The 111549-nt window shown below is 62.0% G+C and carries 115 protein-coding genes and 1 tRNA gene (1 of these 116 cut by a window edge); 60 read left to right on the plus strand and 56 right to left on the minus strand.

What is annotated here, in order from left to right:
- The 4 genes from hisD to ASD50_RS23525 form a co-directional block, all read right to left on the minus strand.
- Nucleotides 1-703: the 5' portion of a histidinol dehydrogenase gene (gene hisD / locus ASD50_RS16130; RefSeq protein ID WP_056243210.1), read on the minus strand. Its footprint begins 590 nt before the window's first position; only the first 703 of its 1293 coding nucleotides appear in the window; it begins with the start codon at nucleotides 701-703; its stop codon lies beyond the left edge, outside the window.
- A gap of 7 nt (nucleotides 704-710) precedes the next feature.
- Nucleotides 711-1145: a DUF2948 family protein gene (locus tag ASD50_RS16135; RefSeq protein ID WP_056243213.1), complete on the minus strand. Its 435-nt coding sequence runs from the start codon at nucleotides 1143-1145 to the stop codon at nucleotides 711-713.
- Between the two features lie 91 nt (nucleotides 1146-1236).
- Entirely contained in the window at nucleotides 1237-2526 is a 1290-nt protein-coding gene (murA, locus tag ASD50_RS16140) for a UDP-N-acetylglucosamine 1-carboxyvinyltransferase (protein WP_056243215.1), read from the minus strand.
- A 122-nt stretch (nucleotides 2527-2648) separates the two neighbouring features.
- Nucleotides 2649-2822 (minus strand): hypothetical protein, encoded by a 174-nt coding sequence (locus tag ASD50_RS23525; protein WP_164480446.1) that lies wholly within the window; start codon nucleotides 2820-2822, stop codon nucleotides 2649-2651.
- A gap of 137 nt (nucleotides 2823-2959) precedes the next feature.
- Between ASD50_RS23525 and ASD50_RS16150 the strand changes: the two genes are divergently transcribed.
- Both ASD50_RS16150 and ASD50_RS16155 read left to right on the plus strand, forming a co-directional pair.
- Nucleotides 2960-3034: transfer RNA gene (locus ASD50_RS16150), tRNA-Thr, on the plus strand.
- Nucleotides 3035-3079: 45 nt separating this feature from the next.
- Nucleotides 3080-4531, plus strand: coding sequence for a hypothetical protein (locus ASD50_RS16155; RefSeq protein WP_156465134.1), 1452 nt, complete (start codon nucleotides 3080-3082; stop codon nucleotides 4529-4531).
- A gap of 39 nt (nucleotides 4532-4570) precedes the next feature.
- Here ASD50_RS16155 and proC read toward each other — a convergent pair whose 3' ends face one another.
- The 3 genes from proC to ASD50_RS16170 are packed head-to-tail and all read right to left on the minus strand — an operon-like array spanning nucleotide 4571 to nucleotide 7729.
- A complete protein-coding gene (gene proC / locus ASD50_RS16160) occupies nucleotides 4571-5386 on the minus strand; it encodes a pyrroline-5-carboxylate reductase (protein WP_056243221.1) in 816 nt (271 codons plus the stop codon).
- Nucleotides 5387-5442: 56 nt separating this feature from the next.
- Complete coding sequence (locus ASD50_RS16165; RefSeq protein ID WP_056243223.1) at nucleotides 5443-6762, minus strand: O-antigen ligase family protein; 1320 nt, start codon at nucleotides 6760-6762, stop codon at nucleotides 5443-5445.
- Nucleotides 6731-7729: a glycosyltransferase family 2 protein gene (locus ASD50_RS16170; RefSeq protein WP_056243225.1), complete on the minus strand. Its 999-nt coding sequence runs from the start codon at nucleotides 7727-7729 to the stop codon at nucleotides 6731-6733. Before ASD50_RS16170 ends, ASD50_RS16165 begins: the two co-directional genes overlap by 32 nt.
- A 168-nt stretch (nucleotides 7730-7897) precedes the next feature.
- On the opposite strand from ASD50_RS16170, the gene ASD50_RS16175 reads away from it, so the two are divergent.
- The 3 genes from ASD50_RS16175 to ASD50_RS16185 are packed head-to-tail and all read left to right on the plus strand — an operon-like array spanning nucleotide 7898 to nucleotide 10784.
- The gene (locus ASD50_RS16175) at nucleotides 7898-9070 is read left to right on the plus strand and encodes a glycosyltransferase (protein ID WP_056243786.1); all 1173 of its coding nucleotides are present in this window, start codon (nucleotides 7898-7900) and stop codon (nucleotides 9068-9070) included.
- Complete coding sequence (locus tag ASD50_RS16180) at nucleotides 9067-9861, plus strand: WecB/TagA/CpsF family glycosyltransferase (protein WP_056243226.1); 795 nt, start codon at nucleotides 9067-9069, stop codon at nucleotides 9859-9861. The genes ASD50_RS16175 and ASD50_RS16180 overlap by 4 nt, the downstream gene beginning before the upstream one ends.
- A complete protein-coding gene (locus ASD50_RS16185; protein WP_056243228.1) occupies nucleotides 9858-10784 on the plus strand; it encodes a DUF6492 family protein in 927 nt (308 codons plus the stop codon). The genes ASD50_RS16180 and ASD50_RS16185 overlap by 4 nt, the downstream gene beginning before the upstream one ends.
- Nucleotide 10785: 1 nt before the next feature.
- Here the strand turns inward: ASD50_RS16185 and ASD50_RS16190 are convergent, their stop codons facing one another.
- Nucleotides 10786-12081: a lipopolysaccharide biosynthesis protein gene (locus tag ASD50_RS16190; protein ID WP_056243231.1), complete on the minus strand. Its 1296-nt coding sequence runs from the start codon at nucleotides 12079-12081 to the stop codon at nucleotides 10786-10788.
- Nucleotides 12082-12268: 187 nt separating this feature from the next.
- Here ASD50_RS16190 and ASD50_RS16195 point away from each other — a divergent pair, with 187 nt between their 5' ends.
- The 4 genes from ASD50_RS16195 to ASD50_RS16210 all read left to right on the plus strand — a co-directional run bounded on the left by ASD50_RS16195 (nucleotide 12269) and on the right by ASD50_RS16210 (nucleotide 18313).
- On the plus strand, nucleotides 12269-14419 hold the full coding sequence (locus ASD50_RS16195; RefSeq protein ID WP_056243233.1) for a GumC family protein: 2151 nt from the start codon (nucleotides 12269-12271) through the stop codon (nucleotides 14417-14419).
- A 117-nt stretch (nucleotides 14420-14536) separates the two neighbouring features.
- Nucleotides 14537-15436, plus strand: a complete 900-nt coding sequence (gene folD, locus ASD50_RS16200; RefSeq protein ID WP_056243235.1) for a bifunctional methylenetetrahydrofolate dehydrogenase/methenyltetrahydrofolate cyclohydrolase FolD — start codon at nucleotides 14537-14539, stop codon at nucleotides 15434-15436.
- A gap of 18 nt (nucleotides 15437-15454) precedes the next feature.
- On the plus strand, nucleotides 15455-16453 hold the full coding sequence (locus tag ASD50_RS16205) for a GlxA family transcriptional regulator (protein ID WP_056243238.1): 999 nt from the start codon (nucleotides 15455-15457) through the stop codon (nucleotides 16451-16453).
- 219 nt (nucleotides 16454-16672) lie between these two features.
- Complete coding sequence (locus ASD50_RS16210) at nucleotides 16673-18313, plus strand: vWA domain-containing protein (RefSeq protein ID WP_056243240.1); 1641 nt, start codon at nucleotides 16673-16675, stop codon at nucleotides 18311-18313.
- A 62-nt stretch (nucleotides 18314-18375) separates the two neighbouring features.
- Here the strand turns inward: ASD50_RS16210 and edd are convergent, their stop codons facing one another.
- Genes edd through zwf form a run of 3 tightly spaced genes read right to left on the minus strand, consistent with a single transcriptional unit; the run spans nucleotide 18376 to nucleotide 22412 of the window.
- Nucleotides 18376-20202 carry a phosphogluconate dehydratase gene (gene edd, locus ASD50_RS16215; protein ID WP_056243242.1) on the minus strand — a complete coding sequence of 609 codons (1827 nt, stop codon included), beginning with the start codon at nucleotides 20200-20202 and terminating at the stop codon, nucleotides 18376-18378.
- A gap of 39 nt (nucleotides 20203-20241) precedes the next feature.
- Nucleotides 20242-20961 carry a 6-phosphogluconolactonase gene (pgl, locus tag ASD50_RS16220; RefSeq protein WP_056243245.1) on the minus strand — a complete coding sequence of 240 codons (720 nt, stop codon included), beginning with the start codon at nucleotides 20959-20961 and terminating at the stop codon, nucleotides 20242-20244.
- Nucleotides 20943-22412, minus strand: a complete 1470-nt coding sequence (gene zwf, locus ASD50_RS16225) for a glucose-6-phosphate dehydrogenase (RefSeq protein WP_056243246.1) — start codon at nucleotides 22410-22412, stop codon at nucleotides 20943-20945. Before zwf ends, pgl begins: the two co-directional genes overlap by 19 nt.
- Before the next feature lie 197 nt (nucleotides 22413-22609).
- On the opposite strand from zwf, the gene ASD50_RS16230 reads away from it, so the two are divergent.
- Both ASD50_RS16230 and ASD50_RS16235 read left to right on the plus strand, forming a co-directional pair.
- The gene (locus tag ASD50_RS16230; protein WP_056243249.1) at nucleotides 22610-24085 is read left to right on the plus strand and encodes an aldehyde dehydrogenase family protein; all 1476 of its coding nucleotides are present in this window, start codon (nucleotides 22610-22612) and stop codon (nucleotides 24083-24085) included.
- Between the two features lie 45 nt (nucleotides 24086-24130).
- Nucleotides 24131-24877, plus strand: a complete 747-nt coding sequence (locus ASD50_RS16235) for an SDR family oxidoreductase (RefSeq protein WP_056243252.1) — start codon at nucleotides 24131-24133, stop codon at nucleotides 24875-24877.
- 27 nt (nucleotides 24878-24904) lie between these two features.
- Here the strand turns inward: ASD50_RS16235 and ASD50_RS16240 are convergent, their stop codons facing one another.
- Entirely contained in the window at nucleotides 24905-25645 is a 741-nt protein-coding gene (locus ASD50_RS16240) for an SH3 domain-containing protein (protein WP_082549701.1), read from the minus strand.
- A gap of 286 nt (nucleotides 25646-25931) precedes the next feature.
- Between ASD50_RS16240 and ASD50_RS16245 the strand changes: the two genes are divergently transcribed.
- The 3 genes from ASD50_RS16245 to ASD50_RS16255 all read left to right on the plus strand — a co-directional run bounded on the left by ASD50_RS16245 (nucleotide 25932) and on the right by ASD50_RS16255 (nucleotide 27582).
- Nucleotides 25932-26762, plus strand: coding sequence for a transporter substrate-binding domain-containing protein (locus ASD50_RS16245; RefSeq protein WP_413813901.1), 831 nt, complete (start codon nucleotides 25932-25934; stop codon nucleotides 26760-26762).
- A 56-nt stretch (nucleotides 26763-26818) separates the two neighbouring features.
- Nucleotides 26819-27040 carry a DUF6074 family protein gene (locus ASD50_RS16250; protein ID WP_056243257.1) on the plus strand — a complete coding sequence of 74 codons (222 nt, stop codon included), beginning with the start codon at nucleotides 26819-26821 and terminating at the stop codon, nucleotides 27038-27040.
- A gap of 86 nt (nucleotides 27041-27126) precedes the next feature.
- Nucleotides 27127-27582, plus strand: coding sequence for an SRPBCC family protein (locus ASD50_RS16255; protein WP_056243259.1), 456 nt, complete (start codon nucleotides 27127-27129; stop codon nucleotides 27580-27582).
- Here the strand turns inward: ASD50_RS16255 and ASD50_RS16260 are convergent, their stop codons facing one another.
- From ASD50_RS16260 to ASD50_RS16270, 3 genes are all read right to left on the minus strand, one after another.
- A complete protein-coding gene (locus ASD50_RS16260; RefSeq protein ID WP_056243261.1) occupies nucleotides 27583-28761 on the minus strand; it encodes an Mrp/NBP35 family ATP-binding protein in 1179 nt (392 codons plus the stop codon).
- Between the two features lie 175 nt (nucleotides 28762-28936).
- Complete coding sequence (locus tag ASD50_RS16265) at nucleotides 28937-29941, minus strand: inorganic phosphate transporter (protein ID WP_056243264.1); 1005 nt, start codon at nucleotides 29939-29941, stop codon at nucleotides 28937-28939.
- A gap of 153 nt (nucleotides 29942-30094) precedes the next feature.
- Entirely contained in the window at nucleotides 30095-30736 is a 642-nt protein-coding gene (locus tag ASD50_RS16270) for a DUF47 domain-containing protein (protein ID WP_056243793.1), read from the minus strand.
- Between the two features lie 308 nt (nucleotides 30737-31044).
- On the opposite strand from ASD50_RS16270, the gene ASD50_RS16275 reads away from it, so the two are divergent.
- Nucleotides 31045-31407, plus strand: a complete 363-nt coding sequence (locus ASD50_RS16275) for a nuclear transport factor 2 family protein (RefSeq protein ID WP_056243266.1) — start codon at nucleotides 31045-31047, stop codon at nucleotides 31405-31407.
- Between the two features lie 12 nt (nucleotides 31408-31419).
- On the plus strand, nucleotides 31420-31734 hold the full coding sequence (locus tag ASD50_RS16280; RefSeq protein ID WP_056243267.1) for a hypothetical protein: 315 nt from the start codon (nucleotides 31420-31422) through the stop codon (nucleotides 31732-31734).
- A gap of 61 nt (nucleotides 31735-31795) precedes the next feature.
- Here ASD50_RS16280 and ASD50_RS16285 read toward each other — a convergent pair whose 3' ends face one another.
- From ASD50_RS16285 to ASD50_RS16320, 8 genes are all read right to left on the minus strand, one after another.
- Entirely contained in the window at nucleotides 31796-32281 is a 486-nt protein-coding gene (locus ASD50_RS16285; protein ID WP_056243270.1) for an ester cyclase, read from the minus strand.
- Between the two features lie 64 nt (nucleotides 32282-32345).
- Nucleotides 32346-33773: a gamma-aminobutyraldehyde dehydrogenase gene (locus ASD50_RS16290; RefSeq protein WP_056243798.1), complete on the minus strand. Its 1428-nt coding sequence runs from the start codon at nucleotides 33771-33773 to the stop codon at nucleotides 32346-32348.
- A gap of 17 nt (nucleotides 33774-33790) precedes the next feature.
- Entirely contained in the window at nucleotides 33791-34606 is an 816-nt protein-coding gene (locus ASD50_RS16295) for an ABC transporter permease (protein WP_056243272.1), read from the minus strand.
- A gap of 182 nt (nucleotides 34607-34788) precedes the next feature.
- Nucleotides 34789-35754, minus strand: a complete 966-nt coding sequence (locus tag ASD50_RS16300) for an ABC transporter permease (protein ID WP_056243274.1) — start codon at nucleotides 35752-35754, stop codon at nucleotides 34789-34791.
- Nucleotides 35751-36749 (minus strand): ABC transporter ATP-binding protein, encoded by a 999-nt coding sequence (locus ASD50_RS16305; protein ID WP_056243277.1) that lies wholly within the window; start codon nucleotides 36747-36749, stop codon nucleotides 35751-35753. Before ASD50_RS16305 ends, ASD50_RS16300 begins: the two co-directional genes overlap by 4 nt.
- 145 nt (nucleotides 36750-36894) lie before the next feature.
- Nucleotides 36895-38055 carry an ABC transporter substrate-binding protein gene (locus ASD50_RS16310; protein ID WP_056243279.1) on the minus strand — a complete coding sequence of 387 codons (1161 nt, stop codon included), beginning with the start codon at nucleotides 38053-38055 and terminating at the stop codon, nucleotides 36895-36897.
- A gap of 129 nt (nucleotides 38056-38184) precedes the next feature.
- Nucleotides 38185-39096, minus strand: coding sequence for a LysR family transcriptional regulator (locus ASD50_RS16315; protein WP_056243282.1), 912 nt, complete (start codon nucleotides 39094-39096; stop codon nucleotides 38185-38187).
- Between the two features lie 44 nt (nucleotides 39097-39140).
- Nucleotides 39141-39677, minus strand: a complete 537-nt coding sequence (locus ASD50_RS16320) for a TetR/AcrR family transcriptional regulator (RefSeq protein ID WP_056243283.1) — start codon at nucleotides 39675-39677, stop codon at nucleotides 39141-39143.
- Between the two features lie 124 nt (nucleotides 39678-39801).
- On the opposite strand from ASD50_RS16320, the gene ASD50_RS16325 reads away from it, so the two are divergent.
- From ASD50_RS16325 to ASD50_RS16355, 7 genes are all read left to right on the plus strand, one after another.
- Nucleotides 39802-41016, plus strand: a complete 1215-nt coding sequence (locus ASD50_RS16325) for an efflux RND transporter periplasmic adaptor subunit (RefSeq protein ID WP_056243286.1) — start codon at nucleotides 39802-39804, stop codon at nucleotides 41014-41016.
- Nucleotides 41013-44096 (plus strand): efflux RND transporter permease subunit, encoded by a 3084-nt coding sequence (locus ASD50_RS16330; protein ID WP_056243289.1) that lies wholly within the window; start codon nucleotides 41013-41015, stop codon nucleotides 44094-44096. The genes ASD50_RS16325 and ASD50_RS16330 overlap by 4 nt, the downstream gene beginning before the upstream one ends.
- A gap of 248 nt (nucleotides 44097-44344) precedes the next feature.
- The gene (gene ilvD / locus ASD50_RS16335) at nucleotides 44345-46180 is read left to right on the plus strand and encodes a dihydroxy-acid dehydratase (protein WP_056243291.1); all 1836 of its coding nucleotides are present in this window, start codon (nucleotides 44345-44347) and stop codon (nucleotides 46178-46180) included.
- A gap of 104 nt (nucleotides 46181-46284) precedes the next feature.
- Complete coding sequence (locus ASD50_RS16340) at nucleotides 46285-46545, plus strand: hypothetical protein (RefSeq protein ID WP_056243293.1); 261 nt, start codon at nucleotides 46285-46287, stop codon at nucleotides 46543-46545.
- Nucleotides 46546-46677: 132 nt separating this feature from the next.
- Nucleotides 46678-47583, plus strand: coding sequence for a DMT family transporter (locus tag ASD50_RS16345; RefSeq protein WP_056243296.1), 906 nt, complete (start codon nucleotides 46678-46680; stop codon nucleotides 47581-47583).
- A gap of 79 nt (nucleotides 47584-47662) precedes the next feature.
- Nucleotides 47663-48157: a GAF domain-containing protein gene (locus ASD50_RS16350; protein WP_056243298.1), complete on the plus strand. Its 495-nt coding sequence runs from the start codon at nucleotides 47663-47665 to the stop codon at nucleotides 48155-48157.
- A gap of 38 nt (nucleotides 48158-48195) precedes the next feature.
- Nucleotides 48196-48828 (plus strand): ABC transporter C-terminal domain-containing protein, encoded by a 633-nt coding sequence (locus ASD50_RS16355; RefSeq protein WP_056243300.1) that lies wholly within the window; start codon nucleotides 48196-48198, stop codon nucleotides 48826-48828.
- 26 nt (nucleotides 48829-48854) lie between these two features.
- Here ASD50_RS16355 and ASD50_RS16360 read toward each other — a convergent pair whose 3' ends face one another.
- The 5 genes from ASD50_RS16360 to ASD50_RS16380 all read right to left on the minus strand — a co-directional run bounded on the left by ASD50_RS16360 (nucleotide 48855) and on the right by ASD50_RS16380 (nucleotide 54110).
- A complete protein-coding gene (locus ASD50_RS16360; protein ID WP_056243302.1) occupies nucleotides 48855-49679 on the minus strand; it encodes a dipeptide ABC transporter ATP-binding protein in 825 nt (274 codons plus the stop codon).
- A 2-nt stretch (nucleotides 49680-49681) separates the two neighbouring features.
- Complete coding sequence (locus tag ASD50_RS16365) at nucleotides 49682-50524, minus strand: ABC transporter ATP-binding protein (RefSeq protein ID WP_056243304.1); 843 nt, start codon at nucleotides 50522-50524, stop codon at nucleotides 49682-49684.
- 3 nt (nucleotides 50525-50527) lie between these two features.
- A complete protein-coding gene (locus ASD50_RS16370) occupies nucleotides 50528-51445 on the minus strand; it encodes an ABC transporter permease subunit (protein WP_056243306.1) in 918 nt (305 codons plus the stop codon).
- Nucleotides 51445-52452 (minus strand): ABC transporter permease subunit, encoded by a 1008-nt coding sequence (locus tag ASD50_RS16375; RefSeq protein WP_056243308.1) that lies wholly within the window; start codon nucleotides 52450-52452, stop codon nucleotides 51445-51447. The genes ASD50_RS16370 and ASD50_RS16375 overlap by 1 nt, the downstream gene beginning before the upstream one ends.
- Before the next feature lie 65 nt (nucleotides 52453-52517).
- Nucleotides 52518-54110 (minus strand): ABC transporter substrate-binding protein, encoded by a 1593-nt coding sequence (locus ASD50_RS16380; protein ID WP_056243310.1) that lies wholly within the window; start codon nucleotides 54108-54110, stop codon nucleotides 52518-52520.
- 360 nt (nucleotides 54111-54470) lie between these two features.
- On the opposite strand from ASD50_RS16380, the gene ASD50_RS16385 reads away from it, so the two are divergent.
- The 3 genes from ASD50_RS16385 (at nucleotide 54471) to ASD50_RS16395 (ending at nucleotide 58105) form a co-directional block, all read left to right on the plus strand.
- The gene (locus tag ASD50_RS16385) at nucleotides 54471-56657 is read left to right on the plus strand and encodes a long-chain-fatty-acid--CoA ligase (protein WP_274533330.1); all 2187 of its coding nucleotides are present in this window, start codon (nucleotides 54471-54473) and stop codon (nucleotides 56655-56657) included.
- 91 nt (nucleotides 56658-56748) lie between these two features.
- Complete coding sequence (locus ASD50_RS16390; protein WP_056243312.1) at nucleotides 56749-57240, plus strand: universal stress protein; 492 nt, start codon at nucleotides 56749-56751, stop codon at nucleotides 57238-57240.
- 295 nt (nucleotides 57241-57535) lie between these two features.
- The gene (locus ASD50_RS16395) at nucleotides 57536-58105 is read left to right on the plus strand and encodes a NifU family protein (RefSeq protein ID WP_056243804.1); all 570 of its coding nucleotides are present in this window, start codon (nucleotides 57536-57538) and stop codon (nucleotides 58103-58105) included.
- Nucleotides 58106-58212: 107 nt separating this feature from the next.
- Here the strand turns inward: ASD50_RS16395 and ASD50_RS16400 are convergent, their stop codons facing one another.
- Nucleotides 58213-58827: a L,D-transpeptidase gene (locus ASD50_RS16400; RefSeq protein ID WP_056243315.1), complete on the minus strand. Its 615-nt coding sequence runs from the start codon at nucleotides 58825-58827 to the stop codon at nucleotides 58213-58215.
- Nucleotides 58828-59059: 232 nt separating this feature from the next.
- Between ASD50_RS16400 and cueR the strand changes: the two genes are divergently transcribed.
- Together cueR and ASD50_RS16410 are read left to right on the plus strand one after the other, a co-directional pair.
- The gene (gene cueR / locus ASD50_RS16405; protein WP_056243318.1) at nucleotides 59060-59470 is read left to right on the plus strand and encodes a Cu(I)-responsive transcriptional regulator; all 411 of its coding nucleotides are present in this window, start codon (nucleotides 59060-59062) and stop codon (nucleotides 59468-59470) included.
- Nucleotides 59471-59522: 52 nt separating this feature from the next.
- Complete coding sequence (locus tag ASD50_RS16410) at nucleotides 59523-60023, plus strand: MmcB family DNA repair protein (RefSeq protein WP_162252030.1); 501 nt, start codon at nucleotides 59523-59525, stop codon at nucleotides 60021-60023.
- Between the two features lie 22 nt (nucleotides 60024-60045).
- Here ASD50_RS16410 and nhaA read toward each other — a convergent pair whose 3' ends face one another.
- The 7 genes from nhaA to ASD50_RS16445 form a co-directional block, all read right to left on the minus strand.
- Nucleotides 60046-61236, minus strand: coding sequence for a Na+/H+ antiporter NhaA (gene nhaA / locus ASD50_RS16415; protein ID WP_056243322.1), 1191 nt, complete (start codon nucleotides 61234-61236; stop codon nucleotides 60046-60048).
- Nucleotides 61237-61493: 257 nt separating this feature from the next.
- On the minus strand, nucleotides 61494-62057 hold the full coding sequence (locus tag ASD50_RS16420) for an ActR/PrrA/RegA family redox response regulator transcription factor (protein ID WP_056243324.1): 564 nt from the start codon (nucleotides 62055-62057) through the stop codon (nucleotides 61494-61496).
- 115 nt (nucleotides 62058-62172) lie between these two features.
- A complete protein-coding gene (locus ASD50_RS16425) occupies nucleotides 62173-63498 on the minus strand; it encodes an ActS/PrrB/RegB family redox-sensitive histidine kinase (RefSeq protein ID WP_056243326.1) in 1326 nt (441 codons plus the stop codon).
- A 40-nt stretch (nucleotides 63499-63538) separates the two neighbouring features.
- A complete protein-coding gene (gene hisG / locus ASD50_RS16430; RefSeq protein ID WP_056243329.1) occupies nucleotides 63539-64243 on the minus strand; it encodes an ATP phosphoribosyltransferase in 705 nt (234 codons plus the stop codon).
- A complete protein-coding gene (locus ASD50_RS16435; protein WP_056243331.1) occupies nucleotides 64240-65361 on the minus strand; it encodes an ATP phosphoribosyltransferase regulatory subunit in 1122 nt (373 codons plus the stop codon). Before ASD50_RS16435 ends, hisG begins: the two co-directional genes overlap by 4 nt.
- A complete protein-coding gene (gene hisS / locus ASD50_RS16440) occupies nucleotides 65358-66911 on the minus strand; it encodes a histidine--tRNA ligase (RefSeq protein WP_056243333.1) in 1554 nt (517 codons plus the stop codon). The genes ASD50_RS16435 and hisS overlap by 4 nt, the downstream gene beginning before the upstream one ends.
- 159 nt (nucleotides 66912-67070) lie before the next feature.
- Nucleotides 67071-67706, minus strand: a complete 636-nt coding sequence (locus ASD50_RS16445) for a DNA-3-methyladenine glycosylase I (protein WP_056243335.1) — start codon at nucleotides 67704-67706, stop codon at nucleotides 67071-67073.
- Between the two features lie 243 nt (nucleotides 67707-67949).
- On the opposite strand from ASD50_RS16445, the gene ASD50_RS16450 reads away from it, so the two are divergent.
- Together ASD50_RS16450 and ASD50_RS16455 are read left to right on the plus strand one after the other, a co-directional pair.
- Complete coding sequence (locus ASD50_RS16450) at nucleotides 67950-68717, plus strand: L,D-transpeptidase (protein WP_056243337.1); 768 nt, start codon at nucleotides 67950-67952, stop codon at nucleotides 68715-68717.
- Nucleotides 68718-68929: 212 nt separating this feature from the next.
- Complete coding sequence (locus ASD50_RS16455) at nucleotides 68930-69850, plus strand: bifunctional 5,10-methylenetetrahydrofolate dehydrogenase/5,10-methenyltetrahydrofolate cyclohydrolase (protein ID WP_056243339.1); 921 nt, start codon at nucleotides 68930-68932, stop codon at nucleotides 69848-69850.
- 1215 nt (nucleotides 69851-71065) lie between these two features.
- Here ASD50_RS16455 and glcF read toward each other — a convergent pair.
- The 5 genes from glcF to ASD50_RS16480 all read right to left on the minus strand — a co-directional run bounded on the left by glcF (nucleotide 71066) and on the right by ASD50_RS16480 (nucleotide 77061).
- Nucleotides 71066-72376, minus strand: a complete 1311-nt coding sequence (glcF, locus tag ASD50_RS16460; protein WP_056243807.1) for a glycolate oxidase subunit GlcF — start codon at nucleotides 72374-72376, stop codon at nucleotides 71066-71068.
- Nucleotides 72377-72455: 79 nt separating this feature from the next.
- Nucleotides 72456-72836 (minus strand): DUF4870 family protein, encoded by a 381-nt coding sequence (locus ASD50_RS16465; protein WP_056243341.1) that lies wholly within the window; start codon nucleotides 72834-72836, stop codon nucleotides 72456-72458.
- On the minus strand, nucleotides 72833-74089 hold the full coding sequence (locus ASD50_RS16470) for an FAD-binding protein (RefSeq protein ID WP_056243343.1): 1257 nt from the start codon (nucleotides 74087-74089) through the stop codon (nucleotides 72833-72835). Before ASD50_RS16470 ends, ASD50_RS16465 begins: the two co-directional genes overlap by 4 nt.
- 3 nt (nucleotides 74090-74092) lie before the next feature.
- On the minus strand, nucleotides 74093-75589 hold the full coding sequence (locus ASD50_RS16475) for an FAD-linked oxidase C-terminal domain-containing protein (protein WP_056243344.1): 1497 nt from the start codon (nucleotides 75587-75589) through the stop codon (nucleotides 74093-74095).
- A gap of 149 nt (nucleotides 75590-75738) precedes the next feature.
- Entirely contained in the window at nucleotides 75739-77061 is a 1323-nt protein-coding gene (locus ASD50_RS16480; RefSeq protein WP_056243347.1) for a DUF3422 family protein, read from the minus strand.
- 216 nt (nucleotides 77062-77277) lie between these two features.
- On the opposite strand from ASD50_RS16480, the gene ASD50_RS16485 reads away from it, so the two are divergent.
- The 3 genes from ASD50_RS16485 to ASD50_RS16495 are packed head-to-tail and all read left to right on the plus strand — an operon-like array spanning nucleotide 77278 to nucleotide 80059.
- Complete coding sequence (locus tag ASD50_RS16485) at nucleotides 77278-78060, plus strand: FCD domain-containing protein (RefSeq protein ID WP_056243809.1); 783 nt, start codon at nucleotides 77278-77280, stop codon at nucleotides 78058-78060.
- 54 nt (nucleotides 78061-78114) lie between these two features.
- Nucleotides 78115-79251, plus strand: coding sequence for an alpha-hydroxy acid oxidase (locus ASD50_RS16490; protein WP_056243349.1), 1137 nt, complete (start codon nucleotides 78115-78117; stop codon nucleotides 79249-79251).
- A 13-nt stretch (nucleotides 79252-79264) separates the two neighbouring features.
- Entirely contained in the window at nucleotides 79265-80059 is a 795-nt protein-coding gene (locus tag ASD50_RS16495; RefSeq protein WP_056243351.1) for a metallophosphoesterase family protein, read from the plus strand.
- Here ASD50_RS16495 and ASD50_RS23220 read toward each other — a convergent pair.
- Complete coding sequence (locus ASD50_RS23220) at nucleotides 80032-80172, minus strand: hypothetical protein (RefSeq protein WP_162252029.1); 141 nt, start codon at nucleotides 80170-80172, stop codon at nucleotides 80032-80034. The two genes, ASD50_RS16495 and ASD50_RS23220, sit on opposite strands and share 28 nt — an antisense overlap.
- 312 nt (nucleotides 80173-80484) lie before the next feature.
- Nucleotides 80485-81183, minus strand: a complete 699-nt coding sequence (locus ASD50_RS16500; RefSeq protein WP_056243354.1) for a type 1 glutamine amidotransferase — start codon at nucleotides 81181-81183, stop codon at nucleotides 80485-80487.
- Nucleotides 81184-81290: 107 nt separating this feature from the next.
- On the opposite strand from ASD50_RS16500, the gene ASD50_RS16505 reads away from it, so the two are divergent.
- A complete protein-coding gene (locus ASD50_RS16505; RefSeq protein ID WP_056243355.1) occupies nucleotides 81291-81953 on the plus strand; it encodes a hypothetical protein in 663 nt (220 codons plus the stop codon).
- 31 nt (nucleotides 81954-81984) lie between these two features.
- Nucleotides 81985-82719, plus strand: coding sequence for a 16S rRNA (uracil(1498)-N(3))-methyltransferase (locus tag ASD50_RS16510; protein WP_056243811.1), 735 nt, complete (start codon nucleotides 81985-81987; stop codon nucleotides 82717-82719).
- 6 nt (nucleotides 82720-82725) lie between these two features.
- Here ASD50_RS16510 and ASD50_RS16515 read toward each other — a convergent pair whose 3' ends face one another.
- Nucleotides 82726-84699, minus strand: coding sequence for an AI-2E family transporter (locus tag ASD50_RS16515; protein ID WP_056243358.1), 1974 nt, complete (start codon nucleotides 84697-84699; stop codon nucleotides 82726-82728).
- A gap of 328 nt (nucleotides 84700-85027) precedes the next feature.
- Here ASD50_RS16515 and ASD50_RS16520 point away from each other — a divergent pair, with 328 nt between their 5' ends.
- Nucleotides 85028-86401, plus strand: coding sequence for a glutamate--cysteine ligase (locus ASD50_RS16520; protein ID WP_056243360.1), 1374 nt, complete (start codon nucleotides 85028-85030; stop codon nucleotides 86399-86401).
- Nucleotides 86402-86535: 134 nt separating this feature from the next.
- Entirely contained in the window at nucleotides 86536-87444 is a 909-nt protein-coding gene (locus ASD50_RS16525; RefSeq protein WP_056243363.1) for a DUF937 domain-containing protein, read from the plus strand.
- Nucleotides 87445-87539: 95 nt separating this feature from the next.
- On the opposite strand, the gene ASD50_RS16530 is transcribed toward ASD50_RS16525, so the two are convergent.
- Complete coding sequence (locus ASD50_RS16530) at nucleotides 87540-87806, minus strand: DUF1127 domain-containing protein (protein ID WP_056243365.1); 267 nt, start codon at nucleotides 87804-87806, stop codon at nucleotides 87540-87542.
- Between the two features lie 173 nt (nucleotides 87807-87979).
- Between ASD50_RS16530 and ASD50_RS16535 the strand changes: the two genes are divergently transcribed.
- The gene (locus tag ASD50_RS16535) at nucleotides 87980-88936 is read left to right on the plus strand and encodes a LysR substrate-binding domain-containing protein (protein WP_056243814.1); all 957 of its coding nucleotides are present in this window, start codon (nucleotides 87980-87982) and stop codon (nucleotides 88934-88936) included.
- 20 nt (nucleotides 88937-88956) lie between these two features.
- Here ASD50_RS16535 and ASD50_RS16540 read toward each other — a convergent pair whose 3' ends face one another.
- Nucleotides 88957-89910, minus strand: a complete 954-nt coding sequence (locus ASD50_RS16540) for a DMT family transporter (RefSeq protein ID WP_082549702.1) — start codon at nucleotides 89908-89910, stop codon at nucleotides 88957-88959.
- Nucleotides 89911-90051: 141 nt separating this feature from the next.
- Between ASD50_RS16540 and xseA the strand changes: the two genes are divergently transcribed.
- Nucleotides 90052-91626 (plus strand): exodeoxyribonuclease VII large subunit, encoded by a 1575-nt coding sequence (xseA, locus tag ASD50_RS16545; protein ID WP_056243367.1) that lies wholly within the window; start codon nucleotides 90052-90054, stop codon nucleotides 91624-91626.
- Nucleotides 91627-91642: 16 nt separating this feature from the next.
- Here the strand turns inward: xseA and gnd are convergent, their stop codons facing one another.
- The 4 genes from gnd to ASD50_RS16565 all read right to left on the minus strand — a co-directional run bounded on the left by gnd (nucleotide 91643) and on the right by ASD50_RS16565 (nucleotide 96982).
- A complete protein-coding gene (gnd, locus tag ASD50_RS16550) occupies nucleotides 91643-92641 on the minus strand; it encodes a phosphogluconate dehydrogenase (NAD(+)-dependent, decarboxylating) (protein WP_056243369.1) in 999 nt (332 codons plus the stop codon).
- Between the two features lie 127 nt (nucleotides 92642-92768).
- Nucleotides 92769-95078, minus strand: coding sequence for a Tex family protein (locus ASD50_RS16555; protein ID WP_056243372.1), 2310 nt, complete (start codon nucleotides 95076-95078; stop codon nucleotides 92769-92771).
- A 92-nt stretch (nucleotides 95079-95170) separates the two neighbouring features.
- Nucleotides 95171-95623 (minus strand): TspO/MBR family protein, encoded by a 453-nt coding sequence (locus ASD50_RS16560; RefSeq protein ID WP_056243818.1) that lies wholly within the window; start codon nucleotides 95621-95623, stop codon nucleotides 95171-95173.
- Nucleotides 95624-95692: 69 nt separating this feature from the next.
- Entirely contained in the window at nucleotides 95693-96982 is a 1290-nt protein-coding gene (locus ASD50_RS16565) for an RsmB/NOP family class I SAM-dependent RNA methyltransferase (RefSeq protein WP_056243374.1), read from the minus strand.
- A 191-nt stretch (nucleotides 96983-97173) separates the two neighbouring features.
- Between ASD50_RS16565 and ASD50_RS16570 the strand changes: the two genes are divergently transcribed.
- Entirely contained in the window at nucleotides 97174-97851 is a 678-nt protein-coding gene (locus ASD50_RS16570; protein ID WP_056243376.1) for an aquaporin, read from the plus strand.
- A gap of 201 nt (nucleotides 97852-98052) precedes the next feature.
- Here ASD50_RS16570 and ASD50_RS23530 read toward each other — a convergent pair whose 3' ends face one another.
- Both ASD50_RS23530 and ASD50_RS16580 read right to left on the minus strand, forming a co-directional pair.
- On the minus strand, nucleotides 98053-98229 hold the full coding sequence (locus ASD50_RS23530; protein ID WP_164480447.1) for a hypothetical protein: 177 nt from the start codon (nucleotides 98227-98229) through the stop codon (nucleotides 98053-98055).
- Between the two features lie 85 nt (nucleotides 98230-98314).
- Nucleotides 98315-98860, minus strand: coding sequence for a serine O-acetyltransferase (locus tag ASD50_RS16580; protein WP_082549717.1), 546 nt, complete (start codon nucleotides 98858-98860; stop codon nucleotides 98315-98317).
- 395 nt (nucleotides 98861-99255) lie between these two features.
- Between ASD50_RS16580 and ASD50_RS16585 the strand changes: the two genes are divergently transcribed.
- On the plus strand, nucleotides 99256-100455 hold the full coding sequence (locus ASD50_RS16585) for a tyrosine-type recombinase/integrase (RefSeq protein WP_162252031.1): 1200 nt from the start codon (nucleotides 99256-99258) through the stop codon (nucleotides 100453-100455).
- Between the two features lie 22 nt (nucleotides 100456-100477).
- Here the strand turns inward: ASD50_RS16585 and ASD50_RS16590 are convergent, their stop codons facing one another.
- Together ASD50_RS16590 and ASD50_RS16595 are read right to left on the minus strand one after the other, a co-directional pair.
- Nucleotides 100478-101404 carry an Abi family protein gene (locus ASD50_RS16590; protein WP_056243383.1) on the minus strand — a complete coding sequence of 309 codons (927 nt, stop codon included), beginning with the start codon at nucleotides 101402-101404 and terminating at the stop codon, nucleotides 100478-100480.
- Nucleotides 101405-101650: 246 nt separating this feature from the next.
- Complete coding sequence (locus tag ASD50_RS16595; protein ID WP_056243386.1) at nucleotides 101651-102181, minus strand: hypothetical protein; 531 nt, start codon at nucleotides 102179-102181, stop codon at nucleotides 101651-101653.
- A 144-nt stretch (nucleotides 102182-102325) separates the two neighbouring features.
- Here ASD50_RS16595 and ASD50_RS16600 point away from each other — a divergent pair, with 144 nt between their 5' ends.
- The 16 genes from ASD50_RS16600 to ASD50_RS23230 all read left to right on the plus strand — a co-directional run bounded on the left by ASD50_RS16600 (nucleotide 102326) and on the right by ASD50_RS23230 (nucleotide 108384).
- Complete coding sequence (locus ASD50_RS16600) at nucleotides 102326-102532, plus strand: hypothetical protein (RefSeq protein WP_056243387.1); 207 nt, start codon at nucleotides 102326-102328, stop codon at nucleotides 102530-102532.
- A 15-nt stretch (nucleotides 102533-102547) separates the two neighbouring features.
- Nucleotides 102548-103033 (plus strand): hypothetical protein, encoded by a 486-nt coding sequence (locus tag ASD50_RS16605; protein WP_156465136.1) that lies wholly within the window; start codon nucleotides 102548-102550, stop codon nucleotides 103031-103033.
- Nucleotides 103030-103275 (plus strand): hypothetical protein, encoded by a 246-nt coding sequence (locus ASD50_RS16610; protein WP_056243392.1) that lies wholly within the window; start codon nucleotides 103030-103032, stop codon nucleotides 103273-103275. Before ASD50_RS16605 ends, ASD50_RS16610 begins: the two co-directional genes overlap by 4 nt.
- Nucleotides 103272-103523: a hypothetical protein gene (locus ASD50_RS16615; protein ID WP_056243394.1), complete on the plus strand. Its 252-nt coding sequence runs from the start codon at nucleotides 103272-103274 to the stop codon at nucleotides 103521-103523. The genes ASD50_RS16610 and ASD50_RS16615 overlap by 4 nt, the downstream gene beginning before the upstream one ends.
- Nucleotides 103520-103807 carry a hypothetical protein gene (locus ASD50_RS16620; RefSeq protein ID WP_056243396.1) on the plus strand — a complete coding sequence of 96 codons (288 nt, stop codon included), beginning with the start codon at nucleotides 103520-103522 and terminating at the stop codon, nucleotides 103805-103807. The genes ASD50_RS16615 and ASD50_RS16620 overlap by 4 nt, the downstream gene beginning before the upstream one ends.
- Nucleotides 103804-104046, plus strand: a complete 243-nt coding sequence (locus tag ASD50_RS16625) for a hypothetical protein (protein WP_056243397.1) — start codon at nucleotides 103804-103806, stop codon at nucleotides 104044-104046. Before ASD50_RS16620 ends, ASD50_RS16625 begins: the two co-directional genes overlap by 4 nt.
- Complete coding sequence (locus ASD50_RS16630; RefSeq protein ID WP_056243400.1) at nucleotides 104043-104243, plus strand: hypothetical protein; 201 nt, start codon at nucleotides 104043-104045, stop codon at nucleotides 104241-104243. Before ASD50_RS16625 ends, ASD50_RS16630 begins: the two co-directional genes overlap by 4 nt.
- Nucleotides 104240-104494, plus strand: coding sequence for a hypothetical protein (locus tag ASD50_RS16635; protein WP_056243401.1), 255 nt, complete (start codon nucleotides 104240-104242; stop codon nucleotides 104492-104494). The genes ASD50_RS16630 and ASD50_RS16635 overlap by 4 nt, the downstream gene beginning before the upstream one ends.
- The gene (locus tag ASD50_RS16640; RefSeq protein WP_082549704.1) at nucleotides 104491-104736 is read left to right on the plus strand and encodes a transcriptional coactivator p15/PC4 family protein; all 246 of its coding nucleotides are present in this window, start codon (nucleotides 104491-104493) and stop codon (nucleotides 104734-104736) included. Before ASD50_RS16635 ends, ASD50_RS16640 begins: the two co-directional genes overlap by 4 nt.
- Nucleotides 104733-104909: a hypothetical protein gene (locus ASD50_RS23535; protein ID WP_164480448.1), complete on the plus strand. Its 177-nt coding sequence runs from the start codon at nucleotides 104733-104735 to the stop codon at nucleotides 104907-104909. The genes ASD50_RS16640 and ASD50_RS23535 overlap by 4 nt, the downstream gene beginning before the upstream one ends.
- Nucleotides 104909-105193: a hypothetical protein gene (locus ASD50_RS16645; RefSeq protein ID WP_056243406.1), complete on the plus strand. Its 285-nt coding sequence runs from the start codon at nucleotides 104909-104911 to the stop codon at nucleotides 105191-105193. Before ASD50_RS23535 ends, ASD50_RS16645 begins: the two co-directional genes overlap by 1 nt.
- Nucleotides 105193-105969, plus strand: coding sequence for a hypothetical protein (locus ASD50_RS23225; protein WP_156465137.1), 777 nt, complete (start codon nucleotides 105193-105195; stop codon nucleotides 105967-105969). The genes ASD50_RS16645 and ASD50_RS23225 overlap by 1 nt, the downstream gene beginning before the upstream one ends.
- Nucleotides 105959-106279, plus strand: coding sequence for a DUF6074 family protein (locus ASD50_RS16655; protein ID WP_056243409.1), 321 nt, complete (start codon nucleotides 105959-105961; stop codon nucleotides 106277-106279). Before ASD50_RS23225 ends, ASD50_RS16655 begins: the two co-directional genes overlap by 11 nt.
- On the plus strand, nucleotides 106276-107142 hold the full coding sequence (locus ASD50_RS16660; RefSeq protein ID WP_156465138.1) for a hypothetical protein: 867 nt from the start codon (nucleotides 106276-106278) through the stop codon (nucleotides 107140-107142). The genes ASD50_RS16655 and ASD50_RS16660 overlap by 4 nt, the downstream gene beginning before the upstream one ends.
- A gap of 76 nt (nucleotides 107143-107218) precedes the next feature.
- Nucleotides 107219-108220: a DUF6551 family protein gene (locus ASD50_RS16665; RefSeq protein ID WP_210168936.1), complete on the plus strand. Its 1002-nt coding sequence runs from the start codon at nucleotides 107219-107221 to the stop codon at nucleotides 108218-108220.
- Complete coding sequence (locus ASD50_RS23230; protein ID WP_156465139.1) at nucleotides 108217-108384, plus strand: hypothetical protein; 168 nt, start codon at nucleotides 108217-108219, stop codon at nucleotides 108382-108384. The genes ASD50_RS16665 and ASD50_RS23230 overlap by 4 nt, the downstream gene beginning before the upstream one ends.
- 2 nt (nucleotides 108385-108386) lie before the next feature.
- Here the strand turns inward: ASD50_RS23230 and ASD50_RS16670 are convergent, their stop codons facing one another.
- Nucleotides 108387-108659, minus strand: a complete 273-nt coding sequence (locus tag ASD50_RS16670) for a DUF982 domain-containing protein (RefSeq protein WP_320410625.1) — start codon at nucleotides 108657-108659, stop codon at nucleotides 108387-108389.
- Nucleotides 108660-108709: 50 nt separating this feature from the next.
- On the opposite strand from ASD50_RS16670, the gene ASD50_RS16675 reads away from it, so the two are divergent.
- The 3 genes from ASD50_RS16675 to ASD50_RS16685 all read left to right on the plus strand — a co-directional run bounded on the left by ASD50_RS16675 (nucleotide 108710) and on the right by ASD50_RS16685 (nucleotide 110770).
- Nucleotides 108710-109009, plus strand: coding sequence for a hypothetical protein (locus ASD50_RS16675; protein ID WP_056243417.1), 300 nt, complete (start codon nucleotides 108710-108712; stop codon nucleotides 109007-109009).
- On the plus strand, nucleotides 108997-109701 hold the full coding sequence (locus tag ASD50_RS16680; protein WP_056243420.1) for a hypothetical protein: 705 nt from the start codon (nucleotides 108997-108999) through the stop codon (nucleotides 109699-109701). The genes ASD50_RS16675 and ASD50_RS16680 overlap by 13 nt, the downstream gene beginning before the upstream one ends.
- 241 nt (nucleotides 109702-109942) lie before the next feature.
- Nucleotides 109943-110770, plus strand: a complete 828-nt coding sequence (locus tag ASD50_RS16685) for a hypothetical protein (protein ID WP_156465140.1) — start codon at nucleotides 109943-109945, stop codon at nucleotides 110768-110770.
- Between the two features lie 70 nt (nucleotides 110771-110840).
- Here ASD50_RS16685 and ASD50_RS16690 read toward each other — a convergent pair whose 3' ends face one another.
- Complete coding sequence (locus ASD50_RS16690; RefSeq protein ID WP_056243425.1) at nucleotides 110841-111083, minus strand: BrnA antitoxin family protein; 243 nt, start codon at nucleotides 111081-111083, stop codon at nucleotides 110841-110843.
- Between the last annotated feature and the right edge of the window lie 466 nt (nucleotides 111084-111549).

Raw genomic sequence — 111549 nt, forward strand, 5'->3', positions numbered from 1 at the left:
CCGCGATCATGTCGATGCCGACGGTGCCGAACACCTGGCGCTTGGCGGCGGCGACATAGGCGTTGCCCGGACCGACGATCTTGGCCACCGGGCGGATCGTTTCCGTGCCGTAGGCCAGCGCTGCCACCGCCTGCGCGCCGCCGATGCGGTAGATCTCGGAAATGCCGGCAAGATCGGCTGCGACCAGAACCAGCGGGTTGATGACGCCGCCGGAGGCCGGCACCACCATGACGATGCGCTCGACGCCCGCGACCAGCGCCGGCATGGAATTCATCAGCACCGAACTCGGGTAGCTTGCCGTGCCGCCCGGAACATACAGTCCCACCGATTCGATCGCCGTCCAGCGCGACCCGAGTTCGACACCGATCGCGTCGGTATAGCGGTCGTCCTTCGGCTTCTGGCGGGCGTGGTGGGAATGGATGCGGTCACGCGCCAGCTTCAGCGCCTCGACGGTGGCGGCGTCAGCGACGTTGTAGGCTGCCTCGATATCGGTGCGGGAAACGGCGATGCCAAGTTGGCCGAGGTCGGCCCGATCGAACTTCTTCGTATAGTCGACAAGGGCCTTGTCGCCTTCGGCGCGTACCCGCCGCACGATGTCGCGCACCACAGCATCGACGTCTGCCGAGACCTCGCGCTTGGTCGAGAGAAAAGCTGCAAAGCGCTGCTCGAACCCTGGTTCGGACTGTGTGAGGGTAATCGCCATCGCTTGCTCAGATCCTGTGCCAGGGGCGGGACGACGCCTGCCACGCGCCGCCGAGATCGGCAAGGCGCGCTTCGACGCACTCGACATCGAGCATGATCGCGCCGCCGCCGGAAAAAACCAACTCTATGATTCCAGCGGGTGCGGTGATCGGAAGGTAGCTGATCGCAAGCAGGGAAAGCACCTCTTCCGGCTTGTTGCGGGCGATGCCGGAGGTCTTTGCACCCAGCACGCGGTCGAAGTGGAGCACGCTCTGGCGGCGCTCATTGTGCTTGCGCAGGAAGCCGGACTTCTTCTCCCAGGCAAAGCGGTTCATCGCCACCACGAAACGCTTGGCTGTAGGCAAAAATTCGAGATCGCCAACCTTCAGCACGGCATCCTGCACATGCGCCGAAATGACGTTCAGGTCCTGGCCGTCGAGCGCGATGAGCTTGAGTGCTTCCATGCCGGTTTCGCACCTGCGAAGGTTATTCGTACAACCTTCTGTTAGGCGGTCTTTCGAGCCCGCGCAACCGAGATGCGAGGCCGAGGTCCAATCATCCGGAAATGCGCTCGATCACCGCGCCGCAGCCGGACAGCTTTTCCTCGAGACGTTCGAAGCCGCGGTCGAGATGGTAGACCCGGTTGACGAGCGTTTCGCCCTCCGCCGCAAGGCCTGCGATGACCAGCGAGACAGAGGCGCGCAGGTCGGTCGCCATCACCGGAGCGCCCTTCAGTTTCGACACACCATCGACGATCGCCGTCTGGCCGGACAGCGTGATATGGGCGCCGAGGCGGGCAAGTTCCTGCACGTGCATGAAGCGGTTTTCGAAGATCGTCTCGGTGATGTGCGACTTGCCCTTGGCCATCGTCATCAGGCCCATGAACTGTGCCTGCAGGTCGGTCGGAAAGCCGGGGAAGGGCGCGGTCGTGACATCGACCGGCGCAATGCCGGCACCGTTGCGCCTGACGCGGATTCCCTCATTGGTCGGCGTGATTTCCGCGCCGGTCTGGGCGATGACGTCAAGGGCCGACTGCAACAGGTCCGGCTCTGCGCCTTCCAGGACGACGTCGCCGCCGGTCATCGCCACGGCCATCGCGTAGGTGCCGGTTTCGATGCGGTCGGGAATGACACGCACGCTGGCGCCCGAAAGTTGGTCGACGCCGTCGATGGTGATGGTCGAGGTGCCGGCGCCTGAGACCTTCGCGCCCATCGCGTTCAGGCAGTCGGCGAGATTGACGATTTCAGGTTCGCGGGCGGCGTTTTCCAACACCGTTTCGCCACGCGCCAGTGATGCCGCCATCATCAGCACATGGGTCGCGCCGACCGAGACCTTGGGGAAGACATATCGGTTGCCCCTGAGGCGGTTCTTTGCCTTGGCGATGACGTAGCCGCTTTCGACGTCGATTGTCGCACCCAGCGCCTGCAGGCCGTCGATGAACAGGTCGACCGGCCGCGTGCCGATGGCGCAGCCGCCGGGCAGCGAGACGCGCGCCTCGCCCATGCGGGCCAGCAGCGGGCCGATGACCCAGAACGAGGCGCGCATCTTCGAAACCAGCTCATAGGGTGCGGTGGTATCTACGATGTTGCGGGCGGTGAAGTTGACGGTGCGAGAATAGGCTTCGCTCTGCCTCAGCCGGCGTCCGTTCACCGAATAGTCGACGCCGTGATTGCCGAGAATGCGGGTCAATTGCTCGACATCGGCCAGGTGCGGCACATTTTCCAGCGTGAGAGTGCCGTCGGTGAGCAACGAGGCGATCATCAAAGGCAGGGCCGCGTTCTTTGCGCCCGAAATAGGAATGTTTCCGGAGAGCTCATTGCCTCCGACAATTCTGATGCGATCCATGAAGAAAGATCCCTGCGGCCAGAAAGGCCGGCTTTCAATCGGTTGAGTCCGGCTCTCTAGACGATTGGCCGGCACTGTTCAAGAAATTGCATGTTCCTGGCGCAGCTTGCGCATTGCCAGCGTCACTCTTTTGGCTTCTCCGCGGCCGCAAGCCCCTCAGGCCGCGTGTCTGCCTCGCCAGTACGCCGCGAGCGCATCTGGGCCTTGCGTTTCTGCAGATTTGCCCTGAGCGCCTCGGCCAGACGGGCCTTGCGCCGGTTGCCGTCGCCGCTTCCATGTTCCTTCTTTTGCGTCATTCCCCTGTCCCCAAACACCGAAAATCAATAGCCGGGAATGTGGCAAGCCCATGTCGGCGGGGACGGCTTTTCACAAGCCGCGATAGATGCCTTGCACTCCGGGAAGTGATGTGGCAGAAGTCCGCCGCATCCGGAACGCTGCCGTAGCTCAGTGGTAGAGCACTCCCTTGGTAAGGGAGAGGTCGAGAGTTCAATCCTCTCTGGCAGCACCATTTCCCCTCTCTGCTTACATGATATGTTGACGCAATGGCGTCATAGTGGCGACGACCGGCAACAGGCTGGAATGCTGGCACATCTGGCAATTCGGGGGAACTGGGATGTACGAGTGCTTGCAAGCTTTTCAACGAGCGATCAAGACGCCATTCCTGCTCATTTTGACCATTGCCATTTCGATCATCTGTTCAGGCCTCACCTCGCCGGCGGCTGCGGGATCGTTCACGCTCAAGATCAGTGACGAAAAATCCATGGAGCTGGATATCGACATACCGCCCATGCTTGAGGCCAGGCTCGACGGTAGTTTCATATTTATCAGTGGGTTGAGCGAATGGAGCGAGTTCTACGAGACGGAGAATCTCGATTTTCCACACATATCCATAACCAACTCAGTCTATAGCCCAAGGTCATGCATATCCGCCGCAAACGATCTCTACCTTGAGCCGGGTATCAACAATAATCTCAGCGATGATCAGAAAGTAGTTTTCAGCAGACTGGAGATGCTGGAGTGCATCGTATCCATCCTGAATGATGATGGCAGCCGCGACGCTATACTGTATTTCTGGTATCCAAAGCACGAAAGCTTCATTGAAATAAGTATTGATGGCATCACAAATGTAAATAAGGACATTTACAACTACACCATACAGCCGATCGTCGATTCATTTCGTCAACGATACGCCGAAAAACTCCAGGATGTCGCGGAGGCCGCCCGTCTGGTCAATCGTAACGACCCCTCGCTTCCGGACGGTGCAAACAATCTGCTGGTCCTTTTGGGGGAGATGAACGCTGCGCAGCAGCGCTCTGAAGAAGCCAAGGCGACCAAAAGCGAGATTTATGCGAGGTTGGTGGCGAAGAAGGATGTGAACTCGCCTGAAACCAGCGGATCGGACGATAGCGGCAGTTATGCCGACGCAAGTGAGCCGGGCGATGTTGAAGAGCCGCAATCGGGCAGCGAAAATCTGTCCGGCGCGTCCTCCTTGCCGAGCAACCAAGTGGCGTTCACGGTCAAGAATGACACCGGCAGGCAACTGCTGCTGAAATTCTTCGAGTTTGAGAACGCAAACGGCAAATCACCATCCAGATACTATCCTAAATATGACAAGGCCTGGGTTATCGGCTCAAGCGAGAAGGGCAGGTATCCGCTAACTTGCACCCCCGGCCGCATCGTATGCATGGGAGCAGAATTCGATTCCGACAGGAAAGCGCAAAGCGGCGTCTATTGGGGCGTATCGGTGGACGCTCGTGAAGCCTGTGACACATGCTGCCTGACCTGCGGTGGATCGTCTACCGAGTGGAACCTGACCTGGGATGGCAAGCGCAATCCACCGCAAGTCGCTGGCGGAGGGGCTAACAACTCGGCAAATGCCGAGGCGCTGGGCACGATTATCGGCACCATTGGCGGGGCTATCCTGAACGGCCAGCACCAGCAGTCCTACACGCCTTCCGCACCGCCGAAAGGCCCCGCGTGGAGGCCATCAGGCATTTCCAAATAACGTAACTCAGCTCGATTGAGACCGGAGACCGTTCCTCCTTCAGCCCGCCAGTTCGATCGAGCGCAGGCGGGCGGCGTCGACGGCTTCGGTGAGCAGCTTGGTCAGGCGGTCCTCGCCCATCAAAACGGCAAGGGCCGCCGCGGTAGTACCGTTCGGGCTGGTGACCTGTTGGCGCAGCACGCCAGGTTCCTCGGAACTTTCGGCAGCAAGAGAGGCAGCGCCGTACACCGTCTGCATGGCGAGTAGCTTGGCCGTATTCGCCGGCAGCCCTGCCTTCTGCGCCGCTGTGGTCAGTGCTTCGATGAAGTGGAAGATATAGGCCGGTCCCGAGCCCGAAACCGCGGTGACGGCATCCATCAGGCTCTCGTCATCGATCGTCGCCACTTCGCCGCTGGCCGACAGAAGATCGGCAACCAGGGTCTTGGTGGCGTTGCTGACGAGCCGGTTCGAATAGAGCACCATCATGCCCTTGCCGATGGCGGCGGGCGTGTTGGGCATGCAGCGCATTACTGGCGCCTTGCCTCCGAGGATCTGTTCGAACGTCGATACCGCGGTGCCGGCGGCAATGCTGACGAATGTCGTACGGCCGTCCCCGAACCGCTTGTAGCCTTCGACGACACTCCGGATGACCTGCGGCTTGACCGCGATCACCACAAGTTCGGGCGCTGAATCGCTGCCCAGCCTTTCGGCATTGGCATCGGCCTGGCAGCCAAGTGCCGCTGCCCGCTCGCGCAGGCTTTCGTTCGGTTCGATGACGAAGACTTCGGCGGCCTTCAGCTTGCCGGATTTTATCCACCCCGCCAGCATCGCGTAGCCCATATTGCCGCAACCGACGAGAACAAGCCTGATAGTCATGGAAACCCTCCGGGAACGGTCCTCAATAGACGTTCCCTTTGCCGCGGGAAAGGCCTTCAGTTGGGGCGGATGGTTGCAAGCGGACGCAGCGAAGCCTGCCGCAGGCCGAAAAGGCCGAAAAGGAAGAACAGCCAGACCGGGTCGGCGCGGCGGAAGAAGAAACTTTCGAGAAATGCGTTGAGCGCGGCAAACAGCACCACCATCATGAAAAAGTCGCCGAGATAGATGTTTTCCTTCAAGAGCGGGATGCGCATGTAGTCGCGCAGCGGTGCGACGAGGAAGGTATAGGCAACCACGCACAGCGCCGGAATGCCCATCAGTACGGCGGTGTCGAGATAACCGTTATGGCCGTGCACGATGGAGCGGATATCCCAGGCCCGGTCGAAGGGCTGGTCCTGGTTCAACAGGAGCGGCGTGCCCCAGAAACTCTCATAGCCGTAGCCGGTCCACGGGCGCTTTGCCAGCATCTCGCCGGCAAACTCCCACAAGGTGGTTCGCCCGGTATAGGTCAGGTCCGGGAAATAGTGCGCGGCCAAGGTCTTCATCGGCTCGATGAAGACTATGCCGAGCGTGCCGAGCGCAGTCACAATGATTGCCAGCATGAACAGCACCGGCGTGCCGAGCCTCATGCCGACGATGCCGGGCACCATGACGATGAGGATCGAGAACGGCACCAGCCCGGCGGTTGTCTTGGAGCCGGTGTGCAGCATGAAATTCATGGCGCAGAGGAAGATCAGCGCGCCCCAGATGCGCCTGCCGCGCCGGAACAGATAGAGCCCGGCGAAACTGAAGCAGGCCATGACCGGGCCGGCGATGTTCTTGTGTGCGAACACGCCGCGCCACAGGCCGGCATGTTCCGGCTCCTGCGAAGCGGTGGTGTGCAGCGCTTCGTTCGGAAACACGATCAGGCCGACATAGGAAAGTCCCATCACCACAACGATGGTGACGATGAGGACGGTCGAGAAAGCTTCCGCATCGCGCGGCAACGCAAGAATGGTGGCCACCGTGGTCATCGCAATCAGGGTGAAGAACGCTGTGCGCATGGCCGAGGATGGGTCCGCCGCCATGGCGACGGAAAGCAGGAAGAAGCCCAGCGTCAGCAGCCATGACGGGCTGAGCAGGGATCGCACCACCTTGGGGTCGGCCAGAGTGGACAGGGCAAACAGTGAAATTGCGCCCAGCGCGCTGAATCCGAGCTGGTTGACGATGTCGCCGCCATCGCCGCTGCCTTCCGCGCCGGACGGCTGGAAGGGCCGGAACGACACCAGCAAAAGGGTGAACAGCAGCGCTGCGGCTGCCGTTGCCATGCCGTCGCGCGTGAAAGCGGCGGCAAGCGACGCGCGCTCAGTTTTTCTCAGGCTGCCGGTATTGCTCATTGGCATATCCGAACTCGGCAAAGACGCGACCGAGAGCCACATGGATCGGGTAGACGGCGACAGACGGCGAACCGGTCTTTATCAGGCGCAGCAACCCGCGAAACGGTGAGGCGGCCAGAAGGGCGAGGCTCTTGGCAAATACCCTGGCCGCGGCAAAGGGAGTGCCAGCGCGCTTCTTCTTTTCGACCAGCGTGGAAATCACACCGTTGCGCAGGCTGCGCGCCCTGATCCAGTCGGCTTCGGTGCGGCGTGCCGGCACCGTTTCCATCACCTTGGCCTCGGCGCACCAGCCGAGCCGGAAACCACGCTGGGCGGCCCGGCTGAGGAAATCCGAATCGCCGCCGCCCATGAAATTGAAGCGCAGGTCGAGATAAGGCGGTCCCATGGCCTCCAGCACAGCGCGGCTGACAAGCAGGTTGCCGGATGAATAAAGTGCTGCAACGCGCCCGCTCTCACGATGCGGCGGAGCAAAGACCGGGTGCGAGGCCCATGCGGTGTCGGAAGGCTTGCTGAACAACGGCACCTGCGGTCCACCGACGATATCGGCCGGCAATGTCTCGGCAGCGCGGCACAGGTTTTCCAGCCAGGATGGATCGGCGATCTCGTCGTCGTCGATGACCACAAGGTGACGGAAGTTCGGGAAGTGATCGACCGCCGTTTGCCAGCCGGCATTGTAGGCGCTGCAATTGCCGCGGGCGTGGGCAATGATGACCATGCCTGCCAACTGGGCGTCTTCGAACAGCGGCGCGGCAGCCGCAGCACCTTCGCGAAGCTCGGCTTCGTTCTCCATCACGACAACGGCGAAGCGGCGCGAGGTTTTCTGGTTCTTCAGCGAATCGAGCGTTTCCAGCACCTGCTGCGGACGCTTGAAGGTTGGCAGCGTGACGACCGCTTCTATTTCCCCGGCGTTCAGGCCGGGCGAGCGCGCAACGATTGATATGGCATCTGGTGTGGGCAAGGCATCCATCGCAACGGGTCAAGCAGTTCAGCTTCCCCGATAGCACCCTGACGATAAGGCTTCGTTAATCACCTTTCACTGCGAAGCGACTTGGTAGCCGCGAATCGAGCTACGAGCGGTCCAAGCTTAAGCAAGGTTTCACTCCAGGGTTGATAGGGAGTGGCCTGGATAGGTGAAATGAATCTGCTGTTCGCTACATCGATCGTGCCAGACGGCGCTGCCGCCTCTGGCTACGAGATCGCCAATGCCGCGATCATAGACGCCTTGCGCCGCGCCGGCGCGAGCGTGACGGTGATCGGCTTTACCTGGCCGGGAAAGCCGCCCATCGACCCCGATGCTACAATCGTGCTGGGCAGCGTGGACGTGCGCACGCAGGGCGCTTCCGTCGGACAGAAGCTTGCATGGATGGCGCGCGCTCTCGCATCCGGTTTGACGTTTTCCTCGGCCAAGCTGCGCATCGTCAGCGAACAGGTAGTCCGCGACGCGATCCGCAGGACCGGGCCGTTCGACGCCTATGTGCTGAACTCGGTGCAGTTCGCGGGAGCCTTCGAACGCGTTCTTGCCGACAGGCCGGCGCTTTTCGTGGCGCACAATGTCGAGCAGAATTCGGCGCTGGAAAATGCCGAAGCGGCATCGAGCCCGGTACAGCGTCTGCTCTTCCGGCGCGAGGCGCGATTGCTGAAGGCGCTGGAAGCGCGGCTTTGCGCACGGGCACGCTTTGTCTTTACGCTGGCGGAAGAGGATCGCGCGGCGTTAGGCGTGGCATCCGATGCGCGTTCTGTCGCCCTGCCCCTCATTACCACCGCCAGCGCGCCGGCAAAAACGCCGCGCAATATCGATTGCGATGCAGCCCTCATCGGCACGTGGACCTGGCAGCCCAATCGCATCGGGCTGGAGTGGTTCCTGCGGCACGTCGTGCCCTATCTGCCGGGCGACTTCCGCATACGCATTGCGGGCAATGCGCCGGCTGACCTTTCTTCTTCGCATCCCGGCGTCCAGTTCGTCGGGCGTGTCCCGGATGCACAGGCTTTCGTGCGCAACGCCGCTGTCATTCCGCTGATCAGCACGGCGGGTTCCGGCGTTCAGCTGAAGACGATCGAGACTTTCGAACTCGGCTTGCCGTCGGTGGCGACCAGCCGTTCGCTGCGCGGCATCGCCTACCGGCCGTCCAACTGCGTCGTGACCGACGAGCCCAAGGCCTTTGCCGCTGCGCTCGTTGAGGCGGCTTCCAGGCCGGGCGCGGATGTCGATGGCTCCGCGTTCCATGCCCGCCAGATGAAAGCGCTGGATGCTGCTGTCGCCAAGGGCCTCAAGGCGCTCGGCCTCAGCCGGCAGGAGGCGTTTGCATGAACGTCCATGCCGCACGCGCAGCCTTCGGTCGCAATGCCTGGAAATCAATTCTGGGCATTCCGGTGGTCAGCATCGACTGGGACCAGGCGATCTCGCTGCTCACCCATATGATCGATGACCGGCGCTTCACCAAGGTCACTTTCCTCAACGCGCACAACGCCAATCTCGCCTATGCCGATCCGGCCTTTGCCGAAGCGCTGGACGACTTTCTTATCCTGCCGGACGGCATTGGCGTCGATATCGCCGCCAAGGTGCTTTACGGCTCCCCCTTCCCGGCCAATCTTAACGGCACCGATTTCGTGCCGGCTTTCCTGCAGGCGTCTATACGGCCGCTGACGGTGGGCCTGCTCGGAACGACGCGGGCCAATGCCGACGCGGCCTCCCGCAAGTTTCGGGCTCTTGCGCCCCAGCACAGGTTCGAGGTCATCCACGACGGCTATTTCTCGGCTTCGGAAGAAGCCGGCATCGTTGAACGCATCGGTCGCCTGAGGCCGGACATCCTGTTGGTGGCGATGGGCGTGCCGCGTCAGGAATTGTGGATCGCCCGAAATATCGATGCCAGCCACTGCACCTTGCCGATCGCCGTCGGCGCCCTGCTGGACTTCATGAGCGGCACCGTGCCGCGGGCGCCGCTCTGGGTGCGCAAGCTCAGGCTGGAGTGGGTGTTCCGCTTGCTGATCGAGCCGGGTCGCATGTGGCGGCGCTACATTCTTGGTAACCCGGTCTTCCTGTGGCGCGTCGCCCGCCAGAAGATATTGCGCAGGCCGGAGCCTGCCGGGGAGCCGCGGTGAACAGTCGCTTCGAGCCGCAGGCCGCTGTTGCTGGCGCGCAAGCGGCTATGGGGACTTCCGCGGCAATCGTTACGGCCAGCTACGCACCGGACTTCGACCGCTGCCGATTGCTATGCGAAACGCTGGATCGTTACGTCTCCGGAACAAAACATCATTACCTGCTGGTCGAGCACAGCGACATACAGCTTTTCCGGCGGTTGGAAGGTCCGCATCGTACGGTCGTCGACGAAAAGGACATCCTGCCGCGCTGGCTGCATGTTTTCAGCGACCCGCTGAGCTTATTTAGCCGGCGTATCTGGTTGAGCCTGAAGGCTCCTCCACTGCGGGGCTGGCATGTCCAGCAGCTTCGCCGCATCGCCATTGCGGCGCATATTTCCGAGGATGTGCTCGTTTATTGCGATTCAGACGTCGCGTTTCTGAAGCCCTTCGATCTGGGCGCTTTCCAGCGTGACGGCAAAGTCCGGCTGTTTCGCCGCGACAACGCATTTTCGAGCGGCGCGCCCGACAAGCATGGTCTCTGGTCGTGCAATGCCGGCAGCCTGCTTGGCATCGCCCAGCCCGCCGTTTCGCCTCATGACTATATTTCGACCCTGATCGCCTGGCGTCGCGCTTCGGTGACGGACATGTGCGCGCACATTGAAAAGCTGCATGGCCGCCATTGGGTTGAAGCCTTGGCAGCCGACCGCCGCTTTTCCGAGTGCCTCGTCTACGGCCGTTTTGTCGATGAGGTTATCGGCGGGAAGGATCATTTCCATGGCGCGGAAGAGTTCTGCCGCGTCCACTGGACAGGCGAGGCTCTGTCAGACGAAGCGTTCCGAAGCTTTGTTGCCGCGATGACGCCCGAGCAGGTTGCCATCGGCATGCAGTCCTTCATCGGCACCGATCTTGGCCGCATCCGTCGCCTGCTCGGCCAGATCGACTAGTTCAGATGGCCTTTGCCGGGCGGCGCATCGCGCAATAGGTAAGCAAGGCCGACACCAGATAAAGCAGCAGGAAGGCGCCGTTCAGCGACAGGACAAGCTGCGGCGTCTGGTCGAACTCCTTCAGCACGGCTACGAGCAGGAGCGCCTTTAGCCCTGCGAGCAACGCCAGATTGACGGCGCGCACCAAGGTCTGCCCACGGGCAAACAGAAGCTCGGCCTGATATTCGACCAGATTGCGCAGGCCCGGCACGCACAGCGCCAGCAGGACGAGAGGCGCGGCTTCGCTGACATTGCGGCCAAGCGCGTTGGGGAAGAAATGCAGCAGCAGGCCAAGCGCCAGCAGGCCAAGCGTGGAAACGGCGAAGATGCCGCCCTCGATGCCCAGGCGCACTGAAAGCCGCGCCAGCAGTTGCGGCGTGCGCATCATGCGCTGCACCAGCATCATGGAGAAGGTGCGGATCGGAATGGCGGTCAGGTCGACCAGCCGCATGATGATGGCATAGAGGCCAGCAAGGTGCGGTCCGCCGATTGCCAGAACCAGAAGCTTGTCGAATTCCATCTGCAGGTAGAACAGCACTTCCGCGCCGGCAACGTAGATCGAATCGGCGAGCCGCCGCCAGTAGAGCTCAGTGCGCAGTCTCAGCCGCTGTCTCGGGTAGAAAATGCCGAATGCAACCGCGAGCGATACCGCGTTGGCTCCAATATAGAACCATGCCCAGGCTTCGAGTGTATGCGTGGAAGAGAACATGAAGGCGAGCGCACCAAGTGCTCGCAATGCCGCGGTGAGGATCGCGAGCGCCGCCGCCTTGCCGAACCGGCCAAGGCCGTTGTTGACGATCATGGCCACTTCGACGGGGCGCCACAGAAGCGATTCCGCAAACACGATTGCAACGAAGGCGGCGAGCGCAACGGTGCCGGAAAAGAAGACGAGATAGACACCATAGGACGCGGCGGCCAATAGCGGCAGCGACAAAATCGCGAGCAGCAGGAAGCCGGCCGTGAACGTGCCGATCAGGTTGGGGCGGATGGTGGCGGTGCGGTAAAGCGCGGAAATGAAGCCGAAGGCCAGTATCCTCGACAGCATGACGCCGGCTGCCGAAGCGGTGGCGAACATGCCGAATTCGGCGATGGAAAGCGTGTTGGCAAGTGCGATGAAATACACCAGCGAAAATACCAGCCGCCCGCCTGCACCGCTGATGGCCGACAGGTAGTCGCGCACGAGCCCTTTGCGCTCGGCAACAAAGCTGCCGAGCCGGGCAAGTCTTCCCTGCTGCGTGATGTCGCCGGCCTGTGTCATCGAGCCAAGCCTAGCGACGAAAGCTTAATGCGCCCTTCAGCCATCGGGACAGGCGAAGGTTGCATTGCGGCGTCTCGAAATCGTAGGACAAATCGCCGTTAAATTAACCTTTTGTTTTCCACGCCTGTTTAGCTTGGCTTAACGAATGGCCGCCCTTGCGGCCGGTCTGCAATGGTAATGCCCGGACATGAATGACAGGCTCGACAGGGACGACTGGAGGCATGAGCGCTCCTTGCGCGAACTCGGCCGGGCCATGCGCGGCGAGGACGAGGTTCCGCCACCGTCGGGCTCGCTGCTGTCATTGGCGCAGTCGGCAACGCCTGACTGGCGCGACAGCGCCGTCGAACGGCATCAGATCGCACGCACGCGGCGCGAAGCCATCGCTGAGCGCGATACAACTCACGCCGCTTCCACGCCTGTTCTCGACGAACCGGCCCCCGATGCCATGGCGTTGCCGGATGTACCGGACGCTGGCCCGGAGCCTGTTGAACCATCGTCGCCTGAGTCGGGCTGGCTCCCGCATTGGGCGCAACTCAGGCGTGCGCAGCCTGCAATTGGCGATGTCGAAGGGGAAACGCCTTCACCGCCACCGGCTCCGCCAGTTGCAACTGCTGTTTCCGAGCCGGTCAAGCCAGCTGCCCCCGAAGCTTACGAACAAACCGCCCCATCCAGCGCGGCCGCACAGGATACGGGCGATCGCTGGAAACCGTTGATCGACCCGATGAAGATCATCGGCGGTGTCACTGGTTCGAAAGCGCTGATCCTTGCCATGACTTTGCTTGGCGCTGTCGTCGGCGTTTCGATCGCGCTTTCCACGCCGAAGAAGTACGAGGCGCTCACCGAGCTGATCGTCGATCCGCGTGATCTCAAGCTCACCGACAGCGACTTGACGCAGACCATGATCGCCTCCGATGCCACCTTGGCCATCGTCGAGAACCAGATGCGGGTGCTGACGTCCGGCGTCGTCCTCAACAAGGTGGTGGACACGCTCAACCTGACCAGTGATCCTGAATTCAACGGACAGGGCGGAAGGCCGGGGCTACTGACGATGGTTCGTTCGCTGTTGTCGCGGGAAGATGGGCCAGCTGGGGCCGACGACGTGCGCCGGCGTGCGCTCGCCGTCAGCAACCTTGCCGAAAACATCCACGTCGAACGCGGCGGCAAGACCTTCGTCATCACCGTCAGCGCCATGACCCAGAACGCCGACAAATCGGCCCTGATCGCCAATACAATGGCCGATGTGTTCTTGCAGACCTACGGCCAGATCCAGTCGGAAACGGCTGGCCGGGCGACCAATGAACTCACAGCGCGGCTGACTGAACTTCGCAAGGGCGTCGAGGATGCCGAACGCAAGGTCGAGGAATTCAGGGCGGCCCACGATCTGGTCGATGCGCAAGGCCGCCTCATTTCCGATGACGAGCTGCTTAAGCTCAATGAACAGCTCACCGTCGCCCGGGCGCGCACGCTGGAGCTGAGCGCACGGGCCGCTTCCACCAAAACCGTCGATGTCGATGCCGTGCTTGGCGGCGCGCTGCCGGAAGAAATGAATTCCAACACGATGGCAGATCTGCGCTCGCAATATTCGACGCTGAAGCAGGAAGCCGACCGTGCGGCCGTGCGGCTTGGCCCGCGCCATCCTGAACGCATCGCGCTGGACGCCCAGCTTGCCGGCGCGCGCGACCGCATCGCCGCGGAGCTTCGCCGCATCGCTTCATCGCTGCAGGTTGACTTGCGCCGCGCAGTCCAGCTTGAGCAGGAACTGTCGGCAAGGCTCGCCCAGCTCAAGGTGCGCAGCGGCGATGTCAGCAACGATCTTGTCAGCCTAAGGGAATTCGAGCGTGAAGCTGCTGCCAAGCGCTCGGTCTATGAGGCATTCCTGTTGCGTGCCAAGGAAACCAGCGAGCGCAAGGACATCAACACCGCCAATGTCAGCGTGATCTCGAAGGCGTTTCCGCCGCTCGAGCCGAATGGCCCCTCGCGAGCCATCGTCGCGCTCGCTGGCCTGCTCTTGGGTTTTGCCTCGGGCGTGGGACTGGGTGCCATGCGGGGCGCATACGAAAGCTTGCGCGAAACGGCTGCCGATCGTGCGCGCCAGAACCGGCAAGGCCAACGCCGTGAAGCTCTTCTGGATAACCCGAACCGGAGGCCGGCACCGGAGTCTGCTCCGGCTGCTGGATCCGAGGCCGGGAACCTGTCTGCTGTGGACCGCGGGCCGCTGGTTGATGAGGCGGCAGAGGAAGAAGAACCCTCCGTGGAGGAAATCCGCGCCAGCTTGCGCGAGGTCCGCGATGCGCTGCGCGAGTTGGCAGAGAGCCGCGCCCGCAACCGGCAGATCTGACGCCTGAAATCAAACACTCCAGTTTAAAGTTTACGGCATGCGACGCCGCATTGGCGGGATTGCGGTGCCGAATTATCGTGAATATGCGCAGGCATATTTCGCATTGACGAGGATGACATGGCCGAGGTGATCGACGGGAAAAAGGTGGCGGCGGAGGTCACCGCGAAGGTCAAGGCGTTGACCGCCGAGCTTGCCGGCAAGGGCAAGGGGCAACCCGGCCTTGCCGTCGTCATCGTCGGCGAAGATCCGGCCAGCCAGGTTTACGTGGCATCGAAATCGCGCACGGCGAAGGAGTGCGGTTTCCTTTCGCTGCAGCATACGCTGCCGGCCGACACCAGCGAGCAGGCACTGCTCAAGCTGATCGGCAACCTCAACTCCGACCCGGCGATCCACGGCATTCTGGTCCAGCTTCCGCTGCCTGCCCACATCGATGCCGGCAAGGTCATACAGGCCATCGCGCCGGCAAAGGATGTCGACGGCTTCCACTTCATCAATGTCGGCAAGCTCGGTACCGGCGAAACCGAAACGGCTTTCGTTCCGTGCACGCCGGCCGGCTCCATGCTCCTGATCGAGCGCATGCACGGAAAGGATTTGTCGGGCCTGAGCGCCGTCGTTCTCGGCCGCTCCAATATCGTCGGCAAGCCGATGGCCAATCTCCTGCTCGCCGCGAACGCAACCGTCACCATCGCCCACAGCCGCACCCGCGATCTCCCGGCGCTGGCGCGCACCGCCGACATTCTGGTTGCCGCCGTGGGACGCCCTGAAATGGTCCGAGGCGACTGGGTGAAGCCCGGCGCGACCGTTATCGACGTCGGCATCAACCGCATCCCCGCTCCGGAAAAGGGCGAGGGCAAATCCCGGCTCGTCGGCGATGTCGCCTATGAGGAAGCCGCCGCCATCGCCGGAGCCATCACGCCGGTGCCCGGCGGGGTGGGTCCGATGACCATTGCCATGTTGATGGCAAATACGGTCATTTCCGCATATCTTGCCGCAGGTCTCGAACGCCCCTCCTTCTGATCCCGGAAAGAACAAGCCTTGCCGACGCCAGCAGTCCCCGTTGTCAGCGCGTCCACGAACGATCCGGTGGAAGGCGGTCGGCAATTCGCTTTCCTGCTGGTCGACAAGTTTTCGATGTTCTCGCTCGCCGCCGCCATCGACACCATGCGTTCGGCCAATCGCCTGATCGGGCGCGATTTCTATGGCTGGAAAACGGTGTCGGCGGACGGTGAGGCGGTCATCGCTTCGAACGGCCTGTCGATCAAGATCGACTACAGCGTGGCCGACCTGCCGCCGGTAGACGTCATCTTCGCATGCGTTGGCCTGACGACGGAGTTTCCCGGCAAGAGCAAGGTTCTGGCGGCGCTGCGCAACTGGGGCCGCCGCGGCAACGCGCTGGGCGCGCTGTCGGTCGGGTCCTACCTCCTGGCCGAGGCTGGCCAACTCGATGGCTACCGCTGCACCATCCATTGGGAAAACCGCGCCGGCTTCCTCGAGCGCTTTCCCGAAATCAACTGTACAGGCAACGTCTTCGAGATCGATCGCAAGCGCTATACCTGCGCTGGCGGCACCACCTCCATCGACCTGATGCTGGAGATCGTTCGCTCGGACTTTGGCCCGAACCTCGCCAACAGCGTCGCTAACCAGTTCCAGCACGAGCGCATCCGCTCCGCTGGTGACCGCCAGCGAGTCGGCCCTGAACGCGACCTCACCGGCAAGTCGGAAAAGCTCAGGCGCATTGTCGAACTGATGGCCGATCACCTCGACGAACCCTTATCGGCGGTCCAGCTTGCCAAATCGGCAGGGCTGTCGGTGCGCCAGGTCGAACGCCTGTTCCTGCGCCACCTCACCGTGACGCCCGGCCGCTATTACATGCGGCTGAGGTTGGAGCGTGCGCGCGAACTTTTGCGCCAGACCAACATGCCGATCCTCGACGTCGCCATCGCAACCGGCTTCACTTCGCATTCCTATTTTGCGCAGAGCTACCGGCTCCAGTTCGGTCGCCCGCCTTCGGAAGAGCGCCGCACCACTTACTAGTGCATGTCTCCCGAAAGTGGGTACCGGTTTCGGGATAAAGACATGCATAAAATCAAGAATCCAAAGCGTGTTAAGCGAAACTGAAAGATCGCGACACGCTTTGGAAGCTGCAACCGCATGCTTGCCAGCCCGGACCGGCTTCGCTAGCTTGCCGCCCTCGACTGCGGCATTTCCAGAAAATAAATCACACCGGAATCGGTAACGACCACGAGGTAAGTGATGGCGGCGCTGACACGCATTCTGTTCGGTATTTTCATGATGGTTGCGACATGCACGGCGGCGAGCGCAGCCGACCGGGTGATCGTCATCCTCGATGCCTCCGGCTCGATGTGGGGCCAGATTGACGGCAAGCCGAAACTTGAAATCGCGCGCCAGTCGCTGAAGACGGTGCTGCAATCCGTCCCCGGTGATGAAGAGATCGGTTTCATGGCCTATGGCCATCGCCAGAAGGGCAGTTGCGACGATATCGAGCTGATCGTGCCGCCGCAGGCTGGCACGGCCGGCGCCATTTCCACCGCCGCCGACAATTTGAAATTCCTCGGCAAGACGCCGCTCAGCGCCGCGGTACGGCAGGCGGCCGAAGCGCTCAAATACACCGAGGACAAGGCCAAGGTTATCCTCATCACCGATGGCCTTGAAACCTGCAACGCCGATCCCTGTCAGCTAGGCAAGGAGTTGGAAGCCGCGGGCGTCGACTTTACCGCCGACGTGGTCGGGTTCGGATTGACTGCCGAGGAAGGCCGGCAGGTCGCCTGCCTGGCCGAGAACACCGGCGGAAAGTACATTCAGGCCTCCGATGAAAATGCCCTCAAGGACGCATTGGCCGAAACGGTCGCGCCGGCGCCTGCGCCGGAACCGGCCCCCGCGCCTGCGAAGGTGGAATACAACCTCATTCCCAGGACCGTTTTGACCGAAGGCGGCGAAGCCCCCAAGATCGACGTCTATTACGAGGTGTTCAAGGTCGACGCCGCCGGCGGCAAGGGCGAGCGCGTCGACGGCAGCTACAACGACTACAAGATCAGCCTTGAGCCCGGCGACTATGTCGTCACGTCGCTGAGCGGCTACGCCAAGGCCGAGCAGAAGGTCACGGTTAGCGCCGACAAGGTTTCAGAGCCGGTGTTCAACCTCAATGCAGGTACCCTGATCCTGCGCGCCCGGCCCGCACCTGACGCCGAGATCGATGGCAATGCGCAGATCATCATCGATTATCCGGGCGAAGGTGAATCGTCGGCCAACTACGGCCAGGTCAAGACGGTCGTTCCTGCCGGCGACACCAGGATCACCATCAAGCTGGGTGCCGGGGAAACTAGCGAAACGCTTCAGGTCGCCGCCGGCCAGACCATCGACAGGGACTTCATCGTCGGTGTCGGCAAGGCGCAGGCCGACGCCTTCTACACCGACGGCGGCGAGAAGGTGGATTCGGGCGATCTGTCGTGGCGCATATTCAAGGCGGCGAAAAAGCTCGACGGCAGCCGCGAGCAGGTAACTTACGGCTATGGCCCCGGCAGCAAGTTCGATCTGCCGGCGGGTGACTATGTCGCCGCCGTGGATATGCAGGCCGCCACCGCCGAGCAGCCATTCAGCATTGCCGTTGGCGAGTTCAAGAACATCAACGTAACCCTGAACGCCGGCGTTCTCGCCATCGATGCGCCGGGCGCCGACGGCTATCGGATCTTCGAGGCGAAGAAGGATCTCCAGGGCGAGCGCAAGCAGGTGACTTACGGCTATGGCGAGAAATTCCAGACGACGATGGTTGCCGGCGACTATGTCGTCGTAACCGATTTCAAGGCTGACAAGGCGGACAGCGAAACGCCGTTCACCGTCAAGGCCGGCGAACGGACCGAACTCACTATCCAGTAGGCTTCGGCCATTGACGTGCAAAAGGGCGGCCTTGAGCCGCCCTTTTGTTGGGTGAAAAACGGCTATGCCGCCGCGCTGAAGGCAGTTGCACCTTGGTCAGGGTGGCTGACGAGATGCCTGAAGCCGGCAAACAATTCGCGCCCGAAGCCGAACTCGTTGCCGCTCAGGTCGGCTTCGGCTGAGGGCCGCAGCACCAGTTCGGCCGCCGACACGAGAACGTCGAGGGTGCCCGCCTCGGCATCGAGGCGCACGATGTCGCCTTCGTTGATCTTGCCGATAATGCCGCCTTCCAGTGCTTCCGGCGTCACGTGGATCGCCGCGGGCACCTTGCCGGATGCGCCCGACATGCGCCCGTCGGTGACGATGGCAACGCGCTGGCCGCGATCCTGCAGCACGCCGAGAACGGTCGTCAGCTTGTGCAGTTCCGGCATGCCGTTGGCCCTCGGACCCTGGAAGCGGATGACGGCGATGAAATCGCCTGTCAGCTGCCCGGCCTTGAAGGCATCGTTCAGCCCTTGCTGGCTGTCGAACACGCGCGCAGGCGCTTCTATGATACGCCGGTCGGACTTCACCGCCGAGGTCTTGATGATGGCATGGCCAAGATTGCCGGAAAGCACCTTGAGGCCGCCGCTCGGCTGGAACGCCTTGGCGACCGGCGCCAGAACCTTCTCGTCGCCGCTTTGGGCGGGTGCGTCCTCGCGCAGCACGGAACCGTCCGGGCCGAGCTTGACCTCAACCGAATACGCGCCGAGCCCTTCGCCCCACACCGTCTGGACATCGTCATGCAGAAGTCCGGCATCGAGCAGTTCGCGGATCAGGAAGCCCATGCCTCCAGCCGCCTGGAAATGGTTCACATCGGCGAGGCCGTTCGGATAGACCCGCGCCAACAGCGGCACGGCTTCCGACAGGTCGGAAATATCCTGCCAGGTCAGCTTGATGCCGGCGGCCGCCGCCATCGCGACCAGATGGATGGTGTGGTTGGTGGAACCGCCTGTGGCATGCAGGCCGACCACGCCGTTGACGATAGCGCGCTCGTCGATCATGCGGCCAACCGGCGTATAGGCGTTGCCGAGTTGGGTGATGGCAAGCGCCCGCCTCGCCGCTTCCTTGGTCAGCGCCTCGCGCAACGGCGTACCCGGATTGACGAAGGAGGCTCCGGGCGTGTGCAGCCCCATGATCTCCATCAGCATCTGGTTGGAGTTGGCGGTGCCATAGAAGGTGCAGGTGCCCGGTCCATGATAGGATTTCGATTCCGCCGCCAGAAGTTCATCGCGGCCGCATTTGCCTTCGGCATAGAGCTGGCGGACCTTGGCCTTCTCGTCATTGGGCAGGCCGGTGGTCATTGGTCCCGCCGGCACGAACACCGCCGGCAAGTGGCCGAAGGTCAGCGCCGCGACTACAAGGCCCGGCACGATCTTGTCGCAGACTCCGAGAAAGACGGCAGCGTCGAACATGTTGTGCGAGAGCCCGACCGCTGCCGCCATGGCGATGACGTCGCGCGAAAACAGCGACAGCTCCATGCCGGGCTGGCCCTGGGTCACGCCATCGCACATTGCCGGAACGCCGCCGGCCACCTGGGCGATGCCGCCCGCCTCGGCCGCTGCGGCCTTGATCAGTTGCGGATAGGTCTCGAACGGCTGGTGTGCCGACAACATATCGTTATAGGCGGTGATGATGCCGAGGTTCGGCACCTTGTCGCCGCTGAGCGCGATCTTCTCGGAAGGGCTGCACACGGCAAAGCCATGCGCGAGGTTGCCGCAACCGAGCACGGCGCGATTGGCGGTGCGGCTGGCCGCGTCCGTTATGCGCCCAAGATAGGTTTCACGGCTGCCACGCGAGCGTTCGCGAATGCGGTCGGTGATGGCTTCGATATCTGATCTGGCTGTCATCTCGTTTGTCCTTTCGACCGTCGGCCGAATCCTGCGCTTTTATGGCGCCCAGAACACCTCGACCGGCCTTCGCGCCATGCCGATCACTGCGCCGATGGGCTTTTCGCCTTCTTGTGCCGCCGCCTCGAACGCCGAGCGTTTGTCTGCGCCTTCGATGTGCAGGGCGATGAAGCGAGCTTCGACGATGCGCGCGGCGGCAAGCGTCAGCCGCGGCTCACCCGCGCTCGGCGCATGCACCGGCAACACGATCCGTTTCGATTCCGGGTCGAGGAGTGTTTCCAGGTCCGAAGCGTCGGGAAAGAACGAGGCCGTATGGCCGTCCATGCCCATGCCGAGGACGGCGACGTCGAGCGGCCAGGGCAGGGAACGAAGTTCCACATCGTCGGATTGAGCCGCATGATCGATGTCGGCGTCATCCCGATAGAGCGGCACGAAACGAGCCGGCGCGGCTTCGTTCTGCAATAGGTTGGCCATCACCAGTCCGGCATTGGAACGGGGCGAGGAGGCAGGCACGAAGCGCTCGTCGATCAGCGTGACGACGACCTTGTCCCAATCAATCTTCTGCTTCGACAATACAGCGAAGAACAGCGCGGGCGTGGTTCCGCCGGATACCGCGAGAAAAGCTGCGCCGCGTTGCGCAATTGCTTCGTCCAGATGCGAGGAAGTCGTCTTCGCCAGGGCCTGCGCCAACGCCGCGCGCTCGGCGAACCCGTTCCACACATAGCTGGCCGGCTTCAGCATCAGGCACTCTCGTGCCAGGTGCGCCCGTCACGCTCGATGAGCGCGATGGAGGCCGATGGCCCCCAGGTGCCGGCGGTATAGCCTTGCGCCTCGTGGCGCGCGCTCTCCCAGGCGTGCTGGATCGGATCGATCCATGCCCACGCGGCCTCGACTTCGTCGCGGCGCATGAACAGCGTCTGGTTGCCACGGATCACGTCCATGACCAGCCGCTCATAGGCGTCCGGTGCGCGCCCGTCGAAGGATGCGGCAAAACTCATGTCGAGCGAAATTTGCCGCAGGCGCATGCCGCCGGGGCCTGGGTCCTTGATCATGATGTACTGCTTGACGCCTTCGCCGGGTTGCAGGCGGATGACGAGCTGGTTGGCGAAGATCGGCCCGGCATTCTCGCCGAAGATCGAATGCGGGATCGGCTTGAACTCGATCACGATTTCGGAAACGCGCGACGCCAGCCGCTTGCCGGTGCGCAGGTAGAACGGCACGCCGGCCCAGCGCCAGTTGGCGATCTCGGCCTTGATGGCGACGAAGGTTTCGGTGTCGCTCTCCTTGCCCAGTTCCTCGACATAGCCCTTGACCGGGCCGCCGGCGGACGCGCCGGCGCGATATTGGCCGCGCACCGTCTGTTTCGGCGCATCGTTGCCGTTGATGCGTTTCAGCGCCCTCAGAACCTTGAGTTTTTCGTCGCGCACCGCATCGGCGTCCATCGATGCTGGCGCTTCCATGGCGACGAGACACAGAAGCTGCAATATGTGGTTCTGCACCATGTCACGCAGCGCGCCGGCCTTGTCGTAATAGGTGACGCGGTCTTCCAGACCGACCGTCTCGGCAACGGTTATCTGGACATGGTCGATATGGGCGGAATTCCACAGCGGCTCGTAAAGCGCATTGGCAAAGCGCAGCGCCATCAGGTTCTGCACCGTCTCCTTGCCGAGATAGTGGTCGATGCGGAAGATCTGGCCCTCGTGGAAGTCCTTGCCGATGAGGTCGTTCAGGGCATGGGCCGAATCGAGATCGCGCCCGATCGGCTTCTCAACGACGATCCGCGACTTGGGCGTGATCATCTTGTGTTCTTTGAGCTTGTGCGAGATTTCGCCGAACAGTGCCGGCGCCACCGCCAGATAGAAGGCGCGGATGCGCTCGCTGTCGCCAAGCTCCTTCTTGAGATTGTCGAATCCCTCGCCGCTCAGGGCATCGGCGGCGATGTAGGAAATCCGCCCGAGGAACTTGTCCAGTTCCTTCGTGTCGAGATCCTCCTTGGCGACATGCTCCTGGATCGCTTTCTTGGCGAAGGCGCGGAACTCCGCGTCGCTCATCTTCGAACGCGACGTGCCGATGATGCGGGTCGGCTCGGAAAACTGGTGGTCGCGCTGGCGATAGTACAGCGCCGGCAGAAGCTTGCGCTCCGCCAGGTCGCCGGTGCCACCAAAAATGATGAAGTCGAAAGGGTCGACAGGTATGATCTGGCTTGTCATGGTTTGTCCGTGTTGCCACAGCTCATCGTGCCGCCGTGGATATAATCTAATCGATTTAATTTGACCAGTGCCATGGTGTCACATCTGCGGCATCGTTACTGGTCCAAGCGGGTGGCGTGGTAGCAGGCGATAGTTCAGGGCGTGCCGCGTCGCGATCATAAGCTGGCCGGCAAAAGCGAGCCAAGGGAGAATCGGAGATGGGAACGCATCTTTCGACAACCGTCGCACAAGGCCGTGCTTTCCTTCAGATCATCGACGGCAAGCCGGTCGATTCCGTTTCGGGTGAGCGCATAGATGTGGTGTGCCCGTCCGAGGGCAAGGTCTTTGCATCGATCCCGGCCTCGGCCACAGCAGATGTCGACCGCGCTGTAGAAGCCGCGCGCCGGGCTTTCGACAGTGGGCCGTGGGCGAAGACGCCGGCGGTCGAGCGCGGCCGGCTTTTGACCCGGCTGTGCCATTTGGTCGAGGCAAACGGCAGCGAGCTTGCCGCACTTGAGGCACGCGATACCGGCAAGCCGCTCAGGCAAGGCCGCGCCGATGTCGCGGCCACGATGCGCTATTATGAGTTCTACGGCGGAGCCGGCGACAAGATCCACGGCGACACCATTCCCTTCCTCGACGGCTATACGGCGCTTACGCTGCGCGAGCCGCATGGCGTCGTGGCGGGCATCATCCCGTGGAACTACCCGCTGCAGATCCTTGCCCGTGTCGCGGGGGCTGCGCTGGCCATGGGCAACACGCTGGTGGTGAAGCCGGCCGAGGACGCATCGCTCACCGCGATACGCATCGCGGAGCTGGCGCTGGAGGCCGGGTTTCCTGCCGGCGTGTTCAACGTCATCACCGGTTATGGCCGTGAGGCGGGTGCCGCCCTTTCGGCGCATCCAGGCGTCGACTACGTCACCTTCACCGGCTCTCCCGCCACCGGTACGGCTATCCAGCAGGCGGCGGCAGGCAACAATCGCGGCGTCACCATGGAGCTTGGCGGCAAGTCGCCGCAGATCGTCTTTGCCGATGCCGATATCGACAAGGCGATGCCGGTGCTGGTCAACGCCATCATCCAGAATGGCGGCCAGACCTGCTCGGCAGGCAGCCGCGTGCTGATCGAGCGGACCGTTTACGAGGACGTCGCGGCAGGGCTTGCCGAACGCTTCTCGAAGCTTGTCGCCGGGCCGCATGACGCCGACCTTGATCTCGGTGCGCTGATCAATGCAAGGCAGCGCCAGCGCGTTGCGGCTATGGTCGCGGATGCGGAAAAAGCGGGCGTCCGCGTTCTGGCGCGGGGTTCGGTCCACAAGGATGCGCCCGCCGATGGCTACTACTTCGCGCCGGCCTTGTTCGGCTCGGTGAACCCCGATGCGGTCATCGCCCGCGAGGAAGTGTTCGGGCCGGTGCTGACCCTGTTTCCCTTTGACGATGAAGAAGACGCCGTCCGCCTTGCCAACTCCACCGACTATGGCCTCGTCGCCGGTGTCTGGACGAAGGACGGCGCGCGGCAGCATCGTGTTGCCAAGCGGGTTCGCTCGGGGCAGGTTTTTGTCAACGGATATGGCGCCGGCGGTGGCATCGAACTGCCGTTCGGCGGCTTCAAGCGGTCCGGCCACGGGCGCGAGAAGGGTTTCGAGGCGCTCTATGATATGTCCGCGACCAAGACCATCGTGTTCAATCACGGCTAGGCTCGCGTTCCCGCCGATAAGTGCATTGCAGATTGGAAAGACGAAATGAGACTCAAGGACAAGGTTGCGATCGTCACCGGCGCGGCATCCGGTTTCGGCGAAGGCATGGCCAGGCGTTTTGCCGAGGAAGGCGCTAAGGTGGCGGTGGCCGATTTAAACGCCAAGGGGGCTGAGCGCGTGGCCACGGAGATTGGCGAGTCGGCAATCGCCGTTACCACCGATGTGTCGCAGCGCGCCGAGGTCGAGGAACTGGTCTATGCGGCCAAGAGCGCCTTCGGCCGCGTCGACATCATGATCAACAATGCCGGCTACACCCACCGGAATGGCGACATGCTTGCCGTGGATGAAGCGACCTTCGACCTCATCACCGCCGTCAACATGAAGGCAATCTATCACGCGGCCGTAGCGGTCGTGCCGACGATGCAGAGGCAGGGTGGCGGCGTCATCCTCACCACCGCCTCGACGGCTGGCCTGAGGCCACGCCCGGGCCTGACCTGGTACAACGCCTCCAAGGGCTGGGCGATCACGGCGACGAAGTCGATGGCGGTGGAGCTTGCACCGCACAACATCCGGGTGAACTGCCTGTGCCCGGTCGCGGGAGAGACCGGCATGCTCGAAAAGTTCATGGGTGCCGATACGCCGGAAATCCGCGAGAAATTCCGCGCCTCCATTCCGCTTGGACGCCTGTCCACCCCGCTCGACATCGCCAATGCAGCACTCTGGCTGGCATCCGACGAGGCAGCCTTCATCACCGGAGTTGCGCTGGAAGTGGATGGTGGCCGCTGCATCTGAGCGCGGCCGAAAGGCGGGAGCGAGCGTTCAGTCCTGTTGCACGAAGCTCTTGTAGACGAAGCCGCGCTTGCCCTTGTAGACGATCTCGCACCATTTTTCGCACGAAATCACTTCGATCGCGGTCTTGGCGGGAACGGTGCCGATGGCCGAAGCGCCGCTTTTCGGACCGGATCGCATGGTGACCGCCCTAAGCGTAAGGCCGGAAATCTGGCCGCCTGCCTCGCCTGGTTTCTCTGGCTTGGCCGCTTCGCTTGGGAACGTCGGCCGCGGTGTTGGAATGGCCGCAACCAGCGGCATTTCCTGTGGCGGAGATTCCTGCCCTGCTTCGATCGGCGGGGCGGTGTCCTGATCGCCTTCAACTGCAGGGGCCGCGATCGCAGCCGCTGCTTGCGGGTCCAGCTCAGGAACCTCGGTTTTCGTTATCGGCGCTTCGGGCTGTTCGGCAACGGAGGCCGTTTCGAGAGGCTGCTCGGGCTGCGTAGCGGGTTGGGCGGCCGCTGCCTCTGTTGTTGGAACTTCGGTGGCCGGGGTCGCAATGGCCGGCTGGGGGTCGACCTTGGCTTCGGCGAAGGCCTGACGCTCTCCTGCAGGCATGGCCAGCCACAGCGCCACTGCCGCTACCGCCAGAAGGGCCGCCGTTCCGACCGCAGCAATCACGAGATGCGCATGCGCCTTGACCTCGTGCCACCACGAACGCCGCGCATTGTACCCATACTGCATTGAAAAGCGATGCCGTCCCGGCTTGCCGAAACTGAATAGCCCCTTCACCTAGACATCTCCAAAAGAGCCGGCGTTCTTTCACTCGAGGATCAGTTAGACGCCCGATCCTTCCAGCGCCGGTCTCGCACTCCCGTCGGACAGTGTGGCAGATTTCACCGCCTTGGGCTATCCGCAGCCGCACATAGTAAGGCAAATTGTGGCATCACTACGTTAATCGGACAACAACGCGACTTAAGTCTATGACGGCGCAAAAGCTTGTCGCGGCGCGCTTTTCATATCAAAACCACCTTGGTTTGCGGCAGACGGAGTGCGATTCGTGACGTTTCGGGGACTTCTGGCCATCGTCCTTGCCTTGGCCGTTCTTGTGTTGCCGGCCTGGGCGGCGCAAGCTCAAACGCCGCAAGTGCCTGTGCTTTGGGATGCCAAGGAACGGCTGCCGAAACCGGATCTGTCGGCCCTGCCGCGCCTCAGGTTCCTGACCACGACCGACTTTCCGCCCTTCAATTTTCTCGACGGCAGCGGCCGCCTGTCCGGATTTCACATCGATTTGGCGCGCGCGATCTGCGCCGAACTCGGCATGGCCGACAAATGCCAGATAGAGGCGCTGCCCTGGGCCGAGCTTGAGGGCGCGCTTGCGAGAGGCGAGGGCGAAGCGGTCATAGCCGGCGTTGCCGCGACCGCTGAAACGCGTGAAAAATATGTGTTCTCGCGCCCCTATCTCCAGTTTCCAGCCCGCTTCATCGTGCCGAAGGCCAAGCCTTTGACTGAGCCGATCTATGACAAGATCCAGGGCAAGCCCGTCGGCGTGCTGGCTGGTTCCGCGCACGAGCACATGCTTCAGGCCTATTTCGGCACGGTGAAAGTCGTGCCCTTCGCCAAACCGGAAGAACTCTATGCCGGTCTCAAGGCTGGCAAGGTCGATGCTGCCTTCGGTGACGGCATGCGGCTTTCTTTCTGGCTGGCTGGCGAAGATGCCGCAAACTGCTGCCGTTTTGGCGGCGGTCCCTATATCGCGCCGGAATATCTCGGCACGGGCCTGTCGATTGCCGCCAAGGTCGACCAGCCGGTGCTTGCAGCGGCGTTCGACTATGCCTTGCAGGAAATCTCGGAGAAGGGCGTCTTTGCCGAGCTTTACCTGCGCTACTTCCCCGTCAGTTTCTACTGAGACACAGGCTCGTACGGTTTACCCTTCATAAACCATGGTCATCTGACTGTGCGTTCATGAGCAATGTGATTCTTTTCCCCCTGCATTCCCGTTCCTGTCTCGTCCAGTCCATCGCAGACGCCTTGCGGACGGTTCATGGTCCGGCAGCCAACTCCTTCTGGCGCGAGCGCATAGCCGGCATCGTCGCCGATCTGCGGTCGAGCGGCTTGCCGGATGCCGCGATCCGGGAGCAAATTCTCGGATTGCAGGACGCCGTTCAGGGTCAACTGGCCGGATAGGTCGGCGCTTCGCCTCTTCTTTCTGGCAATAGACACCGCAATCATCGCGCGTTACCGTTCCGGTCAGGTTGCATCGGGAGGCTCGCATGGCGCTGGTGATCGAAGGCGAAGAACGTATTTCCGCTCCGCTGGAAAAGGTTTGGGCGGCGCTCAACGATCCGGCGGTGCTGAAGGAAAGCATTCCCGGCTGCCAGTCGCTTGAAAAGAAGTCGGATACCGACCTTGCCGCAACCGTCGTCCTGAAGATCGGGCCGATCAAGGCGACTTTCAACGGCGAGGTGACCTTGAAGAACCTCAACCCGCCGTACTCCTACACCATTCAGGGCGAGGGCAAGGGCGGCATTGCCGGCTTTGCCAAGGGCGGCGCCGACGTCAAGCTGACCGCCGACGGACCGGGCACGACAATCCTCAAATACGAAGCCAAGGCCGATGTCGGCGGCAAGATCGCCCAGTTGGGCAGCCGCCTGATCACCTCGACCTCGAAAAAACTGGCCGGCGAGTTTTTCTCGACCTTCAACGAGAAGGTGAGCAACGGCGCCTGATCATTCGAACACGATCGCCGGGGTCGATGCTTCGGCGGCGCCCTTTTCTTCCTGCAGCCGTTCCCACACCTTGGCGGCGATGGCGCGGTAGATCTTCGCCTCTGGCCCATCCGGCTTGACGGCGACGACCGGGCGGCCGTTGTCCGAGCTTTCGCGGATGCCCATCTCCAGCGGCACTTCCCCAAGGAATGTCACCCCGAGGCGTTCGGCTTCGCGCTTTGCGCCGCCATGACCGAAGATATCGTACCGCTTGCCGGTGTCCGGCGCGATGAAATAGCTCATGTTCTCGACGATGCCGAGCAGCGGTACATCGACCTTCCTGAACATGTTGAGGCCCTTGCGGGCGTCGATCAGGGCAAGGTCCTGCGGCGTCGAAACGATGATCGCGCCGGCCAGCGGCACCTGCTGGGCCATGGTGAGCTGCGCGTCGCCGGTGCCGGGCGGCATGTCGACCACCAGCACGTCGAGCGGTCCCCACTCGACCTCGCGCAGCATCTGCGTCAGTGCCGAAATGACCATCGGCCCGCGCCAGATCATCGGCGTTTCCTCGTCGACGAGAAAGCCCATCGACATCGCCTTCAGGCCATAATTCTGCAACGGCTTCAGGATTTTGCCGTCGGCGCTTTCGGGCTTGCCATGGATGCCGAGAAGACGCGGCACGGAAGGGCCGTAGATGTCGGCATCGAGGATGCCGACCTTCAGTCCATTGGCGGCAAGGCCAAGGGCGATGTTGGCGGCGGTGGTCGACTTGCCGACACCGCCCTTGCCGGAGGCCACGGCGATAATTGCTTCAATGCCGGGCACGCCGCGCTTGCCGGAAGCGCGCGAGGCAGGAGCCGGGTGTGGCGCATGCGGAGCGGCGGCTGCTGGCCGCTGCACGGGCGGACGCGGCGGTACCGGAGCCTCCATGCCTCCGCCCCTCTTTTCGGCGGTCAGTGTCACCACTGCTCCGGTCACGCCGGGGATTGACTTGACGACACGATCCGCAGCCGCCCTGAGCGGCTCCATCTCCTGCGCCCGCGCTGCCGGCACGGTTATGGAGAAAAACACCTTGCCGTCTGCGATGAAGATATCGGACAGCATCCCGAGGTCGACGATATTGCCGGAAAAATCTGGCCCGCTTACCGTCTTCAAGCGTTCGATGACGGTTTCTTTTGTGACGTTTTCCGCGGCGGGCATGGCTCGTTCCTCAAATGGCTTGGCTGAGGCTGAGATAGTGCAAATCCGCCGCTGTTCCAAGCCGGCGGGACGTTAGAGCATTTCCGGCAAAAGTGTGAAGCGGTTTTGCGTCCGAAAATGCGCTGGAACAAAGAGATAGCGCAGATTTGTCGGCCGCGGCGATGCCGGGATCGAGCTAGCCAAGCAGTTCCGTCAGGTAAAAGGTCGCAGCGGCGATTGCCGCCGTGGCGGGAAGCGTGATCACCCAGGCCCAGACGATGCTGCTGGCCACGCCCCAGCGCACGGCGGAGACGCGGSGAGCCGCTCCCACGCCGATGATCGCGCCGGTGATGGTGTGTGTGGTGGAGACGGGAATGCCGAGCCAGGTGGCAGCAAACAGCGTAATCGCGCCGCCGGTTTCCGCGCAGAAGCCCTGCATCGGGTTCAGCCTCGTGATCTTGGAACCCATCGTGTGCACGATGCGCCAGCCGCCGAACAGCGTGCCCAGCGCCAGCGCCGACTGGCAGGTCAGGACGACCCACAGGGGCACGTAGAAGGTGTCGCCCAGCATGCCTTGCGAATAGAGCAGCACGGCGATGATGCCCATCGTCTTTTGCGCATCGTTGCCACCGTGGCCAAGCGAATAGAGCGAAGCGGAAATGAACTGCAGGAAGCGGAAGCTGCTGTCGACGGCAAACGGCGTCTGCCGCACGAACAGCCACGACACGATCAGGATGAGGAAAAGCGCCAGCAGGAAGCCTACCGTCGGTGAAAGCACGATGGCGAAAGTGGTCTTGAGCAGTCCCGACCACACGATGGCGCCGCCGCCTGCCTTGGCCACGCCTGCGCCGACAAGGCCGCCGATCAGCGCGTGCGAGCTGCTCGACGGAATGCCGGCAAGCCAGGTGACGACGTTCCAGACGATTGCGCCCGTCAGCGCGGCGAATATCACCGCCGGCGTCACCGTGTCGGCGTCGATGATGCCTTTGCCCAATGTTTCCGCGACATGCAGTCCGAAGAAAAGGAAAGCGATGAAATTGAAGAAAGCCGCCCACAACACCGCATATTGCGGCCGCAGCACCCGCGTCGAGACAATGGTCGCGATCGAGTTGGCGGCGTCGTGCAGCCCGTTTAGGAAGTCGAAGAACAGCGCGACCGCGATGAGGCCGAACAGCAGGGGAAAGGCGAGGGTGGCATCCATCGGAATTAAAAGGGTGTGTGGGTGTTCAAATCAGGGTGAGGTGAAAACGGTGGCGTTCGAGAAACGAAGCGCAATGTATGTGCAGATACATGAGCATCGGAAGCGCACAATGCCGCCGTTTGCAGGCCACCATGATCTGAACAGACGCGCATCCTAGACGTTCTCGACGACAATGCCGCTGATCTCGTTGGCGACGTCCTCGAAGCGGTCGACCACCTTCTCGAGCTGGCTATAGATTTCCTTGCCGACGATGAACGACATGGCGTCGCTACCGGAGTGGCGATGAAAAAGATCCTTCAGCCCCAGCTCGTGCACGTCGTCCGAGTGATCCTCCAGCTGCTTGATTTCACGGGCAATCGCGGTCAGGCGCGGTACGTTTTGCCCCACCTTGCCCAGCAGCGGGATTGCCTCCGCGACAAGCCGGGCGGCGGCGGCGATCATCGTTCCCATCTCCTGCATCAAGGGGTCGAATTCCGTCCTCTCGAACAGGCGCACGGTCTTGACCGTCTTGTGCATCATGTCGATGGCGTCATCCATCGACTGGATCAGGTCCTGGATGTCGCTGCGGTCGAAAGGCGTGATGAAGGAACGGCGAACCGCAAGCAGCACTTCGGCGGTGATGGCGTCGGCTTCGTTTTCCAGGCGCACGATTTCACCTGCCCATCGCTCGACATCCTTGCCGGCGAGCAGTTTTTCGAGCGCTTCCGCTCCGCCGACAACGGTTCGTGAATGGCGCTCGAACAGATCGAAGAACTTGTCCTCGCGCGGAAGAAGCTTCCTGAACCAGCCAAGCATGTTCGACCTTTCGTCACTTGCGAACTGCTTCCCCATAACGCCGCATTGACCAGGGGGAAACAGATAGCCGGCTGAAATATGTGGATGCGCACCGTATTCTTGCGGCATCCGGAGCCCGCTTTCTCCAGCCGCTGCCCCGCAGGCTCGCGCGAAAGACATTTGTTTTCGCTAAAATACCAGCCTGCCTTCGGCATGGCTTTCTGCTATGATCGGCGCGGGCGGGTTGCGGCTGCAACACCACCGCAGGGCGAGTAATCGGAGCTTTCAACCGCAAGGCCCCCGACACGGGCGGTAACAGGAGGAAAATCATGCTTCAGACCAAGGACGCCGTGAACAGCACCAGCATCAAGAAGGCCATCGAAGGACGCGATGGAGCCATGCTCTCCGGCTTCTACGCCGACGATGCCGTGGTGCGGGTGATCGACCGCAACAATCCGCCGAGCAAGCCGCGCGAAATACGCGGCAAGGCCTCCATCAGCACGTTCTGGGACGATATTTGCGGCCGCGCCATGAGCCACAAGATCGAGTCCTCCGTAACCGAGGGAGATCGGCTCGCCTTCACCGAGAATTGTGCCTACCCCGACGGCACCAAGGTCTATTGCGCAACGGTAGTCGAACTGAAGAACGGCCGTATTGCGCGTCAGACCGTCGTACAGGCTTGGGACGAGTGAAGGGGGCACATCATGTTCAGCGCGAGATGGCAAATCGACGCCAAGTTCGGACACAAGCAGACGGTGCTAGACCTGATGCGCAAATGGGAGCGCGACATCGGCTCGCAGGTCGGCATTGAGGATCTGAACTTCAGGATCATGACCGGTTCGATCGGTGCGCGCGAAGCGACGATCGAAACCCATCATGAGGTGGAAAACCTGGCAAAGCTGGAAGAGTTCTTCGCCAAGATCGGCAAGATCGACGCCCATGCCAAATGGGGCAAGGAAATGGAGCCCTATGTCGTCTCGGGCACCAGTCTGTGGAACATATTCAGGATCGTGGAGTAGCGATCCGCACAAATTCGCCGCCGGTGCGTTCCAGCGCCGGCGGCGTCTTTCGGAATAACGCCTACATCAGCCCGAGCTGCTTGTAGAAGCCGAGCGCATCGTAATAGTCGCTTTGGTTGGCAATCTTGCCGTCCTTGACCGTAAACATGGACGCGCCGGCAAACGAGAATGTCTTGCCGGTCGCCTTTGTGCCGTCGCCCCAGTCACCGGAATTGGTGCCGGAAAACTCCCATTCGAACGAAACGCGGTCGCCTTGCACCACCGGATCGCCCTTCATTTTCCACACGGCATCGGGCGCGGCGTTGAGGAAATTGTCGATGACGTTGGTCTTGGCGGCATCCTTGCCGGTGACCGGCGTGCCGACCGAGGCGTCATAGTAGGTCACGTCGTCGGCAAAGTAACTTGCGGCCTTGGTCGAGTCATGGGCGTTCCAGGCGGCGAGGTAAGCGTCGACAACCGCCTTGGAGCCGTCTTGCGCGAAGGCGGGCGCGGCGATGAAAACTGCTGCGGCAACGGATGCCGATGTCAGGAACTTGCGGCGGTGCATGGTCTTTCTCCTCCCATGTTGAACGGCCGATTGTTCTCTCCCCCACCGGGGGAGAGGCCTGGCTCTATCCGTGCGCGACCATGACGTGGCGCACGGCCGTGTAGTCCTCCAGCGCATAGAGCGACATATCCTTGCCATAGCCGGACTGTTTCAGTCCGCCGTGCGGCATCTCGGTGGTCAGCATGAAATGCGTGTTGATCCAGGTGCAGCCATATTGCAGCCGCGCCGCCGTCGCCATGGCGCGCGAGACGTCCTTGGTCCACACCGACGAGGCAAGGCCGTAGTCGCTGTCGTTTGCCCACGCCACCGCCTCGTCCGTGTCGGAGAACCGCGTCACCGAGACGACCGGCCCGAACACTTCGCGCCGCACGATCTCGTCTTCCTGCAAGGCACCAGCGACCACGGTCGGCTGGTAATAGAAGCCCGAGCCCGCGCCCGGCTTGCCGCCGGTGGTGATCTCGATGTGCTTCAGTTCCGAAGCCCGCTCGACGAAGCTCGATACGCGGTCGCGCTGGCGCTTGGAGATCAGCGGCCCGATCTCGTTTTCGGTGTCGTCGGCATGGTCGTACTTGATGGTCGATACGGCGGACGACAGGTCGGCGACAAGCTTGTCGTAGATCTTCTTGCCGGCGTAGATGCGGCAGGCTGCGGTGCAGTCCTGCCCGGCATTGTAGTAGCCGAAGGCGCGCAGGCCGTTTACCACCGCGTCGAGGTCCGCGTCGTCGAACACGACGACCGGCGCCTTGCCGCCGAGTTCCAGATGCGTGCGCTTGACCGACTTGGCGGCGGCCTGCAGCACCTTCTTGCCGGTGGCGACGTCGCCGGTGATCGAGATCATGTTGATCTTGGGGTGGTTGATCAGCGGGCTGCCGACGCTCTCGCCGCGCCCGAGCACCACGTTGACCACGCCTTCCGGCAGCACTTCGGCCAGGATGCGCGCCAGTTTCAGCGCGGTCAGCGGCGTCTGTTCGGACGGCTTGAAGACGACGGTGTTGCCGCCCGCAATGGCAGGCGCCAGTTTCCACGCCATCATCATCAGCGGATAGTTCCACGGTGCGATGGACGCGACGATGCCGATGGGATCGCGCCGGATCATCGAGGTGTGGCCGGGCAGGTATTCGCCGGCAACCTGTCCGGGCATGGTCCGCACCGCGCCGGCAAAGAAACGGTAGCAATCGACGATTGCCGGGATTTCGTCGTTCAGCACGGCATTGATCGGCTTGCCGCAGTTGAGCGCCTCCAGCTTGGCGAACGCCTCGGCGTTGGCCTCGATGCGGTCGGCGATCTTGAGCAGGTAACCGGCGCGCTGGGCAGGCGTTGTGCGCGACCATGTGCCGAACGCTTTTTCGGCTGCGGCAACCGCGGCCTCGATCTGCGCCGCACTTGCCTCCGGCAGGTTGAGGATCGTCTCGCCCGTTCTCGGATTAAGGATAGGTTCCTCGGTTTCGGTGCCTTTCTGGAATTTCGAGCCGATCAGCATCTCGGTATGCATGGAACTCTCCTTCAGGATCATTTGCCCGAACCGGCGATCTGGTCGCCGTCGCGGGTGAGGTAATAGGCAAGCAGGATGGGCAACAGCGTCACCAGCACCACCACCATTGCCACTACATTGGTGACCGGGCGCTGGCGCGGGCGGATCAACTCCTCCAGCATCCAGATCGGCAGCGTTTGCTGCTGGCCGGCGGTGAAGGTGGTGACGATGACTTCGTCGAATGACAGCGCAAAGGCCAGCATGCCGCCGGCAAGCAGCGCGGTCGCGATATTGGGTAAGACGACATAGCGGAAGGTCTGGAAGCCGTCGGCACCAAGGTCCATCGACGCCTCGATCATCGAGCCGGAGGTGCGCCGGAAGCGGGCAACGGCATTGTTGTAGACGACGACGACGCAGAAGGTGGCGTGGCCGAGGATGATCGTCCAGAACGAGAACGGGATGTCGGTGAGCGCAAACGCCGAGCGTAGCGCAATGCCGGTGATGATGCCGGGCAGCGCGATCGGCAAGATGACGAGTAGCGACACCGTCTCGCGGCCGAAGAACTTGGAGCGCGAGACCGCTGCCGCGCAAAGCGTGCCGAGCACGACCGCAATCGCGGTCGAGATGGCTGCGACCCTGACCGAAAGCGACAGCGCTTCCCACACGTCCGGCCGGTTCCAGGTCACCGCGAACCATTGCGTGGTCAGGCCGGGCGGCGGCCACTGGTAGCTCTTCTCCTCGGTGGTGAAGGCATAGACGAAGATCAGCAGGATCGGCGCATGCAGGAAGATGAGGCCGAGGCCGGCTGCGATCTTCAGGCCAAGCGGCGTCTTCTGGTTGCGGTCAGAGCGCATGACAAGCTCCCTGCACCATCCTGAAGGCACCCCCACCCCTAACCCCTCCCCGCAAGGGGGAGGGGAATTTTGCGGCAGCACCATCCTGCAGAATCCGTCGACTGTTTTTAACAGGGCGGCGAGGGGCTAGTCCCCCTCCCCCTTGCGGGGAGGGGCAAGGGGTGGGGGTCAGGAAACAAAAATTACAGCGCATCGAAGGCCCCCATGCGCTTGGCCATCCAGAGATAGAGCCCCATGATGACGATCGGCACCACCGCGAAGGCGGCGGCCAGCGGAATGTTTCCCGCCGTGCCCTGCTGCGAGTAGACGGCCTGTCCGATGAACAGGCGCGATGTGCCGATGATCTGCGGAATGATGTAGTCGCCGAGCGTCAGCGAGAAGGTGAAGATCGAGCCTGCGACGATACCGGGCAGCGCCAGCGGCAACAGCACGTTCCAGAATGTCTGCCGTGGCGACGCGCCAAGGTCCGACGAGGCCTCGATGAGGTTGCCCGGCACGCGCTCGAGCGCCGCCTGCATGGGCAGGATCATGAACGGCAGCCAGACGTAGACGAAGACGATGAAGGTGCCGGTAAAGGAGACCGACAGCGAGTTGCCGCCGACGATGGGCAGCGACAGCCAGCCGTCGAGCAGCCAGAGAAGGTTCAGCTTGGAAAACAGCCAGGTGAGGATGCCTTCCTTGGCGAGGATCAGTTTCCAGGCATAGACCTTGACCAGGTAGCTCGACCACAGGGGCAGCATCACGGCAAGGTAGAACAGCGCCTTCCAGCGGCCGCGCGCATAGCGGGCTGCGTAATAGGCGATGGGAAACGCGACGACGATGGAGGCAAGCGTCACTGCCGCCGCCATGGTGACGGTGCGCAGGATGATGTCGAGATTGGCGGCCTGCAAAAGGTCGCCATAGGTCTTGAGCGTGAACTCGCGCTTGATCAGGCCGGAATATTCGTCGATCGAGAAGAAGCTTTGCAGGAGAAGCGCGAACAGCGAGCCGATATAGACGACGCCCAGCCACAAGACCGGCGGCAGCAGCATCAGGAAAAGCAACAGCTTCGGCTTGCGCCAGAACGCATCCGACAAGACGCCGCGAATGCCGCTTGCAGCCGGCAGGATAGCCGGTGCGGCGCGGTATTGGTTGGCGGCCGTGCTCATGCCGGCTCGTCCATAAGATGAAGCTGGTCGCGGTTGAAGGTCAGAACCAACGCTTCGCCTTCCTCCGGCAGCTTGGTCCCGGCGGGCACCACGGCGTGCAGCCGCAAGCCGTCGGCGTCGAGTGCCAGCCGCGTCGTCGCACCGAGATAATTGGCCGAAACGAGCCGCGCCGAAACACCGTCGCCGCGCGTGGCCTTGCCGACCCTGATCGCCTCGGGCCGCAGGCTGCCCCAGCGGCGCTGGCCGGAGTAGCGTTGCACGAAATCCGGTGGCAGCACGTTGGAAGAGCCGACGAAATCGGCGACGAAGCGCGTGGCAGGCCGCTCGTAGATATCCTGCGGCGTGCCCACCTGCATGATCTTGCCGTCATTGAACACCGCGACCCGGTCCGCCATCGACAGGGCCTCGCCCTGGTCGTGGGTCACGAAGATGAAGGTGATGCCGAGCGCCTTTTGCAGCGACTTCAGTTCTTCCTGCATGTTCTCGCGCAGCTTGAGGTCGAGCGCGCCGAGCGGCTCGTCCAGCAACAAAACCTTGGGCTGGTTGACCAGCGCGCGCGCCAGCGCCACGCGCTGCCGCTGGCCGCCGGAAAGCTGGCCGGGGCGGCGTTCGCCATAACCGGGCAGCCGCACCAGCGCCAGCGCATCCTCGGCTGCCTTGTGGCGCTCGGCCTTGCCGACGCCCTTGACCATCAGGCCATAGGCGACATTGTCGAGAATGTTGAGATGCGGGAAAAGCGCATAGTCCTGGAACACGGTGTTGACGTTGCGCCGATAGGGCGGAACGCCTTCGGCGCGCTCGCCGAAGATCGAGATCGACCCTGCCGTTGGCTGCTCGAAGCCGGCGATCAGTCTGAGGCACGTCGTCTTGCCCGAGCCGGAGGGCCCCAGCATGGCAAAGAACTCGCCGGGAACTATGTCCAGGTCGACCGCATCAACGGCGCGCACCGTGCCGAAATGGCGCGAGACTTTCTGAAAGGAAACAGCAGAGGTCATGGGTTCACTCTTTTCGAGAGTCGTCGCCGCCTCTCCCCGCGAGGCGGAGAGAGGAAAGCAGCTTCGACGTCAGCGTCGCCTCTCCCCGCGCTTTACGGGGAGAGGACAAGGGTGAGGGGCAACGCGCGCTTGCGAGGATGCGCGCTCACCGCCCGCCGATGACGCCGATATAGTCTGACACCCAGCGATAGTAAGGCACGCACTGGTTGTTCTGGCTGGCGCATTGCGACACTGGCGTCTTCCAGAACTTGATCTTGTCGAAATTCTCGAAGCCGTTGGTGGCGCAGCCTTCGTCGGTCAGAAGCTCGTTGCCCTTGCAGGCCGCCGGCACCACCGGCACCGAGCCGAACCATGCGGCGAGATCGCCTTGCACCTTCGGCTTCAACGAATGCTCCATCCACATATAGGCGCAGTTCGGATGCTCGGCATCGACGTGCAGCATGGTGGTGTCGGCCCATCCGGTCGCGCCTTCCTCCGGCACCGTCGAGGCAATCGGCTGCTTGGCGGCAACCAGCGTGTTGACCTGGAAAGGCCACGAGCTTGAAGCGACCACGCCTTCGTTCTGGAAATCGTCGACCTGGATCGCGGCGTCGTGCCAGTAGCGGCCGACGAGCGTGCGCTGTGTGCGCAACAGGTCGAGTGCCGCCTTGTACTGGTCCTCGTTCAGTTCGTAGGGGTCCTTGATGCCGAGTTCCGGCTTGTGCGCCATCAGGTAGTTGGCGGCGTCGGCAACGTAGATCGGCCCGTCATAGGCCTGCACGCGGCCCTTGTTGGACTTGCCGTCGGAGAGCGTCTGTTCCTCGAACACGACATTCCAGCTCTTCGGCGCTTCCTTGAATACATTGGTGTTGTACATCAGAACATTCGGGCCCCACTGGTAGGGCACGCCGTAATGGGCGCCGTCGACCGTATACCAGGGCGCATTCTGCAGCCGCTCGTCCACCGTCTTCCAGCTTGGGATCAGATCGACATTGACCGGCTGCACGCGCTTGCCGGCAACGAGCCGCAGCGACGCATCGCCGGAAGCGGTGACGAGGTCGAAGCCGCCTTCGTTCATCAGCGCCACCATTTCATCGGAGGTGGCCGCGGTCTTGACGGTGACCTTGCAGCCACTTTCCTTCTCGAAATCGCTTACCCAGTCGTAGGCCTTGTCGGTTTCGCCGCGCTCGACATAGCCAGGCCAGGCCACGATCGAGAGCGCGCCTTCGCCCTTGCCAAGCTCCTTGAGGGCTTCCTGCGCGACCGCCTGACCGGCGAAGGTCAGCGCCATGGTGAGAGCCGTACATGATTTCAGAAATGACTGCATCGTCGATCCTCCCGTTTCGAAAGGGGCCGTTCGTCTACGGCTTCTCCCTCCCGGAAAAGGTGTCTTGAAACCGCCGGTTTCGCAAATTCATTTATCAGAAAGCCGATATCGGTTTATCCGATATCATATTCATGGCCGCTGGCGCACCGTGCGTTGCGATTGGGCAATGCCGATGAAGTCGCGCGCGGCCTGCGGCAGGCTCGAGCCGCGCCGCCACACCATGCCGACCTGCACCACCGGCAGCGAACCCGAAACGTCGCGGGATTCGATGCGGTCGCCTTCCAGCGACCAGGGCCGGTAGACGAGGTCGGGCAACAGGGCGACGCCCGCGCCGGTTGCGACAAGGCTGCGCACCGCCTCGACCGAGCGGGTGCGGAATGCGACATGCGGCTTGGCGCCGATGGCGGCGAGCAGTTTGCCGGTGTTCTCCTCGATTTCGTCCACCGTCAGCATGATCAGCGGCTCGCCGGCAATGTCGCCGACGCTGATGATGTCGGCTGCGGCCAGCGGATGGCCGAGCGGCAGCCACAGCCGGTAGGCGGAGACTTCCAGGATTTCCGACTGCAATGCCGTGCGGTCGCGCAGGTTGGAAGTCACCATGACGGCGACGTCCAGCTTGCCGCCGACAAGCAGGTGTTCCAGATAATCGCCATTGTCTTCAATCGCCGAGATCTCCACAGCCGGGTTGGCGCGGCGGTAGCGGGCCAAAAGGTCCGAGAGCACGTAGCCGGCCACCATCGACGTAACGCCAAGCTGCAATCGGCCCGGCGCGGCCGCCTGCTCGCCGAAAAAGGCGCGCCGCGCATCCGACACGCCGGACAGGATTTTTGTGGCATGGCGCAGGAACTGGTGGCCCTTGTGGGTGATGTTGAGCCCGCGCGGGTGGCGCTCGAACAATTCGACGCCGAGGTCGCTCTCCAGTTCCTTGATCGCTTCGGTCACCGAGGATTGGGAGATCGACAGGTTCTGGGCAGCGCGCGAAACCGTGCCTTGCTCGGCGACGGCAACGAAATATTGCAACTGCCTCAGGGTGAATGCCATGGCCTCGAATAAGCATGGCTTTGGCCAAACTGCAAAGGCGCAGATTATCCGTTGGCGATCTCGAGCAACGTATCGACGAGCAGCTCTCGTTCGCCTTCGTTCAAAAGGTCGGTGTCGAACAGGCTCAGGCTGCGCAGGCCTTCGATCGCCAGATAGGTGACAAGCAGTGTCTTGAGGTTTGGCGTGTCGGCCTTCAGGCGCTCGAAAAGCTGGCGCTTGAACGTCTTCATCGGCGTGAGGAAATCAGGATCCTCGGCAATCGCCGAGAATATCCACGATGCGGCATCCTTGGTCTCGTCGCATTCCTGTGCCGAAAGACGAAGGTAGTTGGCAAGAAGGGTCTTGTCGGGTTCCGCCGCCCTGGCTGTTTCCAGCGCCTGCTGGAAGTCGTTGAGGTATTCCTCCACCAGTGCCTGCATCAGCTTTGCCTTGCTGGGGAAATTGTAGAGCAGGCCTCCCTTGGACACGCCGGCACGGCTGGCGACGGCATCGAGGGACAGGTTGCCGGGGCCGGCTTCGCGGGCCACATCGGCAGCGGCTGTCAGGATCTTTTCGCGGGAGTTTGACTTTTTTTGTTTCATAATGCCTCCATCGTCAGCTTAGACCCAATTGACATTACCGTCCAGACGGTACAGTAAGTAATCCACTTTGAGGCGCCGTTGCGCCCGCTTGCCCTATTGTCATTGCCGACCGAAAGGATCACCCGTGATCAAGCGTTTCATCATCGCTTTCATCCTGCTCGTGCTTGTTTGCGGCGGCATCGTCGGGTTCAACCTGTTCCGCGACAAGGCGATCAGCGACTTCTTCGCCAACATGAAAGCGCCGCCTGCGACCGTCTCGACAACGGTCGTGAAGCCGCTGGAATGGACCCCGGGCATCGAGGCGATCGGCACCGTTTCGGCGGCGCGCGGCGTCGATCTCACGGTAGAGACGACCGGCATTGTCAAGGACGTCATGTTTGCCGCCAACGAGCATGTCAAGGAAGGCCAGTCGCTGGTTCGCCTTGACGATGCGGTGCAGCAGGCCGATCTGGCCGCCGCCAAGACGCAGGCTGCGCTGGACGGGCAGGCGCTCGACCGCGCGCTCGCCCTGCAGAAACGCGGCGTCGGCACCGACGCCACTTTGGATGCGGCGCGCGCCGCTTCGTCCGCCTCGACATCGCAGGTCGCCAAGCTGCAGGCCGTGCTTGACCAGAAGCTTCTCAAGGCGCCGTTTTCCGGCACCATCGGCATTCCGAGGGTCGAGGAAGGCCAGTACGTCGCGCCGGGCAATGCGGTTGCCACGTTGCAGGACATCGACACGATGCGCGCCGATTTCACCGTGCCGGAGCAGCGCTTCAGCGAGTTGAAGATCGGCCAGCCGGTCCGTTTCGGCCTCGCTTCCGGGGATATGCCCTATGAGGGCAAGGTTGTCGGCATCGATCCCAAGATCGACCCGGTCAGCCGCCTTGTCTCGGTTCGTGCCGAAATCTCCAATCCCGACGGTCGCCTCAGCCCCGGCCAGTTCATTCAGGTGCGCGTTGAACTGCCGGAAGAAAACAACGTTCTGGCCCTGCCTCAGACAGCGCTTACCTCCAGCCTCTACGGCGATTTCATCTTCGTCGTGAAGCCGGCCGAGGCAAAGCCGGAAGCCAAGCCGGCAGATGCCGCTGCTGCTCCCGCGGCGAAGGAAGGTGATGCCAAGCCCGCGGCCGATGCCGCCAAGCCGGCAGAAGAAGCCAAGCCCGGCCTCGTCCTGGCGCAGGTTTTCGTCACGCCCGGTCGCCGCAACGCGGGCCTCGTCGAAATCACCAAAGGCATCGCAGCCGGCGATGAAGTCGTGACGGCAGGACAGAACCGTTTGTTCAACGGCATGTCCGTCAACATCGACAACACCATCGATCCGACGAAGCCAGCTAACCCGCAGGCGGCCGTACAATGAGCTTTTCCGACATCTTCATCCGCCGGCCGGTCCTCTCGACCGTCCTCGCCTGCCTGATCCTGCTTTTGGGCTTTCAGGGCATCTTCAACCTGTCGATCCGCCAGTATCCGAAGGTCGACGAAACCGCCATCACCATCACCACGGCCTATCCGGGTGCCAGCGCCGACCTGATCCAGGGCTTCATCTCGGCCCCGATCGCGCGCGCCGTTTCGTCGACGGAAAATGTCGACTACGTCACCTCGCAAAGCAGCCCTTCGATAAGTGTCGTCACCGTGCAGATGAAGCTCGGGTCCGATCCTGACACCGCCTTGACCGAGGTGATGTCGAAGGTGCAGGGCGTGCGCGGCACGCTGCCAACCGAGGCGAGGGACCCGGTCATCGTCAAAGGCACTGGCCAGGATTTCGCGATGATGTATCTGTCGATGCAGAATCCGAACATGACGCCCGAGCAGCTTACCGAATACATCCAACGCGTCGTGCGACCGCGCATGACGACGGTGGAAGGCGTTGCCGACGTCCAGATTTTCGGCGCCGCCGACTATTCGATGCGTGTCTGGATCGACCCGGTCAAGATGGCGGCGCGCGGCGTGACCGCGACCGACGTGCTGACGGCGATCAACAACTCCAACTTCCTGTCCGCCCCGGGCAAGGTCGAGAACGAATACGTCGCCTCGTCCATCACCGTGCGCTCGACATTGCAGACGCCGGAAGCCTTTGCCGAACTGCCGCTTCAATCCAAGGACGGCAATGTCGTAAGATTGCGCGATGTCGCGCGCGTCGAGCTGGCAGCGGAAAGCACCGACACGCGGGTGAATTTCAACGGCAAACCCGGCACTTTCCTCGCAATCTTCCCTACACCGGCGGCCAATCCGCTCAGCACGGCGGAAGCCATTCACAAGATCGTGCCGTCGATCCAGGAAACCCTGCCCCAGGGCATGACGATCGAGATCGTCTATGACTCGACGGAGCAGATCAGCGCGTCGATTGAGGAAGTGTTCAAGACCATCGCCGAGGCGGTTGCCATCGTCATCGTGGTCATCCTGCTCTTCCTGGGATCGTTCCGCTCGGTCATCATGCCGATCGTCACCATTCCGCTGTCGCTGATCGGCGTCTGCTTCCTGCTCTTCGCAGTCGGCTATTCGATCAACCTTCTGTCCCTGCTGGCCATGGTTTTGGCCATCGGCCTTGTCGTCGACGACGCCATCGTGGTGGTGGAAAACATCCACCGGCACATGGAAGAAGACAACATGCCGCCGATGCAGGCGGCGTTCAACGGCATGCGCGAAATCTCCTCGGCCATCGTCGCCATGACGCTGACGCTCGCCGCAGTGTTTGCCCCGCTTGCCTTCACCGGCGGCCTCACCGGCGCGCTTTTCCGGGAATTCGCAGTGACGCTTGCAGGCTCCGTGGTGATTTCCGGCCTCGTCGCCATCACCATCACGCCGATGATGTCCGCGCGTCTCCTCAAGGCGGGCTCGCACAGCCGTTTCCAGCGCATAGTTGACGGCACTTTCGAGCGCGTTGAGCACATTTACGAGAAGCTGGTCTCGGGATCGCTGAAATACCGTCCCGTGACCTTGATGATCGTCATCGCGCTTGTCGCCCTGACCGGTTTCATGTTCACCAAGACGTCGAGCGAACTTGCGCCGGAGGAAGATCAGGGCTTCCTGCTCTCCCTGGTGACCGCGCCGCGCTACGCCACCTCCGACTACACGGAAACCTACGTCAACCAGATCCTGGGACTGGTGCAGGACGTTCCGGAAACCCGTGCGCTTTTCGCGGCCACCGCCTTTGGCGGCGCCACCAACAGCGCCTTCGTCGGCTTCGCCTTCAAGGATTGGGCCGAGCGCGAAAGGTCGCAGAAGCAGCTTCAGGAGGACATCCAGGGCAGGCTCTCCCATGTCGCAGGCGTAGAGGCGTTCGTTTTCGCGCCTCCCACCTTGCCGGGTTCGGGCGGCGGCCTGCCGGTCTCGATGGTGGTGCGTTCCACCGGCGACGCTAGCCAGGTCTATGAGGCCGCCGAGGAAATCAAGAACAAGGCGCAGGCCACCGGCCGCTTCATCGTGGTGCAGAACTCGATGGCCTTCGATGCCCCGCAGACTACGGTCACCATCGACCGCGACCGGGCTGCGGCGCTCAACCTGCCCATTGCCGACATAGGCCGCACGTTGACGCTCTTGGTCGGCGGCGCTGAAGTGGCGCAGTTCGACCGCGATTCCAACAGCTACGACATCATCCCGCAGGTGCCGCAGGAGTTCCGCGACAATCCCGAGAAGCTGGGCGACTATTTCGTGCGCAGCGTCACGGGCGAGATGGTGCCGCTGTCGTCGGTCGTGAAGATATCGAATAACGCCGCCCCGGCTGCGATCGAACAGTTCAACCAGCTGAACTCGGCCACCATTTCGGCGCTTCCATTGCCGGGCGTCACCAGCGGCGATGCGCTGAAGACGCTGGAGGACATCGCCAGCCAGAGCCTGCCGGATACCTTCTTCGTCGACTATTCCGGCCAGTCGCGGCAGGAAAAGGAGCAGGGCAACACCATCCTGATCGCCTTCGGCGCTGCCATCCTCGTCATCTATCTGGTACTGGCGGCGCAGTTCGAAAGCTTCCGCGATCCGCTTATCATCATGATGTCGGTGCCGCTGTCGATCTTCGGCGCTGTCGTGCCGCTCAATCTCGGGCTCGGTACGCTGAACATCTATACGCAGGTCGGCCTGATCACGCTGATCGGCCTGATAACCAAGCACGGCATCCTCTTGGTGGAATTCGCCAACCAGCAGCGCGAGCTGCACGGCATGCGGCGGCGGGATGCCATCGTCGCCTCCGCCAGGGTGCGCTTGCGGCCGATCCTGATGACGACGGCTGCGATGGCGCTCGGCGTCGTGCCGCTGATCCTGTCCAGCGGCGCGGGCGCCGCGGCGCGCTACTCCATGGGTCTGGTGATCTTCACCGGCATCCTGATCGGAACCATGTTCACGCTGTTCGTGGTGCCGATGTTCTATACCTTCATCGCCAGCAAGGACGTGCCCAAGCACGCCGAAAAGCCTGACCCCAAGCTGATGCCGGCGGTGATCGACTAGCCGGGCAGAACCACGAAACGACAAAGGCGGTGGAGCGATCCACCGCCTTTTTGCTTGGGACTGTCTGCTGCGCCCTTAGCCCCCCGCGTCGTGTCCTCGATTTTGTCAAACCGTTACCGGCGGAATGAAACGCTCTGGACTGGCGCAGCGCAAAAGCGTGGCAACAGAAAAAGATGGCGTGTATAACGCCTGCGACCTATTTTTATCGAACGGCGCGATGGCGCCGTTGCCCAGTCAAGGACAGTTTCATGCCTGCCTATCGTTCACGTACGACCACCCATGGCCGCAACATGGCCGGCGCGCGCGGCCTCTGGCGCGCCACCGGCATGAAGGACGGCGATTTCGGCAAGCCGATCATTGCCGTGGTCAACTCGTTCACGCAGTTCGTGCCGGGCCACGTGCACCTCAAGGATCTCGGCCAGCTCGTTGCGCGCGAGATCGAGAAGGCGGGCGGCGTCGCCAAGGAATTCAACACCATCGCCGTCGATGACGGCATCGCCATGGGCCATGACGGCATGCTCTATTCGCTGCCGTCGCGCGAGATCATCGCCGACAGCGTCGAATACATGGTCAATGCGCACTGCGCCGACGCCATGGTCTGCATCTCCAACTGCGACAAGATCACGCCCGGCATGCTGATGGCCTCGCTGCGCCTCAACATCCCGACCGTGTTCGTCTCGGGCGGCCCGATGGAGGCCGGCAAGGTGGTGCTCGCCGGAAAGACGCAGGCGCTCGACCTGGTCGACGCCATGGTCGCTGCCGCCGACGATGCGGTATCCGATGAGGACGTCAACGCCATCGAGCGCTCGGCCTGCCCCACCTGCGGCTCGTGCTCGGGCATGTTTACCGCCAATTCGATGAACTGCCTGACCGAGGCGCTTGGCCTGTCGCTGCCCGGCAACGGTTCGACGTTGGCCACCCATGCCGACCGCAAGCGCCTGTTCGTCGAGGCCGGCCATCTGATCGTCGATCTCGCCCAGCGCTATTACGAGCAGGAGGACGAGACCGCCTTGCCGCGCACCATCGCTTCCAAGGCCGCGTTCGAAAATGCCATGACGCTCGACATCGCCATGGGAGGTTCGACCAACACCGTGCTGCACATCCTTGCCGCCGCGCACGAAGGCGAGGTCGACTTCACGCTTGCCGACATCGACCGGCTTTCACGCAAGGTGCCGTGCCTGTCCAAGGTCGCCCCGGCCAAGAGCGACGTTCACATGGAAGACGTCCATCGGGCCGGCGGCATCATGCGCATCCTCGGCGAACTCGATCGCGGCGGGCTGATCCATCGCGATAGCCCGACCGTCCATGCCACGACCATCGGCGACGCCATCGACCGCTGGGATATCACCCGCACCAACAATGAATCCGTGCGCGAATTTTTCCGCGCGGCACCTGGCGGCATACCCACTCAAACGGCGTTCAGCCAGGATGCGCGCTGGAAGGACCTCGACACCGATGGCGAAAACGGCGTTATCCGTTCCGTCGAGCATCCCTTCTCCAAAGACGGCGGATTGGCCGTGCTGAAGGGCAATATCGCGGTCGACGGCTGCATCGTGAAGACCGCCGGCGTCGATGAATCGATCCTGAAATTTACTGGCCCGGCCCGCGTCTTCGAAAGCCAGGATTCCAGCGTGCTCGCCATCCTCAACGGCAAGATCAAGCCGGGTGACGTCGTCGTGATCCGCTATGAAGGTCCGCGCGGCGGACCCGGCATGCAGGAAATGCTCTACCCGACCAGCTATCTGAAGTCGAAGGGCCTCGGCAAGGAATGCGCGCTTTTGACCGACGGGCGTTTTTCCGGCGGCACCTCGGGTCTCTCCATCGGCCACGTTTCGCCGGAAGCGGAGGAAGGCGGCCTGATCGGGCTTGTGCGCGAGGGCGATATCATCGAGATCGATATCCCCAACCGCACCATCAATCTCGCCGTTGACGATGCCGAGCTTGCCCGCCGCCGCGTCGAGCAGGACAAGGCCGGCTGGAAGCCTGTCGAACAGCGCAAGCGCAAGGTCACCAAGGCGCTGCGCGCCTATGCGGCCTTCGCGACCAGCGCCGACAAGGGCGCGGTGCGCCACGTGCCGGAGTAAAGTTCTGGCGGGACTCAACATCGTGGCGGACGCGTTGAGTCTTGCCACGATTTTGCTCTATCGCTCCGGCATTGCATATTCTCACCGTTGCTGGAGCCTCGACAATGCGCGCGCTCACATCTTTTGCCCTCGTCGCCCTCGGCGTACTGCTTTCAGGCTGCATGAGTGCCCAGGATTTGCGCGCTGCCGACGAGGCCAAGTGCCGGGCCTATGGCTTCAAACACAACAATGACGCTTTCGCCGAATGCCTGCAGCGCATCGAACTTGATCGACGCGCCGAGAGCCGTGAAATGCGTCGCATCGATCCCTTCCTGCAGCCGCGCGTGATCTATCGCCCGGTCATCGTGCGCCCGCCGGCGCCGTAAGTCTCTTCGCGGTTTCCTGAACCAATCGAATTCCCTCGCCAATCAGGCCCCATCCGGCTAAAGCGCGTGATCGCCGCGGACGGTCGAGCAACCGGGCTCTCCAATTCACGCGGCCTGAAGAGACAACCGCCGATGTTCAAGTTCCCGATCCGCAACATGATTGTGGCCGGCGTCCTGCTGATGATGGCGGGCGACTTCATGTTCGCGCTCAACGATGCAATGGGGAAATGGCTGGTCGCCAGCTTTTCGGTCGGCCAGGTGGTTTTGGTCCGCTCGATCGGTTCGTTTCTGATCCTCGGCCCGATGATTGTCCATCAGGGCGTTGCCAAGCTGTTCCACATAGACCGGCTCGGCTTGCAGGTTCTGCGCGTCGTCGCCACCACGCTCGACACCGTGCTGTTCTACGCCGCCGTCGTCTATCTGCCGTTGGCCGACGTGATGAGCTTCTACATGGCGGGCCCCATCTACGTCGCCGCGCTCTCGCATTTCCTGCTTGGCGAAAAGGTCGGCTGGCGGCGCTGGCTGGCCATCATCGTCGGCTTCTGCGGCGTGCTCATCATGCTGAAGCCTTCGTCGGCCGCATTCTCGCTGTCTTCGCTGTTTGCGCTGATCGGCAGCATTTCCTTTGCCGTCGGCATCGTCCTCAACCGCAGCCTGCGCGGCACCAGCGACACCACGTTAGTCACCTGGCAAACCGTCGGAGCAGGTCTCGTTGCCGCAGTGATGGCGGTTGGCAATTGGCAACCCGCCGCGGCATTCGACTATGGCGCCATGCTTCTGCTCGGCATCGTCTCGGGCGCCGCCCATCTCATGATCACCCGGGCGCTGAAACTGGCACCAGCCTCGACGCTGGCTCCGCTGCACTACACGCTGCTCTTGTGGGCGGTGGTGTTCGGTGCGCTGTTCTTCAGCGACTTTCCCGGCCCGCGCATCCTCATCGGGGCGGGCATCGTCGTCCTCGCCGGCCTGTTCATCTTCCATCGCCAGAAGGTCAAGGACACCGTGCCGCCGGAAAATGTGCCGAAGGGCGTCAACTGACGGGATTTTGCTTTCCGTAGATCGGCATTCGGGCTTATCACGCTAATGCCGGATTGCAGTTTGCCGGCGGAGACAGGACATGTTTGCAGCCCACGCCATCGACACCAGCGACAAGCCTCAATTCTACCATGAACTCGCGGCCCAGATGGAAGGCTTGCTCACCGGCGAGGCCGATGCGATTGCCAATGCCGCCAATGTCTCTGCACTGCTGTTCCAGTCGATGCCCGACCTCAACTGGGCAGGCTTCTATTTCCTGCGCTCGCCGGACGAACTCGTCGTCGGCCCGTTCCAGGGCAAGCCGGCCTGTGTGCGCATCGCGGTTGGTCGCGGCGTGTGCGGCAGCGCGGTTGCCGAGCGCCGCTCCATCATCGTCGAAGACGTGACCAAGGCCGACAACCACATTTTCTGCGATCCCGATTCCCGCTCCGAACTGGTCGTGCCGCTTGTCCGCGCTGGCCAGATCATCGGCGTCATCGACCTTGATAGCCCAACGCCCGGCCGTTTCGACGAAGACGACCGCACCGGTGTCGAGCGGCTGGCTGAAATCTACGTTGCCGCCAGCGCCTCTTTCTGATTTCCTGCCGCCAGCTTGGCGCAGCATCGGGGGCAGCGGTGGCGGACAACATTTTCGGCAAGGCGAGCGCGCTGATCCTGACCGGCGCCGGCGTATTGGGCATCAGCTACGGCATCGCCAAATATGTCACCGATTTCGAGGCCGCCAAGGGCGAGATCCAGAACCTGCGCGGCCAGATCGCGCAACTGCACGAAGTTCTGTCCAAAGCCCAGTTCGGGACGGATGCGGCGCGCATCGACCGCCTTGAGGCGCGCATCGGGGAGCTGGAAAAGAGGCTGGAAGCGCGCGCATCCGCACCCGCCGTAACGCCTGTCGCCGCTCCCTCGGCCTCCACCATCAAGGCCCATCTCGATGCCGGCGGTTTCGACGGCGCGGCCTCGGACGGCACCACGCGCTGGCCGTTCCGGGTCACCGATGTCAGGCTGGGCGCAGATTTCCAGTTCGAGGCGACGCTTGAATGGACGACGATGAAATCGCAGCACCTGATCAAGGGCCGCTATTCCGACACCTCGCTTTTCTTCAAGGAAGTCGATTTCATCAAGAGGGGCAACAACAACGTCATCGGCTGCGAATACACGCTTGCTTCGCAACGCCCCGATGGCCTGTCCGGCACCTACGAGAATTGCGACGGCAACGCCGCCGGCGGCACCATCGACGTCAAGTGGTGGTGAGCGACCGCGCTTTCTGCTTGTAGCCTTCAGGCGGCCTTCTTCGCCAGCCTTGCCTTGATGCTGGCAACGTCGGCGCGCGGCGTCGCTGCAAACAGCGTCTTGGTGTAGCTGTGCTGCGGGTTTGAAAACACCTCGTCGCGCGGGCCATATTCCACCGCCTCGCCGAAATACATCACCATCACGTCGTCGGCGATGTAGCGCACCACTGAGAGATCGTGGCTGATGAAGACATAGGTCAGTTCGAACTCGTCCTGTAGGTCGGCAAGCAGGTTGAGCACCTGGGCCTGCACCGAAAGGTCGAGCGCCGACACCGGCTCGTCCAGCACCAAAAGCCGCGGGTTCAGCATCAGCGCGCGCGCAATGGCGATGCGCTGGCGTTGACCGCCTGAGAACATATGCGGATAGCGGTTGTAGTGCTCAGGCCCGAGGCCGACCTTCTTCAGCATGGCGTGGGCCAGATCGCGCCGCTCTTCCGCAGGCTTGTCGGTGTTGATGATCAACGGCTCGCCAAGAATGTCGCCGATCTTCTGGCGCGGGTTCAGCGAGCCATACGGGTTCTGGAACACGATCTGCACCTTGCGGCGCATCTCCTTCGACAGCCCGTCCTTGGCAATATCGACCTTGTGGCCGTCGATCAAAAGATCGCCTGAAGTCGCCGGATCGATCAGCGTGATGATGCGCGCAAGCGTGGACTTGCCGCAGCCGCTTTCGCCGACGATCGCCAGCGTCTTGCCTTGCTCGACGCTGAACGACACGCCCTTGACCGCATGCACGGTGCGCGCGCCGCGAAACATGCCGCCGCCGACATGATAGTCGCGCTTGATGTTCTTTCCCTCGACAACAACGCTCATCGTCAGGCTCCCGGCGCGGGTTCGAACATCATGTCGGACACCGTCGGCAGGCGGTCGCCGGTGGCGTTGTCGGGCAGGGCAGACAAAAGCGCGCGCGTATAATTGCTCTTCGGGCTCTCGAACAGCGACAGAACGTCCGCCTCTTCCATCTTGGTGCCCTTGTACTGCACGATCACCCGGTCGGCGGTTTCGGCCACCACGCCCATATTGTGGGTGATCATGATCAGGCCCATGCCGTATTCCGCCTGCAGGCGGACAAGCAGGTCGAGGATCTGCTTCTGGATGGTCACGTCGAGCGCCGTGGTCGGCTCGTCCGCGATCAACAGCTTCGGATTGCAGGCAATGGCAATCGCGATCATCACGCGCTGGCACTGGCCGCCCGACATCTGGTGCGGATAGGAACTCAGCCGTTCAGCAGGTTCGGGAATGCCGACCAGCGTCAGAAGCTCGATGGCGCGGGCCCGCCGCTGCGCCCGGTCCATGCCCATGTGGAAGCGCAGCACTTCCTCGATCTGGAAGCCGACCGTGAAGCAGGGGTTGAGGCTGGCGATCGGCTCCTGGAAGATCATCGAAATGTCCTTGCCGACGATCTTGCGCCGCTCGGCCGCGTCGAGGCCGAGCAGATCGATGCCGTCGAAGCTCATGCGATCGGCCGTGACGGTTGCGGATGAGGGCAACAGGCCCATCACCGCCAGCATCGACACCGACTTGCCGGAGCCGCTCTCGCCGACGATGGCCAGCACCTCGCGCGGCTCGACCGAGAGGTCGATGCCCTTCACCGCCAGGAACGGGCCGGTCGAGGTGTCGAAGGAAACGGTGAGGTTCTTGATATCGAGCAGAGGCATGGCTCACGACCTCTTCAGCTTGGGGTCGAGCGCATCGCGCAGGCCGTCGCCGATCAGGTTGATCGCGAGCACGGTGATCAGGATGGCGAGGCCGGGGAAGGTCACCACCCAGGGCGCGCGCAGGATGAACTCGCGTGCGGTGGCCAGCATCGTGCCCCATTCAGGCGTCGGCGGCTGCGCGCCCATGCCGAGGAAGCCGAGCGCCGCAGCCTCAAGAATGGCGTTGGAGAACGACAGCGTCGCCTGCACGATCAAAGGCGCTACGCAATTGGGCAGGATGGTCACCAGCATCAGCCGCAGATGGCTGGCGCCGGCAACCTTGGCCGAAACGACATATTCGCGGTTCTTCTCCGCCATCACGGCGGCGCGGGTCAGGCGGGCGAAGTGCGGCTGCAACACCAGCGCAATCGCCAGCATCGCATTGAACAGGCCGGGGCCGAGGATGGCGACCAGCACCAGCGCCAGAAGCAGCGACGGGAAGGCGAGGATGATGTCCATCACGCGCATGATCAGCGTGTCGACCCAGCCGCGGAAATAGCCGGCCAGCACGCCGAGGATGATGCCGCTGACGAGCGCGAAGACGACGACGACAAGGCCGATGAACAGCGAATAGCGCGCGCCGTAGATGAGGCGCGAAAGCATGTCGCGGCCGACGGCGTCGGTGCCGAGGATGAACATCGACTTGCCGCCCTCTTGCCACATCGGCGGGGTGAGCAGCGAATCACGGAACTGTTCGTCGGGCATATGAGGCGCAATCAGCGGCGCGAAGATAGCCGTCAGGACGAGCAGCGTGAACACGACGAGGCCGATGACCGCGCCGGTGTTCATGGAGAAATAGTGCCAGAACTCGGAAAGCGCGCGCTGGCGCGGTCCCGTCGGAACGGTTGCGGCTGCGGGAAGGCCTGCGGACTGGTCTGTCATCACTGCACCCTGATGCGTGGGTTGATGACGGCATAGAGCACGTCGACGATCAGGTTCACCGCCATCACGATCAGCGCGATGATCAAAAGCCCGCTCTGCACCACGACATAGTCGCGCTTGCCGATGGCGTCGATCATCCATTTGCCGATGCCGGGCCATGAGAAGATCGTCTCGGTCAGGATCGCGCCGGCCATCAGCGTGCCGACCTGCAGGCCGATGGTGGTGACGACTGGGATCAGCGCATTGCGAAACGCGTGCAGGCCGATGACGCGCCGCGGCGCCAGCCCCTTGGCGCGGGCCGTGCGCACATAGTCCTCGCCCAGAACTTCCAGCATCGCCGAGCGCGTCTGGCGCGCGATGACGGCAAGCGGAATGGTGGCGAGCACGATCGATGGCAGGATCAGATGACTGAGCGCGGAGGTGAATGCGCCCGGTTTGCCCGATAACAGGCTGTCGATCAGCATGAAGCCGGTGACCGGCTTGAAGAAATATTGCAGCCCGATGCGCCCGGACACGGGCGTCCAGCCGAGATAGCCGGAAAAGAAGATGATGAGCAAAAGCCCCCACCAGAAGATCGGCATCGAATAGCCGGTCAGCGCAACGCCCATCGTGGCCTGGTCGAACCACGAACCGCGCTTCACCGCAGCGAAGATGCCGGCCGGAATACCGATCAAAACTGCGATGATCAGCGCCACCGTCGCCAGTTCCAGAGTCGCCGGAAACAGCGCCTGGAACTCGCCCAGCACCGGCCGCTTGGTGGCGATCGAAATGCCGAAATCGCCCGATAAAACGTCGCCGATATAGTTGAAGTACTGGACGATGTAGGGCTTGTCATAGCCGAAGCGCACGACCAGTTCGGCATAGCGCTCGGGCGAGACGCCGCGTTCGCCGGCCATCGCCAGGATCGGGTCGCCGGGCAACAGCCGCACGAAGGCGAACGCCGCCAGCGAGATGCCGATGACTGTCGGCACGATGAGAGCGAGTTTCTGGAGAAGAAAGCGAAGCATCGTCTTTAATAAAACGGCGGCGCAGGATGTCCAGCGCCGCCGTTCCCTATTCTGTTGTCACGATCTTACTCGGTGACGTCCACGCCGTCGAAGCGGTGGATGCCCAGCGGGTCCATGACGAAGCCGGAAACCTTCTTGTTCATCGGCATGAACACCTTGGAGTGGGCAATCGTCAGCCACGGGGCCTCACGCTTGAAGACAACCTGGGCTTCCTCGTAGATCTTGGTGCGCTCGGCAACGTCGGTCGTTGCCTTGCCCTTCAAGAGCAGGTCCTGGAATTCCTGGTTGCACCAGATCGCGTAGTTGGACTGGCCGATCGCGTCGCAGCCGAGCAGGAACAGGAAGTTGTCCGGGTCGCCGTTGTCGCCGGTCCAGCCAAGCTGGAAGGCGCCGTCACGATCCTTGGCCTTGCCGCGCTCGCGATACTCGGTCCACTCGTAGCTGACGATCTCGGCCTTGACGCCGATCTTGGCGTAGTCGGCCTGGATCAACTCGGCAACGCGCTGTGCGTTCGGGTTGTACGGACGGCTGACCGGCATGGCCCAGATCTTCATCGACAGATCCTTGACGCCGGCTTCCTCGAGCATCTTCTTGGCCGCATCAGGATTGTACTCGTCGTCCTTGATGCTGGTGTTGTACGACCACATCGTCGGCGGGATCGGGTTGACGGCAACCTGGCCGGCGCCCTGATAGACCGCGTCGATGATCGCCTGCTTGTTGACGGCCATGTTGAGGGCCTTGCGGACCTCGACCTTGTCGAACGGAGCCTGCGTGGTGTTGTAGGCCATGTAGCCGATGTTCAGGCCTTCCTGCTCATCGACCTTGAGGTTGGCGTCGGCCTGCAGGCCGGCAATATCGGCCGGTGCCGGATACGACATGATATCGCATTCGCCAGCCTTCAGCTTCTGCGCGCGCACGGCCGGATCGGGCGTGATCGCGAAGATCAGGTCGTCGATCTTCTGGCGGCCGCCGAAATAGCCGTCCCAGGCCTGGTAGCGGATGACGGCGTCAACCTGGTAGTCGACGAACTGGAACGGTCCGGTGCCGATCGGCTTCTGGGTGAACTGTTCCTTGGTGCCGGCCTTTTCGAGCTGGTCGGCATATTCCTTCGACACGATCGAGGCGAAGTCCATGCCAAGGTCGGGCAGGAAGGCGACTTCAGGCTTGTTGAGGACGAACTTGACCGTCAGGTCGTCGACCTTGACGACTTCCTTGAGCAGGTCCGGGAAGCCCATGCCGGCGAAATATTCCCAGCCGGTGCCGGGCAGATATTCGAACCACGGGTTTTCCTTCTTCCATTGACGCTCGAAGGAGAAGATCACGTCGTCGGCGGTGAGGTCGCGGGTCGGGGTGAAATAATCGGTGGTCTGGAACTTCACGCCGGACTTCAGCTTGAAGGTGTATTCCAGGCCGTCGTCGGAAACCGTCCAGCTCTCGGCCAGGCCGGGCGAGATGGTGGTCTTGCCATGTTCAAACTCGACCAGGCGCGAATAGATCGTGCGCGAGGATGCGTCGAAATCGTTACCGCCACTCCACGGCGAGGGATCGAAACCAGCCGGCGAAGCCTCCGAGCAGTAGACCAGCTGTTTGGCATTGGCCACGCCGCCCATGACGGTTGCAGCCAGCAACGCGGCCGCAAAAGTCAGCTTTTTGTTCATTGAGCACTCCCTGATGTTCTTCCAAGCCCCCTAATCAGGCTCGTGAAGCGCGCATATAAGCACCGTTTTTCCGGCTTTGGAACTCCCTGCCTGCCTGCCCTTGCGGAACCGGAACAAAATTCCCGTGATTGCCAATATTGCGCAACAAATGGAATGAGCAGGCGGCGGTCGGCGACCGAGTGTAACGCGCGCGTTGTGCAACCACCGCAATCCGACGGCTCCCTGCGGTCCGCGGACATGGATTTATGCGCGGCGGTTCGACGTTTCCGTCCGGCTTGCCCTAGGGGCACGGCTTGCATGGGCCGGAATTGTCGCCATACATTGTTGCGTGGAACTTCCGTGAAAGAGGAGCCGGTCCCTGTGGCGGCGCTCCCGACGGCCGGCGACAACGGCCGCGACACGACCGGCGAGGCGAAATCAGGGGAGGCAAAATTGGCCAAGGCAAGCAACAAGGGTTCGGCGGGCGGCAAGGCCGTTGTCCAGAAAGCCGCTGCGAAACCGGCCAAGCCGGCTGTAGCGAAGGCGCCGGCCGCTAAGGCTGCGGTGAAGGCTGCGGCTCCCAAGGCGCCCTCTGCGAAGGCAGCGCCCAAGGCCGTTGCCAAGACCGTATCAAAGGCCAGCTCGGCCAAGCCGCCGCCAAAGGCGGCGACGAAACCGGCAGCGCCAAATCCCAAACCGGCCGCCGCCAAGCCCCCAGTCGTAAAAGCAGCCGCGAAAAAGCCTGCCCCCGAAAAGTCGGCTGCCCAAAAGCCAGCGACCAAGAAGTCCGAGCCCAAGAAAACCGAAGCCAAGAAGCCTACCCCGCAGAAGTCTGATCCAAGGAAAACGGCAGCCGAAAAGCCGTTGCCCAAGGCCATCACCAGACTCACAGCAGGGTTGCCGCCAAAGCCTTGGCTCGCCAGCTATCCCAGGAACATGCCGGCAGAGATCGGCCCGATGCAGTCGGCCTCGATCGGTGACCTTCTTGTCACCGCCTGCCAGCAGTTTTCCGGCAATCCAGCCTTCACCTGCATGGACAAGACGCTAAGCTTTGCCGACGTCGAGCGCCTGTCGAGCGCCTTCGGTGCTTTCCTGCAGTCGAAGGGCCTGCAAAAAGGCGCGCGCGTCGCGCTGATGATGCCAAACGTCCTGCAATATCCGGTCGCCATGATGGCCGTGCTGCGGGCGGGCTACGTCGTGGTCAATGTCAATCCGCTCTACACGCCGCGCGAACTCGAGCACCAGTTGCGGGATTCAGGTGCGGAAGCCATCGTCATCCTCGAAAACTTCGCCGCGACCCTGCAGGCGGCCATCGGCAAGACCCCGGTCAAGCATGTCGTCGTCGCCTCGATGGGCGAACTGCTCGGCGGCCTGAAGGGCGCGCTGGTCAATCTTGTCGTGCGCCGCGTCAAGAAGCTCGTTCCGGCTTGGTCGCTGCCCGGCCATATCAAGTTCAACGCCGCGATGAAGGCAGGCGCCGGCCTTGCCTTCAAGCCGGCCGAGGTGTCGCCGGACGACGTCGCCTTCCTGCAATACACCGGCGGCACCACCGGCGTTTCCAAGGGCGCGACGCTGCTTCACCGCAACGTCCTTGCCAATGTCGCCCAGCTCGCGCTGTGGGTCGAGGATGCCTATGCGGTGAAGCCGAAGCCGGCCCATCTCACCTATGTCTGCGCGCTGCCGCTCTATCATATCTTCGCGCTTACGGTGAATGCGCTGATGGGCATGCAGCAGGGCGCCCACAATATCCTCATCCCCAATCCGCGCGACATTCCGGGCTTCGTCAAGGAACTGCGCAAATATTCCTTCAACATCTTCCCCGGCCTCAACACGCTGTTCAACGCGCTGCTCAACAACGAGGACTTCCGCAAGCTCGACTTCAAGCCGCTCATCCTGAGCCTGGGCGGCGGCATGGCCGTGCAAAAGGGCGTCGCCGACCGCTGGAAGGCGCTGACCGGCAACCACATCACTGAGGGCTACGGCCTCTCCGAAACCTCGCCGGTTGCCACCGCCAACAAGTGCAGTTCGCCCGACTTCACCGGCACTATCGGTCTGCCCATCCCTTCGACCGAGATCGCCATCCGCGACGACGAGGGCGCCAATCTGCCGCTCGGCGAGGTCGGCGAGATTTGCATCAAGGGGCCGCAGGTCATGGCCGGCTACTGGAACCGGCCTGACGAGACCGCGAAGGTGATGACCAAGGACGGCTTCTTCAAGTCCGGCGACATGGGCTTCATGGACGAGCAGGGTTTCACCAAGATCGTCGACCGCAAGAAGGACATGATCCTCGTGTCCGGTTTCAACGTCTATCCGAACGAGCTGGAAGAGGTCGTCGCCCAGCATCCTGGTGTGCTCGAGGTCGCCGCCGTCGGCGTGCCGGACGAGAAGTCGGGCGAGGTGCCGAAGCTGTTCGTGGTGAAGAAGGACCCCGATCTCACCATCGAGACGCTTGCCGCCTACTGCAAGGTCAACCTGACCGGCTACAAGCGGCCGAAATATATCGAGTTCCGCACCGAGCTTCCGAAAACCCCGGTCGGCAAGATCCTGCGCCGGGAACTGAGAGGATAGCGTCAGGCCCTGGCGATCCACCGGCTTGTCGCCGGCTGTCGCCGGTGGCAGATTGCGCCGGTTCACTCAAATCCGAGTCGTACAGTAAAACATGGTTTCCAAACGTCTCGTCCGCGAAGCGGGTCACCGCCGCAAATTCCTCGCCATCATCGATGACACGCCCGAATGCGAACGGGCCGTCGCCTATGCCTCGATGCGCATGCAAAGCACCAACGGCGTGCTGGTGCTGCTCTATGTCATCGAGCCCGACGACTTCCAGCATTGGCTCGGCGTCGAGAAGATCATGCGCGAGGAGGCAGCCGCGACCGCCAACGCGGCGCTCGACAGCTACGCCAACAAGGTGCGCCAGAAGTTCGGCATCGAACCGGAACTGGTCGTGCGCGAAGGCAAGAAGGTGGAGGAGATCCACAAGCTGATCGAGGAGGATCAGGACATCTCGATCCTCGTGTTGGCCGCCGGTTCGGGCAAGGAAGGCCCCGGTCCGCTTGTCGCCTCCGTGGTCGGCAAGGGCGCGGCCTTCCCCATCCCCGTCACCGTCATCCCGCAGACCCTGTCGGACGAGGACATCGAAAGCCTCGCATAGTGCATGTCTCCCGAAAGTGGGAACCGGTTTCGGGACAAAGACATGCATAAAATCAGGGAGCTAAAGCGTGTGAAGCGAATCTGAAAGATCGCGACACGCATTAGAACGCTGCCGGCGGCACATCCTGGCGCAAGGCTCTTTCTCTTTTGTGCGCGCGGCCTTAAAAGGGGCTCGCCAGCCCGCATCTGCTGCAGCCAGCCACTTTCCCCGCGCCTTATCGCTTGAATAAGACCGGCGGGAGGTCTATTTAGAATTATTCCAATCTGAACGGCCGAATGCGGCCATGGAGACGGCCATGTTCATCCAGACCGAATCGACCCCGAACCCGGCCACGCTGAAGTTCCTGCCGGGCAAGGAAGTGCTGCGCGAAGGTACTGCGGATTTCCGCGACGCCGACAGCGCGCGTGACGCCTCGCCCCTGGCCGGCCGCCTGTTCGACATTCCGGGCGTCACCGGCGTGTTCTTCGGCTACGATTTCATCACCGTGACCAAGGACGGCCCGGAGTGGCAGCACTTGAAGCCGGCGATCCTCGGCACGATCATGGAACACTTCATGTCCAACCAGCCGGTGATGGCAAGCTCGGCGCCTGCCGCCGAAACCAGCGAGACGGAAGAGTTCTACGACAAGGCCGACGAGGAGCTCGTCCTCACCATCAAGGAACTGCTCGACACCCGCGTGCGCCCGGCTGTGGCCCAGGATGGCGGCGACATCACCTTCCGCGGCTTCGAGAACGGCACCGTGTTCCTGCACATGAAGGGGTCGTGCGCAGGCTGCCCGTCGTCCACCGCCACGCTGAAGCATGGCATCCAGAACCTGCTCAGGCACTTCGTTCCCGAAGTCCAGCAGGTCGAACAGGTCGCCTGACTTTCCTTCGCCGAAACAATCGCGCAGACAACAAAAAACCGGGCCTTTGAGCCCGGTTTCCTGTTTGGGACGTCTGTGTTGCCTAGACGGTCCGCGTACAAAACTTATTACATCACGATGACCTTCGCGCCGGTGTCGACGCGGTTGTAGAGATCGATGATGTCCTGGTTCATCAGCCGGATGCAGCCCGAAGACATCGCCTTGCCGATGGAGTTCCACTCAGGGGTGCCGTGCAGGCGGTAGCCCGAATCGCCACCCTTGTTGAACAGGTAGAGCGCGCGTGCGCCGAGCGGGTTCATCAGGCCGGGCTCCATGCCGCCGGCATATTTCGCCAGTTCCGGCTGGCGCTTGATCATGGCGGAGGGCGGCGTCCATCTCGGCCACTCGCGCTTGATGGCGATGCGGGCGGTGCCGCGCCACTCGAAGCCCTCGCGCCCGACGCCGATGCCGTAGCGCATCGCCTTGCCGTCGGCCATGACCAGGTAGAGGAACTTCCTGCCGGTATCGACCACGATCGTGCCCGGCTTCTCGCTGGTGTCGTAGTTCACGACCTGGCGGTGATATTCCCGCTTGACCTTCTCGATCGGGATGCGCGGCAGCCTGTAGCCCGCATCCGTCACCGCGCCGTAGCTGGAGGAGAAGATCGGCGTCGAGCCGATCGTGCTGCAACCGGCCAGCGCGGTCGCCAGTGCTGCGGCAAGAAGGAAAGCTTTCACCCGCATGTAAAACCGTTGCCCCCGCCCAGAATCATCCGGCCGAATCGGCCCCGATTTCTGGAACGTATACATGCTGGCTATTTTTTTGCTTGCCAAGCAGGCGCTGCCTATATGCTGGGCATAGCCATCGCGTAAGTTGCAGACTATTGCATTTTCGCAACAGCATTCACGAGAATGTGAAGCAAAATCAATGGCCGGAATTTTAATAAACTGCCGCAGAGCAATTCGAGGTTGGCAAATGAACGTCGGTGATGCTGCCCGTCGCGCCGGACTTCCGGCCAAGACCATCCGCTACTACGAGGAAATCGGCCTGATCGCGCCGCAGCGCGCCGGCAACGGCTATCGCGACTATTCCGGCGACGACGTCCACCGCCTCGCCTTCCTCAAGCGCGCCCGCAATCTCGGCTTTTCCATCGACGACTGCCGCCAGTTGATGGCGCTTTACCAGGACCGGTCGCGCGCCAGCGCCGACGTCCGCCAGATCGCGTCCGATCACGTCACGGCAATCGAGGAGAAGATCCGCGAATTGCAGTCGATGCGCGCCACTTTGCAGAAGCTCGTCCACGCCTGCCACGGCGACGCCCGTCCCGACTGCCCGATCCTCGAGGAGATGGCGGGCGAGGCGACGGCTTCCGGCCACATGGGATAGGGTCGGGACTTGGGGGTTCAAAGCGTGAACAAACTCTGGCATGGTGCGTCTCATGCCAATCGTTTCGCCCCTTTCCCATAACCCTCTCGTCGATGGCCGCCAGTCGGACCGCGCGCTGCTCGTCCGGCGCGGCGTGCAGCGCCTGTTGACCGACATGGGCGCGCATGTCCTGCCTGAACTGTCGCTGGCCACCGGCCGCCGTGCCGATCTCGTCGCGCTGACAAGGCAGGGCGACATCTGGATCGTCGAGATCAAGTCGTCGATCGAGGATTTTCGCGTCGACCGCAAATGGCCGGACTACCGGCTGCATTCGGATCGCTTCTTCTTCGCCACCCATCCGGGCGTTCCGGCGGAAATCTTCCCCGGCGAATGCGGCTTCATCCTCTCCGACGGCTATGGCGCGGAAATCATGCGCGACGCGCCGGAACACCGCATGGCCGCTGCCACCCGCAAGGCGCTGATGCTACGCATCGCCCGTGCCGGTGCCGCCCGCCTTCTGGCGGCCGAGCTTGCCGGCGTCGCGGTGCCGGCGCTGGAGGGCGAGAGCGAGTAGCGCGCGTCGATAGCCGTCGCGGCTACAACTCCTCTTCCCGCCCCGGCTTTGGCGAGGCCAGCAACACCCCCGCACCGAGGATCGCGGCGACGAAGGAACCGGCAAGGATGCCGACCTTCACCGCGTCCTGCAGCGCCTGGTTGTCGCCGAAGGCGAGCAGGCCGATGAACAGGCTCATGGTGAAGCCGACGCCGCAGAGCAGCGATATGCCGACAAGGTGCGACCAGCCGGCATTGGCCGGCATGTCGGCAAGCTTGAGGCGGATTGCCAGCGCGGAGGCGCCGAACACGCCGACCAGCTTGCCCACCACCAGCCCGGCGGCGACACCCAGTGTCAACGGCTCTAACAGCGCTGCCGGCGTCAACCCGGTCAGGCTTACGCCGGCATTGGCAAAGCCGAAGATCGGGATGATGACGAATGGCACCACCTTGTGCAGCGCATGTTCCAGCCGGTGCAGCGGCGAGTGTTCGAGGTCGTGCGCGATGCCGGGCGAAACCCTGAGCGGCACCGTCAGCGCCAACGCCACGCCGGCCAGCGTGGCGTGCACGCCGGACTTCAGCACCAGCACCCACAGCAGGACACCGAGCAGGATATAGGGAACAAGTGAAAGCACGCCCATGCGGTTGAGTACGATCAGCACGGCGATAACGGCGAACGCAGCGCCCAGATAAGCGAGCGACAGGCCGCTGGTATAGAACACGGCGATGATGATGACGGCGCCGAGATCGTCGATGATGGCCAGCGCGGTCAAGAATACCTTGAGCGCCGCGGGCACGCGATTGCCGAGCAGCGACAGGACGCCGAGCGCAAAGGCGATATCGGTGGCCGTCGGAATGGCCCAGCCGCTCAGGACCTCGGCATTGTTGCGGTTGATGGCGACATAGACCAGGGCTGGCACGATCATGCCGCCGGCGGCGGCGATTCCGGGCAGCATCCGGCGCGGCCATGTCGACAATTGCCCGTCCAGCACCTCGCGCTTGATCTCCAGCCCGACCAGCAGGAAGAACACCGCCATCAGCCCGTCATTGATCCAGTGCGACACGCTGAGCGGCCCGGCATAGGCATGCAGTGCCGCGAAGTAACCTTCAGCAAGCGGCGAGTTGGCGACGATCAGCGCCAGTGCCGCGGCCACCATCAGCACGATTCCGCCGGATGCCTCGCTGTCGAGAAATTCGCGGAAGATCGAAACCGGGCGCGGTCTTTCTGGCTGCATATGTCTACCTCGCATGTCTTGTGACGGGCCGAGCGGCGGGAAATGGCGTGAAATTGATTCACGCCCGACAGTACCGAGGCGACGCGTGTGCGCCAACCCCGGCTATTTCATGCAACGCCCGAACTGCAACGGGTCATGACCGAAAGGCTGCCAGACAGGTTTGCGCGGGCCGGATCTTTCCGAAGCTGTCCAGGTGCTGTCGAAATGTAGCTCGGCCCGCCCTTTGCGGGCCACGGGCAGCAGAAATCGCGATACGCCTAGCGCGGTGCGCGCTTGGCCAATATGCGCTGCAAGGTGCGGCGGTGCATGTTCAGCCGGCGCGCGGTTTCCGAGACATTGCGCTCGCACATCTCGTAGACGCGCTGGATATGCTCCCAGCGCACCCGGTCCGCCGACATCGGGTTTTCCGGCGGCGCGGCGCGCTCGCCAGAGGTACGGGTCAGGGCCGCGAACACATCGTCGGCATCGGCCGGCTTGGACAGGTAATCGATGGCGCCGAGCTTCACCGCCGTCACCGCAGTCGCGATATTGCCGTAGCCGGTCAGGATCACCGTGCGCGCGTCCTCGCGTTTTTCGCGGATCGCAGCAACCACGTCGAGACCGTTGCCGTCGCCGAGCCGCATGTCGACCACGGCATAGGCAGGCGGGTTGGCGCGGGCCTTGCCCACCGCTTCCTCCACGCTGTCGGCGGTCTCCACCACGAAGCCGCGCGTTTCCATGGCACGGGCCAGCCGGGTCAAAAAGGGCTTGTCGTCGTCGACGATCAGCAGCGAGGTGTCGCCGCCCGTTACCATGCTGCCAGTGACGTCTTCGCCGGTCATGATCTGTCAGGTCCCAATTTTTTACCGCGCCCGATCTTTGTCGCGCCCGGTGCTTTGTCTCGGAAGAACATGTCTTTCACGCGCAGATATAGGTGTTGAGCGCCGCTGTCCAATTCTACACCGCGTTGAGCGATGTGCCAGCCACGCCATCGGCATAGACGAACACGCTGCGCGGCCATTTGATCTGCACCAACGCACCTTCGCCCGGGCCGCTCGAATTGCTGAACACGATGCTGGCCCCGGAGCGCTCCAGAAGCGTCTTGGCAATGAACAGGCCGAGCCCCAGCCCACCGCCCGGCTCGGCCCCCTGCCGCGTCGACATGTAAGGTTCGCCGATGCGGTCGATGACCTCGGCCGGAAAACCGGCGCCGTCGTCGGTAATGGTCAGGTTGACCGAAGCATCGTCCCAGCTCCAGCTCACGCTCACGCTCGTATGGGCGAAATCGACCGCGTTCTCGACCAGATTGCCCAGCCCATAGATGACGCCGGGATTGCGCCGCCCCACCGGTTCCGCGCCGGTGCGTTCGCCGGGTTTCAGCTTGATCGAGATGCCGAAATCGCGGTGCGGCGCGATCACCTCCTCTATCAGCGAGGTCAGCGGCAGCCGGGTCAACAGCGGCTCGCCTTCGGAGGAAAGGCTGGTCAGCCGCTTGAGGATTTCGCGGCACCGCTCGCTTTGCGTCCGCAGCAAGGTCACGTCGTCGTGGAATTTCGGGTCCTTGCCCAAGACCTTTTCCATTTCCTTGGCCACCAGTGTGATGGTGGCCAGCGGCGTGCCAAGTTCGTGCGCGGCCGCTGCCGCCAGCCCGTCCAGGGCGGACAGGTGCTGTTCACGTTGCAGCACCAGTTCGGTCGCGGCCAGCGCGTTGGCGAGCAGCCGCGCCTCGTCGGCGACGCGGAAGGCATAGATGGCGGTGAACGCGATGGACGACAGAAGCGCCATCCACATGCCGGCGACGTAGACGAACGGCATCACCAGCGGCGCGCCCTCGATCCACGGCAGCGGCAGGTGGAAGAAGGCAAGCAGGGTCGCCACCGCCATCACCAGCGCGCCGAGCACCGCGGTCAGCCTGAGCGGCAGCGAGGTCGCCGAGATGACGACGGGAACGGTCATCAGAAGCGAGAACGGGTTGGTCAGCCCGCCGGTCATGTAGAGCAGCCCGGCAAGCTGCAAACTGTCGAAGGTCAGGATGCCCATGGCGGCAAGCGGCTTCAGCCGGTGCGCCGCCGGGTAGCGGAAAGCCAGCCACAAATTCATCCAGGCCGAACCGGCGATCAGTGCGAAGCACAAGCCCACCGGCAACGGAAATTCCAGCCAGTAGGCAACGACGAGAACGGCGGTGCTCTGGCCGAAAATGGCCAGCCAGCGCAAGCGGATCAGCGTGTTGAGGCGCAGCCGGTTGCTTTGCTGCAGGTCGGGCGAGCTAAGGGCGTTGATCATGGCAGACGAGCCTTATCGCCGGATTGCTTCTAGTTCCAGCCTATCCGGCAGTCGCGGCGCGCACCTTGGCCGCGATTTCATCGACGAGCGCCTGCGCCTTCGCGCCGCGCTCCTTGCGCGAAGCGACGAGGCAGGCTTGCGATTTCAGCACCACGCCGTCGGCCAGCACCTTCAGCCTGTTGGCGCGCAGTGTCGAGCCGGTCGAGGTGATATCGACGATGACATCGGCCGAGCCGGCGGCGGGCGCGCCTTCGGTAGCGCCAAGGCTTTCCACGATGCGATAGACCTGGATGCCGTGCTTGCCGGAGAAGAACTGCTGCGTCAGCCGCCAGTATTTCGTGGCGATGCGCAGCCGCCGTCCATGACGCTGGCGAAAGTCGGCGGCGACATCGTCGAGGTCGGCCATGCTGTCGACATCGAGCCAGATGTCGGGCACCGCCACCACGACATCGGCATGGCCGAAGCCGAGCCGTGCCGCGATCTCGGCACACTGTTCCCAGTCAGCCAGGTTCTCGCGCACCAGGTCCTCGCCGGTGACGCCGAGGTCGACCGCGCCCTGTCCGATTTCGCCGGCAATCTCCGAGGCCGACAGGAAGGCGACCTCGATATCGTCGCGGCCCTCGACATGGGCGCGGTATTTGCGCTCGTCGCCGGGCAGGCTGACGGCAAGCCCGGCCTTGGCCAGAACCTCCAGCGTCTGCTCCTTCAACCGGCCCTTGGAAGGAATGGCCAAGGTCACGGTCATTGGCGTTGCTCCCGCAGCGCTTCGATCCGGTCAAGCCAGACCGAGAAGCCGACGCCCGGAATTGGCGTCTTCGCACCGAGCAGCGTGAGAAGCCGGTCATAGCGGCCGCCACCGGCCAGCACACGCGGTGAAGCGCCGCTCGCCGCAATCTCGAACACAAGCCCGGTATAGTAGTCGAGCGGACGGCCGAACGCCGCATCGTAGCGCACCGTGCCCGCGCCCAGTCCGTGCGCGGCGATGGCATCGGCGCGCGCCGCGAAGTTTGCCAGCGCCTCGCCGAGCGACAGGCGCGCGCCTGCGGCGAATTTCTCCAGCGCGGGCGCGGCTTCGGCAAGCGGCGTATCGATGGCAAGGAACGTCTTCAGCGCGGCAAATGCGTCATCGGACAGGCGCACGCTGCGTAGCTGGGTTTTCTCGATCAGCCGGCGCGCGATGTCGGCTGGCGTGCGGCCAGCCGAGGCGGAGAGCCCGGCATCTTCCATTTCGCCTGCAATATGCGCGCTCAGCGCATCAGTGTCGCCATCGACGGCAAGCATCGCCACCGCGCCCGCCAGCTGGCCGTTGCGCGGCGGATTGGCAAGATCGGCAAGGGCTGCTTCCAGCATCGCGTCCGAGCCGAAGGCGCGCGCCAGCCGCATGCGCCAGCCGCGCGGCAGGCCGAGCGCCGCCAGCACCGCCTCGAACACCGCCTGGTCGCCGAGCGTCACCGCCAGCGCCTCGCCGGGCAGCGCCAGCGAAATCAGCGCATGGGCATCGGCCAGCGAACGCGCGTCGGCCCGCGCCGTGTCGCGGTCGCCGAGGTCTTCGATGCCGGCCTGGAAAAACTCGTTCGCGCCTTCGCGCCGCTGGCGGAACACTTCGCCGAGATAGGCATAGCGGCGCGGCGTGCCGGCCTGCGAGGCGATGTGGTCGAGGCACACCGGAATGGTGAACTCCGGGCGCAGGCATAGCGTCTGCCCGGTCTCGCTTTCGGTGAGGAAAATGCGGCGGCGCAAATCCTCGCCGGCCATGTCGAGAAACGGATCGGCCGGCTGCAACACCGGCACGTCCACCGGCAGTGCGCCGCGCTCGGCAAACAGCCTTGCGATCTCGATGGCGATGGCGGGGCGGGAGGTCATGGCGTCCGCTTGCGCTCGTCGGCCTGTGCGGCAAGTATCTTCTTCACTTCCGCGACAAGGTCGGCCTCGGCCACCGTCACCTGGCCCGGCCGCGCTTCCTTGTATTCGGCATGATCTCCAATCGCAGCCGCCTGCCGCGCGCCCTCGATCAGGTCCTTCAACTGCACCTCGCCCTTGGCGCGCTCGTCACCACCCTGGATGACGGCGATCGGACAGCCGCGCTTGTCGGCGTATTTGAGCTGCGCCTTCATGCCCGCGCCGCCGAGATACATCTCGGAACGAATGCCGGCCTTGCGCAGGTCGGAAACCATCTTCTGATAGCGGCCAAGGCTTTCCGTGTCCTTGTCCATCACCAGCACCACCACCGGCTGGACGACATCGGACGTGTCGAGCTTGCCGAGGTTCTTCAGCGCCGTCATCAGGCGCGATACGCCGATGGAAAAGCCGGTCGCCGGCACCGGTTCGCCGCGGAAGCGCGACACCAGCCCGTCATAGCGCCCGCCGCCGCCGACCGAGCCGAAGCGCACGATCTTTCCTTCCTCGTTGGGGATTTCGGCAAGCAGTTCGGCCTCGAAGACGGGGCCGGTATAGTATTCCAAGCCGCGGACGACAGACATGTCGATAAGTATGCGCTCCGGCCCATAACCAGCAGCTGTCACCAAATTCTCAAGACTAAGCAGCTCATCAACACCGTTCAGGTACGTCTCGTTTTGCTTGCTTCCTCCGAGTAAGCCTTGCAGAGGCAAGCTCATCGACTTTCGGGCATTTTCTGAGGATTGAACCTGCCTCGTCGATCCGCCTTCATTTGTTCTCAAAAACAAATCTGCAACAAAATCAATGTACCTTGGTTCAAGCCCTGCCCCCTTAGTAAAATCGCCAGACTCATCCTTGCGTCCGGGACCGAGCAACTGCCGCACGCCTTCGACGCCGAACTTATCCAGCTTGTCTATCGCCCGTAGCACGGTCAGCCGTCGCCCGGCATTTTCTTCGCCGCCAAGGCCGATCGCCTCAAGCACGCCGTCCAGCACCTTGCGGTTGTTGACGCGGATGACATAGTCGCCGCGCTTGATGCCCAGCGCTTCCATCACGTCGGCCATCATCATCGCCATTTCGGCATCCGCCGCGACGCCCGGCGTGCCGACCGTATCGGCGTCGAACTGCATGAACTGGCGAAAACGTCCCGGCCCCGGTTTCTCGTTGCGGAACACCCAGCCCGATCGATAGCTGCGGAAAGGTTTTGGCAGCCGGTCGTAATTCTCCGCCACGAAGCGGGCCATCGGCGCGGTCAGGTCATAGCGCAGCGAAAGCCACTGCTCGTCGTCGTCCTGGAACGAAAACACGCCTTCGTTCGGCCGGTCCTGGTCGGGCAAGAATTTACCAAGCGCGTCGGTATATTCAATCAGCGGCTGGTCCGCCGGCTCGAAGCCGTAAAGCTCGTAGACCTCGCGGATCTTCGCCGTCATCTTTTCCACAGTGCGGATGTCTTCCGCGCTGCGGTCAGCCAGCCCGCGCGGCAGCCGCGCTTTCATCTTTTCCGATTTGTCGGCCATGGATTGATACTCGGCAATTCAGGACATGCCGCAGCGGCAAAACTGCCGGACCCTGCGACGCGGCTGTCCTAACCGATGCGGTTCGATGCATCAAGGGTTTGGGCATCAAGGGTTTGGGCGGCAAGGGTTTGAATGCCCGGCCTTTTGCCGCAAGCCCCGTCAGCGCGGCCGCTTGAAGCGCTTGCGCTCGGTCTCCACCCCGGCCCGGCAGGCGCAGCCTTCGAGATGGTCGTTCACCAGCCCCATCGCCTGCATGAAGGCATAGACGGTGGTCGGGCCGACGAAGCTCCAGCCGCGCTTCTTCAGTTCCTTGGAAATGCGCACCGAAACTGCGGTCGTCGGATTGGCCTTGAGATGGGCGAGATCGACCACTGCCGGGCGTTCCTCCGGCCCCGGCTCGAACTTCCAGAACCAGGCCGCCAGCGATCCCGCCTCGTCGGCCAGCTCGCGGGCGCGTTTGGCATTGTTGATGGTCGAGACGATCTTGCCGCGATGGCGGATGATGCCGGCATTGCCGAGCAGGCGTTCCACGTCCTCGTCGGTGAAGCGCGCCACGCGGTCGACCTCGAAGCCGGCAAAGGCCTCGCGAAAATTCTCGCGCTTCCTCAGTATCGTCAGCCACGACAGGCCGGACTGGAAACCTTCCAGACAGATCTTCTCGAACAGCCTCGTGTCGTTGGCCATCGGGCGGCCCCATTCATGGTCGTGATAGTGCAGGTAGTCCGGCAGATTGCCGTGCCAGAAGCAGCGCTCGATGCCGTCCGGGCCGGTGATCAGGCCAGTGTTCTCGCTCATGGCTTGTTCTCGCTCATGTATTTTTGCCCGTTAACCTTTGTCGCTTCACCTTTTACCGGCGCTTTACCAGATTCCTGAACGTGCCGATAACCATACCAAAAGGTTTACCGGCAAAACCGCATTTTACGCATTCCGATTCATGTTTCGGTTGCTGCTCGCAGCCAACATCGGGGCATGCCAACGGGTCTTGGGCCAACGGGTCTTGCTGTCGGGCCGAGACGATTAAGCTGAGAGCAAATTCTGATGAAACGACTTTCCGTCTCCTTTTTTGGCGCGGTCTGCGCTGTCGTGGCCGCAACGCCCGCGTCGATGGCCAGCGAACGCTATGCCGAGCGTCCGCCGGTCATGGTCAGCCCAGACCTGTCCGCCCCGTGGGTCATGCAGCTTGGCCAGCAGCCAACCATGGTCCGCCCGTTGAAGCGCGCGCAGCAGGCCGAGCAGAAGCGCAAGCTCCGCGCCATCGAAGCGCCGGCGCAGATACAGGTCCAGCCGGACCGCATCCGCACCGCCGCCGTGCCCAAGCCGCAGAAGCGCGTCGTGGCCCGCCCGCAGATCAATCCTGTCTACCTGCCGCAGGAAGTGGCCTATGACGGTCCGCAGAAGCCCGGCACCATCGTCATCGATACGACCGAGAACTTCCTTTATCTGGTAGGCGACAACGGCAAGGCCCGGCGCTATGGCGTCGGCACCGGCAAGCCGGGCTTCGAATGGGCCGGCACGCACAAGGTGTCGCAAAAGCGCGAGTGGCCGGATTGGTATCCGCCGGCGGAAATGATCGCGCGCGAAAAGGCCAAGGGCCGTTATCTGCCGGCCCACCTCGCCGGCGGCATCGAAAATCCGCTCGGCGCGCGCGCGCTTTATCTCGGTTCCACGCTTTACCGCATCCACGGCACCAACCAGCCCTGGACCATTGGCGGCGCCGTTTCGTCGGGCTGCATCCGCATGCGCAACGAAGATGTCGTCGACCTCTACGAGCGCGTGCCGGTTGGCACCACCGTCGTGGTGATGTAGAAAGTCCGCAACAACGGGGGACGGGTCGTGTAGGGGACATGACCGGTCGCGAAAAGGGCAGCCGGCAACGCCGCGCTGCCCTTTTTGTTGCCAATCTGCACTTGGCTTGAAAGAAGGTGGCCAAGACAGCCGAAAATCCCGCTTTCGCGTTGCTCTTGGTGGCGTTCTCGGTTATCTCCTTATGCAAACCATTTTCCATACAGGAAACAATAATGTCTCTCTCCGATGATACGCGCTACCTGAAGGGCGGCCCGGTCGCCAAGCGCATCATTGCCGAGGTGCGCGCGCAGGCCGATGCCGCCGCTGCCGACGGCTTCCCGCCCAGGCTGGTCTCGATCACCGTCGGCGATGTCGCCGCGGTCGGCGTCTATGTGCGCAACCAGCGCGCCAAGGCCGAGCTTGCCGGCATCGACTTCGAGGAGCGCAACTTCCCGGCCGACCTTACCGCAGCCGAACTGGAAGCCGCCATCCACGGCATGAATGCCGACCCGCGCGTCACCGGCATCATCATCCAGCGCCCGGTGCCGCCGCATATCCCGATCAAGGCGCTGCAGGGCGCGATCCATCCGCTCAAGGATGTCGAGGGCATGCACCCGGCCTCCATCGGCAACATCGTCTATAACGACCTCGACCTTGCGCCTTGCACGGCGGCCGCTTCGGTCGAGCTGCTCAAGGAAACCGGCCTCGACCTCAAGGGTCTGGAGGTGGTCATCGTCGGCCACTCCGAGATCGTCGGCAAGCCGATCGCCTTTCTCCTGATGAGCGAGGGCGCCACCGTCACCGTCTGCCATCACATGACGCGCTCGGTCGCGGCGCACGCACGCCGTGCCGATGCGCTGTTCGTCGCCGTCGGCAAGCCGCGCCTCATCAAGGCCGATATGGTCAAGCCCGGTGCCGCCGTCATCGACATCGGCATCAACGCCGAAACCGGGCCGGACGGCAACAGCCGCATCGTCGGCGACGTCGACACCGACAGCGTCAAGGACGTGGCTTCCTGGATCACGCCGGTTCCGGGCGGCGTCGGCCCGATCACCGTGGCCATCCTGATGCGCAACACCATGGTGGCGCTGAACCGCCAACGCGCCCGCTACCAGTCCACCTACGCCACCGGCAACAAGCTGGCTGCGGAGTAAGGGCCGGGCTCCTCGGCCAGCCTCCGGGTTTGGCGCTTGAGCCAGCGCCACCCTTCCGCCTCGTAGGCGAAGGCATTCCTGCACTTCGTCATCCCGGAATTCGCTTTCGAGCGCAGCGAGGAAGGAATATCCGGGCTCCATTCCGTGACATTGAGGCACTACTCTGGACACCAGCGCGCTTACTCTCCCCTTTTGATGAAGAGACTCGATCCGGTTGCCGATCGAGTGCCTCGTCAGGCACCCCCCTCTGGCCTGCCGGCCATCTCCCCCTCAAGGGGGGAGATCGGCAGCTTCAAGCTACAGCCGCCTCTGTCATTTCAGTGCCGGATGAAAGCATGGCAATCTTGGTAATCTCCCCCCTTGAGGGGGAGATGGCCGGCAGGCCAGAGGGGGGTGTTGTTCTTGTGAGGCTTCTGATCGTGTAGGGGACAAATCACGCCTCCCCGCAGAAACTTCACCCTCCCTTATCCCCACCCTGTCCATCTCCCGCATACTCATGCCATCGCCCTTGCGGGAGACCTGGTGCGCACCGGGTATCAGGGAAGGGCGTCGGTGCCGGATTGGTCGCATGACGGTGTGCGGACCTGGTGCGCACCGGGTATCAGGGAAGGGYGTCGGTGCCGGATTGGTCGCATGACGGTGTGCGGCTGGGTGATGAGCCCCCAAGTCCGGGCCTCGATCGGGGCTTTCGGCGTCATTGCTGCCCCCGGTGAGGCAAGACCACCGGACGGGCGGCCGCAAGGCCGCACTACTTAACTAAACGAGCGACCGAACGGCCGCCCGTCCTCCCGACCTCTATCGAGGTCAGTTCTTTGACAATGGCCAGACGGCATTAGCCGGGCGTGGCAACCATAAAGCATACCCATCTCTTCGTCATCCCAGGGCGGAGCAGGCCGAAGGCCGTTGCGAAGACCCTGGGATTCATGCCGTAACATCCCGGCAGCACGCAAATGGCGCAAAAGCAGGCCCCCTATTCTGAGCCGCCCTGCACCACACAATCCTCACGGCATGGATCCTCGGGTCGCGCCTGTCGCTACGCTCTGGCTTGCCCGAGGATGACGAAGCGGAAAACACTGCGTCATCCCGGAAGCGAGCCGAGCAAAGCGATGGCGAGGCCGTCCGGAATCCATTCCGTGAAGTTGAGGCAATCTAAAGCCGAACCAGAAGCCCCTCGGACAAAACCAGTGGCGGCGCTGTCCACCGGCCCGCCCCAGCTCAATGCGTCGTCAGCCCCTCAGGCTTCGGTCCGCCATAGGCCCAGTCGAGCAGCTTGACGGTGTGCACCACCGGCAGCTCCGCCGCCGATGCGATCTGGGTGATGCAGCCGATATTGCCGGTGGCGACGACGGCCGCGCCGGTCGCCTTGATGTTCTTCACCTTGCGTTCGCGCAGGCGCGCCGAAATCTCCGGCTGCATGATGTTGTAGGTGCCGGCCGAGCCGCAGCACAAATGCCCTTCGCGCGGTTCCTTGACGACGAAGCCCGCCTTGGCGAGCAGCGCTTTCGGCTGGCGTATGATCTTCTGCCCGTGCTGCATCGAGCAGGCCGAATGATAGGCGACCACCGTTCCCGGCTTTCGCGCCGGTTCCGGCAGGTCGAGCGTGTCGAGATATTCCGTCACGTCCTTGGCCAGCGCCGAAACCTTCGCCGCCTTTTGCGCATAGGCCGGGTCGAACCGAAGCATGTATCCATAGTCCTTGATCGTCGTGCCGCAGCCGGAGGCCGTGATCAAAATGGCGTCCAGACCGCCGGCCTCGACCTCGCGCGTCCAGGCATCGACGTTGCGGCGGGCAAAATCCAGCGCCTCCTCCTCGCGGCCCATGTGATGAACCAGCGCGCCGCAGCAGCCCTCGCCCTGCGGCACCACCACCTCGACGCCAAGGCGGTTGAGCAGTGAAATCGTCGCCTCGTTGATGCCGGGATCGAGCACCGGCTGGGCGCAGCCGGTCAGGATGGCGACGCGCCCGCGCCTTGCCGTCCCCTTGGCACTATGCGTGCCCGGCTTCGCCATCGCTGACTGCGCCGGCACCGTTGCCGGGGCAAGCCTCAGCATCGCCGCCAGCGGCTTCAGCGCAGCGACCTTCCCGAACACGCCGGCGAACGGCCTGCCGAGCTTCGCCAGTTTCAGCGCTGTGCGAAAGCGCGCCGGGTATGGCAGCACGAAAGCCAGGACCGCGCGGATCAGCCGGTCCGGCAGCGGCCGCTTGTAGGTCTTTTCGATATGCGCGCGGGCATGATCGACCAGATGCATGTAGTGGACGCCGGACGGGCAGGTTGTCATGCAGGCAAGGCACGACAGGCAGCGGTCGATATGGGTGACGATCTCCTTATCGGCGGCCCGTCCCCCTTCCAGCATGTCCTTGATCAGGTAGATGCGGCCGCGCGGGCTGTCGAGTTCGTTGCCGAGCGTGACATAGGTCGGGCAGGTCGCCGTGCAGAAGCCGCAATGCACGCAGGCGCGCAGGATCTTCTCCGCTTCCGCGACATGCGGGTCGGCAAGCTGGGCGAGCGAAAAATTGGTCTGCACGTCTGATGCCTCGATCTGGAGCAATTCCAGGAAAAGTGGGAACCGGTTTTCCGTCCGGAATTGCACGAAAATGTTAGTCTCAGGTTCCGAGGAACCAGCTTGTCGGGTTCTTGATCGGTTCGTTGCGTTGCAGCGCCTGCAAGCCTATCAGGCAGCGCGCGATGATCCAGATGGCGACGGCCAGCATCAGCACGACGCCGATCGCGGCGACGATCAGCACGGCCGAGATCAGCGCGTAGGCGAGCCCGATCCAGAAAGTGCGGATCAGGAAAGTGTAGTGGGTTTCGACCATGCCGCCGGCCTTGCCGCGGTTCATATAGGCCATCACCACGCCGACGATGGCCGTGATCCCGACGACGAAGCAGGCAAGGTAGAGGAAGTAGATCACCTGCGCATTGGTCGGGCCTGGCTCCAGCCAGCGGTCGGTCTTGCGTGGCGCGGTCGGGCCGGTGTCGCTCATGTCGATGCTCCTTCGGTTGCTGCATCGACTTTAGCAGATACGCCGCCCGCCATCATGCGGCCCGGATTGAGGATGTTGCTGGGATCGAATTCGGCCTTGAGGCGGGCGGAGAGCGCTGCAAGCGCCGGCGGCTGCGGCTGGAATACGGGAATGGCCGCGCGATAGGCCGGTGCCGCGCGCACCAGCGTCGCGTGGCCGCCGCCGAATTTCTTGACAAGCGCGCGCACCAGTTCAGCTTCCGGGTCGCCGGCGGCCATGGCCAGCCAGATCAGCCCGCCCTGCCAGTCGTAGAAGGCTTCGACCGCCGCCTGCATGCGCAGCGCCATGACCATGTGGTGCCCGTCGGCGGGTGCCATCGAAACGCGCCACACCGGCGTGTCGCTGCCGTCCGCGAATGGAGTGCAGTCGCGAACCTCCCGCCAAAGCGCCTGCGAGGCCGCGCCCGGGATTTCCTCCAGCGGCCCGGCGTTCTTCAAAAGGTCCTTGAGCTTGTTGATGCGGTAGGCGACCGATGGGCCGAACCCCTCGACCCTGAGCAGCGTCGCGGCATCGCTGCCGAGCGCTCCGTCCGCGACCCGTGTCACCGCCGGATAAGGCAGGTGCGCCGCGCTCGAGACTTCCGCGCTCGACCCGAGCGCGAGCGCCATCGCCGCGGCGGCGTTGTCGTCGAGCAGGCTGCGCACCGCAAGCGTGGTCTCGGTTTCCGCCGTGGGCAGCACCTTGAAGGTGACGTCGGTCGCCACCGCCAGCGTGCCCCAACTGTTGGCCATCGCCTTGGAAAGATCGTAGCCGGTGACGTTCTTCACCACGCGCCCGCCCGACTTGAAGGCTTCGCCCCGCCCGGAAACCGCATGGATGCCGAGGATATGGTCGCGTGCCGCACCGGCCTTCAGGCGGCGTGGCCCGGAGAGGTTGGCGGCGAGCACCCCGCCTATCGTGCCCCTTCCCGACTTGCCGCCGAGCAGCGGCCCGTAATCCATCGGCTCGAAGGCAAGCTGCTGGTTGTTCCTTGCCAGAAGCGTCTCGATCTCGGCAAGCGGCGTCCCGGCCTTCGCTGAAAGCACCAGTTCCGCCGGCTCGTAAAGCGTAACGCCCGCGAGCTTCGACAGGTCGAGCGTGTGCTCGGCCTGCGATGGCCGGCCGATGCCGCGCTTCGAGCCATGCCCTATGATCTCCAGCGGAGCTTGCTCGGCCGCAGCCCACCGCACGGTTGAAAACACATCCTCGGCATTTTCAGGGGTGAAGGTAGTCATCCCTCAAAACCTCGGAATGTCAGGAAACGCCACCTGTCCGCGATGGACATGCATGCGGCCGAGCTCGGCGCAGCGCCGCAGTTGCGGAAACACCTTGCCCGGATTGAGCAGATGGTTGGGATCGAACGCACATTTGACCCGCATCTGCTGGTCGAGGTCTGCCTGGTTGAACATTTCCGGCATCAGGTCGCGCTTTTCAACGCCGACGCCATGCTCGCCGGTTAGCACGCCGCCGACCTTGACGCATAGCCGCAAGATGTCGGACCCGAATGCTTCGGCCTTGTCCAGTTCGCCCGGGATATTGGCGTCGTAGAGGATCAGCGGGTGCAGGTTGCCGTCGCCGGCGTGAAACACATTGGCGACGCGCAGGCCATATTGCTCGGAAAGCTCGCGCATGCCGGCCAGCACCCGCGGCAGTTCCTTGCGCGGAATGGTGCCGTCCATGCAGTAATAGTCGGGCGAAATGCGGCCGACCGCCGGGAACGCCGCCTTGCGCCCGGCCCAGAAGGTCAGCCGCTCCTGTTCGCTTTGCGAGATGCGGCAGGTTGTCGAGCCATTGTCGATGGCGATCTTCTCGACAAGCCCGATGAGGTGATCGACCTCTACCGCAGGTCCGTCGAGTTCGACGATCAAAAGTGCTTCGCAATCGAGGGGATAGCCGGCATGGACGAAGTCTTCCGCAGCGTGGATCGCCGGCCGGTCCATCATCTCCATGCCGCCGGGGATGATCCCCGCCCCGATGATATCGGCAACGCACTGGCCGCCCTGCTCGCTGGTCGGAAAGGCGATCAGCAGGGCGCGCGCCGTTTCGGGCTTCTTGAGAATGCGCACCGTAACCTCGGTGACCACGCCAAGCAGGCCTTCGGAACCGGTCATCACGCCAAGCAGGTCGTAGCCTTCGCTGTCGAGATGCTTGCCGCCCAGGCGTATCACTTCGCCGTCCATCAGCACCATCTCGATGCCGAGTACGTTGTTCGCCGTCAGGCCGTATTTCAGGCAATGCACGCCGCCGGAATTTTCCGCGACATTGCCGCCGATCGAGCAGGCGATCTGGGAGGATGGATCGGGGGCGTAATAAAAACCCTCCTGCTCGACGGCGGTGGTGATGCCGAGATTGGTGACGCCGGGCTGCGCCACCACGGTGCGGTTGGGAAAATCGATCTCAAGGATGCGGTTGAAGCGGCTCATCACCAGAAGCACGGCGTCTTCCAGCGGCAGCGCTCCGCCGGACAGGGATGTACCCGAACCGCGCGGCACGACGCGGATGTTGCGCTCGTTGCAGTATTTGAGCACGCGCGACACCTGCGCCACCGTTTCCGGCAGCACCACCACCAGCGGCAATTGCCGGTAGGCGGTAAGCCCGTCGCTCTCGAAGGCACGCATTTCGTTCACGGCATCGACCACGCCCTCACCCGGAACGATGATGCGCATGTCGGCGACGATCTCGGCGCGCCGGCCAAGTGTCGCTGCATCGGGTTTCGGCATCGCCAGGCCGGTCATCGGCAGTCCTCATCAATACTGGTAAAAAGCCTTTACCAGTTCGAATGCGTGCTTGCAAATTGTGCTTTGGTGGGGTTTTGGCGCACGACGCGCCCGAAATTCCGCAGCGTCAATCTGACGCTGCGTGCAATCAAAATGGCGGGCAAAGCCTATTCGCTGGCGGCCTTGCCGTGTTCGGAATGATGATGACGGATGCGGCGCACCGCCCACCATACCAAAAGCAATGCCACCGGCACGGCCGCAGCGGTGATCACTTCGGGCGCAAAAGCATGGCCGAACAGCGCTGCGCCCTTGGCAAGGTAGCTGATCAGGCCGACGACATAGTAGGAAACGGCTGCAACCGAGAGGCCCTCGACCGTCTGCTGGAGGCGCAGTTGCAGGCGGGCGCGATTGTTCATCGAGGCGAGCAGGTCGCGGTTCTGCTTTTCCACCTCGACATCGACCCATGTGCGCAGCAGCGTAGTGGCGCGCGTCAGCTTGCGCGACAGGTTGGCTTGCCTTTCTTCGACCGAACGGCAAGTGCGCATCGCAGGCGCCACGCGACGCTGCAGGAAGCCGCCCCAGGTGTCGTAGCCCGGGACCGCTTGTTCATCGAGCGCTTCCAGCCTTTCGCGCACGATGCCGTCATATGCGCGGCTGGCGCCGAAGCGGTAAAGGCTGGAAGCCGCGTCTGCTTCCAGTTCGGCGGCAAGTTCTGTCAGGTCGGCAAGCAGCGTCTGGCTGTCGCGCGTCTCGGCGTCCTTCATTTCCCGGGTGATTACAGCTAGCCGGTCCTCGATGCGACGCACCCGCCCGGATAGCGAAAGCGCCATCGGCAGGCCGAGCATGGCCAGTGTCCGGTAGGTTTCGATATCGATCAGCCGTTGCGACAGCGCACCGGTCCGAGCCGGCGTCAGCCCGCGATCCAGCACCAGGATTCGCGTCAGGCCGTCGCCGTCCTGCCGGAAATCTGTCACGATGGCAGCATTGCCTCTTTCCACCAGAGAATAGCACAGGCTGGTCGGGTCGAAGCCGGCAATCAGCTTCTCGCTGGCCGGCGTCCATTTGCGGATTTCGAGCCTTATGCCGGAAATCACCGTTCCGGGCGGGGAAAAGCCGTGCCCAAAAGGTGAATCTTCCTGCACCTTGCCAGCCTCGGACAGTGGGCCTTCCCACAGATAGGTCGAGAATTCGGTGTGGCGTTCCCAACGGAGTGACCCCTTGCCCCATTTCATCGCATGGTGGCGTGCCTGCCGGTCGGGCGCAGCGATGCCAAGGCGGCGGGACAGTTCCGACAGCACGGCGTGGTCGACGCTCGAGCCGCCCTCGGTCATGAATGAGAGTTGCACCAGCACGCGCGGCTTCTCGACCAGAGGATGCGGGCGGGAATGGACTTCGCCCAGCGCACCGGGCCGGCCTTCATGGGCCGGGAATCCCATGACGGACCCCGTCGGGCGCGGCTTGAATTCCAGGTTTGATGGATCGTCCGACACGGTGGGGCCCCTAGGTCGTAGTGACGAATGTGCGCTTTCAAGCAACGCGTCCCTCTAGTGCTAAACCTCCGGCGACGCAAACAAGAACTTGCCCTTCACTACCACATCGTTCGCAGTCGGGTTCGGGTCGAGCAACCCCAATTGGATAAATTATTTGACCAGTATTGGCGGTTGCCTTAATGCTGGGCTCCACGGGCTCTTTTGTTGGGCACTTCGTTGACGGACATTTTCTCAAGGATCGAACATTCGCGCACGGCCGACGAGGTGGTGCAGCAGATAGAGATCCTTATCCTGGAAGGCGTGCTGCGCACCGGCGATCGTTTGCCGGGCGAGCGTGAGCTGGCAAAGCAGTTCGAGGTCTCGCGGCCGATCCTGCGCGATGCCCTGAAGCTGCTCGAAGCGCGAGGCCTTCTGGTCACCCGCCACGGCGGTGGCACCTATGTCGCTGATGTCATTGGACAGGTGTTTTCAAAGCCGGTGATCGAGCTGATTTCCAGCCACCGCAAAGCTGCCGCCGACTATCTCGAATATCGCCGCGAGATCGAGGGCGTCGCCGCCGAATACGCCGCGCGCCGAGCAACCGCCGACGACCTCGCCCTTCTCGGCGCAATTATTGCCCGCATGGACGAGGCGCATCGCAGCGGCGACTTCGTCGACGAAGCGGAGGTCGATGTCGAATTCCACCACGCCGTCGGCGAATGCGCGCACAACATCATCCTCTTGCACACGCTGCGCTCCTGCTACCGGCTGTTGTCGGAAGACGTTTTCCAGAACCGCCTCACCGTTTTTGCGCTGCCGGGTGCGCGTGAGAAACTGTTGGCGCAGCATCATGATATTTATGACGCGATCAGGGCCGGCGACCCCGCCGCTGCCCGCAAGGCCGCGATGGACCACATCACCTATGTCGAGCGCGCCGCCAATGAGGCGGAACGTCATGGCGACTGGCAGCGCGTGTCGCGGCTCCGGCTCCGGCAGCGCTCCGATGGCAACGACAGCTGACGGCCTTTACGGCCCAATATCAACCATCACCGCTTCTTCTTGATTGGAACATCCATGGGCGAAATCCTCACCATAGACGATCTCAAGCAACGCGCGCGGCGGCGTGTGCCGAAGATGTTCTTCGACTACGCCGATTCCGGCGCTTGGACCGAAAGCACCTATCGCGCCAACGAAGAGGATTTCGGCAAGATCAAGCTGCGCCAGCGCGTGCTTGTGGACATGACCAACCGCTCGCTCGAAACCACCATGCTGGGCGAAAAAGTCTCCATGCCTGTTGCGCTGGCCCCGACCGGGTTGACCGGCATGCAGCATGCCGACGGCGAGATGCTGGCGGCGCAGGCGGCTGAGGAATTCGGCGTGCCGTTTACATTGTCGACGATGAGCATCTGCTCCATCGAGGACGTTGCCTCGGTAACCAAGAAGCCGTTCTGGTTCCAGCTTTACGTTATGCGGGATCGCGACTTCGTCTACAATCTGATCGACCGCGCCAAGGCGGCGAAGTGTTCGGCGCTGGTTCTTACGCTTGACTTGCAGATCCTCGGCCAGCGGCACAAGGACCTGCGCAACGGTCTGTCAGCTCCGCCCAAGTTTACGCCCAAGCACATCTGGCAGATGGCGACGCGGCCGGGCTGGTGTCTTGGCATGCTGGGCACCCAGCGGCGTACGTTCCGCAACATCGTAGGCCACGCCAAGGGCGTCGGCGACCTTGCCTCGCTTTCGTCATGGACCAGCGAACAGTTCGATCCGCAATTGTCATGGAGCGATGTCGAGTGGATCAAGCAGCGCTGGGGTGGCAAGCTGATCCTCAAGGGCGTTCTCGACAAGGAAGACGCTGTCATGGCTGCCAAGACAGGTGCGGACGCCATCATCGTCTCCAACCATGGTGGCCGCCAGCTGGACGGCGCGCCGTCCTCCATCTCGGTCCTGGAAGACATAGCGACAGCCGTCGGCGACAAGCTCGAAGTGTTCATGGATGGCGGCATCCGATCGGGCCAGGATGTGCTGAAGGCGCTCTGCCTCGGCGCAAAGGGCACCTTTATCGGTCGTCCGTTCCTCTACGGCTTGGGCGCCGGTGGCAAAGAGGGCGTCACCACGACGCTGGAAATCATCCGCAAGGAGCTCGATACGACATTGGCGTTGTGCGGAAAGCGCGACATAAGGGACGCTGGCAAGAACCTCCTTTATCGGTGACCCTGGAGAGCGCGTGGCGGAAACCGGCATCCACTTCAACGAGGCGAAGTCTCCGCAAGGCATGCGCCTCTATGCGATCGGCGATATCCACGGGCGGCTCGACCTGCTCAAGATCATGCATCGTCATATCGCGGACGAGTTGACTTCGAAGCCGCCGGCGGATTGGCGCATCGTCCATCTCGGCGACTATGTCGACCGGGGTCCCGATTCCAAAGGGGTGCTCGACTTCTTGATCGCCGCGAGCGTGCGCGATCCACGCAATGTCATGCTGGCCGGCAACCATGATGCCGGCTTCGTGGATTTCATGGAAAGTCCCGATCCCAATGGGCTGTTCATGGCGTTCGGCGGTATCGAGACAGCGCTTTCCTACAACGTCAACCTGCAGCGCAGGGGACTTTTCAAAAGCTCGGAGCGTACCGTGCAGGAAGGCCATGCGGCGCTTCTGAACGCTGTACCGGCCACGCATCTCGACGCCTTGCGCGCCCTGCCTCGTTCATTCGAAGCCGGTGATTTCTTCTTTTGTCATGCGGGCGTCAGGCCGGGCATTCCGCTGGCCGATCAGCTTGAGCATGACCTGATCTGGATACGGGGCGAGTTCCACGCGCACGCGGCGCTTTATCCAAAGGTGATTGTCCACGGCCACACGCCCGTCGCAGAAGTCGACGTGCGGGCAAACCGCGTCAATCTCGACACCGGTGCATACAACACAGGAAAGCTCAGCGCGCTCACCGTTGACGGTGTATCAAAAGGTGTTCTGACTGTGACGGAAGCAGGCGTTGCTCAGCGCAGCGTGGCGGTCACGCCGTAGCCGTCCACGGCGTTGTGGTCATTGGCCGCGTCGGCGGCGTAGATACCGAGGCCGCCGAATACGATTGCCGACAGCATGGCGAAGGTCAGAAGGGCTGCTTTCACGGATGTCATCTCAGATTGAGCCTTCCGGTGGTCTTGCATGGACAGGTTACCGTTGCGTTGAAACGCGTAATTTTCTGAAAAGTTTCGTGACTGAAAGTTCGGCGGGCACCACATTCCGGATCTGTGTTGCCGAATGGTGACAGCGGCGTCGCCAGCCCCGGCAGCGATACCGGGCGGGCTTCTAGCGGTACCAGTGCACACAAGCCAAGGTGGAAAATTTCAATCCACAGCGGATTCCAAAGCGAGTGCCAAAATTGTCACTAGCGGCCGGCGCGGTAGAGAAAATTCATCCTTATCCCGCCAGCAAACGGGCGGTATTTGTCAGATCGCGGCAACCCATGCGCGCGCGATCGTCAGCCCTGCCGCGTCGGCTTGCGGGCCATGTTGCGCCATCTCTTCTTCTAGCCGGCCGGCCCAACCGGGCTGCTTCGTGGCAATCAGCTCCGCAAAGCTTTCGCTCCACTGCCGCACCATCGGCCGGTCGGCTTCGAAATGGAACTGGAAGCCGTAAGTGGCGCGGCCAATGCGGAACGCCTGGTTGCCTGTAACCGAGCTGGCGGCCAGCCGTACCGCGTCCGGCGGCATCGAAAATGTGTCGTCATGCCATTGGAAGATCGGAAAACGGTCCGGCAGCTCGCACAGCACGCCGTCCTCGCTTGCTTCCTCGGTCAGCGACACTTCCCGCCAGCCGAATTCCGTCGAGCCGCCGATCCTGTTGTGCCCGCCGAAGGCCCGTGCGATCAATTGGCTGCCAAGGCAGATGCCGAGCACGGCGCGATCCCTGGCCTCGAAGTCACGGATCAGCTCGAGCAGCACAGGGAAATAAGGATAGGCCTGGTCTGCCAGCGCATTTTGCCCGCCGCCAAGCACCACCAGCGCATGATGGTCACGGGAATCGCCGGGCAGAGGCTCTCCGCGATACGGTTTGCACAAGTCGATCTCGCCCCCGACCTCGGCGATTGCTGCGCCGACCTGGCCGAGGCCGGTATTTTCGTAATTCTCGACGACCAGCACCCGCATCGAAACCCCGCCGTTCAGCCATGCGATGACAAAGACAGCGCTTGCGATATCATGATGGCGGCGGCAGAGCCAATAACGGGCTGGTTGTAGAAATCGGAAAAAGCACTATGCCACTTCAGAACCGGGTCGATCCGTTCGGCTCGATCCACGCTGTCCCGGATCGAGGGCTTTTCACCGGCAATCGCGGCATCATCCACGACCCCGACACCAGAATGCTGATGAAGAAGCGCTGGGCGCTCAAGGCCTGGATTATCTGCGTGTGCGAATTCCGAAATGTGCGCCGCATACCGATGGGTCGCAATCGGCCGGGCGGCCCCGGTGAACCTGACAAAGCCGGCTGGACGGAACTGTTCTTCCTTGACGAGGTCACGGCGCTTGCCGCCGGCCATCGACCCTGCTTCTACTGCCGCCGCGAGCGGGCCAAGGATTTCGTCGGTTGCTTTGGCGAAGCGTTCAAGATTGCCGAGCCGCGCGCGCCGCAACTGGACCAGCGCCTGCACAAGGAACGGTTGGCTTCGGGAGGCAAGCCAGTGCCGACCCCTGCTGCGCAACTTTCTGACCTGCCGGATGGCGCGATGGTAAGCGATGGAGCCAGTTGCTACGCCTTGCGCGGCGGCGTTGCCCTGCACTGGTCATTCGCCGGCTATAGAGAAGCTGTGGTTCCTGCCAGTCTTTCCGGCCGGCCTCTGCAGCTTCTGACCCCCGCGACGACATTGGCCGTGCTTAACCGTGGCTACCGGCCCGTCTGGCATCCGTCCGCGCCGGCTTGACGCTCCGCTCGGGCTGCCGCATGTCTGGCCCATGCGCGCAAACTATCGACTGCAACGCCTGTTCGTGCCGAACGACCTTTCCGCCGGAGCCGAATTCGAGGCCGATCCGCAGCAGAGCCACTACCTTGCCCATGTGCTGCGACTTGCCGACGGTGCCGGACTCCTGCTGTTCAACGGGCGGGACGGTGAATGGTCGGCCTCGGTTGCCGGCAAGACGAAGAAGGCGGTAAGTCTTGCCGTCGGAACCTTGCAGCGGCCGCAGCCGCCTTTGCCCGATCTGGTCTATTGCTTTGCGCCGCTGAAGCAGGGGCGTCTGGACTACCTTGTTCAAAAGGCCGTCGAGATGGGCGCGGGCGTCCTGCAGCCGGTCATCACCCAGCACACGCAGGTGCCGAAGCTTGGCATCGACCGGCTGAAGGCCAACGTGATCGAGGCCGCCGAGCAGTGTGGCATCCTCGCCATTCCCGAGGTGCGCGAAGCCGAAAAGCTCGAACGTGTTCTGGCTGGCTGGGATGCCGGGCGGCGGTTGGTGTTTTGCGACGAAGACGCTTCAACCAACAATCCAATGCCGGCGCTCAACAAGATTTCAGAACAGAAGCTGGCCCTTCTGGTCGGCCCCGAAGGCGGCTTTTCCGACGAAGAGCGCAAAATGCTACGCGCCTTGCCGTTCGTGACGGCGATCCCGCTCGGGCCTCGCATCCTGCGCGCCGACACGGCAGCGGTTGCAGCACTTGCCGTCATCCAGGCCAGCATCGGCGACTGGTAGAACCTATCAGGCCTTCGCTGTTGCTGCCGCTTTCGGCCGGGTTCGCTTGCGCGAAAGGCGGCTCGCCGTTGCTTTCAAGGGCACGGCCTTCTTGTCGGAAAGACCCGAAATCACCGCTTCGGCAATAGATGCAGCGACGAAATCGGCGTTGACGGCCTCCGCCGTCAGCGGCTTGTTCTCGTCGTCCTCCAGCCGAGGGAGCAGGATTCCGACACGCAGCCCGCGCTTGGCCCGCTTCAGGCGGCGCACTGCATAGCGGGCATGCGCCGCCGACCTCGAATTGAGGAAAGCGACGACAGCTGTATTGGCGTTCTTGAGGTCGAGCAGGCCGACATTTCCGGGCTCCAGCGCAACGTGACTTGCGCTGGTGGCAGCGGCCCCTTGCACTTCCAGAACCTGCGCCAGCATGGCGGCGACGGCATCGTCGATTTCGCCGCGCCCGCCGAGGCAAAGCAGCGCCTTGCCTTCACCGTCCGGGAGGTCCGGCGTTTCGGTTTCCTCCGCGTCTTCGCCGAGCAGATCCGGCTCCTCCTTGGCGGAAGACGCATCTTCTTCCTCGTCCTCCTCCTCTTGCGCTACCTCTTCCAGGTTGGAAACGAGCGCTTGTGCGCTCGCGGCCAGCTTGCGCCGCTGCTCGTCGGACATCACGCCGCGCTGTCGGTCCTGTTCGCCAAGCAGCAGGGCCGGTATCCCGATACGGTCGTAGTAATCGACCAGATATCGATCCTCGAGGAATTCCTCGGCATTGTCCGTCGCCTCGTCCGGATCACCGGCCAGCAGGCGCTGGTAAAGCCGCGTGTGTGGTTCAAGCACTGGTTCGTTGCCCAAAAGCACGTCAAGGAAGGCGAATTGCGGCACATGTCGGCCGAGCACGACGAGGCACACGGTCAGCGGCGTCGACAGGATCAGGCCGAGCGGCCCCCATAGCCAGGTCCAGAAAATCGCCGACACGATGATTGCCAGCGGCGAGAGTCCGGTGCGCGAGCCATAAAGCCACGGCTCGACGATGTTGTTGATGATGAGCTCCATCACGATGAACAGCGCAGCGGTCCACAGCACCAGCGACCAGCCGGGCGCAATGGCCAGCGCCAGCAGCAAGGGCAGCAGCATGGCGATCGCCGGTCCGATATAAGGCACGAAGCGCAGCACCAGCCCCAGCAGGCCCCACAGCGGCGCATTGGGTATGCCGATCAGCCAGAGCCCGATAGCTACGGGTATTGCATAGCTGGTGTTCACCACCAATTGCATCAGTAGGTAGCGCCCAACGCGCTTGCCGGCATCCTGCAGCGCTTCCGTGGTGCGGTGAAGGTCGCTGTAGCCGACAAGCCTGATGAAGCGGTCGCGCAGATCTTCGCGTTCCAGAAGCATGAAGATGACGACCACGATGATGAGGCCTGCAGTGGCAAAGGGGCTGGCCAGTGGCACGATCACGTTCTTCAGCGTGTCGATGGTGGTTTGTCGCGTCACGATCTCGACTGGCAAAGGCTTTTGCGGTTCCGTCTCTGCCGTAGGAGCACTCGGTTGTTGCGTACCTCTTTCCAACTCGGCGCCGACGCGCTCGACCGCGCCGCTTAATCTTTCGATGATGCCGCCATTGGCGCCCATCTCTTTGAGCGAACGGACCTTTTCCAGAATGTTGATCTGGTAGGTGGGAATGTTCTGGGCAAGCGTGGTCACTTGCGACGCCACGATGAAGGAAAACAGCCCGATCGCCATGAAAGCCAACACCACGGTAAGGATGACGGCGGGTAGCTTGGGAAGCGAACGTTTGCGCAGCGCCGAAACCATCGGGGCCAGTGCAAATGTCAGCAGGAAGGCGACGGCCAGCGGCAGGAAGACTTCGCGCCCGAGATAAAGCACGGCGGTGACGCCAACCAGCGTGAACGCCGTCGGTATGGCAGGCCGCACCATTTCGGCGTTGTCGGACGACCCGGCGCCGCTCCGTACCGGCCTGTCGCGCGCATCGTCCGTGGCAGCCATGAAAGCCCCTCTCGCTAGTACAGTCACGCCGGCAACCCGGCGTGACGATAGTCGGTTTCCCTGGAAGACGCGACTGGAAGCGTCGCAGCGATGCCGTCATCTCAAAAATGCGGACCGCGTCGCAAGGTTCCGGCGAACAACAGTTTGACAGGGCGCAACGAGCAAAAGAGGCTGCCGGTATCTCTATGCCGCCGATGGCCGGCGCGCAGACGCGATACCTAAGTGAAGTTTCCTTGAGGCGACGCTTAATAGTTTTTGCTTGATCGGCTACCGACATATCGTCCAAGTAGCGCGGCGATTTTCCCCGATCGCCCCCGAAGAGGTTTTCATGGCGCGCGACACCACCGATTTCAGGCCGATAGAGGGCGTCGACGAACTGGTTGCCTATCTGGCGGCCGGCTGCAAGCCGCGTGACAAATGGCGCATTGGCACCGAGCACGAGAAGTTTCCCTTCTACGTCGATGGCAACGCGCCGGTCCCTTATGGCGGCGACCGCGGCATCCGCGCCATTCTGGAAGGCATGCAGGAAAAGCTCGGCTGGGATCCCATCATCGATGCCGGCCGCATTATCGGTCTGGTCGAGCCGACTGGGCAGGGCGCGATTTCGCTGGAACCCGGTGGTCAGTTCGAACTGTCGGGCGCGCCGCTGGAAAACATCCACCAGACCTGCCGCGAAGGCAACGCGCACCTGGCGCAAGTGCGCGAAATTGCCGAACCACTCGGCATTCGCTTCCTCGGCCTCGGCGGCAGCCCGAAATGGACGCTGGCCGAAACGCCGAAAATGCCCAAGTCGCGTTATGAGATCATGACGCGCTACATGCCAAAGGTCGGCACCAAGGGCCTCGACATGATGTACCGCACCTGCACCATCCAGGTTAACCTCGACTTCGAGAGCGAAGCCGACATGCGTCGCAAAATGCAGGTGTCGCTCAAGCTGCAACCCCTGTCGACGGCACTGTTTGCCAATTCGCCCTTCACCAATGGCAAGCCGAACGGAATGCAAAGCTGGCGTGGCGACATCTGGCGCGACACCGACAACCAGCGCGCCGGCATGCTCGAATTCTGCTTCTCGCCGGATTTCGGCTTTGCCGACTATGTCGAGTGGGCGCTCGACGCGCCGATGTATTTCGTCATTCGCGAAGGCGAATATCGCGATATGACCCACATCACTTTCCGACAGTTCATGGCAGGTGCCGCCCGCAACGAGATCCCGGACGGCATGCCAACAATGGGCGACTGGGCAAACCATCTCTCGACGCTCTTCCCCGACGTCCGGTTGAAGCGCTTCCTCGAAATGCGTGGTGCCGATGGCGGTCCGTGGCGGCGTATCTGTGCCTTGCCCGCCTTCTGGGTAGGTCTGCTCTACGATGAGGAGGCGCTGGACGCGGCGGAAAACCTCACCGCGAGCTGGAGCTACCAGGAAGTATTGGCGATGCGCGATGCCGTGCCTGAAATGGGCATCTCGGCGCCTTTCCGGAACGCGACATTGCGCGAGCTTGCGCGCGAGGTGCTTGCGATTTCCCGGCTTGGCTTGAAGAACCGGGCGAAACTCAACCGCGACGGCTACGATGAAACCTCCTTCCTGCAGACGCTGGACGAAGTGGTCAGCCGCGGCACCACCAGCGCCGAGGAGATGCTGTCCGCCTACCACACACGTTGGGGCGGTTCGATCGAACCGGCTTTCCTGGAATACGCGTACTAAGATCCTGTTCTTCCCCTGTTAGAAGGTCTCCGGACGGGTCCGAGAATTAAGCTCGCGCTCTGGTGGAAATCGCTTCAACAAGGGCGGGAAAACCTCTAGCCTTCGTCCCCGGCGAAATCTTCGAGGAGACGGACATGCTGAACCTGTTTGACATGCTGAACCAGGCCCAGAATGGCCAGGGTATGGACATGCTGGCCCGGCAGTTCAATCTTTCGCGCCAGCAGGCCGACCTTGCGGTTGAGGCTCTGTTGCCAGCCTTCTCGCAAGGGTTGAAGCGCAACACCTCGGATCCCTACGGACTTGGCGGCTTTCTCAATGCAATGGCCAGCGGCCAGCACGCCAAGTATTTCGAAGATGCCAGCCGGGCTTTCTCGCCGCAGGGTGTCGATGAAGGCAATGGCATATTGGGGCATCTGTTCGGCTCGAAGGATCTCTCTCGCGCCGTGGCCGCGCAAGCAGCCCAGGCCACAGGCATCGGCCAGCAACTGTTGCAGCAGATGCTGCCGGTCATCGCTTCGATGGTCATGGGCGGGTTGTTCAAGCAGTCGACAAATCAGATGCAGGCAGGCGGCTTCGGTGGCGGCAACAATCCGCTTGGCCAGATCATCGAAGAGATGATGAAGCAGTCCGGTGGTCTGGGCGGCGGGCAGGCGGCTCCGCAAAGGCGCGCGCCACAGCCCTCGCAACAGCCCGACAATCCGTTCGGCAACAATCCTCTTGGCGATACGCCGTTCGGCAAGGTCTTGCAGGACATGTTCGGCGGCGGTGCGCAGCAAATGCCGCAAGGTCGTACCCAACAACCGCAGAACCCTCTCGGCGACAATCCGTGGGGCAAGGTGCTGCAGGATATGTTTGGAGGTAGCCAGCAGGAGCACGCCGAGCCGCAACGGCGCGCGCCGTCCGAGCCAGAGGCGAAGAAGAACCCCTATGACGACATTTTCGGCCAGATGTTCGAAACCGGTCGCCAGCAGCGCGACGACTACCAGAAAGGCGTCGAATCGGTCTTCGACCAGTTCCTGCGCGGCATGGACCGCAACAGGTAAGCATGCATGCGAAAATGCCCGGTCCGTGAAGGACCGGGCAATCATGCAGGCAGCCGGAAGGGAAACCGGCAGGGAGTGGGGGAGCCTGCAGTAAACTAGAGGCTTTCGATGCGATCCGCCGCAATCGCTCTCAACTTCACCGTCGGGTCGGCGCCGAATGGACCGTCGATGGCGACATGGAGATCGGCGCGGGTGAGCCCGATATCGGCAAGCTCGGCATCGGACATCTCGCCGAGGCGATAAAAGGCGCGCCGGTTTTTCCACGCCTTGTAGGAATTGACGACAGCATTCGCGACGCGCGTCGCAACAGCCGGACGCGTGGAGATGCGTGAAGCTTCGGCGGCGAATTCATACGCGGTCATGTCAGTCTCCTTGAGGTTCGGACACACGAATCCGATCGCGAGCGTGGGAGATCGCCAGACGTCGGTTCGATTCACATGCCTTCATGTGGACGCTATCTATTTGCCATCGGGCGATTGATTAATCCAACGAATGTTTCTAATCTTTATCATCAATCATGATGATGGGTTCGACGATGAAAGCTCCTCTTGATCTTGACCAGTTGCAGACGTTCATCTCGATTGCCGATACCGGCAGCTTCACCCGTGCGGCGGAAGAAGTGCATCGCACCCAGTCGGCGGTGTCGATGCAGATGCGCCGGCTTGAGGAGCGCATCGGCAAGCCGCTATTCGAAAAGGATGGCCGCACCAACAAACTGACCGAGGAAGGCGAGAAACTGCTCGCCTATGCGCGTCGCCTGATCTACCTCAACCGCGAAACGCTGGCCGCTTTCGACGATCGCCGCTTGGAAGGCACCATCCGCATCGGCACGCCCGACGACTACGCCGACCGCTTCCTGCCGGAGATCATGGCCCGCTTCGCCCGTTCCAACCCGCGCGTCGAGCTGACCGTCATCTGCGAGCCGACGCCGGGGCTGGTAGAACACATCAGGCGAGGTAATCTCGACATCGCGCTCGTCACTCACAACGACGCCCGCGGCCAGTCGGAAGTGGTTCGGCGCGAGCCGCTTTTGTGGGTCAGCTCTGTCAACCATGCCACCCATGAGCAGGAAGTGCTGCCGATGGCTTTCGGCCGCCCGAACTGCATCTGGCGCCGAGCCGCCTGCGACGTGCTCGATGGCATGAACCGCGACTACCGCATCCTGTTCACCAGTTTTTCGGCTACCGTCATCACGGCGGCCGTACTGTCCGGGTTAGCGATTTCGGTGCTGCCGGAATGCGCCCTGCGGCCCGGCATGCGGGTGCTGAGTGAAGCGGACGGGTTCGGTACGCTGCCCGATTGCCGCATCGGCATCATGCGCGGCCAGACCGACCAGCCGGAGATCGTCGATGCGCTAGCCCGTCATATTGCCGAAAGCCTCGACAACATTTCCGTGCCATCGGGAGAAGAAACGGGCAGCTTCGATTTTGCCTCACTTGCCTTCACCCGCATCAAGCGGACGCGTCCGAACCAGGTTCTCCCCGGCTGGTAAGGCTGAGCAAGTTCCTTACGTTACGGCTTGCAGGTGCGGATCACCAGCACATTGCCGATGGCAACGAATACGAGGCCGGCAAGGGCGTAGGCACTCCAGTGGTAGTCTTCCAGTACGGTGGAGACCAGTAGCGCGAAGATGGGAAACATAACCGTCGCATAGCCGGCTCGTGCCGGACCGATGCGCGCAAGCAGTGTGAGATAGGCCGAGAAGGCAATCACTGTCGAGATTACGGCCAGGAACAGCAGCGAGGCGATGTAGGATACCGTCGGCTCGATGATGAATGGCCGGCCCAGCAGTAAGGCAAGCAGCGTCGACCAAAGTGTGCCGTAGACCATGCCCCAGGCACTCATCGGAATGAGCGGCAGGCCTTTGCGCAGGCCGGCAGCGGATATCTGGTTGCCGATGCAGAAGCAAAGCGTCCCGGCAACGCACAGCAAAAGTCCGACCATCGTGTTGCCCGACAGGCCGTGCGCTGCGATTTCCGGGGAAAACATCAACGCGATGCCGCAAAATCCGAGGATGCCGCCTGCCAGAACGCGCGGCGATGGCCGTTCGCGCAGCGCAATCGCTGCCAGCATGATGTTGACCACCGAGGCCAAGGAAAACACCACCGACAAAAGTCCGCTGACCAGATAGCCGGCGCCATAGTAGAAAAACAGGAAATTGGACGAGAACAACAATATGCCGAGTGCCGCGAAGCGAACGTGGTCGCGCAGCGGAAAGCGGATGCGACGCCCCGAAAAAACCACCCAGGCAATCATCAGCACCGTGGCGATGGCGAAGCGCCAGACAAGATTGACCTCGTTCGGTACCGTGCCGACCTGCAACCTGATGGCAAACCACGATACGCTCCAGGCAATCACGGTCAGTACGTAAAGGCCGTAGTCACGCGGTTCGAAGGACCGCTCGCCTGCATTTTGCACGGGGCTGGTCGGGATCGGTGTGTCTATCGATTGCGACTGGATTGTCATGCGAAATGCTCCTTGGCGGCGAAGCGGTAGGCCTGAGCGGAGCGGGCGTCCATCATATTCTTTTCATCGATCGATTGAGCGAAACGATGGGTGGCAACCGGAAGTCTTGACCATCGCGGCCAAACGCGCCCCTATCTCCTCATGAGCGAAGCGGCCACCGAATCACGCACCAACGCCACCGAATACACGGTGAGCGAAATCTCCGGCGCGCTGAAACGCACGGTCGAGGATGTCTTCGGCAATGTGCGCGTGCGTGGCGAGATTTCCGGCTATCGCGGGCCGCATTCCTCCGGCCATGCCTATTTCGCCCTTAAGGACGACCGCGCCAAGCTGGACGCCGTGGTCTGGAAAGGCACGATGAGCCGCCTGAAGTTCCGTCCCGAAGAGGGGATGGAAGTGATCGCCACCGGCAAGCTCACCACCTATCCCGGCAAGTCGAACTACCAGATCGTCATCGACAATCTGGAGCCGGCGGGTGCGGGGGCCTTGATGGCGTTGCTGGAGGAGCGCAAGCGCCGCCTGCAGGCCGAAGGCTTGTTCGACCCCGCGCGCAAGCAGCTTCTGCCCTATATGCCCGGCGTCATCGGTGTTATCACGTCACCCACCGGCGCGGTCATCCGCGATATCCTGCACCGCATCAAGGATCGTTTTCCCTTGCATGTCATCGTCTGGCCGGTGCGTGTGCAGGGCGAAACGGCGGGAGCCGAAGTCGCCGCGGCTGTCGAGGGTTTTAACGCGCTCCCTTTCGACGGTCCGATCCGCCAGCCTGATCTGCTGATTGTGGCGCGGGGCGGCGGCAGCCTCGAAGACCTCTGGGGATTCAACGACGAGGCCCTGTCGCGCGCTGTTGCCGCCTCGCATATCCCGGTCATCTCCGCAGTTGGCCACGAGACCGACTGGACGCTGGTCGACTATGCCGCCGATGTGCGCGCGCCGACGCCGACGGGCGCTGCCGAAATCGCCGTTCCGGTCAAGTTTGAGCTGGAAGCGACCTTGGCGGCGCTTGCCTCTCGGCTGCGAACCTCCATGTCGCGCTGCCTCGACCGCGACCGTAGCGCAGTACGCGCCGCCGCCCGCGCACTGCCGTCACCCGACCAGTTGCTGGCTCTGCCGCGCAGGCGCTTCGATGAGGCAGAAAACCGTCTCGGCCGGGCACTGGAAGTCGGCGTCGAGCGCAAGCGCGCACGGCTTTCCGCGCTCAGGCTGTCACCGGCAACGCTGGCTCGGCGTGTCAATGAGGCGCGCACTCTGGTTGGACGCGATCTTGCCCGCTTGCAGGCCGCGTTCTTGTCGACGGTGCGTGAGCGCCGCGCCCGCTTTGTCCGCACGGCGGCACGGCTGACACTAGACCCGATTGCCCGGCGCCAAAAACAGCAGGCCGATGCGCTTATGAGCATCTCGCGGCGAGGCGATCAGGCGATGTCCGTTCGCCTCGACCGGCTGCGGGCACGGCTGACGCAGGCCGACCGCTTGCTTGCCACCCTCAAACTGTCAGAACAGGCGATCCTCGAGCGCGGCTATGCGCTTGTGCTTGATGATACAGGTATGCTGGTCAAGCGCGCGGCAGAGGTAAAATCTGGACAAGTTCTCGAACTGCGCTTTGCCGACGGCAGCACTCACGCAACTGCCACGAGCGCCGCCTCGCCCGACCCGTCACCCAAGCCAAAACCCGCTGCCAAACCGAAGCAAACTAGCGGGCAAGGTTTTCTGTTCTAGTGCTGTCCGTGCCCGCTCAAGCCTTCGGTTTCTCGACATGGCCGCCGAAAGCGTAGCGCATCGCCGACAGCATCTTGTCGGCGAATTCCGAATGGCCTTGCGAGGAAAAGCGGTCGAATAGGGCCGATGACAGCACCGGTGCGGGCACGCCCATGTCGATGGCTGCCCTCAGCGTCCAGCGGCCTTCGCCGGAATCCGATACTCGTCCGCCGAATTGCGAAAGTTGCGGATCGGCCTTGAGCGCGCCAGCCGTCAGGTCAAGCAGCCAGGAGTTGATCACGCTGCCGTGTCGCCACACTTCGGCAACCTCGGCGATATCTATGTCGAATTGGTAGTATTGCGGCTCGGATAGCGGCGTCGTCTCCGCATCGGCGGCGCGTTCTTGTTTGCCGGCATTGGCCGCCTTCAAGATGTTGAACCCCTCGGAATAGGCTGCCATCATCCCGTATTCGATGCCGTTATGCACCATCTTTACGAAATGGCCGGCCCCGCTCGGTCCGCAGTGCAAATAGCCGCGCGGGGCGGTTCCCGTTTCCTTTGAGCCTGCCGTGCCACCCGGTGCAAGTGCGGCGAAGATTGGATCGAGTTGGCGCACCGCTTCGTCCGGCCCGCCGATCATCAGGCAATAGCCGCGTTCCAGCCCCCACACGCCGCCGCTGGTGCCGACATCGACAAAGTTGAGGCCCTTGGCCGACAGTTTCGCGGCGATATCGATCGCATCGCGATAATTGGAGTTGCCGCCGTCGATGACCGTGTCGCCGGCCTTCATCAGGTTGGCAAGCTGGTCGACGATCTTGCCGGTGATAGCTGCCGGAAGCATCAGCCAGACATGGCGCGGTGCGGCAAGCTTATTGACGAACTCCTCCATCGAGGTGGTGCCGACAGCGCCTTCCTTGACCAGTGCTGCAACGCTATCGGGATTGATGTCGTAGGCCACGCAGTCATGGCCGCTCTTCATCAGACGCCGCACCATATTGGCGCCCATCCTGCCCAAACCCATCATTCCGATCTGCATGATCTGTCCTGCCTGTTTGATGAGGCGCGAAAAGGCTGCGGGAGAAAGCCGTGCGCCATTGGGAAACAGCCTAAGCTATCGCTCACGCCGATTTCGGCAATGGGAAATCGGCAGTCATCGCCTATCCCTATTTGCGTTTCATGGCCTCGGCTAGCGCGGCTCCGAAAGCGCCTTGCGAATTCTGTGGCGCAACCGCCGGCCGTGGCTTGTCATGGCCTCGCGCCGGCCCGCGTGACTGCGCATCGCCGCCGCGCCACTCAGGCGGCGCGCCGCCGTCCTTGCGCATCGAAAGGCCGATGCGCTTGCGCTTGATGTCGACCTCGACCACGCGCACCTTGACCACGTCGCCGGCCTTCACGACCTCATGCGCATCCTTGATGAAGCGGTCGGCCAGTTGCGACACATGCACCAGCCCGTCCTGATGCACGCCGATATCCACGAACGCGCCGAAGGCCGCGACATTGGTGACGGTGCCTTCCAGCAGCATTCCGGGCTTCAGGTCCTTGATGTCGTCGACGCCCTCGGCAAAGGTCGCCGTCTTGAAGCCAGGTCGCGGGTCGCGGCCGGGCTTTTCCAGTTCGCCGATGATATCGCGCACCGTCGGCAGGCCGAACTTCGCATCGACGAAAACGCGCGGGTCGAGCGCCTTCAGCGCAGCGCCGTCGCCCATCAGCGCGCGCACGTCGCGGCCGCAAGCGGCGACGATCTTCTTGGCCACATCATAGGCTTCCGGATGTACCGCCGAGGCGTCGAGCGGTTCGGCCCCGTCGCGGATACGCAGGAAGCCGGCGCTCTGCTCGAAGGCGCGCGGCCCCAGCCGCGACACCTTGAGCAGTTCCCGCCGTGTGGCGAACGGTCCGTTTAAGTCGCGGTGCGAAACAATTGCCTCGGCCAGCGACGGACCAAGGCCCGACACGCGCGCCAGCAGCGGCGCCGACGCGGTGTTGAGATCGACGCCGACGGCGTTCACTGCATCCTCCACCACCGCCTCCAGCGCCCGGCCAAGCCGGTACTGGTCGACGTCGTGCTGGTATTGGCCGACCCCGATCGACTTCGGTTCGATCTTGACCAGTTCGGCCAACGGGTCCTGCAGCCGGCGCGCAATCGAAACCGCTCCGCGCAGAGACACGTCGAGGTCAGGGAACTCTGTGGCAGCGGTTTGGGAGGCCGAATAGACCGAGGCGCCGGCTTCGCTGACGATCACCTTGGTCGGCTTGGGTGCCGGCATGTCTGACAGCATCTCCGCCACCAGCTTTTCGGTCTCGCGGCTGCCGGTGCCGTTGCCGATGGCGATCAGTTCGACACCATGCTTGCGCACGAGGCTGGCAAGCTCGGCCTGGGTGCCGCGCACGTCGTTCTTCGGCGGGAAGGGATAGACGGTGGTCGTGGCCACCAGCTTGCCGGTGCCGTCCACCACCGCGACCTTGACGCCGGTGCGGATGCCGGGATCGAGCCCCATCGTGGCGCGCGACCCGGCGGGTGCCGCCAAAAGCAGGTCCTTCAGATTGCGCCCGAACACCTGGATGGCGCCGTCCTCGGCCCGTTCGCGCAGGTCGCGCATCAGGTCGAGTGAGAGATGCAGCGACAGCTTGATGCGCCAGGTCCAGCCTGCCACCTCCGTCAGCCATTGGTCGCCCGGCAACTGCCGCCCGATGGCATAAGCCTCGGCAACCATCCGTTCCACCGGCTTGATGGCGGAAGTGTCGTCGGCGTCAACCTCGATGTCGAGCGACAGCACCTCCTCGTTGCGGCCGCGCAGCATAGCCAGTGCCCGGTGACTGGGCGCCGTCGCCCAGCGCTCGACATGGTCGAAATAGTCGGAGAACTTGGCGCCTTGCTCCTGCTTGCCGTCGATGACGCGCGCATGCAGCATGGCCCGTTCCTGCATGTAGCTGCGTAATCTGCCGACCAGGTCGGCATTTTCCGCGAACTGTTCGGCCAGGATATCGCGCGCGCCTTCAAGCGCTGCCTTCACGTCCGGGATATCATCGGTCAGATAAGCGGCGGCAAGATCCACCGGGACCGCCGCGCGGTCGGCAAGGATCGCCTCGGCCAGCGGCCCCAGCCCGCGCTCGCGGGCGATCTCGGCCTTGGTGCGGCGCTTGGGTTTGTAGGGCAGGTAGATGTCTTCGAGTTCCGCCTTGGTCGTCGCCGCCGCGAGCTTGGCTTCCAGCTCCTCGGTCAGCTTGCCCTGCTCCCGGATCGAGGACAGGATGGTATCGCGCCGTGCGTCGAGTTCGCGCAGATAGGCCATTCGCTCCGACAACAGGCGCAACTGCGTATCGTCCAGCCCGCCGGTGACTTCCTTGCGGTAGCGCGCCACGAACGGCACCGTCGCGCCCTCATCCAGCAGGCCGATCGCTGCGGCTGCCTGTTCGGGCCGGGCATTGATCTCGGCCGAAATAAGGATCGCGAGACGCTTGATGTCGGTGTTCATGCGGACTCCCTAGTATCGATCGGGCCGGGAACATAGGCATCTTCGCCATCCGCCGCCAGCTTGGGTTTTCCACAGGCTCGGCTCGCAGCGGTTCAGTTCAAAAGTACGATTGACGCATTGAGCAGCGTGGCAAAGGCGACCCACAACGCGTAAGGCACGAACAGTCCTGCCGCCAGCTGGTCGCTGTGATAAGTGCGGCTGATGAACAGGACGGTGGTGGCCAAAAGCGCAATGATGATCAAAAGCGCCTGTAGTGGCATCTGCGCGCCGAAGAATACCGGCGACCACGCGAAATTGAGGGCGAGTTGCGCTACCCAGAGCTTCATCGCCGTGCCGCGTGTATCGTGCTCCCAGATGCGCCAGCCAGCGATTGCGATGACCACATAGAGCACCGTCCAGACGGGGCCGAATACCCAGTTTGGCGGATTGAATGCCGGCTTTGCAAGCGATGCGTACCATCCGCCGGGCAGCGTAACAAAGCCGATCGCCAGCCCACCGCCGACCACGACGACAAGAAAAACCGCTAAAGTCAAATAGCTTCTCAACGGCACCCTCGCGAAAATGAACTTCAATCGCAAACTATCTGGGGTGCCGTCGCGGGGCGTCAACCGCGATCAGGCAGCGCGCCGCAAGGCGCAGAAATAGAAGCCGTCGGTGCCGCTTGACGCGGGTGAGAGCGAAATGCCGCCATTGTCGCCAAAACGGGCGGACGAACCCTGCGCCGGAAAGCGGGTGGTCCAAAGTTCACGATGATCGACGGGGGCAAATGCGCCGCTTCGCTTCAGGAAAGCCGCTACCTGCCCGCCATTTTCGTCATCGAACACCGAACATGTCACGTAGGCGAGCAGGCCGCCCCGCTTTACATATGCGGCGGCTCTGTCGAGGATTACGGCCTGTTCGGCCTTGCGGGCGTCGAGTTGGCGTTGCGTAAGCCGCCATTTGGCATCCGGCCGCCGCCGCCAAGTTCCGCTTCCGGTGCAGGGCGCATCGACCAGCACGAGGTCCATATGACTTTCCAGCGGCGTAAGCTCTGCTTGCTTCGAAACCACCTGGATATTATGGCTGCCCGCGCGCCGGATGCGATCGAAAATCGGCGCAAGCCGAACCTTTTCCGCATCATGGGCGAACACCTGGCCGTGATTGTCCATCGTCGCGGACAAGGCTAGCGACTTGCCGCCGGCCCCCGCGCAATAGTCCAGGACCTGCATGCCGACCGTGGCCCCGGTCAGTTCCGAAACGAGTTGCGAGCCTTCGTCCTGCACCTCGAACCAGCCCTTCTGGAACGCCGGTTCGGCCTGGACGTTCGGATGCCTGCCGCTGCCTTCGATCGGGGCGATACGGATGCCGTTGGAGGCGATTTCGGTTGCGCGCGCCCCGGTTTCCGCAAGTTCAGCCAGCACCTTGGCGCGGTCGGCTTTCAGTGTGTTAACGCGCAGGTCCAGCGGCGGTCTGGCTGCAAGCGCTGCGCCCTCCCGCGCCCAGTCCTGGCCGAAGGAAGCCTGGATTAGAGGAACAGACCAGTCCGGACAATCGGCGCGCACTTCCTGCGGCGCCTCGGTCGCAATTCTTTCGGAAATCGTCTGCAGCTCCGTCTCGTCGAGCAGAGCTGGCGCGAACTTGTCGCCATCAAGCGCCTGACTGAGCGATTGAGCCGTCTCGCCCCACTCCAGCAAAAGCGCGCCGAAGGCAACCGCGCGTGGCGTATCAGCATCGAGCAGCCATCCTGCCGAGCGACGCCGCCTCAGCGCATCGTAGACGATGTTGCCGATTGCGGCGCGGTCGCCGCCGCCGGCGAAACGGTGCGACAGGCCCCAGTCCTTCAACGCTTCCGCCGCGGGCCTATGGCGCCGACCAATATCTTCCAGCACTTCAATGGCTGCTGCGAGCCGTCCGCCCATTCGCATTTTCGATGTCCGCACTAAAGGTAACTTCACGCCGCTCTAAAACGGCAAGGCCCGCTGCACAACCCACTCGCTGACCAACGGCAAATCGCCAATACAAACCCCGCTTCCAAACCAGTGGCCTTGTGACTACCCTTCGCTTGTGATTCGCAGGCGGGACCCAGACGGATCGGGACAATCACGAGGAGAGGGCAATGAAGACTTTTCTTGCAGAAGTACTTGGTACGTTTCTTTTGGTGTTCATCGGCACGGGCGCCGTCGTTACCGGCGGTTTTGGCGGTGCGCTGCCTATTGGTCAGGAAGGCATCGGCCTTGCCTTCGGCATCGGCCTGATCGCCGCTGCCTATGCGATCGGACCCATTTCCGGTGCGCATCTTAACCCGGCAGTGACACTCGGCGTCTTCCTCGCCGGGCGCATGCCGGCCAAAGACGTCATTCCTTACTGGATCGCACAGGTGATCGGCGGTCTGCTCGCGCCGCTGGCACTATGGGTCATCGTCGCCGGCAAGGTCGGCGGCCATACCACCGGCTTTGCGCCGAACGGCTGGGATCCGGCTGCCTATGGCGTCTCATCGGCCTTTCTGACGGAGGTCATAGCCACGTTCACCTTCGTGATCGTCATCCTTGGCGTCACCAGCGCCAAGCACACTACGGCCTTTGCCGGCCTCGTCATCGGCCTGACGCTGGCAGCACTCCACTTCGCCTTCATTCCGGTTTCGGGCAACTCGCTCAACCCGGCGCGTTCGATTGGCCCGGCGCTGTTCACCGGCGGCGCGGCAATCAGTCAGCTCTGGCTCTACATCGTCGCTCCAATGATCGGCGGCGCCATTGCTGGCATAATCGCCAAGACCAATGTGTTCGAGAAGGATTGATCGAACAGGCCGAAATGGAAAAGGGCCCCTCGGGGCCCTTTTTGTTGCCGCCGGCGTAAAAATGCGCTGCAATCATTCGGATGGCTTACCGCGCCTGAGACACCCGGTCATTGGCATGTCTTCTTCCTGAACCAGTCCCTCTTTTCAGGAAACATGCGTCGGGAAAGCGAAACTGCGCCAGCGCTGACTTGGTTTCGGTCGTTAGCGGACGGAGCCGGTCATGGTGGAATCGACACCGTTTGCGCGCGGCGTCCGTTCGGTTCCGGCAAAGGTGGCAAGAATGGCGAGCGCCACGACGACCGGAATGAACAACGCGGCGATACGGGCCTGAAGGCCGATGATCGCCCGCCAGTCGCTGCGTTTCTTGGAATCTGCCACGTCGGTACTCGCTCGTTGCGTGCCCCCACGCACCGCCGCATCAATTAGCAACTTGAAGTTAAGTGACTGTTACCGGCTGGGAGGTTCAACTTTCGGGCGGCCATGCCCTTTTTATGAAGCGGTTGAATGTTTGTTTCGAAATCGGCTTTGCAGGGGTTCCGGCAACCGTGGTGTATGGCTCGACGTTTTTCACCACCACAGATCCCGCCCCGACAATAGCGAAATCACCGATCTCTACATCTTCGACGATGCAGCAGCCAGGCCCAATGTACACATTGTTCCCAATCTTGGCGGGCGTGTTTTTCCCCGATCCGATTGTCGTAAACTGACTTAGATTGCAGTTATCGCCGATAATGGTGAAGGGGTGAACGACGATGCTCATTTGGTGCCCGAGGTAAAGCCCGTATCCAATCTTCGTTCCCGGTGGGATTTGAATTCCGGATTTCTTGGAAAGACGCTCACGGGCTATCCTTGCAAGCAACCTGATAAAAGGATTTTTACTCGAACACAGGCGGAACCGCAGGCAATACCTGAAAGATCTGTTCCTTAGAAAATTCTTAGCGAATGCTTTTACGGACGTATTGCCAGCATAACGATAGAGATCGCTTTTTATATAAGTCCCGATGCTCATCATTTGATCCAAGGTGCCGCTTGACCATCTGTGCGCCCAATTTTGAGAATATCCAATATAATGCTCCGTAAGGCTCCTGTATAATGCCGTTCGGAATCAGCGCCGACATTCTTCCGGCTACCTATTCGGGCAGATGGAAGTGGTCTGACATATTCCCCCAGACTTCCCTTCCGATGTCAAAGATGGAAATGGTGCCGCTTGCGTGACTCGAACACGCGACCCCATCATTACGAATTTTATCATTCGGCGTTTCCAGAACTTTTCTCGTCTTTTCTTGTATCGGATTATCTGCGCTATTTCAATGGGTTGTCCCTTTCTCATGTTTACCACCACTTGACGACATAGGCTGCGATTTGCTTTCAGTTGGTTCCGCCGTGGTTCCGCGGAACTTGATGATGGGGTCGATTGTGCCGAAGATTACCAAGCGCATTGTGGATGCTTTCCAGCCGGACGGGACGGCTGAGCGCTTCTTGTGGGATAGCGAACTGAAGGGCTTCGGCGTTCGCATGATGCCAAGCGGCGTCGGTTCCTACATCGTCAAATACCGCACCGCCGAAAACCGCCAACGCAAGATGACGATTGGCCGGATCGGCACTATGACGACAGAAGAGGCGCGGCAACTCGCGCGAGAGCATCTGACCAGCGCCAGCAAGGGCGGTGATCCTTCCTCGGAGCGCAAGCAGCTTCGAAAGAACGCTACGTTGTCAGAGGTGTGTGTTGACTACATGGCCGAAGCCAAGACGCGCCTGAAGCCGAACAGCTACCTTTCGAACGAAAGCAACATCAACGTGCATATTCTTCCGCTGCTCGGCAATCGATCAGTCGCCAGCATCACGCGGGCGGACGTGACGAGAATGCAAACGGACATCATGTCCGGTAAGACGGCGAAAAACCGGAAGGGCCGGGGCGGTCGAACCACTGGTGGCTCGTCGGCGGCGCACCGCGCGACCGTAATGCTGGGCTCAATCCTTGAACACGCAAGGGTGAATGGAGCCATAACCGAGAATGTCGCCTTCGGGGTGCGCAAGCCAAAGACGAAAAAGCAAAAGCGCTACCTCAACGACGAGGAAATCAAGAAGCTCAGCAAGGCCATTCGGGATTCGAATACGGAAAGTCCTGCCGCGAAAGCGGCTATCCGGTTCCTGCTGCTTTCAGGCTGCCGGCGCATGGAAGTCCTGTCCCTGCCGGTCAAATGGATCGACCGCGACAACGGCTGCATCCGGTTTGATGATACGAAGACGGGTGCGCAAATCCGCCCGATTGGAAAGAGCGCCTTTGTGGTGCTGGATGACGTCAAGCCGAAACACGGTTGGGCGTTTCCTTCAGAACATGGCGAGGGTCATTTCGTCGGCCTGCCCAAGGTCCTACAGCGGCTTTGCAAGGCGGCGAAGCTGGAAGGTGTTACCATCCATGTCCTGCGCCACACGTTCGCGTCGGTCGCCGCTGGGATGGGTTATTCAGAATTGACGATTGCGGGACTACTCGGGCACTCGGTGCCGGGTGTCACGGCTCGATATGCGCACGTCGCAGATAGCGCGCTTGTGTCGGCGGCTGATGCAGTGTCAGCCAAGATCGCTGGAATGATGGGGGAATAGATCGTCTTTCACCATCTCAATTCTAAAGAGAGTCCCCCCAAGCAGGAAGAGAACGCCAATTTAGAGGAAACCCCATGTTTCCGAGCGGTATCTCAGGGTGTTCGTCTAGGAGCTTTCCCAGACGTTCCGCCCAAGAATTATCGGGCGCAATCTTTCCCAACATAATTTGAAGAACGACCAACGCAGCATATATCTTGCTGTTTCCATTGAAGCTTGTCTTGTGCTTGTTGGCTATGACGGGTTTGATTGTGAGCGTCTTGTTCCACACTCGCGAGTGGTGCGCGCACAAATTCCGAATGTACGAAATCGAATGCAGCCAAGAACTGAGGATTTCGTGCGTAACCCGGTACGGCAAGCAAATCTCAGTAGTTTCGGATTTGTACAACCCCTCGAAGAGTCTAGATATCGTTCCAAATGAAATTGATTCAAAAATCATCCATGAAGGCGGCATTTCAGGGTCGTAGTAATTATCATAGTAGTGCCGAATAAAGATATCTTGGCGGCTCATTCTCTCTGCTGTGGAAGCATCATGCCCGATCTGGCGTCTGATTTCGTGAATGAGGCCGGCGTGGTCGAAGAGCGGCTCAAACAGGCTAGATTCTCGGTACCAATGTGGACTGTGTTTCAGTGCGATCGCGTTGGACAGCGATGCTCTGACGGACACTTCAACGCGCTCGATCGCGTCCAGGATAAGTAGCCGAAGCTTGCGATCAAAAATGTACCGATCGAGAATAGTTTCAAAACGAACACCCTCAATGAAGTGGTGCCTGTCTAAGCCGGTGCCCCCATTTTGGAACGGCAAAGAGTACCCGACGAGCCTGTAATATCCTATATTTTCAATGCGATGCTTCGCCGTTGCGATATCTTCAACGATCAGGCCCCTCGCGATCATTTTTTGGAGTTGATCGTCAATTGAGAGCGCGGGCTTGGCAAACTTCTTCTTTATCATCAAAGCCTTAAATACGAAAAACCCGCCCAGAGGCGCTTCCAAGGAGAGGCGGGGCGGGTGTTATTAACACCGATATAGGGGTCTGTGGAATCATTTGTAAAGGGCTTTATGTGCGGACGGACTCACTTTTTGTTTTATGTCAAGCCTATGGTCAACATCTGGTATATTTTTGACATTGGGGCACAATGCATCTTTTCAGATGCCTGCCGACATGCCGCCTCCGGGCGGCTTTTTTTGTGCGCGCGATTAGTCGCTGCTGTCCTCTTCCTTCACGGCAATGCGCCGGCCTGCACTCTCGGCCATAATCCTAAGAAATCTCTCGATTGCATCCATCCATTTTTCTTTGTCGTCCTTGACGTTATCCAGATGCGTTCGAATTTCTTTCGAAAGCGCAATCATCTCGTCGACATCTTTATTGCTAGATAGAACAGAAGTCTCAATAACCAGTGACGACAGGTAACTCGAAACAAACAATTGGAACTGTAGGGAATCTTGATAATGCTTCATGAGAAGAGAGAATAGTTCGTTAAACTTCTCTGGGTCCCTACGTATTTCTCCGAACTTATTTTGTAGCTGAATCATTTCACGAGTGCGAGATCGTATCTCCACGTTCATTTCGGGAAGCCGGCGATTAAAAATTAAGCCCAATTGGCAAAGCCTGCGGATCGCCTCCGCTCGAGACCGCATCCGATTCTTGAACATCCAATCGTCAAGTTCCTCCGCCTCGCTTGGCGACATCATCATCTGAAACTTGAGCGTCTTTTTATCGACTGCCATGCCGGTCCCTTTCGTTTACCCAAACAGGGCTTATCCCCGTTTGTACGTCAATAGACGGAAGTTCCGTCACTTTCTATCTTGACCACACCAAAACTCGGAGTATGGTTTCCCCGTTACTAACGGAAGTGACGGAGGTTTTTACTCGTGAAAGAAGGGCTGACCGAAAAAGTCCAGATCATGGTCGCGCCAAGACTAATCGAGCAAATCGACGACTGGCGGTTCGCCAACCGCGTGTCGTCTCGCTCCCGCGCAATGCGGAAGTTGCTCACCATGGCACTAGGGAATGAAGAAGCAAAAGGCCCGGCAGAGGCGGCAACCTCTCCGAGCCATGTCACCCACCAACCCGGCTAAGGGAAAGGAAAGATGATGACTAAACATAGCACTCTTGCGCCTGAAATCAACCGCCGGCGCTTCTTACTCAACACCACAATGGCTGGTGCCGCTGTTGCGGTCGCCGCTCCGGTGGTGGCAGCCGAGCCGGAAATCCACCCGCTTGCCCGCCTGCATGCCCTGCATGACGAGGCGTCGAAGCTGATGGTCGTTCACAACGAGCATCTGGGCGGCGAATGGGAATTGCGCATTCGAGCGCCAAGCGCCAGTCACCCTGTCGTCTACAAGAACCTCGATGCCGAGATGACGTCGCGCGATCAGGCCATTTGGTACATGCGTGAACTGGAGCGGCTTGCCAAAGAAGACGGAGCGAGGTCGGCAATGGTGACTGTTGTTGGCCGCTTTTGGGACCCTGATTTCGAATGCAGGACCCTGATGATCGATCCAAGGGGCGTCTTTATCGACTTCGAACGCGATGAGGGCCGCGTCAGTTTGTTCGCCCCGAAAGGCGGCGCAATATGAGCCCCTTTGCCAGCAAGGACTATCTTGGCGAGCCAATCATCATCAACAAGGGGCATCAACTCTGCGCACTGCTCAAGGTGTGTGAAAGAACGCTCCGGGCGCTCGATAACGTCGGGGCCGGACCCTACCGGGATAGCGTAGAAAGCGCGCTTTGCAACACAATGGAGTTGGCTGAAGACCTAGCGGCCGATCTGCTTTCGGCGCTTGAGACGGTACAGCCAAGGGAAGGGGCAAAATCATGAGCCTCCTTGCCTCCTACGCTGAAATGGATGCCGATGATATTCGGACGTGCAGCCGTCAAGCTCAAGCGCTTCTTCGTCTGTTCCAAGCTGCCGTTGGCGGCGTCCGGTCAAATCGCGTTCCCTATGAAGACGCAATCGAGCCAATCGAGGAAGCCGCCGAACTCTGTCTTGAACTGATGGAGCGTGTCCACGAAGCGGTTGCGTCCTTGACTAAAGAGACCATCGAACAGGAAGGGGCAGCACAATGAGCGCTTCCCTTCACGAACTAATCGACGCCTTCGCTGCTGCTCGGGCTGCATTTCTTGCCACTCCCGATGACGACGACAACCCCGCCGAGTGGGACGCCTACTGCAAGGTAGAAGACGCCATCATCAACTATCCCTGCCAGACGATAGAGGGTGCGCGCCTAAAGGCCCGGTTCTTCCTCGACAACCCGCAGCCACACGAAACGCTGCGAAACTGCGTCAATGATGATGATGGTTGGGCTCTCGACCGGTTTCTTCGCTCTCTGCTTGGCGAGGTGCGGTCATGAACTGGATCGAACAAGCGGAAATTTCATCGGCTGAACTCGTCGCGGTCTGCATTCAGGCGCGGGCAATCGTCAGCCTGTGCGAACGGGCAGCATGGAACGACCTTCAGAACGAAGCGAGCGGAACCATCCCGCAGGTGGCCGAAGATATCCAGTTCGCCTTGAAGCTGGCGGCGGGCTTGCTGGTTCCTATCCAAGATGCGCTTGAAGGCCAGAGGGATCAGGAAGGCGGTGGCGAATGAAGCCGCTCCGCTATTCCATCGCCATCCTTATCATGCGCGGTGCCGGCCTCGTTGCCGATCTGGTCGCGCCTGAAATCAAGAAAGATGCACCGGCCCGTCTCCCGATGCGTCCCATCGAGCAAATGCTTCTCGGCTCCATCGTGAGCCTGTCGATCTGCGCTTTGTGGGTCTGGTTCAGCATGAGGTCAGGACTATGAACGAAAGCAATTTTATTCCCGCTCACCGTCCTCGCCTTCGTCGCAAGGACGTTCCGGCCTATCTGGCCGACCGGCACGGCATCGACATTGCCGTTGCCACGCTCTGCAAGCTCGCCACGGTCGGCGGCGGGCCGGTCATGCAGTACAGCGGTCGCATTCCGCTCTACCACGTCGATGACCTCGATGCCTGGGCGGAAGCGCGCCTTTCCAAACCTGTGAAGTCCACGGCGGAAAGGAGTGCAGCGGCATGAGTGTGTCTCAATCCATCCCGGTCACTACCATCCCGAAGAACAAGAACGAGGAACTGCGCGTCTCGCTCGACCTCTTCAACGGATATTGGCTGTTCAATACGCGCATCTTCTTCGAGGCCAGTGACGGCACCATGCGACCCGGCAAGGGTGGCTTTGCCATCAAGGTCGACAAGCTGGAAGCGTATGCGGAAGCCGTGACAGATGCGCTGATGCAGGTCCAGACCAAGGGGCTGTCGAAATGAGCGCCCCTCTCGATCCGTCGACCATCAAGCAGGCGGCAACGTGGCTTGCCACCGGCGGCGCTCAGCAGGGCAAAGCCGTCGTTCCCCAGCTTCGCGACAAGTTCAACCTCAGTGCCTCGGACGCCTGCGCGGCGATCCGTGAAGCGAACCTCATCAAAGCGAGGGCGCATTGATGGCTGAGAACGGCGAGCTTTTTCCCGACGCCGGGAAAATAGTCATCCCTATCGAAGATTCCGCCGATCCTGAGCCCGAGTGGGAAATGGATTGGATACGCGGACAGGAGGTCATCATTCAAGAACAGCGGGCGGTGGCCGTCTACCGCAACGGAAAGAACGGCATTGTCATCCGTGAGGAGCGCGCCTGGGACGAGGAAGAGGACAAGGTGATTGTCCTGTCGACGCCTGAAGCTGCCAACGCCCTGATCGACGCCATCAAGCGTGAACTTGGGGGGCGCTGATGGCAAAGGGTCGCAACAGACAAGGGCGCTCCGCTGGAAGCGAACACTGGACGAAGCTAATCCGCACGACGATGGAGACGCCAGCATGGCGCGCGCTGTCGACAACGGCGCAGGCGCTATATCCGTGGATCAAGTTGGAATGGCGCGGGCTCGAATACAACAACAACGGCAAGATCAGGCTGAGCGTCCGTCAAGCCGCCGCGCGGATGGGCGTGAACATCAAGACAGCAGCAAGAGCATTCCTTGAATTGCAGGGTAAAGGCTTCATCGTCCAGACCGAGTTTGCCTATCTCGGCATTGCAGGGGCAGCGAGGTCGCCCGCTTACGAAATCACCGAATTGAAGATGCCGGGGGCGGAAGGCGACGGGCGCAAGCTCTATCGCGACTGGAAGCCCGGTAGCGACTTTCCGGTGCATGTATCTCACGCCAACAATCCATTGGGGAAAAATAAAACCCTGTCCCCAAAATTGGGACGTTCCTGTCCCCAAAAAGGGGACGAACAGGAAAAGCACGTACCCAAAAACGGCACAGCCTGTTCCGAAAATGGGGACGAATACGACTGTTTCGATGAACCGTTCGTCCCCAAAATCGGGACATCCTTATCCTACCATACCTCAACGCCAGTGAGCGGGCCGGCGCAGCCTGCCGCCCAAACGGGCAGGCAAGCGCCGAGAGCGCGAGCGAAGGCGGACAAGCGCGCAGCTTTCAAATCCCTTCTTCAGGACGCTACCGCTGCGCTGACGGTCAAGACGGAGGGCGACTGCGATGCAGCTTGACCTCTCGATGCAAAAGCAGCCGTGCACCATCATCGCGTTCCCAGCGGAAAAACGACGCGGCCACGCCTACCGGGTCGCTCACCAGCTTTCAAAGTCGCGGACCAACAAAGAGGCCGATTGGGTGCTGACCCGCGCCCTGGTGTCCTATCACGACCGGCTCTCTGCGGCGGGCATCCCGGCATCGGAAGCGGGGCGGCTGATGGGGGTCTTTCGCCGGCTGATCTTCAACGAATGTCTCGCACTTGGCTCTCGATGGTCACCCGACCTCGACGACGATTTCATTCCTACCAATGGAGGCTCATGCGCATGAGCGAACTATCAAACAACCTGGCTGACCTTGCCGAACGGGTGAAGCTTGAAAACGAACGATCAGCGGCGGCGCACCTGAGTGCCATCGACAGCGCCTTGTCTGCCGGTTCCCTGCTCATAGACGCCAAAGAACAGTGCAAGCATGGGGAATGGGGTTCCTTTCTCTCTCGCGCGCACGTGCATGAGCGCCAAGCTCGTCGACTGATGCAACTTGCCCGAAGCGGGCTGACCTCGGACATGGTGTCCGATATCGGCGGCTTCAAAGCGGCGCTCGACTGGCTTGGGCGGGTGAAACTGCCTGATCCCGACGAAGTGGTGTTCATCACGGTCGAAGGCCGGCGCGATGCGATAGTCTCCATCCTGCCATCGGAAAAGGCCGGCAAGTTCGACGTGTCGGCCACCAGCGAGGAAGGAACATATTTCTTCACCGAACACCCTGTTCCGGCCGAAAGCATCAGGCTGGCGGATCGGCGGTATTCAAACGCCCTGTGGCACACTGCCGCCAAAGCGTCGTCGCTGCCGATTGGTGAGTGGCAGTTCAATTCCGCGCCGATCTGGTCGCTGTTGGACGATTGCGCCTTCCTGGCCGAACAGGTCGAGTTGCCGAAGGGCGACAAGGCTCCGCTCCCCGAGAGCTACAAACACATGATCGACGCTCTTCAGGCCTGCGTCGATGATTTCACGGCTGACCGCTACCTGAAGGCGCGGCGGGCTCAAAAGCTCTGTCTCGCTCAGATGGATAAATGGCCGTCCGATCCTCGGATGATGGCGACTTTCGTTCGCATCGCCAGCGACGGCAAGGGAACGCAACTGGCGCAGCGCGTCGATGAACTCGCTCGCGAAAGGATGGTGGCCCATGCCTAACAATCCTCTTCGCCGGATAGAGCCGGTTTCCATTGCCGGTCTGAAGCCTCGGACGCCGCCAACCGGGCAACCGATCATGGAATACGTGAGCCCGCGCAGCCTTTATGTAGATCCCGCATATCAGCGGTCCATCGGTGAGCGCGGCCTGAGACAGATTCGGCGCATCATCGAGAATTTCGATTGGTCGAAGTTCAAGCTTCCGACTTGCTGCTATGCGGAAAATTTTGCCGGTGAGACTGTGCTGTTCGTTCTCGATGGTCAGCACACCGCAATCGCCTGCGCCAGCCATCCCGATATCGATTGCATTCCGGTGCAGATCGTTGAGGCTGTTGGCGTCGAGGCACAGGCGGAAGCCTTCATCGGCCTCAACACCGATCGGCTCGGCGTCACGAAGTTGCAGCTTCACCAAGCGGCAGTTGTTGCCGGTGACCCTGAAGCCGTCACAATCGAGCAAGTGTGCGAACGGGCAGGCGTCACGATCCTGCGGGGCACTCCCGGCAGCGGTCGCTACAAGCCCAAGGAAACCATTGCCGTTGCCGCACTGGCCGCTCTGATCAGCCGGCGCGGTTCCATGCGGGCGCGGATCGTGCTTGACGTGCTGGCGGCGACTGATCTTGCGCCCATAGCCTCCATTCATATCCAGGCGGTCGATCTCCTACTGCACGACAAGGAGTTCTGCGACCAGATCGCAGGGCCGAACCTGACAACAGCGATCAACGAAATGATCGTGGAAGCCGAAGACGAAGCCAAGCTGTTCGGTCGGACGCATAAGATTCCGAAATGGCGGGCGCTGGCCTCGGTCTGGTTCCGCAAGTGCCGCAAGACCCGCGCGACGAAGACGGACGCAGGAAAGACGCAGCCAAGCTCTTCTGAGGAAACAGAAAATCAGCCTTCCGAACGCATCAGGGACGCACCACGGACGCAAGCCAACGGCCTGAACGACATGCTCAGACCGGAAATCGCTCAACGCGCCGCAGTCGTTGCAGCTCGTCGGGTTGAGCAGAATGTCACGGCTTCCGTCATGGGCGATCCGCCTGCCGGTCGGTCGGCTCTCGACCAGAGAAAGGGAACGGCATGACCACGAAGCCCGCAACTTGGTTCGGCGTCTGCACGGCATCCGGCAATCTCATCGACGTGACGCCCGGCGAATTTCACGCGCAGGAGATTGCGAACGAACTGACCAAGGAACAGCGCGTCAAGCATGTCGTGCTGCCCGTCATCATCACGGCGGCACAGGCATGAACTCAGGCAGGATCATAATCCCCGAGGTAGATGCCAACATCCTTTGCTGCGGCGATAAAGGCAGTTCGTGCGGTGCTGGGTGGCTTTCCGCCTTTGATGACCGCAAGGCACGCTTCCATCGCGCGAACGCGCCTCTTGTTCTCCGCTACGGGCCAATCGTGCAGCAAAATATCCGCCGCGTCTCTCGGGCTGACAACGATCCGGTCGCGGTCAATTCGCCCAAGTTGGATGCGGATCGGTTTGTGAAAGCGCGTGGTTTTCATAGCGTCGAGCATTTTGCTCAAAATTTCCGCAACAGCAAATTGTTTCGAGGAGGTGCGGCGGCATGACGATTGCCGAGCGCAAAGCACGCGAAGCCTACGACGCGGAAAACCCTTGGCGTCCGATGTGCGAGGCGAAACCGGACGGCACGGTTTGCGAGCTTCTGTTTGCCGATCTGGTCGGCAACTTTGATGCCAACACCTATCGATACTTCCTCGACGCAGATGGCAATTGGTACCGGATTGATCCACCGGGGATGGTTTACCCGTGGCCATCGCCCATGAACTGGAGGCCGGCTTACGCGCGCCTCTCCCCCGAACGTCGGAACTACATCAGGCAGCAGGTACGGAAATGGCGAAAGTAACCCCGGAGCCGGAAGTTAGGCCGGCAGGGACCAGGATCGACGGCGGCAAGCGGCGCGACCTCAACAAGGAACGTGTCTCGGGCCGCATGTCGGGCGTGGTCAAGCCGGCGCTCACACCTGCACAACGTGAGGCGTCAAAGGCTGCGCGGCGCAAGGCGGACAAGAAGGCCAAGCAGAACATTGATCGGCTGGTACGTGATGACGGCGGCAAGGGCGGTTCCGTCGTGTCCAAGGTCAAGGTCAAGATATCGAGCGACCGCACGGCGCAGCAGACCATTCGGTGCCGGCCTGGCACCTTCGAATGGCGCTATGGCCGCAACAAGCAAAGCGTCTTCTTCCACGCCGGCAATCACTTCGCTGTGTTGTGGGAACGGGCGGGCATCGCGGTAGCGAGTTCGGCGGACTTCCTGCGCGGTACAGCGTCGGGATATCCGACCGGGATTGGCGACGGCAGGGTTGCCGCCATCGACGCCCTGCGAGGCTCGGTCGAGAAGCTGGGCCAGTTCTCATTCGACCGTCTCATGATGTACTGCGTGCAGGGCAAGACGGCAGCGGAAATCGCTCGGCTGGAAATGATGACGGATCGTGAGATTGCGACCGTGCTGGCTTCAGACTTGAGACAGTGCGCGATCCATTTCAAATACCTCGGGATAGCGCGCGGTAAGATTCGTTCCACTTCCGAAACGAATTGACTTTCAACACGAAACCCCCTAGTGATTTGTCATTCTCGCAAAGTTGCGACCTAACCCGCCTTGTGGCGGGTTTTTCTTGCCGGCCTCTACCGCCTGCTACTTCTCAGGGCGTGGTGTTCTACGAGGATATCGGCTTCACGCGCTGCGTTCTCGAATTTTCCGTGTCGTTGGGGACTTCAACCACTTCCGCTTGCCAAACTCGCTCAATTTGCCAAATTGGCCGAAGGGTGGAGGGCATATCATGCGATTGGTTTTGGCGGTCCTTGTAGCGTGTTGCGGATTGGTGACGGGATCACGCGCAGAAGCGACGGACATTTCAGGAATATGGAAGGGCTCGATCCGGTGTTCGTATGGCAGTGGAAGCCTGAGTATCACTGTAGCCCGTGATGGCAGCATTTCTGGCGGTGTCACAAACGGTAAGGTGATTTCAGGTCGCGTCAGCGGAAAGTCCGTTCAGTTCTCCACCACCAACGCGTTCGGCAACGTCGCCAATTTCACGGGGACAGTCGTTGGCGATGACATGAGCGGCACCTATTCGCAGAGTGTGAACGGTACAATTTGCAACTGGGACGCCAGCTTGCGGACCGGGGTTCGGACCAGCCAGTCTGCTAACCCTGGCAAAGACCCGGAGCCTGATTACTCAAAGCTCGATGCCAAGAAGAAGCGGCAAGCGCGCGAACGTGATGCGCAGTCGTTTCTGACTGCAGGAGCTGCAGCCGCCCAGTATTGCACCTACGCGGATCAGATGACGGCGGCCGGGCGCTTTTCACAGGCGGCTGAGGCCTTCCGGCTCATGGGAGATTCGGTGCGTCAGGGTAAGGCTGACAAGCTGGCAAAAGCAGCCTCGGCAAGAGCGGACGAATGTCAGCGGCGACAGAAGGCGGCCCGGCAGGCTCCGCCGAAGGCCAAGGCGTCTAAAAAAGCAGACGAGACCGCAGCAGCGAAGGCTAAGGAGATGGCTAAAGCCTGCACTGCACTAAAGCAGTATGCAAAGAAGCTCGAAGACAGCGGTAATCTTGAGGCAGCGCTCAAGGTCAGGGTGAAGCTGCGGATCAACAAGTGCAAATGAACTTATTTAGCCGACGGGCATTTGTTTGTTCAGGTTCTCTCGGAGTTAGCCGCCTCGCATCCCATACAGGCTAACAGGCCGCCTTATCGAGGACATCTGACATTCGGCTTTGCCATCCTTTGCCGGCTGCCTTGAACTTTGCGATTGTCTTGGGCTTCAAGAGTATGGTGATGCGGACTTTGCCTGAGGATGGACGGCCACGCTTGTTCTGGCCGGTTCTTGGCTTACGCGTTGAAAGTTCTTCCATGAACTCGGCAACAGTCACTTTGGCCTTGGGTTTCGGTTTAGGCTCCGGTGCAATTTTGATTGCCATAGCTGTCTCCTGAATATCGTAAGCACAAAATATCACACGTTGGGTGGATTTCATGCATACGAAATTCGAAAGCTGGGGCAGGCTGAGCAATGGCTGAGCGCGGAAGGCCAACAGACTAGCGGCCGGAGTATGCAGATCAGGCCATCACCATCAAGTGCAAGGAGAAGTAGATAGCTCGTCCACACATCAGGTCGGCAGAGGCCAGCCCGTATCGAACATGGTACGCGCTGTCAATCTGGCGGGGCAAGGACGGGTTGAGGCAGCAACAGCTAGCACGTCAGCCTCTATGCGAGCGCCTGCAAGGACCATCACGACCGCCTCATCCAGCGGGAAGAGGCGAGAGGCTACATCATTGGTGACGATATTAACGGGCGACCAGTTGCACCAGACCACCCTTGGGATTTCTCGAATAGCTTCTGAGAAACGGGGGCCTTCTCTCGAAATTGCTAGCATGGATCTGGTTCAG

Source organism: Mesorhizobium sp. Root552 (assembly GCF_001427285.1).
GTDB lineage: Bacteria > Pseudomonadota > Alphaproteobacteria > Rhizobiales > Rhizobiaceae > Mesorhizobium.

Coding starts and splice junctions, on each gene's coding strand:
- ASD50_RS16315 (WP_056243282.1), bottom strand. CDS start 39,096: ATGGCATTCACCCTGAGGCAGTTGCAATATTTCGTTGCCGTCGCCGAG.
- ASD50_RS16630 (WP_056243400.1), top strand. CDS start 104,043: ATGAAGCCGCTCCGCTATTCCATCGCCATCCTTATCATGCGCGGTGCC.
- ASD50_RS16615 (WP_056243394.1), top strand. CDS start 103,272: ATGAGCCTCCTTGCCTCCTACGCTGAAATGGATGCCGATGATATTCGG.
- ASD50_RS16425 (WP_056243326.1), bottom strand. CDS start 63,498: ATGATCAACGCCCTTAGCTCGCCCGACCTGCAGCAAAGCAACCGGCTG.
- ASD50_RS16300 (WP_056243274.1), bottom strand. CDS start 35,754: ATGAGCACGGCCGCCAACCAATACCGCGCCGCACCGGCTATCCTGCCG.
- ASD50_RS16195 (WP_056243233.1), top strand. CDS start 12,269: ATGAATGACAGGCTCGACAGGGACGACTGGAGGCATGAGCGCTCCTTG.
- ASD50_RS16410 (WP_162252030.1), top strand. CDS start 59,523: ATGCCAATCGTTTCGCCCCTTTCCCATAACCCTCTCGTCGATGGCCGC.
- ASD50_RS16530 (WP_056243365.1), bottom strand. CDS start 87,806: ATGACCGCGTATGAATTCGCCGCCGAAGCTTCACGCATCTCCACGCGT.
- ASD50_RS16250 (WP_056243257.1), top strand. CDS start 26,819: ATGAGCAATGTGATTCTTTTCCCCCTGCATTCCCGTTCCTGTCTCGTC.
- folD (WP_056243235.1), top strand. CDS start 14,537: ATGGCCGAGGTGATCGACGGGAAAAAGGTGGCGGCGGAGGTCACCGCG.
- ASD50_RS16455 (WP_056243339.1), top strand. CDS start 68,930: ATGTCTCTCTCCGATGATACGCGCTACCTGAAGGGCGGCCCGGTCGCC.
- ASD50_RS16320 (WP_056243283.1), bottom strand. CDS start 39,677: ATGAAACAAAAAAAGTCAAACTCCCGCGAAAAGATCCTGACAGCCGCT.
- ASD50_RS16610 (WP_056243392.1), top strand. CDS start 103,030: ATGAGCCCCTTTGCCAGCAAGGACTATCTTGGCGAGCCAATCATCATC.
- ASD50_RS16330 (WP_056243289.1), top strand. CDS start 41,013: ATGAGCTTTTCCGACATCTTCATCCGCCGGCCGGTCCTCTCGACCGTC.
- ASD50_RS16375 (WP_056243308.1), bottom strand. CDS start 52,452: ATGCTTCGCTTTCTTCTCCAGAAACTCGCTCTCATCGTGCCGACAGTC.
- ASD50_RS16565 (WP_056243374.1), bottom strand. CDS start 96,982: ATGCGAATGGGCGGACGGCTCGCAGCAGCCATTGAAGTGCTGGAAGAT.
- ASD50_RS16420 (WP_056243324.1), bottom strand. CDS start 62,057: ATGACCGGCGAAGACGTCACTGGCAGCATGGTAACGGGCGGCGACACC.
- ASD50_RS16340 (WP_056243293.1), top strand. CDS start 46,285: ATGCGCGCGCTCACATCTTTTGCCCTCGTCGCCCTCGGCGTACTGCTT.
- ASD50_RS16625 (WP_056243397.1), top strand. CDS start 103,804: ATGAACTGGATCGAACAAGCGGAAATTTCATCGGCTGAACTCGTCGCG.
- ASD50_RS16165 (WP_056243223.1), bottom strand. CDS start 6,762: ATGAGCAATACCGGCAGCCTGAGAAAAACTGAGCGCGCGTCGCTTGCC.
- ASD50_RS16635 (WP_056243401.1), top strand. CDS start 104,240: ATGAACGAAAGCAATTTTATTCCCGCTCACCGTCCTCGCCTTCGTCGC.
- ASD50_RS16275 (WP_056243266.1), top strand. CDS start 31,045: ATGCTTCAGACCAAGGACGCCGTGAACAGCACCAGCATCAAGAAGGCC.
- ASD50_RS23535 (WP_164480448.1), top strand. CDS start 104,733: ATGAGCGCCCCTCTCGATCCGTCGACCATCAAGCAGGCGGCAACGTGG.
- ASD50_RS16675 (WP_056243417.1), top strand. CDS start 108,710: ATGACGATTGCCGAGCGCAAAGCACGCGAAGCCTACGACGCGGAAAAC.
- ASD50_RS16395 (WP_056243804.1), top strand. CDS start 57,536: ATGTTCATCCAGACCGAATCGACCCCGAACCCGGCCACGCTGAAGTTC.
- nhaA (WP_056243322.1), bottom strand. CDS start 61,236: ATGCAGCCAGAAAGACCGCGCCCGGTTTCGATCTTCCGCGAATTTCTC.
- ASD50_RS16230 (WP_056243249.1), top strand. CDS start 22,610: ATGGGAACGCATCTTTCGACAACCGTCGCACAAGGCCGTGCTTTCCTT.
- ASD50_RS16505 (WP_056243355.1), top strand. CDS start 81,291: ATGCCACTTCAGAACCGGGTCGATCCGTTCGGCTCGATCCACGCTGTC.
- ASD50_RS16640 (WP_082549704.1), top strand. CDS start 104,491: ATGAGTGTGTCTCAATCCATCCCGGTCACTACCATCCCGAAGAACAAG.
- ASD50_RS16450 (WP_056243337.1), top strand. CDS start 67,950: ATGAAACGACTTTCCGTCTCCTTTTTTGGCGCGGTCTGCGCTGTCGTG.
- ASD50_RS16595 (WP_056243386.1), bottom strand. CDS start 102,181: ATGGCAGTCGATAAAAAGACGCTCAAGTTTCAGATGATGATGTCGCCA.
- ASD50_RS16500 (WP_056243354.1), bottom strand. CDS start 81,183: ATGCGGGTGCTGGTCGTCGAGAATTACGAAAATACCGGCCTCGGCCAG.
- ASD50_RS16620 (WP_056243396.1), top strand. CDS start 103,520: ATGAGCGCTTCCCTTCACGAACTAATCGACGCCTTCGCTGCTGCTCGG.
- ASD50_RS16135 (WP_056243213.1), bottom strand. CDS start 1,145: ATGGAAGCACTCAAGCTCATCGCGCTCGACGGCCAGGACCTGAACGTC.
- ASD50_RS16590 (WP_056243383.1), bottom strand. CDS start 101,404: ATGATAAAGAAGAAGTTTGCCAAGCCCGCGCTCTCAATTGACGATCAA.
- ASD50_RS16670 (WP_320410625.1), bottom strand. CDS start 108,659: ATGCTCGACGCTATGAAAACCACGCGCTTTCACAAACCGATCCGCATC.
- ASD50_RS16435 (WP_056243331.1), bottom strand. CDS start 65,361: ATGACCTCCCGCCCCGCCATCGCCATCGAGATCGCAAGGCTGTTTGCC.
- ASD50_RS16645 (WP_056243406.1), top strand. CDS start 104,909: ATGGCTGAGAACGGCGAGCTTTTTCCCGACGCCGGGAAAATAGTCATC.
- ilvD (WP_056243291.1), top strand. CDS start 44,345: ATGCCTGCCTATCGTTCACGTACGACCACCCATGGCCGCAACATGGCC.
- ASD50_RS16345 (WP_056243296.1), top strand. CDS start 46,678: ATGTTCAAGTTCCCGATCCGCAACATGATTGTGGCCGGCGTCCTGCTG.
- ASD50_RS16555 (WP_056243372.1), bottom strand. CDS start 95,078: ATGAACACCGACATCAAGCGTCTCGCGATCCTTATTTCGGCCGAGATC.
- ASD50_RS16290 (WP_056243798.1), bottom strand. CDS start 33,773: ATGCATACCGAGATGCTGATCGGCTCGAAATTCCAGAAAGGCACCGAA.
- ASD50_RS23230 (WP_156465139.1), top strand. CDS start 108,217: ATGACCACGAAGCCCGCAACTTGGTTCGGCGTCTGCACGGCATCCGGC.
- ASD50_RS16350 (WP_056243298.1), top strand. CDS start 47,663: ATGTTTGCAGCCCACGCCATCGACACCAGCGACAAGCCTCAATTCTAC.
- ASD50_RS16210 (WP_056243240.1), top strand. CDS start 16,673: ATGGCGGCGCTGACACGCATTCTGTTCGGTATTTTCATGATGGTTGCG.
- ASD50_RS16365 (WP_056243304.1), bottom strand. CDS start 50,524: ATGCCTCTGCTCGATATCAAGAACCTCACCGTTTCCTTCGACACCTCG.
- ASD50_RS16690 (WP_056243425.1), bottom strand. CDS start 111,083: ATGGCAATCAAAATTGCACCGGAGCCTAAACCGAAACCCAAGGCCAAA.
- proC (WP_056243221.1), bottom strand. CDS start 5,386: ATGACTATCAGGCTTGTTCTCGTCGGTTGCGGCAATATGGGCTACGCG.
- hisS (WP_056243333.1), bottom strand. CDS start 66,911: ATGGCCGACAAATCGGAAAAGATGAAAGCGCGGCTGCCGCGCGGGCTG.
- murA (WP_056243215.1), bottom strand. CDS start 2,526: ATGGATCGCATCAGAATTGTCGGAGGCAATGAGCTCTCCGGAAACATT.
- ASD50_RS16260 (WP_056243261.1), bottom strand. CDS start 28,761: ATGCCCGCCGCGGAAAACGTCACAAAAGAAACCGTCATCGAACGCTTG.
- ASD50_RS16680 (WP_056243420.1), top strand. CDS start 108,997: ATGGCGAAAGTAACCCCGGAGCCGGAAGTTAGGCCGGCAGGGACCAGG.
- ASD50_RS16475 (WP_056243344.1), bottom strand. CDS start 75,589: ATGACCGGCCTGGCGATGCCGAAACCCGATGCAGCGACACTTGGCCGG.
- ASD50_RS16285 (WP_056243270.1), bottom strand. CDS start 32,281: ATGCACCGCCGCAAGTTCCTGACATCGGCATCCGTTGCCGCAGCAGTT.
- ASD50_RS16255 (WP_056243259.1), top strand. CDS start 27,127: ATGGCGCTGGTGATCGAAGGCGAAGAACGTATTTCCGCTCCGCTGGAA.
- edd (WP_056243242.1), bottom strand. CDS start 20,202: ATGACAGCCAGATCAGATATCGAAGCCATCACCGACCGCATTCGCGAA.
- ASD50_RS16525 (WP_056243363.1), top strand. CDS start 86,536: ATGCTGAACCTGTTTGACATGCTGAACCAGGCCCAGAATGGCCAGGGT.
- ASD50_RS16515 (WP_056243358.1), bottom strand. CDS start 84,699: ATGGCTGCCACGGACGATGCGCGCGACAGGCCGGTACGGAGCGGCGCC.
- ASD50_RS16400 (WP_056243315.1), bottom strand. CDS start 58,827: ATGCGGGTGAAAGCTTTCCTTCTTGCCGCAGCACTGGCGACCGCGCTG.
- ASD50_RS16360 (WP_056243302.1), bottom strand. CDS start 49,679: ATGAGCGTTGTTGTCGAGGGAAAGAACATCAAGCGCGACTATCATGTC.
- ASD50_RS16390 (WP_056243312.1), top strand. CDS start 56,749: ATGGTTTCCAAACGTCTCGTCCGCGAAGCGGGTCACCGCCGCAAATTC.
- ASD50_RS16180 (WP_056243226.1), top strand. CDS start 9,067: ATGAACGTCCATGCCGCACGCGCAGCCTTCGGTCGCAATGCCTGGAAA.
- xseA (WP_056243367.1), top strand. CDS start 90,052: ATGAGCGAAGCGGCCACCGAATCACGCACCAACGCCACCGAATACACG.
- ASD50_RS16685 (WP_156465140.1), top strand. CDS start 109,943: ATGCGATTGGTTTTGGCGGTCCTTGTAGCGTGTTGCGGATTGGTGACG.
- ASD50_RS16295 (WP_056243272.1), bottom strand. CDS start 34,606: ATGCGCTCTGACCGCAACCAGAAGACGCCGCTTGGCCTGAAGATCGCA.
- ASD50_RS16370 (WP_056243306.1), bottom strand. CDS start 51,445: ATGACAGACCAGTCCGCAGGCCTTCCCGCAGCCGCAACCGTTCCGACG.
- ASD50_RS16470 (WP_056243343.1), bottom strand. CDS start 74,089: ATGACTACCTTCACCCCTGAAAATGCCGAGGATGTGTTTTCAACCGTG.
- ASD50_RS16510 (WP_056243811.1), top strand. CDS start 81,985: ATGCGCGCAAACTATCGACTGCAACGCCTGTTCGTGCCGAACGACCTT.
- ASD50_RS16520 (WP_056243360.1), top strand. CDS start 85,028: ATGGCGCGCGACACCACCGATTTCAGGCCGATAGAGGGCGTCGACGAA.
- ASD50_RS16280 (WP_056243267.1), top strand. CDS start 31,420: ATGTTCAGCGCGAGATGGCAAATCGACGCCAAGTTCGGACACAAGCAG.
- ASD50_RS16170 (WP_056243225.1), bottom strand. CDS start 7,729: ATGGATGCCTTGCCCACACCAGATGCCATATCAATCGTTGCGCGCTCG.
- ASD50_RS16305 (WP_056243277.1), bottom strand. CDS start 36,749: ATGACCTCTGCTGTTTCCTTTCAGAAAGTCTCGCGCCATTTCGGCACG.
- ASD50_RS16380 (WP_056243310.1), bottom strand. CDS start 54,110: ATGAACAAAAAGCTGACTTTTGCGGCCGCGTTGCTGGCTGCAACCGTC.
- ASD50_RS16605 (WP_156465136.1), top strand. CDS start 102,548: ATGACTAAACATAGCACTCTTGCGCCTGAAATCAACCGCCGGCGCTTC.
- ASD50_RS16270 (WP_056243793.1), bottom strand. CDS start 30,736: ATGCTTGGCTGGTTCAGGAAGCTTCTTCCGCGCGAGGACAAGTTCTTC.
- zwf (WP_056243246.1), bottom strand. CDS start 22,412: ATGACAAGCCAGATCATACCTGTCGACCCTTTCGACTTCATCATTTTT.
- ASD50_RS16570 (WP_056243376.1), top strand. CDS start 97,174: ATGAAGACTTTTCTTGCAGAAGTACTTGGTACGTTTCTTTTGGTGTTC.
- ASD50_RS23220 (WP_162252029.1), bottom strand. CDS start 80,172: ATGACATCCGTGAAAGCAGCCCTTCTGACCTTCGCCATGCTGTCGGCA.
- ASD50_RS16665 (WP_210168936.1), top strand. CDS start 107,219: ATGGAATACGTGAGCCCGCGCAGCCTTTATGTAGATCCCGCATATCAG.
- ASD50_RS16190 (WP_056243231.1), bottom strand. CDS start 12,081: ATGACACAGGCCGGCGACATCACGCAGCAGGGAAGACTTGCCCGGCTC.
- hisG (WP_056243329.1), bottom strand. CDS start 64,243: ATGACCGTGACCTTGGCCATTCCTTCCAAGGGCCGGTTGAAGGAGCAG.
- ASD50_RS16660 (WP_156465138.1), top strand. CDS start 106,276: ATGAGCGAACTATCAAACAACCTGGCTGACCTTGCCGAACGGGTGAAG.
- cueR (WP_056243318.1), top strand. CDS start 59,060: ATGAACGTCGGTGATGCTGCCCGTCGCGCCGGACTTCCGGCCAAGACC.
- ASD50_RS16580 (WP_082549717.1), bottom strand. CDS start 98,860: ATGAGCATCGGGACTTATATAAAAAGCGATCTCTATCGTTATGCTGGC.
- ASD50_RS23225 (WP_156465137.1), top strand. CDS start 105,193: ATGGCAAAGGGTCGCAACAGACAAGGGCGCTCCGCTGGAAGCGAACAC.
- ASD50_RS16235 (WP_056243252.1), top strand. CDS start 24,131: ATGAGACTCAAGGACAAGGTTGCGATCGTCACCGGCGCGGCATCCGGT.
- ASD50_RS16465 (WP_056243341.1), bottom strand. CDS start 72,836: ATGAGCGACACCGGCCCGACCGCGCCACGCAAGACCGACCGCTGGCTG.
- ASD50_RS16585 (WP_162252031.1), top strand. CDS start 99,256: ATGGGGTCGATTGTGCCGAAGATTACCAAGCGCATTGTGGATGCTTTC.
- ASD50_RS16175 (WP_056243786.1), top strand. CDS start 7,898: ATGAATCTGCTGTTCGCTACATCGATCGTGCCAGACGGCGCTGCCGCC.
- ASD50_RS16540 (WP_082549702.1), bottom strand. CDS start 89,910: ATGACAATCCAGTCGCAATCGATAGACACACCGATCCCGACCAGCCCC.
- ASD50_RS16445 (WP_056243335.1), bottom strand. CDS start 67,706: ATGAGCGAGAACACTGGCCTGATCACCGGCCCGGACGGCATCGAGCGC.
- ASD50_RS16535 (WP_056243814.1), top strand. CDS start 87,980: ATGAAAGCTCCTCTTGATCTTGACCAGTTGCAGACGTTCATCTCGATT.
- ASD50_RS16490 (WP_056243349.1), top strand. CDS start 78,115: ATGGGCGAAATCCTCACCATAGACGATCTCAAGCAACGCGCGCGGCGG.
- ASD50_RS23525 (WP_164480446.1), bottom strand. CDS start 2,822: ATGACGCAAAAGAAGGAACATGGAAGCGGCGACGGCAACCGGCGCAAG.
- gnd (WP_056243369.1), bottom strand. CDS start 92,641: ATGCAGATCGGAATGATGGGTTTGGGCAGGATGGGCGCCAATATGGTG.
- ASD50_RS16310 (WP_056243279.1), bottom strand. CDS start 38,055: ATGCAGTCATTTCTGAAATCATGTACGGCTCTCACCATGGCGCTGACC.
- ASD50_RS16655 (WP_056243409.1), top strand. CDS start 105,959: ATGCAGCTTGACCTCTCGATGCAAAAGCAGCCGTGCACCATCATCGCG.